Here is a 115343-nt window from a genome sequence, read left to right as displayed (position 1 = left end):
CGGTGCGGACATTACGGAATTTGGCAAACCGATGCAGGGGCCGAATCTGGGGGAGGCCATTGACCGGTTGGAAGCCAGCGACAAGCCGGTTGTCGCCGCGATCCACGGAACCGCATTGGGCGGAGGCTGTGAAGTTGCCTTGGCCTGTCATTACCGGGTCGCGGTGGCATCAGCAAAAATGGGCCTGCCCGAGGTGAAACTGGGCCTGATCCCCGGTGCCGCTGGAACGCAGCGCTTGCCGCGGGTGGTTGGCGCAGAGGAGGCTTTGCCAATGGTGGTCATCGGCAATCCGATTTCAGCGAAGAAGGCACACGCTATCGGACTGGTTGACCAGATTGTCGGCGAAGACAGTCTGGCCGAGGATGCGATCGCCTTTGCACGCGAACAGATTGGCAAGGCGCCGCCGCGTTCTTCGGAAGGTACGGCCAATGAAGACGGTATCAAGAACCCGGTGATATTCGATGAATTCCGTCAGAAAAATGGCCGCAAAATCCGCGGGTTCGATGCGCCGGAAGCAGGCATTCAGGCGGTAAAAGCCGCGGGCGAGCTGTCTTATGCCGATGGTGTCAAGAAAGAGGGCGAGCTGTTCATGAAACTGATGACTGGTACCCAGTCTGCGGCCATGCGCCACTATTTCTTCGCCGAACGTGCGGCCAACAAAATTGACGGCATTGATCCCAAAATCGATCTCATCCCAATCAAGAAAGTCGGCATTTTGGGCGCGGGAACCATGGGCGGGGGCATCGGCATGAACTTTCTGTCTGCCGGTATTCCCGTGACCATTGTCGAGCTGAAAGAGGAGGCGCTGGAACGCGGCGTTGGTGTGATCCGCAAAAATTATGAGAATACAGCGAAACGCGGACGGATGACCGAAGAACAGGTCGAGGGCGCCATGAGCATTTTGACGCCCAGTCTGTCCTATGACGATCTCGCCGATTGCGATCTGGTGATCGAAGCGGTGTTTGAAAATATGGACGTCAAAAAGGAAGTCTTTGCCAAGCTCGACGGCATCGTGAAACAGGGCGCCATCCTAGCCAGCAACACCAGCTATCTGAATATTGACGAGATCGCGGCGGTGACGAAGCGGCCTGAATATGTGCTGGGACTGCACTTTTTCTCGCCCGCCAATATCATGAAATTACTCGAAATCGTGCGCGGTGAAAAGACAGCGGATGACGTGCTGATGACGGCGATGAAGCTGTCGAAGAAGATTGGCAAGGTGGCGGCAGTCTCTGGCGTGTGCCCTGGCTTTATTGGCAACCGGATGCTCAGCCCGCGTCAGGAACAGGCGAATATCATGATCATGGAAGGCGCCAATTATTGGGACGTGGACGATGTGCTGCTGGACTTCGGTTTTCCGATGGGGCCGTTCCAGATGTCCGACCTCGCCGGGGTTGATATTGGCTGGCACCGCGACCCAGAGCGGATTGAAACATTACGGGATGCCTTATGTGCCGCCGGTCGCTGGGGACAGAAAGTCGGCAAAGGCTTTTATGACTATAATGAAGCGCGGCAACGCACCCCGGCCGATGAGGTCAAACAGATTATCACTGAATTTGCTGCCAAGGCGGGCAAAGAGCAACGTGAAATTTCAAAGGACGAAATACGCGAGCGCCTGCTATATCCGATGGTCAACGAGGGTGCGAAAATCCTAGAAGAGGGAATGGCCCAGCGGGCGAGTGATATCGATGTCGTCTGGATCAATGGCTATGGCTGGCCGCTTTATACCGGCGGCCCGATGTTCTGGGCCGACACGGTCGGGCTTGATAACGTGCTTGCGGGTCTGAAAAAACACAGCCTGCCAGTGGCCAAGCTGCTGGAAGAAAAAGCTGCTGCAGGCGGCAAGTTTAACGGATAAGGTCACGTCTATCGATTAGGAGAATATGTTTGTCAGCTGAAGCTATAGATCCACTGGAAAAGTGGACACCGCCCGCTGGATGGCCCGTACGATCACGCAAAGAGGTAGACGCCTTGCTATGCGCGCCGGGCCAGCCGTTTGAAATGGAGGTGGTCGATATTGATGGCGTGGAAACCCGCGTGTGGAAAAACGCGCATCCCACGCTCGCAGCGATGGCGGAACATGCGCGCGGCCATGGCGATAGCGAATTTCTGATATTTGAAGATGAGCGCGTGACTTATGCCGATTGGTATCGGGCCGTCGCGGCGCTGGCGGTAGAGCTTCAGAACATTGGTGTGTCAAAAGGTGACCGCGTTTCACTCGCCATGCGCAATTTGCCGGAATGGCCGGTGATCTTCTTCGCGGCTGCTTCTATCGGGGCTATTGTTGTACCGCTCAACGCCTGGTGGACGGATCAGGAACTGGTCTTTGGCCTCGCAAATTCGGAAACCAGCGTGTTGCTCTGCGATGCCGAGCGATGGGACCGGATATCTTCGCATCTGAGCGATCTCCCAGATCTGAAACATGTCATTGTGGCGCGGAACCAGAACGCATTGGCCAATCCCGCGCGGGCGCTGGAAGAGATTATCGGGCGGCCCAATGATTATGGCGACCTTCCGGATCAGGATCTGCCAGCCGTAGACATGGCCCCTGATGATCCAGCAACGATATTCTACACCAGCGGCACAACCGGCCAGCCCAAAGGCGCACTCGGCACACATCGCAACCTGACCACCAATGCGATTTCGGTGGGCTATTCCGGTGCCGCAGCGGCTTTACGGCGAGGCAATGAGCTGCCCGAGCCGACGGTTCGGGTCGGCCTGACAGTGGTGCCGATGTTCCATTGCACCGCCTGTTCCGCCATCATGATGCCAACCGTGCATGGCGGCCATAAGATGGTCTTCCTACACAAATGGGACACGGTGCGAGCGATGGAGATTATTGAACGGGAAAAGGTCAATGCCACCGGCGGCGTGCCATTTATCGCTTGGCAACTGATCGAGCATCCGGATCGCGACAAATATGATCTGAGTTCGATTGACGCGATCAGCTATGGCGGCGCGCCATCTGCCCCCGAGCTGGCGCGAAAAATCTACGAAGTTTTTGGCGCCCTGCCCGGCAATGGCTGGGGCATGACCGAGACGATGGCGACAGTGACATCGCATAGCGCCGAGGATTATCTCAATCGCCCGACCAGCTGCGGCCCTCCGGTTGCTGCAGCAGATTTGAGGGTCATGAGTGAAGATGGTGCCCACGAAATGCCGATTGGCGAAGTGGGTGAGCTTTGGGCGCGCGGGCCGATGGTGGTGAAAGCCTATTGGAACAGGCCGGACGCAACGGCCGAAACCTTCGTCGATGGCTGGGTTCGGACAGGCGATCTGGCTCGTCTAGACGATGAAGGCTTCTGCCATATTGTCGACCGCGCGAAAGACATGATCATCCGCGGCGGGGAGAATATCTATTCATCGGAGGTCGAGAATGTCCTTTATGATCATCCGGCGGTGATGGATGCGGCCTTGATTGGCATTGAGCACAAGACTCTGGGCGAAGAACCGGCGGCGGTCGTGAATCTGGTGCAGGGCCAAAGCACCACTGAAGCCGAATTGCAGGAATGGGTACGCGCCCGGCTCGCAAATTTCAAGGTGCCGGTAAAAGTCCTGTTCAGCGCCGAAAGCTTGCCGCGCAACGCCAATGGCAAAATACTAAAACGCGATCTGAAGTCGCTATTCTGACCTTCAGCCGCTTTTCGGCGTAACCCGGATAAGGCCTTCCTGCACGGCGGATGCAACCAGCTTGCCATCCTGCGTGTATAGCGAACCGCGATTGAGGCCGCGGGTGCCGCCGGTCCAGTCGCTGTCCATGACATAGCAAATCCACTGATCCATCCTGAAATCGTCATGGAACCACATCGCATGATCAAGGCTGGTCGAGAATAATCCGGGCGTGGTCCAATGCAATCCGTGCGGAATCATTGACGTAGAAAGCAATCCCATATCAGACGCGAAGGCCAGCGTGGCCCTGTGTGTAAGCGGATCATCGGGCAGCGGCGCAACCGTCTTGAACCATTGATATTGGCGCGCGGGTTGGCTTTTGCCTTCCGGACGAAAGCTTCGCACATCAAAAGGTCGCGGCATGCTCATCCGCTCAATATGCTTGTCCGACACCTGCGGGTTGCGGGCAATTTGTTCCATCATACTCATGCATTGGTCGGGCGGCAGAACATCGGGCATCGGGACCTGGTGATGGAGCCCGTCAGCCGGTTTTTGAAAAGAGGCCGTCAGGTTGAATATGACCTTGTCATCCTGACGCACAACAACTCTGCGGTTGGAAATGCTGCGTCCGTCAAAGTCGCGGTGCACCCGAAAATGCAGCGGCTTGGTCTCGTCTCCCGCGCGCAGAAAATAGGAATGCAGCGAATGAATGGTCTTCTCTTCATCAACGGTATGATCCGCCGTGACAATGGCCTGCGCAATCACTTGCCCGCCAAAAATACGCTCGCGTGCCGTCGACGATAGTGCAGGATAGAGAAACTCGTCATCAGCATCTGCTGTGAGTTTAAAGGTGCGGAGCAATCCGGCTATCAGCTTCTCCGCGGGCACGGAGGAGCGATTGGCCAAAGCTTCCGAAAGCCGGCGTTCGACTTGTTCGTCCGTTAGTTGATCCAAAACTGCTTCTATTCCTTAAAATGCTGGGAGGTGTTCGCTATCTTGAACGTTCAGGGGTAGATCTCAAACAGACCTGCTCCGCCCTGACCGCCACCAATACACATGGTCACAACTCCCCATTTTGCACCGCGACGGCGACCTTCCTGCAACAAATGACCGGCACAGCGCGCGCCGGTCATGCCAAACGGGTGGCCGATGGAAATGGAGCCGCCATTGACGTTATATTTTTCCGGATCAATGCCCAGACGATCGCGGCTGTAGAGACACTGGCTCGCAAAGGCTTCATTGAGTTCCCAGATATCGATATCATCGACCGTCAGGCCTTGCCGTTCGAGTAGTTTGGGAACGGCAAAAACCGGACCAATACCCATTTCATCCGGCTCACAACCGGCGACGGCCCAGGATACGAAACGGCCTAGAGGTTCGAGCCCCCGCCGTTCGGCTTCTTTGGCTTCCATCAACAATACCGCAGCGGCACCGTCGGATAATTGGCTGGCATTGCCGGCGGTTATATATTTGCCTTCACCCATGACCGGTTGCAATTTGGCGAGGCCTTCCAGGGTCGTGGTCGGACGATTGCACTCGTCTCGATCGACCGTGTAGTCGACAATACTTTCCTCCTTGGTTTCCTTGTCAACGACTTTCATCTTAGTCTGCATCGGCACGATTTCATCGGCAAAAAGTCCTGCTTCCTGCGCCTTGGCCATACGCTGCTGTGATTGCAGCGAATATTCGTCCTGATATTCGCGGCTGACATTGTAACGCTCTGCCACAATATCGGCGGTATCGATCATGGGCATGAAGATATCAGGTGCAATTTTCAGAATTGCGTTATCAATGCTGCCTTCCGGTGCACGCTGCCCTTGCATTGAAATACTCTCGACCCCGCCAGCGACGACACAATCCGCGCCATCGCCGCGAATATGGTTTGCCGCCATGGCGATGGCTTGCATGCCAGACGAACAGAAACGGTTGATCGTGGCACCCGCTGTGGTTTTGGGAAGCCCTGCAAGAAGCGCGGCATTGCGACCGATATTTGGCGCGGCATGGGCGACATTGCCCATCAGGCTGTCGTCGACAAAGTCACTCTCTACACCCGACTTGGCAACGGCATGTTTGATGGCGTGCGCCGCCATCGTCATTGGTGGCGTGATGTTAAACCCACCTCGTCCGGCTTTAGCAAGTCCGGTACGGGCATAGGATACGACGACAGCTTCACGCATGATAAATCTCCAGTTGTTGGTGACGACCTAAATCGATTTGGGGCCTTGTCAAGCCATGGTCAGGGAATATGGCAGAGCGGCATCGCGGCCACCACAGACCTGCTTAGCTGCTCTTGGGCGGCCTGGGGATCAGGACGGGAACCGATTTGCAATATTCAATATAATCCGGATCATCCCCCCACCTTTTCTGTCCCGCAGCCTCCAGTTTGGGCACACCGCTGACCCGCATCAGCAAGGTCGTGACAAAAATCGGAGAGATAATCGTTACCCATTGCCAACCGGACAGAAGCGGCAATGACATGACAGTTATGCCTGTCCAGAGCAGGATTTCCCCAAAATAATTGGGATGTCTCGACCATGCCCACAGGCCCGAAGAGATAAAGCGCCCCTTGTTTTTCGGGTTGTTACGAAACGTCCTTTTTTGCCGATCAGCGACCGCTTCGATCACGAAACCGGCAATCCACAAGCCGACGCCGATATAGGCAAAAATATCCAGTGGAAGCCGCGTTGCATTGGTAATGATGACCAAGGCACTGGCTGCCGTCAGCAGAACCCATAGCCCTTGCAAAGTCCAAGTCAGAAAGAAACGCGGTGGTGAAATCTTTATCTGGTCAAACCGCTGATCATGACCATCCGCCTTTATCCGCAAGAACAGAAACGATCCCAGTCGAAGCGCCCAGACCGCTACCATTGAGGCCACAATGACAGCACGAAGATCAACCGACGCAGACAACGCGCATGCGACGATCATTATTGTAAGATAGGTAATGGAGCCAGTCAGATCATAGAATTTTTCTGTCTGGGCCATGTTGGCAGGGATGAAAGCCAGCCAGTTGATGGCATAGGCCAGGATACCGCACAGCAAAAACACCGGCATAGCGCCAAATATCATTCCACCCTGACTACCCGCAAACGCAACAGCTACACCCAGCCCGACTGATATGATAAGACCGATCAGTATTTTTGAATTCACCGCTACCTCCCCCTTAAACTCCGACGACAAAAGAACAATTTGTCGTTCCTGACCCCCCGACATTAAACGTGCCGACGTTTTTTGCGCCTTCAACCTGATAGTCTCCGGCTTTCCCTGTTACCTGCTTTGCCGCATCAAGCATCATACGGACACCTGTTGCACCAACCGGATGTCCCATTCCGATCAGTCCGCCCGATGGATTGACTGGCAAGCTACCGTCGAAAGCAATCACACCCTCTTCAATCGCTTTCCAGGCTTCACCGGGTGCGGTGATCCCGAAATGTTCAATGGCCATATATTCGGTCACTGAAAAGCAGTCATGAGTTTCGATGGCATCCAGTTGTGCCGGCCCGGCAATACCTGCACGCCGATACGCGTCAGTGATGGCTTTGCGTGTCCACGGCAGAACATAGTCGTCATTCGCGCTATCCGCCAATTTGGTGCGCATCAACATCGGCGCGGTGCTATGGCCCCATCCTTTAATCTGCGGCAGGCTTTCAAACCCTATACCGCGCGCGTCTGCATATTGTTTTGCGCGCTCTTCGGAAGCCAGAATGACTACGGCAGCACCATCGGACACCTGCCCGCAATCCTGCCTACGCATCCAGCCTTCTATGACCGGATTATCCTCATCATCCTGCGTGAAACTTTTATCGCCAAACGTCCAGTCTCGGCTCTGCGCATTAGGGTTGCGCCGCGCATTATCGAAATTAGTCTTGGAAATTTCCATCAGATGTTCATGGCGCAGACCATATCTCTTGTCATATTCCTCGGCGAGATCGGAAAACATCGCAGGCCAGATATACTTGGCATCCTGCCCCTCTTCACCGACATAGATCGCCGCTCCCAGATTGTCCGCTGCCTGCGCACCTGACACGTTGCGCATCAGTTCCACGCCGGCCACACAGGCCAGGTCATAACGGCCGCTTTCGATATCGGTCATTGCGCCTAAAATCGCCAGCGATCCGGACGCACAGGCGCCTTCATGACGGGACGCTGGCATACCAGCAAAATCTCTATGCACATGGCCGAAAAAACCGCCCAACATACCCTGACCGGTGAACAATTCTGCTACGAAATTGCCGACATGGCCGACTTCTATATCTTTCGGTTCAAGTTTTGTTTTTTCCAATGCCTTAAGAACGGATGTCGAGAACAGATCGAACAGGGACATGTCTTCCCGCGTCCAGTTTTGGGCAAAATCGGTTTGATGACCGCCTAGAACATAGATTTTCCGAGACATAGTAAAACCCCTTAGCGCAGTTCATCCGCATTTGCCCATACGGCATGTGTGCCACTGCAGATCCTGTGCGGCAATATGATCTGACATATTGGTCCCGCTTCCAAATTTTTCGCGTCCATTATCACGCATTCCGAACGATCGAGATTCATGTCTGTAATAAAACTGATCAAATAGCCATCATCTTCCGATTTCCCATCTTTGCGCGCAATGAATGGGGCTTCGGAACCATAACGGCCTGGACCGAATTCATAATGTTGGGTTTCACCGGTTTCCAGATCATGTTTGATCATACCAGTGAACAGGAAATAGCCATCTTCACCAGTTACGCTGTAGACATAGCGATGCTTCTCGCCTGCAACAGCCGGGTTGATTGTACCAAATTCGACAATCTCGTCATCATACAAACGCTCCTCAGCCGTCTCACCAGTTTCCAGATTGAACCGCCAGCGATGCAGATGGGTTTTCAGGGAATGAAGATCGAGATTGGATCCCATGGCTTTATATTCGTCGGGCATGGATTGCAGCGGATCCGGCCGCGGATCTTCCTGAAAATAGCCATCCATGACCAGTTCATGCCCCTCCTCATAGGCATTCATGAAGTGCAGGACGTAGGTTGAATCCGCTTCAAACCATTTTATGTCTTCCGGGTTCCCATGGCGCGGAATCACAGCAAATCGTGACTTCATATTCTTGTCAAAGACAGGGATGTAGAAACCATTATCGATTGCAGCCTGCGGCCAGAACATCGGGAAGTCATTCAGGATGGAATAGTTTCTCGAAAAGCACATATCATGCGGCAAACGCGGCGCTGGCAACTCAACAGGAATATAATGCTTCAACTTATTGTCTGCTCCGACAACCCCGTAATGCATGTAAGGGGCATGGGTGGAATAGTTGAAAAACAGTAGCTCCCCGGTTTTGGGATCCAGTTTGGGATGGGCGGAGATACCATCAATCGGAGCCCAACCTTCGATACCCAGTGTTTCCAATGTCGCCGGGTCCAAACGATAGCCTTCTCCGCACTGCCAGAATGTTGATAGTATGCTGCCAGCATGCACAACCACATCGGTTGAAGAGCTGTCCTTGATATGCCCGTGCGCGCCCCAACCGGATCGTTCCGATTTTTTGGGGTTACCCATACAGCCAATCCACAAGGAGCGCCCGGCTTCCTGCTCCGCCTCGAAACCACGGGTGCGGATGAAACGGTTTTTATATTCCGCCTTTCCACCTGAAAGCTGCATCATGTGCAGCATCCCGTCACCGTCAAAGGGATGGTACCGGCCTATGGCATCATGCACCGGATTTTCCGTGTTGCGTACATATATACCGTCAATATCCGCTGGGATTTCACCAATAATTTCAAGATCATCACTGTCATGCTCTTCGAAATTGGGTGTCCATGCGCCGTTTAGATAGGGGTGATCGTTTGGCGACAATGTAGTTTTCACTGCGGTAGCTGACTGGGACAATAGAGGGGACTCCACATTTTGGTATGGTTATTAAAGTCACTGATCTAAAGAGCATCGCGCTGCGATCGTCAAGCAATATCCATTCGTTTTCAGAAGAGCGGTGTCAGTCGTTCAGGCCGACAATGGCGACATCTTGCGGCGCGACCGTCTTGTCACAACTGCCGCATGAAATTTCCGGAATCAAATGGGCCCCACAACTGGTGTGAGTCAGGATAGCCGGCGGTCCATCTGCGGCACCGTAATATTTGTCTCCCCACAGCATCAACATCATGATCACGGAATAATATTCCAACCCCTTGGTCGTCAGGAAATACTCATTCCTTAAAGGATGATGATTATAGGGCCTCGCTTTCAGGACATCGATTGCGACAAGGTTTTTCAGACGATCGGCAACAATGGCTGGCGAAGCACCGGTATCAGCTTCGATCTCGTCAAAACGCCGTAATGCGGTGAAGATTGCTCGCATGATCAGGGCAGACCAACGATCTCCCAAAATTTCCACCGAACCCCGCAACAAGGAAGGATGATCCGACTGAAAGGTCACCTGATTGCGCCTTCGGCTATAGGATGCGGGCATCAATCCGACGCCCGGGCCTTCCACGAAAGAAACCTCATGCAAACCGAAAGCTTTGCCGCACGACCTGCAAACCGGAACCGGGTTCAACCGCGATCCGCAGGCTTCATGCTGCAGCTCCAAATTACGCCGGCTATCAGCCGATCCCCATTTTCGTTCCCATACGTACAGCGTCAACACGGTCGGAAACAGGTCGACTCCTTTCTCGGTCAATCGATATTCCAGATGCCTGGAACCGCCGACGGCCTGTCCTTTACGGAGCAGGCCGTTTTTGATGAGTCGATGCAAACGATTTGAAAGCAGAGCTTTTTGCAAACCCGTGCGATCCTTAAGCTCCGTGAACCGGGTTGAACCCAACCACATTGATTCCAGAATGAGCAATATAGGCGTATCACCAAGAATTTCCAAAGACCGCCAGATGGAGCATGTCTTGATCATTGGAGATTCAATTTGCTTGACGGAGAGGTTCATGAGTCCGGGAATATAGGCACTGATTTTACTGAATAATAGGGCTGACATTAAATGACTTGGGGAACATAATAGTGAGATTTCGCAAATATCTGCTTTCCGGAACCAAAATCGCTGGGCGGTCGCAATGGTAGAGTATTAGCGCCGCTAGGGTATCACACAAGGGACGGTTTACGGTTTATGCAACGCTCGCCTCACTCCAAATCGACAGCACAATTTCACAAAGCTTGTGTTCAAAGCCCAAATTGCGATACCCCGGAAAATTGAAGGCAAAGCGATATTATCGAATCAGAATATCAGGCAAAAACCTTCACCATTTCTACATTCGAATGCACAGCCCCGAGAGTTCATCCATTAGTTTCCGAGGACACTGATAAACCATGAATATTCTGCTTGATCACCGTGAAAAAATTCGTGCCCATCATCGCGCTGACGAAGCGGAAATTCTGGAATATCTCACATCAACATTCGGTCCTGATGAAAACACGCGCATCCGAATTCGGGAACGGGCTATACAAGTCGTTCAGGAGGTCAGACGCGCATCAGGACCGACACTGACTGAGAGCTTTCTGGGCGAATATGGCCTTTCCTCAGATGAAGGTCTCGCGCTTATGACATTAGCGGAAGCCCTGTTGCGTGTTCCAGATAACGAGACGATTGATGACCTGATTGAGGACAAGATCGGTCCCTCCAACTGGCGAGACCATATCGGTCAGTCAGACAGCGCGCTGGTCAATGCATCAACTTACGCACTCACGATGACACGTAGTGTAATACAGGAACCGGAAAGCCGAGGACCGCTCGAGGCTCTAAGAGGCGCAATTAAGCGGTTGGGCGAGCCCGTGATCCGGGTTGCCGTCCGCCAGGCCATGAAAGAGCTCGGCAATCAATTTGTACTCGGCGAAGACATGACACTGGCATTGAAGCGGGCTGAAAAATGGAAGGCCAAGGGAGCAACCTATTCCTACGATATGCTCGGTGAGGCTGCGATCACACAAGATGATGCGGATCGTTATTTCAAGGCCTATTCTGACGCGATAGAAGAAATAGCTCGCGTCTCGCATTCCGACGATCTGCGTCAAAACCCCGGCCTTTCGATCAAGTTATCCGCCCTTTACCCTCGCTACGAGATGAGTCAGCAGGCAAAAGCAGTTCCCGCTCTTGCGGAGCGGGTAGGCGAGCTCGCGCGCACAGCACGCGACGCCAATGTTGGTTTAAATATTGATGCCGAAGAGGCTTACCGGCTTGGCCTGTCCATAGATATGATTGAAATGGTGCTAAGCGATCCACGTCTCGCCGGGTGGGATGGCTTTGGCGTTGTGGTGCAGGCGTTTGGCAAGCGGGCCAGCTTTGTCCTTGATTGGCTTTACACACTTGCGACGCAGCTCGACAGGAAGATCATGGTCCGGTTGGTTAAAGGCGCCTATTGGGACAGCGAGATTAAGCGCGCACAAATGGACGGCGTGCCCGATTTTCCTGTATTCACCACCAAGTCAGCAACGGATATCAGCTATATCTGCTGCGCGGCGCAGCTTTTAAAAATGACCGATCGTATTTACCCGCAGTTTGCCACGCATAACGCACACAGCGTCGCGGCCATTCTTGAGATGGCCGGCAATAGCAAAGACTACGAATTTCAAAGGCTGCATGGCATGGGTGAAACATTACATGCTGCATTGCTGCGTAACGAAAAGGTCCGGTCACGGATTTATGCTCCGGTAGGAAAGCACCGCGAATTGCTAGCTTATCTGGTTCGGCGCTTGCTGGAAAACGGTGCAAACTCGTCCTTTGTCAATCAACTGGCCAATCACGCCGTTCCCGCTGAAATGATTGCCACCGATCCTTTCGAGACTCTGGCAACTGATCAGCAACAAAATCTGTCAAAGATCGTCAAACCTTCGGACTTATATCAACCAGGTCGTGTCAATTCCCGCGGTTGGGATCTGGCCAATCGTATGGACATGAACGAATATGTGTCTGAGCGCGCTCCATTTGCCGAAAAACTCTGGCGAGCCGCGCCGATCACCGTCCGACCTGTCACCGGCGATACAACACGCAAGATATTCAATCCCGCCTTGCGCGAAAACGAGGTGGGAGAAGTAATTGAAGCGGATGTGTCGCAAGCCACCAACGCTATAGAAGATGCGCATATCTGGGATGCACCGGTCAGTGAACGCGCTGCCGTCTTGCGAAGGGCAGCTGATCTTTTTGAACAGCATCATGGAGAGATTTTCGCATTGCTGGCAAGAGAGGCTGGCAAAACCCAGTTTGATACGATTGCCGAGTTGCGCGAAGCGGTCGATTTTCTGCGCTACTATGCCAAGGAGGCCGAACAGGTGCCGGAAAAAGAACCGCGCGGAATTATCAGTTGCATTTCTCCCTGGAACTTCCCGCTGGCCATTTTCACGGGACAGATTGCTGCGGCGCTGGCGGCTGGCAACGCTGTACTAGCAAAACCGGCAGATCAAACGCCTTTGATTGCTGCTCTGGCTACCAATCTGCTGCACGAAGCAGGGGTGCCTCTTGCGTCCCTGCAATTGCTACCGGGTGCGGGGGCGACAGTGGGTGCGGCCATTAGCGGTGACAAACGCATTCAGGGCGTATGCTTTACCGGCTCAACCGCAACGGCGCAGACCATCAACCGGAATCTCTCTAAAAATGGGGAAGCTGATGCCCTTTTGATCGCAGAGACCGGCGGCCTCAATTGCATGATTGTGGATTCCACGGCGTTACCGGAACAATCGGTACGCGACATCATCACATCAGCATTTCAGTCAGCCGGGCAACGGTGCTCGGCCTTGCGGGTTTTATATCTGCACAAGGATATCGCCACGCCGTTTCTGAAAATGCTGAACGGTGCAATGGATGCACTGGAACTGGAAAATCCGTGGTGGCTGTCCACGGATATCGGGCCCGTAATTGACGAGGCGGCTCGCAAGAAAATCACAGCTCATGTAAAGCGCGCAAAAGAGGAAGGCAGACTGGTGAAGCAATTGGGCTGTCCTGAAGATGGCTATTTTGTGGGTCCGGCAGTGATCAGGATAAATGGCGTCGATGATCTTGACGAAGAGATATTTGGCCCGGTTTTGCATGTCGCGACATTTGAAAACGAGGACCTGGAAAACGTTGTCAGCGATATCAATAATCGCGGTTACGGATTGACCTTCGGCCTTCAGACCCGGATCGAACGGCGAATCGACAAACTGAGTTCAGCGATGAAAGTTGGCAATATCTATGTTAACCGCAATCAGGTGGGCGCTGTCGTCGGTTCCCAGCCATTTGGTGGAGAAGGCCTGTCAGGCACAGGGCCAAAGGCCGGAGGACCACATTATTTGCCGCGCTTTTTCAGAAGCAACAGCGCGAGAAACTCGATCGTTACAGGAAAAGCTCTGGCGCTGGAAACTGTTCAGGCGGCCATCAACAATCTGCCATCTGTCGATCCCCGACCGCGTGACCATGGAGTGATGCCCGGACCCACCGGGGAATCCAACGAATTGTTCACCTATGCCCGCGGAACGATATTGTGCATGGGTCCGTCATCAGCGGATGCGCAAGCGCAGGCAAAAACGGCGCGCGAACAAGGGTGTGAAGCGTTGATTGTTGCCCCCGAAGCGACAGGAGAAAATGCGCTGGACGGATTTTTGAGCCGCGAACATCTTACCCAGCTATCCGGAGTAGATGCAGTCGTATGCTGGAGTGAAGCAGAAGATATTCGGGATATCCGCAAGGCACTGGCCCATCGTGACGGTCCCTTGATTCCGCTCATCACCGAACAAGATTTTGCCAGTCGTTGTCTCGTTGAGCGGCACGTCTGTATTGATACAACGGCCGCAGGCGGGAATGTGTCGCTGCTTGCGTAGCCAGTCTTCTTCGATCGATAGTTATTGCGCTGGAACCCCTTCAGATATCTGGCAGATATTTCGTGCATAGAGACGGGCAAACGCGTAGTGGATTTCTGGGGTCACAGAACAGGCGGGGATGCAGATGAATTTCGGAGAGATGATTTCGCTCGCAGCCTATTTCGTCCTGATGATGGCTATCGGGCTTTATGCCTGGCGCAAGTCGACCAGCAACGTTTCTGAATATATGCTTGGAGGGCGCAATTTGCATCCAGCCGTCGGTGCACTTTCGGCGGGTGCATCGGATATGAGCGGCTGGATGTTGATGGGCCTGCCCGGGGCTATCTATCTGTCCGGGCTCAGTGCCGCATGGATCGCCGTCGGCCTGATCATCGGGGCATATCTAAACTACCTGCTGGTCGCACCACGGTTGCGGGTATTTACCGAAATGGCTGATGACGCGATCACCATACCGGACTATTTTGAGAAACGATTTCAGGACAAGTCCCGTGCGCTGCGTATCATTTCCTCCTTGGTCATAATCATATTTTTCACGCTCTATACATCGGCCGGGATTGTCGCTGGCGGCAAGCTGTTCGAGGCCTCATTTGAACTTGATTACGAGCTGGGGCTTTTCATTACCGCTGGCGTGGTCATCGCCTACACGCTTTTCGGCGGGTTTCTTGCCGTCAGCCTGACCGATTTTGTGCAAGGTTGCATCATGTTTTTGGCACTGGTCATAGTACCGGTTGTCACCCTGCAGGTATTGGGGGGCTGGGGTCCGACTGAGGTAGCGATAAATTCCGTCAACACAGACGCTTTGACCTGGTTCGAGGGTGCTACAATATTGGGTATCATATCAAGTCTGGCTTGGGGCTTAGGATATTTCGGGCAGCCTCACATCATTGTTCGCTTCATGGCGATCCGATCCCTCAAAGACATTGCCGTGGCCAGATGGATAGGCATGACCTGGATGGTTGTTACCGTCATCGGCGCGGTCCTTGTCGGCCTTTTCGGGTTGGCCTACGTCACGTCTGAAGGTCTGACTCTTGATGATCCGGAAACAATTTTCATTCTGCTCTCCCAGGTTCTTTTCCACCCGCTTATCTCCGGCTTTCTTTTGGCTGCTATCCTGGCGGCAATCATGAGCACCATCTCTTCACAATTGCTGGTCTCCTCCAGCTCGTTGACCGAGGATTTCTACAAGATATTCATCCGTAAGTCCGCATCCCAAAAAGAATTGGTACTTATCGGTCGGCTTTCGGTTCTGGCTGTTTCTCTTGTGGCGATCGGGTTGGCCTTTGACCGTGACAGCAACGTGCTTTCTCTGGTCAGTAATGCCTGGGCCGGATTTGGAGCAGCGTTTGGCCCGATCATATTATTGAGTTTATACTGGATTGGGCTAACGCGCGATGGCGCACTTGCCGGAATGGTGATCGGCGCGGGCACCGTATTGTTCTGGCTATACGCGCCTTTGACCATTGCTGGTGGCTCCCTGTCCGACTGGATTTACGAAATTGTCCCCGGGTTCATTCTGGGAATGCTTGCCTCGGTGATTGTCAGTCTGATGGGACGGAAACAAAATCCGGCAGTCGGCGATCTGTTTCTTGAGATGACCGGCGCAATGAAATCACAGAAGTGACCATTTGCCGCTGATATCAGTTCCACACCATCGTCATGGCACTATGCTGGTAAGAGATGGATCCAATTCGATACTTACCATATCTCCCGCCTTTATTCCTGATGCAGTGGGCACTCTTGCCTGCCAGGTCTCTCCAGAAGGGGCCTGAACCCCAATGGCAGTCGTTGCGCCGAGGGAATGGGTTTCCGTCACGGCAAATCGGCCGTCAGGAACCTTGCTATCCAGGATCACACCCTCTGGCCGCACCAACAAAGTCGCTTCAGGAGCATTGCCGAAGTGATCGGCGTTCACCGTCCCAAAAGGACTGTGCAAAACGCCATCGGACACAGGGCCAGTCCAGATATTCACATCTCCGAGCAAACGAGCCGCAGATAATGACACAGGCCGCAGATATACTTCCGAAGGTGCCCCGGACTGAACAATCACACCGTCAACCATCAGAACCAGTTCATCGGCCATGAAGAGCGCTTCTTCCGCATCATGCGTCACGACAAGGACAGCGGCGCCGGATTTCTTCAGTTCGTGCACCGCCATATCCCGCAGTTCCGACCGCAAACGCGCATCAAGCCCGGAAAAGGCTTCATCCAGCAGGACAATTTCCGGCTCCGGTGCCAAAGCGCGGGCAAGAGCAACACGTTGTTGTTCTCCGCCAGACAACGTGTGCGGATAGGCCCCTGCCTTGTCATCCATTTGCACCGCCGCAAGCTGGGCCATAGCAGTTCCCCGGCGCAAAGAAGCGGAGCCCGACCGCAAACCGAACATGACGTTATCCAGGGCCGTAAGATGTGGAAAAAGCGAAAAGTCCTGGAATACTAGGCCAACGCTGCGTTTTTCCGGCGGAACAATCACGTGGCCGTCAGTCAGACGTCTTCCCGATCCTGCAACTTGTCCTGAATCAACATCCTCAAGACCCGCCATCACTCGCAGCAAAGTCGATTTCCCGGCTCCTGACGGGCCAAGAATTGCGGTAATACATCCCTGCTTCAATTCTATATCGACTTTGTCGAGTACGCGTCGTCCTCTATGGGATTTCACCAGTCCCTGACCGGCCATCACAATATCCGTCATGTCCCGGCACTTTCGGTTTGGCGGCGCGATACCAGCCAGCTGACGGTCATCATGATCGGCAGACCGATAGCAACAAGCATCAGCGATGGCAGAGCCGCCTGGGACAATCGCTCGTCCGAAGCATAGTGATGTGCGCTGACAGCCAGCGTTTCAAAATCCAGCGGACGCAAAATCATTGTGGCAGGAAGCTCTTTCATTACTTCCACAAACACCAACAAAGCCGCTGTGGCAATACCGCTGAAGGCCAGCGGAAAATGAATGCGGCCGATCACCGTCCATGGGCTCGCTCCCAGTGACCGGGCCGCTTGATCCATTGACGGTGTGATACGAACCAATGCGCTTTCGCACGGACCGATAGCGGCCGCTGCAAACCGTGCCTGATAAGCGAACAGCAAGGCAACCAACCCTCCGCCCGCGATCATCGGTGCCGCCGAGCCCGAAACCGTATCGAGCAAATTCTGTGACGCAGCGAGCAGTGCGATGACACCAAGCGCTGCAACCGCGCCAGGAACAGCATAGCCCGTGTGGGCCGCGCGAACCGAAGCATTTGCAAACCAACCGCCTGTACGCGCCGCGTAGGCCGCTCCTAGACCAAGAATAGCAGCAATGCCTGCGGATAGAGACGCCACCATTATAGTGCCCCAAAAGGCATCAGCAGGAGAACGGACGGGTTGAGTCTCCAGCGCTAGCGACAAGAGATGCAGGCCGGGCGCTATCAGGCCAAAAAATACCGGCACTGCACAAGACAAGACTGCAATCACCGCAGCGCGTGGCGACAGTTGGACGCGGTGCTGAGGTTTGTTGCGGCCGCCAGCCTCCGCCACACGGGTACCGCGCCGGGCCAATCGTTCACCGCCGAAAATCACTAGTGTCACCAGCAACAAGATCAGAGCCAGACGGGCCGCAGCCTGTGGATCGCCAAAAGAAATCCACGAGCGCAAAATACCGACGGTAAAGGTTGGAGTACCCAGGAAATCGACCGTGCCATAATCAGCAAGGGTTTCCATCGCGACCAATGCGGTTCCAGCCATGATCGCGGGGCGGGCGAGAGGCAGGGAGACCTTGAAAAAGGCTTTCAACGGGCTCGACCCCAATGTCCGCGCAGCCTCAAAACTGCTGGTACCACTATTCTCAAAAGCCTGCCGTGCGAGCAGATAAACATAGGGATAGAAAGATATTGAGAACACAAAACCGGCCCCGAAAACCCCGCTGATAGTGGGTATAAAGCCAGCCGTCACACCATGAACCGGCCCACCAACAGCGGTCATCGACATCCAGGCATAGCCGGAAACATAACTTGGCATTGCCAATGAAAGGGGCAACGCAACGACAAATAATCGCCTGCCCGGGAAATTGTACCGCGACGTCAGCCAGGCTGTCGGCACTCCCAACAGCAGGGTGCCTGAAACAGTAATGACGAGAAGAGCGGCCGAGTGGCGGACATATGTAGAAAGCTGTGTATCAAACAGATGTGCCATATGCGTGCCACCGCCGGACAAACCCAAAGGGATAAGGGCGATGACGGGAAGCGTACATATCAGGGCAGCGAGTACCCCTATTGGCGCAGGACTGATCCCACGCCAAATTCTGTCTATATATTGCCCCATATCATCCGTGAGCTAAGATCAAGGCCAGCCAGCCCGATCGAAGAGCTTTTGAGCCTCGGCCTGATTTTCACCCAGTTTGGATAATGCTATCGGATCCTCTTTAAAGTCACCGAGCTTTTCCAGCGCAGCATTCTTATATTCAACAGATGGAACCACCGGATATTCGTTGGTCAATTCTGCGAAAAAACGTTGTGGCTGTTCGGTCATCGCAAATTCGATGAACTGACGGGCCAGCTCTGGATTGGGCGCATTTTTTGCAACACCCGCACCAGACAGGTTGACGTGAACACCTGCGTCAGCATTCGGCCAGTAAACCGCCAAATCTTCAACAATATTCTTATCTTTTTCGTCGTTCATCAGCCGGGCAAAATAATAGTGATTGACCAATGCAATATCGCATTCGCCTGCCGCGACAGCCTTGATCTGATCGGTATCGCCGCCCAGAGGATCGCGCGCAAAGTTACCAGCCACGTTGCTCGCCCAATCCTGCGCTTTTTCTTCACCCCAGCGGTCAATTAGCGCCGCCAGCAGCGAGATATTGTAGATATTGCCCGACGAACGCGCACAAACTTTACCTTTGAAAGCAGGGTCCGCGAGCGATTCATAACCGGTCAGTTTTGTTTCATCGACCCGGTCCGGAGCATAGACCAGCACGCGTGCGCGTTTTGCCAGACCATACCAAAGTCCATCAGGATGTCGCATCCCAGCTGGCACGGCAGCGTCCAGCTTTTCAGACGAAAGCGGAGCAAATAGCTGCTCCTGTTCCGCCCGCCAGAGCCTGCCCGCATCAACAGTTACAATGACATCGGCCGGGCTGCGCTCACCATCGGCTTTCAAGCGTTCCACGAGCAAGTCGCCATCTGCCTCAATCGTGCGCACTTCCACACCGGTTGCCTCTTCAAAGGCATCATACAACGCATAATCCGAATCATAGTGGCGGGAGGAAAAGACCACCAGCATCTTTCCGTCAGAAGCGCCAGCACCGCCGGGCGTGCCGTCGCTACATGCCGACAATCCCAGAATTGCTAAGACGAGGCCGAAGATACCAAAACGCATGAGTTGTTCCTTGTAAGATAAGATTTGAAACCAAGTTTGGTCCAGTAGTGGACTAAGCTCAGTCGCCATCCGAGATGTCATTAACAGAGTATAAGCCAGTTACTACGCAAAAAAATTGTAAGACTGCATATTATTATCTTTCTCACCCAAGGTCGGCAGTTCCAACAATTGGTAATCGGATCCTTCTACTTCTGTGCAGTTTGGACGGCGCCCGGCTTTGTTGCATCGGCAATCAGGGTACGGGCTTTCAGCGTAGCCGCTTTCGCATCCATTTCGCCATCAGCGATTTTCGTTCCCATAGACAGCAATTCACCGCTGATCACTGTACCGGTCTGCGCTTCTTCTTCCACTGTTACACCACGATGAGAGGCAAAGGCCTTGTCCCATGAGGCACGAACCTCAGCCCAATAGTCCTTGGTCTTTGACCAATAGTCATCTGCTGCCTTGACATTATAGTCGTCAAACTTGGTGTACGTATTCAGTACATATTCCTGCACGATCGGCGCGAGCTTGCCTTCAACCATGCCCATTTTGGTATTGTCCTGAAAATGGATCCAGCCACCGGGCATCGGAGAATGTCGGTTGATGGCATAATAACGGTCGTAAACGGGGTCGCGGACCGCATCACGACGCGCCAGCGGACGCCAGGTCCAGTTGGAACTCCAGCGCCGCACGCCTGCCTCGGTTTCCCACGTTCCGATCCCGGCATAGCGCGGACTATCATCAACCTGATAGACGGTTTGCGACCATTGTCCCTTGCGTTGTTCTACAGGAACAGGCCGTAGTGACCAGCTATGGCGATCAGAATATACAAGAATATCCTCTGGCTCATATTCCCAGTCCTGACGCCAATGCTTCACGATGAAATCCTTGCCATCACCCATATCGACAACCAAAAGATGCTGCAGAATGATTTTGGTACCGGTATCTTCTATCACCCGCACTACCTCATTGCCGCCGGAAATTTTGCGTTCCCGAGGTTCATAGTCCGCCCGCCAAGCAGTTGATTCCTGCATATCAAAACGCACTTTGTAGTTTCCGGCCATGGCCAGGATATCGGCACGATCTTGCTCGAATGCTGCCTTCTGTATCTCTCCAATTTGCTTGGTTGCCGGCTGGCTGGCCCATGCTTGAGATGGAGCAAGCGCTAGAGCAAATAAGCCTGCATAATATCTAATTTTCATGATTGTTCTCCTCGTCTTAAACGCCTCAAAAATTGGCACTAATCGAAATGCTTGCGTTCCGCCCAGGCTGAGTGAACGCGTCGGTAATATTCGATGACGCGTTCAGTCCGCGGACATCGCTCCACAGGGCATATTTTTTGTCTGTAATGTTGAATATACCAGCCCGGATCGTAAAGTTTTCGGTGATCCGATAAAAAGCGGTCGCGTCAACAACCGCAGATTCTCTTGGCCGGAAACAGGACTCGCTGCACACCCCAACGGTTTCGACGGCTTCCTTGCGCGCATTGTATGATATAATCATCTCGCCGCCAAAACGGTTACCTGGATCACGATATCCAACGCCGAGTATCGCGTTAAGCGGGTCTATCGTTGACAAAGATATGTCGGCTGCATCAGGCGCTTCTACGGTGCCATCTGCAAAAGCAATGGCAAATCGAGCACGAAAACCGTTATCTGCTTCATAAGAAGCACGGGCTTCAATGCCATAAACATCGACGCTGTTCAGGTTCACAAATTGAAATACTGCTGGATCGGTGGGCCTGAACGAACCCGACACCACCTCTTGACTGATAAAGTCATCGTAATTTGCAGAAAAGGCCGTCAGCCCGAGGTTAATGCCATCTGCATTGTAGCGAACCCCAGCTTCAAAACTCTCGCTCGTTTCTGGATCAAGGTCAGGATTGGGTAGCGATGTGTAACCAAAGGCCAGATTTTCAAAGAAATTATTGACCTGGCTGGGGGTAGGTGCGCGAAAACCGCGAGTATAGTTGCCGAACAGACGTACGTCATTACCCAATTTCCAGACAGCGCCAATTTTCGGCGAAACTTTCGACCCGTCTTGTCCAGTCGGTACAAAACCGGCCAATAGAGGGTCATCTTTGGGATCGAGGTCGTAGAAATCAAACCGCAGAGCGGGATAGAGCGTGAAAGCACCATCGCCAAATTCCATAGCGTTACCGAGAAAAAAACCGCCCAATGAAAAGTCAGTTACAGGAAATGCGCGCGATGGAAAAACTTCACCGAAAGGCGGAACAACGCCATTGCGCAAACCATCTTGACGGGTAATGCTGTAATCACCGCCGTAGGTAAGCGTGTGCTTTATGGGACCAGTCGTAAAGGTGGATCGGAAGTCTGCAGCGACCCCATAAACGCGATTGTTGAACGTATTCAATCGTTCCCGATCCGGGCGCGGCGTTGCCCCGGTCGCTGTCCGGTCTTCGTCGGCAAACTGTTCGTCCTCACCGTCCTGCCAATAAGCCGCAACATGGGCATAGTCGATAAATCCGGCGCCTTCATCCTCGGCATTATAGGTCCAGTCGAGCGATGCACGCACTCGCTCAGTACTATCTTCAGCAGTCAGGCTATCCACAATCCAGCTCGGCGGTCCGGGAAACAGGAAAACTGGCCCCAAGCCGGAGAGGACATTGGATGAAATCTCCCGCTCCAGATACTCACCGGTCAATCGGACACGATGGTTGCCGTCATTCCATACAAGCTTGCCCAGAAACGCGTTGGATTCACCGTCTTGTGGATTTGGCGTTGTCCTCGCAGAGCCCTCGACACCATTCGTACCCTGATTATCAAGCTCCTTAAAATCACGGCGCGAATAGGCCAGCATCGCAGAAAAATCTCCCGTCTGTCCGGCAATAGCGACTGTTTCGGAAAACTCTTCGTCCGCCGAACTATATTGCGCGCGTGCGAAGCCCCCGATGGTCCTGCCATCAGCAATAAAGTCAATCGGGTCAGATGTTGTGAAGCTCACAACACCGGACAATCCATCGCTGCCATAGAGCGCTGAGGCCGGACCGCGCAGAATTTCCACTGACTTGATAAGGCCGACATCCGTCGCATTGCCGCGACCGACGCTTTGTGCGCCGAAGCTGAAACCCTGAGGCGAACGGATACCATCCACTTGAATAAGTACCCGGTTACCGCCAATGCCGCGAATGTTGAAATCCTCATTCCCCGCTCGGCCGGTTGAACCCAGGGCCGCCCCAAAACGAGCAGGAGCACGGCGCACCGAAATGCCGGGCTCAAAACGGACGATATCGCGGACATCGGTTGCCAGTTCATCGGCGAGGCGCTCTGCATCAATAACCGTTACCGTGGCTGGTGCATCCACCACGGCAACAGGCGCACGGGTTGCTGTAACCGTGATACCCTTTTCATCATCGAACGCATCTCCGGCATCCTCTGCGGCGTGAGCAGCATGTGAAAAGCATAGCGCAAGCATGCTGCATGTCAGGCCTGGCCGATGCCAGTGCGAACGTATTTTCATAGAGAGCTCCCTCGACTCTTATTGCTAATGCAAATGATTCTCATTCGTCTTTAAGGCCCGTCTTTGAAAACTGTCAAACTAAAAATGATGGAGGTGCGGCGACACCAGGGAATCATTCGTGCGATCCGAAAACCTGGTAGCTATGCAGGCTTGGAATCCATTCATCCGTCAGCAGTAGAAGCCGATTCCAAAAGGGTAGTTACAAAGATTTCCGGAATTGCAGGCGTTCAAGAGTAAGCGAAGCCGTCGCGGCATGATGACAGCCGGAGAGTTGAGATTGGTTCAGATATGAATCATAGCCATCTCACCGGTTTATAGCTGGTGAATTGGAAAGAGTTTTTGGGCCCCGAAGCCAAAACAATCGCGGTGTCAGTTACCTGATCGGATGAGATAATCGAACGCCGACAATCCTGCTTTGGACCCCTCACCCATCGCGACAACGATCTGCTTATAGGGCGCGATGGTTGCATCACCCGCTGCAAAAACACCGGGTAGATTCGTCGCACCGTTTTCATTCACATCAATCTCGCCGTGCTGCGTTAGCGCAAGCGTATCAGTCAGCCATTCGCTATTGGGAACCAGTCCAACCTGCACGAAGATGCCATTCAGATTAATGTCATGGCTCTTTCCGGTGTCACGATCAGTATAACGCAGACCAGTTACTTTATCGCCATCTCCCAGAACCTCAGTTGTCTGGGCAGATTTCAAAACATCAACATTCGGCAGACCGGTAAGCTTTGATTGCAACACGGCATCAGCACGCAGGTCGCTATCAAACTCGATCAGCGTCACATGTCTGACTATCCCCGCCAAATCAATTGCCGCCTCAACACCGCTATTGCCGCCGCCGATAACCGCGACGTCTTTGCCCTTGTACAACGGGCCGTCACAATGCGGGCAGTAGGCGACACCGCGATTGCGATATTCGTCTTCGCCAGGCAGGCCAATCTGGCGCCAGCGCGCGCCAGTCGACAGGATGATGGTCTTTGCCTTGAGCTCAGCACCACTCTCCAGATGCAGTTTATGTAACCCGTCGCCATTCGGCGCCGCTAGCTTTACCGCCCTTTGGGTATCCATAATATCAACGTCATATCCCCGTACATGCTGTTCCAGTTCCGCTGCAAGTTTTGGACCTTCCGTACGTTGCACTGAAATGAAATTTTCAATGCCAAGCGTATCGAGAAGCTGGCCACCAAATCGCTCGGACACGATACCGGTGCGAATGCCCTTACGTGCGGTATAAATTGCCGCGGCAGAGCCAGCAGGACCGCCACCGACGACAAGAACATCAAACGGATCTTTGCCCGAGAGCTTTTCTGCGGCCTTGGCCGACACATCGCTGTCGAGCTTTGCGACGATTTGCGCCAGATCCATACGCCCAGCCCCAAATGGCTGTCCGTTCAACAAAGTGGTTGGAACCGCCATAACCTTACGATTTTCGACTTCATCCTGAAAAAGCGCGCCGTCAATCGCAGTATGGCTGATATTCGGGTTAAGCGCCGCCATGATGTTAAGCGCCTGAACCACATCGGGGCAATTCTGGCAGGATAGCGAGAAGAAAGTCTCGAAGTGGAAACTGCCCTCCAAATCACGGACGCTGTCCAACAGTTCCGCGTCTTCCTTTGGCGGGTGACCGCCAACATGTAACAACGCCAATATCAGTGAGGAGAATTCGTGACCAACTGGCAGTCCGGCAAACTCGACCTCTGATTTACCGTCATCGGTAGTTATCATGAACGAAAGACACCTGCTGCTTGTACCATCAAATCCGGCTTCAACTTTGTCGGACAGCGAAGCGATGGTTTCCAGCAATTCGCGCATTTCAGATGATTTTTCGCTCTCATCTAGCGTTGCAACAAGGCTGATCGGGCGCCGCAAGTTCGTCAGATAGGATTTCAATTGCTCGGTGGTGGATTGATCAAGGACGGCCATGGGTTACTCTTGTACTCGAGGGAAAGGGCTTGCCGACGATCTATATAATCGCTGGATAATTGAGGCGGCCAGCGTTCAGCAGGCCGCCACTCTATAGTCATGTTATCTAAGGTCTTTAGATTTTGCCGACGAGTTCGATAGAAGGCGCGAGAGTATTTTCGCCTTCTTCCCACTTGGCTGGGCATACCTCACCGGGATTGGCACGAACATATTGTGCAGCTTTGATCTTGCGTACCAGCTCTGACGCATTTCGACCAACACCTTCACAGGTGATTTCCATTACCTGGACGATACCGTCAGGATCCACAACAAAGGTCGCACGATCGGACAGCCCCTGGCCTTCACGAAGGACACCGAAATTGTTGCTGATCTCGTGGTTCTGATCACCGAGCATATAGAAATTGATCTTGCCAATAGCATCGGAACTGGCATGCCATGCCTTGTGGCTGAAATGAGTATCGGTTGAAACCGCATAGACTTCCACACCCATGCGCTGCAGCTCTTCATATTGGTCTGCAAGGTCTTCAAGCTCGGTCGGGCACACGAACGTGAAGTCGGCAGGGTAAAAGAAAAATACAGCCCATTTCCCTTGAGCATGTTCTTCCGTAACGTTGACGAATTCACCGCGGAAAAATGCTTCGGTGGAGAATGGCAGAATCTTCTTGTTGATAGTTGTCATTTATTTACCTTTTACGCTAAAAAGCTGTCGATATTTCTTGCATTCCAGACTCGGAATTCAATTGATTAAGATTTTTAATCGCAGCGCAGATATGTTGCTGGGCCAGATGTTTCAACAGCATAAATTGGTCAGCCCCGATGATTATGATGATCACTGTAATTGGGGCACTCGATTATTCTCATAATCGGCCACATATCAGCGATTTTGCTTGTTCCCAGCATCAAGGTCTACCGTAAGCAGACGGGCATTTTGGCTTTGGTTGGCCAAACGATGACATCAATCAACACCAATGCTGTTAATCGAAATCAAGATAATCTTCGTCGAAATCACCTGAGTAAGTTTCGTTTGTTACGATAATCCGTCTCTCCAAGTTATCTGAAGCATATTGGAGGCGGGAGGGAGTCTGCATGCGGAAGTCAGAAAGTAAATCAGGTGTTTCACAAGGTGATCGGCAATGAGCCTCACCAACATCGCCCTGAGATATCCAGCAGCCATAGCCGCGGCATTGGCTTTGATAGCGTTGATCGGAATTGTATCGGCCTTCAGCACGCCGATACAGCTCTTCCCTAATATTGAACGCCCTACCCTGACTGTACAGGCAGGTTGGCGCGCGGCCAGTCCGAAGGAAATAGAGTCTGAAATTACCATTCCAATTGAGGATGAACTGAGGGGCCTTCCTGGCCTGACCAGCGTGCAGTCCTGGTCCAACAATGGCAATGTATGGCTCAATCTTGAATTTGCGCTCGGTACTAATATGGATAAGGCATTTGCCCAGGTTTCAAGCCGCGTCCAACGTGTTCGTAACTGGCCACTCGATGCCGATCGCCCCTCGGTAGGCGGCGCCAATGGAGATCAGGGTGAGTCGCTCATATATCTGTTTCTTCAAGCCTTACCGGACAGCAATCTGGATTCCGAAGCGCTTGCGACATTTGCCCGCGATACGATCACCCCCGAACTTGAATCCGTTGAGGGGGTTCAAGGTGTCTCAGTGGAAGCGCCAACCGGTGAAAGAATATTGCGCATCCGCTTCGATCCGTGGCGCCTTGCCCAGCTCAATCTGACGATAGAACAGCTTTCCAGCGCCGTTGGAAGGTTTCAGGATGTTGGCGGCGGCACTGTCGACGTGGGTCGGCGGGGCTACGCTTTGCGCTTTGAAGGTAATTTTTCAGCCGAGCAAATTGGCGATCTAACCGTGGCACAGCGCGGATCCACTGTGATACGCATGCGTGACGTGGCGGATATCAATGTCGGTCCTGACAAGGCTTTCGGCGTGACCTATCAAAATGGTAACCCGGCCATCGGGATGCGGGTCGTTCGGCAGCCCGGCAGCAATACGCTCGATGCCATCAACGGTGTTCTGTCCACGGTAGAAACTTTCAACGAAAATGAACTGGCGAGCATGGGCGCGAGGATCGAGAAAAGTTTTGATCCATCGGTCTTCATAAAACGCGCGCTGTCCTTTCTCAGCGGGAATTTGCTGCTTGGCACTTTCCTCGCCATCGGGCTCCTCTGGCTCTTCGTTCGTCGCTGGCGCGCTACCCTTATCATCGCCGCAACTGTACCGGTCTGTCTCTTAGCGACGCTCGCCGTCATTGGAATGACTGGACGCACAATCAATGTGATCTCGCTCGCCGGCTTGGCTTTTGCAACCGGTATGGTGCTTGATGCCGCCATCGTCGTGATGGAAAATTTCGTCCGCTTGCGCAATCACGGTCGGTCTCCCGGGCAGGCAGCTTTGGAAGCGGTATCACAAGTCTGGCCGGCTCTATTTGCATCGACCGCAACCACTGTTGCAATCTTCATTCCGATCATGTTTATCGAAGATGTCGAAGGCCAACTATTTGCAGACCTCGCGCTTACCATAGCCATTTCCGTTGTAGCCAGCTTGATCGTTGCCGTCACATTGTTACCTGCCGCAGCCCGCCATTACGGGCAGGTCGATATGGAGGATAATGAACGCCGCTGGGACGGATATGCCGACCGCATATTTGCTTTGATCGATAGCAACAGGAAACGGAAAATCTGGATTCCTTCGCTGATTATTGCGCCGTTGGTCATCTCTTACTTCCTATGGCCGCAGACGGATTACCTGCCCGACGTGAAACGTGATGCAGTCGATGCCTGGGTTGGTTTACCCTCGGGCGCTACGCTCGAGTCAGCACGAACCGAAATTGCTGAAGAAGTTGTCGAGCGTCTTGATCCCTATTTGAAAGGCGAGAAGCAGCCTGAACTGCTCAACTACTATCTTTTCGTCAATCCCTGGGGTCTCAATACAGGCATCCGGATTAAGGACCAATCCCGCATTGATGAAATGACCGGCATTGTAAACGGTGAGATATTGGCAGGCTTTCCGGACGTTCAGGCCTTTGCCCAACAAGGCAGCTTGTTCGGCAATTTCGGCGGCAATGGCTCCATTGAACTCTATCTGCAGTCCGAAAATGATGAAAATTTGCGGGAAGCCGCCTTGGTGGCGACAGATTCTATTCAGGCAGCCATGCCCGGCGGCATGGTCAGGCCTAATCCAGATCCAAATGTGGTTGTGCCGGAACTCCGCCTCACGCCCAATGATCGCCGCATCGCGGAACTCGGTATGACCCGTGATCAGGTCGGCCGCGCCGTCCGGGCTTTGGGCGACGGTCTTTATTTGGGCGAATATGTCTCGGATGGAGAACGGATGCGGGTGATCATGCGCGGGTCGGCAGCTTCCGACCCTGAGGCGATTGAAAGCGCCCCGTTGGTAACGCCAAATGCCGGTACAGTGCCGATGGGCGAAGTGGCAACGCTACTCCGCGGGGTTGGACCGACACAGATCAGCCATGTGGACGGACGGAAGACAATAACGCTCAACATCAGTCCACCCCCGGGTATGGCGCTTGGCGAAGCTCTGGAAACCATTCAGACAAATGCCGAGCCCGCCATCCGCGATGCGCTACAAAATGATGGTACATTGCGTTACGGCGGCGATGCCGATGCTCTGATTAAAGCCGTAAAATCACTCAGTACCAACTTCATTTTGGCTGCAGCGCTATTGTTTGTCATCATGGCTTCAGTATTCCGATCTGCGCGCGACGCGGCATTGGTTATTATCGCTTTGCCCCTGGCTACGGTTGGCGGGGTGATCGCGATCCAGATACTCAATCTGTTCAAACCAACGCCGCTCGATCTTCTCGGTATGATCGGATTCGTAATATTGCTGGGTATCGTGGTGAACAACGCGATCCTGCTTATGGCACAAGCGCGCGAAAGCGAAGCCGAAGGTATGGACCGATCACAAGCTGCCCGAGCAGCACTTCGCCTGCGGCTAAGGCCAATCTTGATGACCACAGGCACATCCGTCATGGGCATGCTGCCACTGGCCTTGGTGCCCGGACCAGGCAGCGCGATTTATCGCGGCCTGGCGGTTATCATCGTCGGCGGTGTACTGGTCTCAACCATATTTACGCTCGTGTTGCTTCCTGCGCTTATCCAGTTGGGATCGGCGAAGAAAGATACGCCAAGTAAACCGGATACCCCCGACAAACCCATAAAAACCACTGAGCCAAAGCCAGACTTCGGCGGTGGACTAATGCCGGAGCCTGCTGAATGAGTTTTGCATTACCTGATATGATCCGTGACAATCTTCGCTGGATATCGATTGGTGGTGCGTTGTTGCTGACCACACTCATCTATTTCCTGTTTTTTGCGTCCAATGCCGCCGAAGGACAAGGTGGTCCCGGTCAAGGCGGGCCGCCGCCCGCTATTGTAACGCTCGCAAAAATCGAAAAACTGGCGCTTACTCCCAATTTTACGGCTCCCGGTGATATCGTTGCCAACCGCGATTCTGTTGTTGCTGCAGAAGTAGCCGGGCGCATACAGACCACACTTAACATCGGTGCGCGGGTCAGTCGCGGTACAGTAATTGCCGTGATTGATGACCGCTCGGCTCGACTAGCCAGAGATCAGGCTCGTGCAGAGGTTGCTCGTTTGCAATCAGACTTGACCTATCAAGACCGGTTAGTCGGAAGGTTGCAGCAACTGCTGAAAGAAGAAGCAGAGTCGGAGGCGTCTTTGGATGAAGCCATTTCCGCGCGCGATCAGACCCGCGCCCGTCTCGCTGCGGCAAAGGTTGCTTTGGAAACGGCGCAGGTCGACCTGGCCCGCACCCGTATCCGCGCGCCCTTTGCCGGTCAGATGGTGGAGCGCCGCATTGAGGTGGGGGAATATGCAACGCCTGGCCGGGAAATTGGTCGAATTGTTGGTAGGGAGGGTTCAGAAGCTCGCGTCCGCGTCCCAATTGCGGTCGCAGGATCGCTATCGCCCGGACAAGAGGTTACGATCCTTGCAGATGGTGAACAACGCGCCTCTCGCGTCCGGACCGTTATCGAGACGGGTGACGAAGTTAGTCGGACCCTCGAAGTCCGCGCACCGATGGGAAGCCACAATCTGAAAATGGGTAGTGCCATTTCGATCACCGTGCCAACTGGCGTTGAGCGCGATGTCTTGACTGCACCGCGTGACGCGCTGGTCCTGCGCGACAGTGGTATTTTCGTCTATGTGGTGAACCCCAAAGACAAAACCGCCAAGCGTGTCGACATTCAAGTAGGTGAACCAGCGGGTGACCGGGTCGCGATTTCAGGACAAATTACTGTCGGCGACATGATCGTGGTCCGCGGCGGAGAAAGGCTGCGCGATGGTCAGACCGTGACTTGGGATGATGGCAAGAAATCTGATGCCGAACCAAAGCAGTCCGCAGGATGACCAGCATGACCACGCGCCTATTGCCGATTGCTTTGCTGATAGCATTGTCAGCTTGCTCCATTCGCGGTGGACCAGCTCTTGACCTTGATGCTGTGCCGGCTGCGCCTGATGGTTGGGCGTCGCGCCCTGAACTGCCGCTGACGGATATCAATAACCCACAACCCGCAGACTCAGGCAATGGATGGGTAAAACGATTTGGTGACGAGGATCTGGAAAATGCCATCCAGGAGGCATTTGCCAATAACCGTAATTTGCAGTCGGTGTTGGCCCAACTTCGTGCTTCCCGAGCCGCCATGCGAGTGGCCCGTGCGGATCTTTTCCCGAGGATAGATTTATCGGGCACTGCTACTGATGCGGAAAATTCCGCCACTGTCTACGATGGTGCCTTAGAGGCAAGCTGGGAAGCCGATATCTGGGGCCGCAACCTGTCTCTCGCCCGCGCTGGCAATGCCGAAGCCAGAGCCGCTGCAGCCGATTTTGCTGCCGCCCGTCAGGCGCTCGCCGCCGCCGTTGCCCAAAGCTGGTATGATCGCAGCGCAGCCCGTATTTCTTTGGATCTCGCAACAAGCGATCTCGAACGCCGTAAGGACACATTGCGAATTACTGATGCCCGCTTTCGCGCCGGCCTGGCCTCGCGTCTTGATTTGCGATTGGCACAGGTCTCAGTTTCGAACAGTGAGGACCGTTTGGAAACCGCTTTGCGCACAGCCAGAAATGCGGCCCGTGCGCTGGAAGTATTGATTGGGCGCTATCCATCTGGTGATGCCACCGGCGCTGCCAGTCTCGTGATGCCTCAACCGCTACCAGATGTCACCGCACCAGTAGCGGTCCTGGCCGGTCGCCCAGATTTGATTGCTGCCGAAGCCCGGGTCGACGCAGCAGGCCTTCGCGCAACAGATGCGAGACATGCGATGTTCCCGCAATTGACGCTTCGTTTTGATTCCACCACCCGCAGCGGCAATTTTGGCGACCTGTTTGATCCGGGCACCTATATTAACGCCATTTCTGCGGGCTTGTTGCAACCACTGTTCAGAGGTGGCGCTTTGCTGGCCGAGGCAGACCGCCAGGGTGAACTCGCAAAATCCGCATTGTTTGAATATGCGCAGTCAACCTTGACGGCGTTTCAAGAAGTGGAGGACAGGCTGGATGCCGAAGCAACTCTTGAGCGGCAAGTCGCCTCGACTGCCAAAGCAGCTGAGGAAGCTCGCGCTGCGGTCGGATTGACCCGCAGTCGCTATATTAATGGTCGGTCCACGATATTCGAACTGATCGATGCTCAGACAACTGCCATTGCGTCGGAAACACGGGCAATCGAAACACGCCGTGCCCAAATTGAAAACCGCATCAACCTGCACCTCGCGCTAGGGGACGAGCCGCTGCCGATCGGCAGTTAAATCTAGCACCATACTATGTCTGATGTCATACATGACTGTGCAGGATTTGCTTTCCATCGAAAGTGTGGAATAATAGAACTCTACAATCCATTAATCGCGAAAATCTTCACAGCGCTGTTCCTGTCTCCCCGCCTTTGAGCCATATTGGCAGTCCAGCGGTGATAAATGCGACTTCCGCTGCGCTTGCAGCGATGCGCTGATTCATCCAACCGGCCTCATCGCGAAATTGCCTTCCCAACGGGCTTTGGGGAACCACACCCGATCCAACTTCATTGGACACGAAAATGACCGGTCCCTGAATATCTTTCAATATGCCCATCAATTTATTCAATTCGCTCTCAATATCGACCTCGGCCAGCATCAGGTTACTTAGCCATATTGTCAGGCAATCGACCAAGATGGTTGTTCCCGGTGATGATTTTTCGAGGATGACATTGGTGATGTCGATATTTTCCTCAACCGTTTGCCAATTGGAGCCGCGATCCTCTCGATGACGGTTTATGCGATCTGCCATTTCAGCGTCAAACGCCTCCGCGGTTGCGAGATAGATCAGATCCCCCGCATTTTTCTCTGCTAACCGCTGCGCAAAACTGCTTTTTCCGGAGCGAGTTCCACCCAATATCAGGGTGCACTTGTGGCTCCCGTTGGTGTCAGAAGACATTTTTTCTTGCTCCGTAAATTGAGGATGACTAGAGCGTTCCTGCTACAGGTTCCCGGAGACGGGATCAAAAGGGAATTCGGAAAGGATAGATATCCCCATCCGAAGCTGCCCCCGCAACTGTGATTGGTGAGCGGGCCTGTCAAATCCCACTGGACTTTGTCTGGGAAGGGGACAGGCCAAGCAATGACCCGAGAGCCAGGAGACCTGCCCGTAGCTGTCGTTCTATCATGCGGACGGGGTGTGCCATATGATCGAGGATTTCCTCGCGTAGCGACGATTACCATCGGGCTGCGCATGTGGGAACTCCATAGGCGTCAAATATGCGTGGCCTTTTTGAATGATTGTCAAAAAGGAATATTCATGCGTTTTCATAGTTTTATATTATCAACCACTGCATTGGCGGTGTCTTGGCCGGTACTCGCCGAGACGGCAGTAATTACCGAAGATGGTGAGGATATCATCGTCGTAACAGCCTCTCGATCCGAGCAACCTTTGTCCCAAACCGGCCAGTCCATCTCCGTGATTGACCAAGAGCAGATAGAACGGCTCCAAAGCGTGACGGTAGCAGATATTCTCCGCACTGTGCCGGGCGTTACTTTCAACCGCAATGGAGGCGTCGGTACATCGACGTCGGTCAATATTCGCGGCGCGGATTCCAGCCAGACGGTTGCCTTGATTGATGGGGTCAAATTGAACGATCCGTCATCCCCGGGCAGCGGCTTTAACTTTGGCAATTTACTAACTGGCAATATTGCCCGCATCGAAGTCCTGCGCGGATCACAATCAGTTATCTGGGGCAGCCAAGCAATTGGCGGGGTGATTAACACCATTACGCGCGCGCCGACCGATGACATTCGTATCAATGCCCGCGCAGAATATGGCTACCGCGATACCGGCCAAGCTGTGGGGAATATTTCCGGGCGCTTTGGTCCCGTGGCAGCGAGCATCGGTGCCGGCTATTTTCGAACCGATGGCTTTTCAACCTTTAACGAAGATCGCGGCGGGATCGAGCGCGATGGCTATCGCAACTTCGGTGCAAATGGCAAATTTGAAATCACGCTAAGCGATACCATATCCATTGATCTGCGCGGCTATTATTCAGATGGCCGGACGGATATTGACGGCTTTGCATCGCCGACATTTACCTTTGGCGACACGCCGGAAACATCAGAAACCGAAGAATTTGTGGGCTACGCCGGGCTGAACATCGCTTTGCTGGACGGCCGCTTTCGCAATCGTTTTGCTTTTGCTTACACCAACACAAAGCGCGACAATTTCAATCTCGCCGTCCAGACATTTGATGCACTGGGCCGGAATGAACGCTTTGAATATCAAGGCGTGTTCGACATATCCGACATGTTTCAAGCCACGATCGGAGCGGAAAGGGAAGACTCACGCTTTCGCAGTTCCAGCTTTGGAGCCCCGTTCAGCCGCGCCAATGCAAGCATTGACAGTTTTTACGGCCAGTTGCGGATAATGCCTCTGGACGGGCTAACCGCGACGGCGGGCGTTCGCCATGATGATCATAGCAGCTTTGGCGGTGAAACAACTTTTGCAGGAGATATTGTGTATAGCCCCAACGAAGGTTTGACGACTTTCAGAGCCAGCTATGGTGAGGGCTTCAAAGTACCATCACTGTTTCAACTATTCAGTGATTTTGGCAATGACACGCTGCGTCCCGAACGAGCAATAAGCTGGGATGCAGGTATCACGCAGCAACTAATTGACAGCAGGTTAGAGCTTCGGGCCACTTTGTTTCGGCGCAACAGCAAAGACCTGATCAATTTCATCGGCTGTCCGGTGCAGACGGGTATTTGCACGAACCGGCCTTCTGGCACGTATGACAATGTAGGACGAGCCCGGGCACAAGGTGTTGAACTGGGTATTACCATGCGTCCGGCCGATAGTCTGACATTTGCCGCGAACTATACACTGGTCGATGCGAAAAACCGGGACAATGATCTGGTATTGGCGCGGCGCCCAAGAAATAGCGTCAACGCCTCGATCGACTATGACTGGGCTTTTGGCCTCAAAACCGGTGCGACGATCAGTCATGTCGGTGCAAGTTTTGATAACACATCCAATAGCCGGGAGTTAGCGGGCTATGTGCTTGTCGATCTACGAGCCGCTACGCCGATAACCGATAATATCGAATTTTACGGCCGGATCGAAAATCTGTTTGATGAAGAATATGAAACGATTTTCCGGTTTGGCACACCGGGCCGGTCTGCCTTTGCCGGTGTCAGGTTGAGCTACTGATATGAATGCCCGCTCAGCCGCCGATCCGTTCCGCTTTCATGGCGGACGGTTGGCGGCTGCGGCTGCGCATTTTGATCGCGCACGCCAGCCTTGGGTCGACTTGTCGACCGGGATTTGTCCGTGGGCATATCCGGTTCCTGATAATGATCCGGCAATCTGGCACCGCCTGCCGGAGCCGGAAGAACTGGAGCAACTGGAGGCAGCGGCGGCGGAGAGTTTCGGCGTGCCTGATCCGGATGAGGTTGTAGCGGTTCCAGGGAGTGATATCGCGATCCGGCTGCTGGGAACGATTTTTTCGGACCGAGCTGCAGCGATGCTAACTCCCATTTACTCAGGACACCGAGCCACGTGGCCGGATGCTGCGGAAGTAACGATGGACGACGCGGCGCACCATGATTTACTCATTCTCGCCAATCCCAATAATCCTGATGGCCGGAAAATTGCACCGCAGCGGCTCAGGGAGCTGCCGGGGCAGTTGATTGTTGATGAGGCCTTTGCCGATACCGATCCAGAAATCAGCCTATTGCAGGATCGCGCTGGTGCGATTGTCTTGCGATCCTTCGGTAAGTTTTTTGGGCTACCGGGAATAAGGTTGGGCTTTGTCATTGCCGACCTGCCGGTGGCACATCAACTGAGGCGATTGCTTGGTGACTGGCCGGTTTCCGGTTCGGCGATTGCCATTGGCACCAGTGCTTACCGAGATCAGACATGGCAACATCATCACCGCCAACGAATAAGTCGTGCGGCCAATGCGCTGGACCATATGCTGGAGCAGGCTGGACTGGAGATCGCAGGAGGCACGTCTTTGTTTCGGCTGGCAACACATGACCAAGCATCGGAAATATTTGAACATTTGGGACAGTCGGGCATATTGGTACGACCGTTCGCAACAGATGAGCGGCAATTGCGTTTTGGATTGCCCGCTAGTGACGCTGACCGGGACCGGCTGACAAAGGCCTTGCAGGATTGGAGGCAGAAATAATGACGGAATCAGAAGACAAGTTTGCGAAACATAACGCGCGGATGAAGCGGGTGCAGGCGGCGCGCGAAAAAATGCAGGCCCGCCGGACGATCGAACGCGGTTTGCTTATCATTCACACTGGCAACGGCAAGGGCAAATCCTCATCCGCTTTCGGCATGGCGATCCGCTCGCTCGGTTGGGGCATGAAGGTGGGGATCGTGCAATATGTGAAGGGAAGCTGGGAAACGGGGGAAAAAAACTTCTTTCAGGCCAATCCTGATCTGCTGACCTTTGAAGTCATGGGAGACGGTTTTACCTGGGATACGCAGGACCGGGAACAGGATATCGCCGCAGCCAAAGCAGCCTGGGAGCGGTCAAAGGAACTGATCACGGATCCCGAATATGATTTTGTCATTCTCGACGAGCTCAATATTGTGCTGCGCGATGACACGCTCGACATCAAGGAAATCACCGAGTTTCTGAAGCAACGCCCGTTGGAGAAACATATTTGCATAACCGGCCGGAATGCGAAACCCGAGCTCGTCGAAATGGCAGATTTGGTCACCGAATTCGAAGAGGCGAAGCATCCCTTCAAAGCCGGTTTCAAAGCTCAAAAGGGCGTTGAATATTGAGATATGCAGCAGCCTTGATAGCTGCGATTGCGGCTCTGCTTTGGCCGACAGCTCAGGTCGAAGCCGAAGTTGTCATGCGCAGCGCGAAAAACAAGATTCCTGCCCACCCGAAACGCATTGTGTCGATTAATCCCTGCGCTGATGCGCTGTTGCTGCAGCTTGCCGAAAAGGGGCAGATCGCCTCTGTCAGTCACTATTCGCACGACCCCCAGGCGACATCGGCACCCTTGCGTCAGACCTTGCGATATCCTGCCACATCAGGGACGGCCGAAGAAATACTGGCAATGCGGCCAGATCTGGTTGTTGCCGGGTCCCATGTCGCCATCCCCACAGCTATGGCACTGGAACGGTTGAATATTCCCCTCGTCAAATTAGCGATCCCGCAGAGCGTCGCGGAAAGCCGGCAGCAGATTTCCCAACTTTCTGAAATAGTGGGCGCACCGGACAGGGGCAGGCATTTAAACAAAGCCATCTCCGCGGCCTTTGCGAAGGCGAAACCCGCGGATGACAAACTGGTACCCGCATTAATCTGGCGCAGCGGCGGCCTCGTACCCGGCGATGGCACGCTGCCGGACGAATTGCTGCGTCACACCGGATTTGAGAATGTCAGTAAGAGCTACGGATTGAAGCAATGGGACATTCTGCCACTGGAACATCTGGTTGCGCGACCACCGCAGCTGCTATTCTCCAATGGCGGACAGATGGAGAGCAGCGGGCACCGCGACCGCATGCTTTCCCATCCGGTTTTCAAACGTCTCTCCAACCGGATCACTATTGCGGATTATCCTGCCCGGTTGCTGCACTGCGCAGGCCCGACATTGATTGAAGCGGTGACAACGCTGTCCGAAGCGCGCCGAAAATTGAGGAAGCCTTCATGAGCTGGCTTGATCGCAAAACCTTGTGGCTCAACGGCCTGCTGCTGATTGGGCTTATCGTCATGATGCTGTTGTCGCTTGCCGTAGGCAAGGTCTGGGTCGCGCCATCGGCATGGCTGGGCGATGATCTCAGCGCGTTGATCATTATGGAATTGCGTGTGCCGCGAACAATATTGGGCGCGGCCATCGGCGCGGCACTGGGCATGGCAGGCGCCACGATGCAGGGCTATCTGCGCAATCCCCTGGCGGATCCGGGCGTTTTTGGCGTGTCCGCGAGCTCCGCCCTGGGCGCTGTGACCTCACTCTATTTTGGTTTTGCCATGACGGCCTGGCTGCTTCCTGTTTTTGCCCTGATTGGCGCTGGCATCGGCATGGCTTTGCTGACCCTGCTTGCAGGAAGATCAGGCAGCTTGATCCTGTTCACACTTGCCGGTGTTATTCTGTCCAGCCTTGCAGGCTCTTTGACATCGTTGATGATCAGCCTGGCACCCACACCCTTTGCAACGACGGAAATTGTCACCTGGCTCATGGGGGCGTTAACCGATCGCAGCTGGGATGATGTGAAACTCGCGGTTCCGATCATCGCAATCGGCATGCTGTTTCTGATCGCGACCGGGCGCTCACTGGATGCCCTCACTCTGGGCGAAGATGCCGCCCGGTCAATGGGCGTCAACATATTGCATTTACAGTGGTTTGCCGTGATTGGCGTAGGCCTGACCGTCGGCGCATCCGTCGCCGCCGCCGGGATTATCGGGTTTGTCGGCCTCATTGTACCGCATCTTGTAAGGCCTTTTGCCGGGCATCGGCCATCAGCCGTGTTGCTCCCCTCTGCCCTTGCCGGTGCACTTCTGCTCGTCGGTGCGGACAGTGCGGTCCGGATCCTGCCCAGCGTAAGCGAATTGCGCCTTGGCATCGCAATGTCTCTGCTCGGCGCACCGTTCTTCATGGCGTTGCTGTTCAAAATGCGCAGGGAACTGAACTGATGTCGCTGGCTTTCGAAAACATCTCTCTAACATTGCGTAATCGCAAGATACTGGATGACGTCAATGGTCTGTTCAAGCTTGGACGCGTTACCGTCATACTGGGAGCCAATGGCGCTGGCAAAAGCAGCCTATTGTCCTGTCTGGCGGGTCTCCGGCAACCGCAAACGGGCCGCATAACAGTGGATGATCGATCGATTCACGAGATGGAAGGTAAAGAGCGTGGACGCTTGATCGGCCTTTTGCCGCAGCGTCCCGATATCCACTGGAATATTGATGTCAAAACGGTTGTCGGGCTTGGTCGACTGCCGCATTCCGGACGCTGGGGCATGAACGCGGCCGATCATGAGGCAGTTGCAAGGGCCATGGAAGCAACAGATTGTACCGGACTGGCAGAGCGCAGGGTGCTGCGTCTGTCTGGCGGCGAGCTGGGCCGAGTGTTGTTGGGCCGGGTTCTCGCCGGGGAACCACAATGGTTGCTGGCCGACGAACCGCTGGCGAGCCTTGATCCCGCGCACCAGTTCGATGTTCTGGATAAACTGAAAAATTATGCAGAAGCGGGAAATGGTGTCGTGATTGTTCTACACGACCTGACTCAGGCGGCCCGCTGTGCTGACGATATCATGATCATGAAAGACGGTGCAATATTGGCGGCAGGTTCCCGTAATGACGTGATTGTTCCTGATATCATGGCTCAGGCCTACGGTGTCGAAGTCCAGATCAGCACCAGCGACAACGGCGAGCCCCTGGTCGTTCCTGTACGGCGTTTGAGATGACGGCGGCGGGGATAGCGGATCGGCCGGAACTTTTACTCGTCGTCCTCGTGACGGAGGCTCTGCTCGGTTATCCGGATGCGCTCCACCGCCGCATCCCCCACCCTGTGGCGTGGGCCGGAAGTTTGATCTCCCGTCTAGAGCATATATGGAACACAGGTAGCGCACCCAAAAGACGTCTGGCCGGAATCTGCACGTTGCTGGTCGTGACAGGATCAGCCGCGGGGCTTGGGATCATGCTGGAAACGATGCTGACCGGCTGGTTCGGATGGATTCTGCTTATACTTATCGCCACCACTGGTCTGGCGCAGCGCAGTCTTTATTTTCATGTACGAAATGTTTTGATGCCACTCGAACAGGGCGAGATAGCGCCCGCGCGGCAAGCACTATCGATGATTGTTGGCCGTGACACCGAAAATCTGGGCGAGCGTTGCGTCGCATCGGCGGCTACAGAAAGTCTGGCCGAGAGTTTCTGCGATGGCATTGTGGCCCCGGCATTCTGGTTTCTGGTCGCCGGTCTACCCGGCTTGTTCGTGTTTAAGACCGTAAGCACGGCGGACAGTCAAATTGGTCATCTGGACGAGCGTTATCGGTATTTTGGCTGGGCAGCGGCGCGCTGCGACGATGTGATGAATTTCGTTCCCGCGCGGATCGCGGGCCTGTTGATCTGTATCGCCGGCATGGGCGGATGGCGGATCATGGTTCGCGATGCGGCCAGGCACTTGTCTCCCAATGCGGGCTGGTCGGAGGCGGCAATGGCTGGCGCCCTGAACGTGCAAATGGGCGGCGGTGCTACCTATGATGGGGAATGGATAGCCCGGGAGACATTGGGTGATGGTGAGCGACCCGGGCCGGGTGATCTGAAGGCCGCTCTGGCCATCTATGTGCGCGCTTGTCTTGCTTTGTGGTTGCTCGTCGGGGGGCTCATATGGGCGCCGTAATGCTGCAGGGAACCGGCAGTGACGTTGGCAAGTCAGTGCTAGTTGCCGGGCTTTGCCGCTTATTGACGAACAAAGGAATGACGGTCCGGCCGTTCAAAGCGCAGAACATGTCGAACAATGCCGCCGTAACGCCCGAAGGCGGCGAAATCGGAAGGGCTCAGGCGCTGCAGGCCATCGCCTGCCGGGTGTCATCGCATGTCGACATGAATCCGGTACTGCTCAAACCGCAATCCGATAAAACGGCGCAGGTGGTTGTCCATGGCAAGGTTCATGATACCGGGGATGCCGGTTATTTCCGGGATCAGAAACAGGAATTGCTGGATGCCGTTCTGGCCTCTTATCAGCGATTGTCATCAAAGGCCGATATCGTATTGGTTGAAGGTGCAGGTAGTCCGGCGGAGATCAACCTGCGTAAGGGTGACATCGCCAACATGGGCTTCGCCCGGGCGGCGGGTGTTCCGGTCGTTCTGATCGGAGACATTGATCGCGGCGGCGTGATTGCTGCGTTGGTCGGCACCAAGGCCGTAATTGATCCCGCAGATGCCGACATGATCCACGGGTTTCTGATCAACAAGTTCCGCGGTGACGTAAAGCTGTTTGATGATGGCTATACGGCCATAGCGGAGCGCACTGGCTGGACCGGGCTGGGCGTAATTCCGTGGCTGCCTATGATCCACAAACTGCCGGCGGAAGACGCCGTGGTGTTGCAACAACCGGAACCCGCAGCAGATGGTGTTATAGAGATTGCGGTCCCAATGCTTTCACGCATTGCCAATTTTGACGATTTCGACCCGCTGCGCCTTGAGCCGCAGGTTCGTCTGCGCATGATACCGCCCGGCGAACCGATCCCTGCCAGCGCATCGTTGATTATTATCCCGGGCACAAAGGCAACTATCGCTGATCTGAAATTTCTTCGTGCGCAAGGATGGGATATCGATATTGCCGCCCATGTTCGGCGCGGCGGCTCCGTACTGGGTATTTGCGGCGGATATCAAATCCTGGGCGAAAGCATTTTTGATCCGGAGGGAATTGAGGGGACGGCTGAAACCGTTGCAGGCCTCGGATTACTTGCCGTTCAAACCACATTAACCGCAGCCAAAACGCTGGGTCGCGTTACCGGCAAGTCGCTCGTCGATGATCAGGATTTCACCGGCTATGAGATTCACGTGGGGGAAACCCGAACCGGTGGCATGGACAGGATGTTACGGTTGGCTGACGGACGGCAGGACGGCGCAGTGAGCAAAGACGGCCGCATATCGGGCTGTTATGTCCATGGGTTGTTTGACACGGCGGCCCAGCGACAGGCATGGCTGGCCCGGCTGGGAGCCATTTCCAATGGTCTGGATCAAACAAATATTGTTGATCAGGCGCTGGATGAACTTTCAGAAGCGTTGGAAAAACATGTCAACATTGACGAGTTGCTCGTCATTGCGGAACGTGCCGCATGACCAATTCCCAACATCCGGTGTTTGACAAACAGTTTCGTGCACAATTCGACAAGCTGCTGGCTTGGCGCCGCGACGTACGCCGGTTCGATGATCGCCCTATAGATTCGGGTATTGTGGACGACTTGCTGGACCGGGCCTGTCTTGCCCCTTCCGTCGGCAATGCTCAGCCCTGGCGGTTTGTATCTGTGCGGACAGCCGCCATTCGATCATCTGTTGCCGATCATGTTGATGTCGAGAACCGCAAAGCAAAGGATGGATATGACGACGATGAAATACAATCGGAATATCAAAGACTGAAGCTGCACGGATTGCGTGAAGCCCCTGTGCATCTAGCTATCTTTTGCGACGAAGGGACAAACGACGGCCGCGGTCTTGGGCGTCAGACCATGTCCGAAACTTTGACTTGGTCGGTTGTCATGGCAATCCATAATTTGTGGCTGTCTGCCCGCACGCAGAATATTGGATTGGGCTGGGTTTCGATTCTGCAACCCGAAAAAATCCACCGCATTCTTGATGTACCGGATGATTGGCGGCTGATTGCCTATCTGTGTTTGGGCTATCCGCAGCGGGAAAGCGACGAGCCGGAGCTGTCTACATTAGGCTGGCAGGACAGAATTGATCGGTCGAAAACGAGATTTGCACGATGACTATAACGGCAAAACAGGTGACCGATCATCTTGATGCACTGGCCAAACCGCAAGGTAGTATGGGGCGACTGGAGGAATTGGCAGTCGCACTGGCGGTCGCGCAACAAAACCTCCGACCGCAAACAAAACCCCGTCGCCTCGTCCTGTTTGCCGGCGATCACGGAGTGGTCGAAAGCGGGGTATCAGCATGGCCTTCGGTGGTCACGACCGCGATGATTGAAACCATTCTGGCGAAAAAGGCAACCAGCAGTGCGCTGGCGACCACACAATCGGTGGACTTGCGATTGGTTGATACGGGCAGCATAAACCCAGCGACCAATGGCAAAGAGTCACCAACGTTTAGCGATGCACGTATCGCTGCCGGAACAGCTGATCTATCAAAGGGTCCGGCAATGACGAAGGATCAATTTCACGCAGCTTGGGATATCGGAAAAGTAGAAGCGCGGCGTGCATTGGACGAAGGTTCTGTTCTGCTGATGGCTGGCGAAATGGGCATTGGAAACACGACGCCGGCTGCCTGCCTGACCATGTTGCTGGCGAGCGCTGATGCCGGTAACGCTGTGGGGCGCGGTGCCGGTGCAGGTGACGCAGTGTTGGCAAAAAAGCGGGATATTGTCGCGGGTGCCACGGAAAGATCGGTTGGGTTGCTGGCCGTTGATCCGGTAGCCGCGATAGCCGGTATTGCCGGCTTCGAGATAGCCGCAATCGCGGGATATTATGCACAAGCAGCTGATCAAGGTTCAACAATATTGCTCGACGGTTATGTCACTACTGCAGCGGCCCTCATCGCCGAACGTCTCCAACCGGGGACTTCCAGGCGTATGATCGCGGCGCATCTTTCAGCAGAACCGGGGCATAGAGTGGCTCTTGATCATCTTGATCTGCAGCCTTTGCTCGAATGGGATATGCGTCTTGGCGAAGGGACAGGGGCGCTGACTGCCCTGCCCTTGCTCGACAGTGCTGCGGCCTTGTTAAATGACGTCGCTAAGCTTTCGGATATCATGCCATGACTGACAAACCGTCCATCAGCTGGTGGATGCCGCCAATGCTGGCCGTGCAGTTTCTGACGCGGATTCCCGTACCGGGATTGAACCGGCTGACTGCGGAACAGGCACGATACGGCCTGACCCGGTCGGTGGTCTGGTTTCCACTGGTGGGCGCTCTGGTCGGTGCACTGACTGCCGCCGTGCTGGTGGGCACTGCTCATATCTGGCCGCGCGCGATTGCTGTGATCGTCGCGCTGCTGTTTGAAGCACGCTTGACAGGTGCTTTTCACGAAGATGCCGTGGCGGATTTCTGCGACGCTTTCGGTGGCGGTCATGATCGGGAATCAACACTGCGGATCATGAAAGACAGCCGCATTGGTAGCTATGGCGCTCTTGGGCTTCTGCTTGCGGTTGGCCTACGTGCTGCGCTTTTGATTGCACTGCCGCAGAACATGGTCATTGTTGCACTCATAGCCTCCGCCTGCTTTGGCCGGTTGCTCGCGGTTATGGTCATGGCGCTTGTTGCTCCGGCTAATACCGCCAGCGAAGAAGGACTGGCCAAGGATGTCGGTGCACGCACCGGAATACGCGACCTGTTTCTGGCTATCATCGTGGCATCGCCTTTCATCGGTTTTTTTGCCTGGTTCCATGTTTTCGCAGCCATGTTGACCACATTGGGATCAGCCCTGTTCCTGATTTGGTTTCGCGCTCTGTTACTGCGACGACTAGAGGGAACTACGGGAGACTGTCTTGGTTTTGCGGCCTATGCCGGACAATTGATCTTGCTACTCGCCGTACTGGGGTTTGCTGATCTGTGATCTGGCTGGTTCGGCATCCGCAGGTGGCCCTGCACTGGCAGAACCGTTGCTACGGCGTCAGCGACATGGGTTTGAGCCGCGAAGGCGCTCGCCTCGCCAAGCAGCTTGTTTCCGATCTGGTTGGATTGTCACCGGACGTTATCGTGCATTCCGACATGCGCCGGACCCGATATATTGCAGAACAAGTGGCGAGCAGCCTGTCGATCAAGGCGAGTGCCGACAGCCGTTGGCGGGAACGGGATTTTGGTAGCTGGGAAGGCCGCAGCTGGGATGCCATCTATCGCGAAACCGGCAATGCGATGGACGGGATGTTGGACAACCCGGACGGATTTCGACCAGGTGGTGGAGAAACGACGACGGAGCTGGTGGCGCGGGTGCTCTTCGCATGGCGAGACTTGCCGACGGAAAAGACTGTCGCCGTTATCACTCATGGTGGCCCGATTGCAGCCATATTGGCAAACCAGAACAATGCCCCATTGCGATCTTTGCCTGACTATATCCCTGCACTGAATTCAGTCAGCAGGCTTTAGGAACCGGGGACAGGTTGGCAATTTCGAGTATCTGTTTCGAGACCCGCTTCAGACACGTGCTGGGAAATCGGTACAAAATATCAGATTTCAAGAAACGCGGTAAACGTAATGCAATAGTTGTAACCATCGATGACCTGGCGATGACACTGAAAGTTGGGCATTTAAAATTGATCTCACCCCGATTTGTGAGTGTCAGCTCTATCCCGAAAGCGGATAATTCAGTAAATCTAAACGTGGATAGAAGAAACCTGTTGTCGAGAGCTTTCGAGCGCACTAGCATCTGCCTTCCCCGCCTCGTCTGCAACATCGAGATTTTGGAAGGAGTTCTCGTGTGAAACGATTCTCGTGGCCCGCCGGGTTTGTTCTCGGCTTCACCTTTTTGCTGCAAGCTTGTGATGTACCGGCACAAACAGACACGGTTGCTGAACCGCGCCCCGCCAAACTGCTGAAGTTGAATGAAGAGTCAAAGCAGGCCAGCAACAGCTTCCCGGCAGTGATCCGGTCAGTGCGATCCACAGATCTGGCATTTCAGGTTGGTGGTGAGATTACCACCTGGAAGGCATTGGGGGGGGAATTCTATCGAAAAGGCTCCGTCATCGCCGGACTCGACCCCCGCAGTTTTCGTAATGCCGTCACACAGGCTGAGGCTCAGTACCGCAACGCAGACAGTGAATATCAGCGCGCACTGCGACTGATCAAGGAAGACGCCATATCGCAAAGTGTGGTCGAAAGCAGACTGGCGCAGCGACAGGTGGCACAGGCGACGCTGGATGATGCACGGAAAAGTCTGGCCGATACCGTTCTGCGGGCACCATTTTCCGGATTTATTGGCAAAACCTATGTCGAACAGTTCCAGAACGTTCAGCCACAGGCTCCGGTGGTAACGATGCAGAGCAGTGCGGTGGAAGCGATCGTGAACGTTCCCGGCAGTTTCGTGCTCAATTCCAACAAGATCAACTATTACAATACCTTCGTTGAGCTGGACGCTGCACCTGGACGTCGCTTCCCGGCCGTTTTCAGAGAGGCGACCGGCCAGGCGGATCAATCCACACAGACTTTTGAAGGGCGCTTTTCTTTTCAGCCGCCTGCGGATCTGGTTGTGCTGACCGGCATGACTGCCACATTATCTTTCGATTATGATCTAGATGGACGAGGCGCCGATGGCATTGCGGGGATATCCATTCCGCTGGCGTCTGTTGTGACCGAAGGCAGCAAAAAATATGTCTGGGTGGTGAAGCCGGTGGAACGATCAGTCGCACGGCGAGAAGTTCAGCTTGCTGATCAGGTTGGGCAGAATGTCATTGCAACCAAGGGATTGAAGGTTGGGGAAACGATTGTCGCATCGGGCGGCGCTTATCTGCGAAAGGGTGACCGTGTTCGCCCCTGGAAGCGATAGGCCCACGGAATATGCAGATCGCCGAATATAGCATCAGGAACCGGTTGATGATGGGAATCGTAATCCTGTTGTCACTATTTACCGGATGGTACGCCTATCAGAACATGCCGCGCTTCGAAGACCCGGAGTTCACGATCCGCACGGCGCAGGTTTTGACACCTTATCCCGGCGGCAGCCCCGAGGAAGTGGCGAGAGAGGTAACCGCGCCGCTGGAAACGGCGCTGCAGGACATGGCGGAAGTCAAAGAGATTAATTCGGTGTCTTCGGACGGCTTTTCCGAAATCTCGGTCGAAATGAAATTTGAGGCTTCGCCCACAAAGGGTGATTTGCAGATCATCTGGACAAAGCTCCGTAACAAGGTGGCGGATGCGGCCGGTGATTTGCCGCCCGGCGCAGGACCATCGACCGTTTTTGATGAATTTGGTGATGTATTCGGGATCTACTATATTCTGACCGGTGACGGCTTCGAAATGGCCGAACTGCGCGAATATGCGAAAGTACTGCAACAGGACCTGCTTTCTGTAAAAGGTGTCGGCAAGGTCAATATAAGCGGGGAACAAGAGGAAGTTATCTATGTCGAGATAGCACGGCAAAATGCCGCGGCCCTGGGTGCCACGGTCAATACGATCTTTGATCAGCTCTCGACACAGAATGCCGTTGTTTCCGGTGGGTCGGTGAAAATAGATGACCAACGCCTGATCATCACGCCAACAGGTGATATTGACTCGGTGGATGCAATCAAGAACCTACTGGTGTCGTCGTCAGAGGGCCGGATCACACAATTGGGAGATATTGCCCGGGTAACCCGCGGCTATAAGGATCCCGCATCGTTTCAGATGTATTATAATGGCAAGCCTGCACTCGCACTTGGCGTGGCTGCGGTGTCAGGTTCCAATGTGGTCGCCATTGGCGAAGATATATCGGCCAAATTGACAGAAGTAGAAGGCCAGCGTCCGCTAGGCATGGAACTACACAAATTTTATCATCAGGGCGAAGTGGTCGAAAGATCCGTCGTGGACTTTGTGATCAATGTGATCATTGCCCTGGTGATCGTGATCGGTACCCTGTTCATCTTCATGGGGCCGCGTTCAGGTCTTGTCATTGGCTTGGGGCTTTTGCTCACCATCGCGGCGACGCTGGGTACCATGTACATGATCAACGTCCCCATGCACCGCATTTCCCTGGGCGCCCTGATCATAGCGCTGGGTATGTTGGTGGACAATGCCATTGTGGTTACTGACGGCATATTGGTTGGCACACAGAAAGGCCGCAAGATTATTGAAATTGCGGGTGAGACGGTACGCAAGTCGATATGGCCCTTATTAGGCGGAACCCTTGTCGGCATCCTTGCTTTTGCGCCAATTGGTCTGGCTCCCGGGGATACGGCCGAGTTCACCGGCGACTTGTTCTGGGTTATCCTGATATCCCTGCTTTACAGCTGGGTCTTTGCGATCACGCTGACGCCATTTTTCTGCAGCTTGCTGTTCACGGAAGCAGGCACTACCGAAGACCCGCCCGAAGAGCAGACAGATAGCCGATACATGCAGATGTTCAAGGAACTGATCGCCCGACTGATCAGGTTCAGGGCACTAACGATCGCGGGAGCCGTGGGACTGTTTCTGATTTCCGTCGTCGGGTTCAATTTTGTTACGCCCGGATTCTTTCCGGCATCGACCACACCCCAAATGGTTGTCGATTACTGGCTGCCGGAAGGCACTGATATATCAAAGACCGATGCTGACATGCGCGAGCTAGAGAAGTTTATCGCGAAGCAGGAAGGTGTCGAAGATGTACATACACTGGTAGGGGGCGGAACGCTGCGATACATGTTGGTTTACCAGTTTGAATCGCAGAACAGTGCTTATGGCCAGATACTGGTGAAACTGGACGACTATGAGCGGCTCGACCAACTGATCCCCAAGGTTCAGAACCATATCGATGCAAACTTCACGCAGGCGCAAGGCAAGGTATGGCGCTTTGTTCTTGGTCCCGGAGGCGGTTCAAAAATCGAGGCAACCTTCTCGGGTCCCGAACCCGAAAGGTTGCGGGAACTTGCCGAGGAAGCCAAAACGATTTTTGCAGAAGATGGCGGAGCCCTGTCGATCAAGGATAACTGGCGGCAACAGGTCGCGGCGGTGGATGCCGTCTACTCCGAAGTGAAGGGGCGCCGGGCCGGCGTCAGCAGGACCGATCTTGGCAATGCACTGGCCCGAAACTATTCTGGGCAGCGGGTCGGCGTGTACCGGGAAAATGATGACCTGATTCCGATATTGTCGCGAGCCCCTGAAAACGAGCGGGCTGACGTTTCGGGTATCGGAGGGATTCAACTCGTAGGAGCGTCGGGTCGTTCCGTGCCTCTCGAACAGGTGACAGACGGGGTCCGCACCGTATGGCGGGATGGCCGCCTGCGCCGGACGGACAAGGTCTGGAGTATCAAGGCACAGGCCGACCCCGTCCCAGGACTTCTGGCCGGTGAACTCCAGGCACGCGTGCAGCCGCAAGTGGAGGATATCGAATTGCCGCCCGGCTATACACTGAAATGGGATGGGGAATCGGGGAATAGCGCGGAAGCCAACAGTCAGTTGATGGGGGCCATACCGTTCGGCTTTGGCGCAATGATATTGGTCGTCATTATCCTGTTCAATGCTTTGCGCCAGCCGCTGGTGATATGGTCGGTGGTACCGCTGGCGCTAGTAGGAGTAGTGTTCGGACTGATCGTCATGGGCGTTCCCTTTGAGTTTATGGCAATACTGGGCGTCCTTTCGCTCGCTGGTCTGCTCATCAAGAACGCAATCGTCCTTGTGGACCAGATCGATCTGGAGATAGCTGAAAACAAACCGCGCTTTGATGCGATTATCGACAGCGCGGCCAGCCGCGTCCGGCCAGTCCTCTTGGGATCGGGAACCACCGTGCTGGGCGTAATCCCGCTGTTTTTTGATGCGTTTTTCCAGTCGATGGCGGTGGTGCTTGTTTTCGGCCTGAGTTTTGCGACTGTGCTGACCCTGATCTTGGTACCCGTTATATATGCAACCTTGTTCAAGGTTACCGAGGATGAATCGGCTGGGTTCGTGAAGTCTGAAAATCCGGATCCCTCGTCAGAAGGAGTCACGGCATGAACTGGCATCTGGTCATTCCGCTATCGCTTGTTCCGTTGCTCGCAGCCTGTGTGTCGCTGAGCACGGATACGGATGTGCGCCAAGCAACGGAGCAAAGCCTTCCCGAGCTTCCGGATCAGTGGCAGGTTGACGGCGCGGAACCGGGAGAGGTTCAGATCGGCTGGATTGACCGGATTGGTGATCCGGTGCTTTCCGATCTGGTTCGGGAGGCGCAACTCAACAACCGCAATATTCAGGCAGCGGCGGCCAATGTTGAATCATCCTGGGCATTGGTCAGGCAAGCGCGCGCGGCTTTGTTTCCAGCCATAAACGGGAATTTCAATGCAACCCGAACCGGACGGTTTGAAGGTCCCGTTCCCGATGTCAGCCAGTTTGATCTGAATGCACAGGCGCAATGGGAAGTTGATATTTGGGGGCGTGTGAGAGCGGGGCGGAATGCAGCTTATGCAAGTGCGCAGGCCGTGGAAGCGGATTTTCGCTTCGCTCAATATTCCTTGGCCAGCGCAGTTGCCAGCGCCTATTTCACCGCCATTGAAGCACAATTGCAGATAGGTGTTGCAGAACGGACGGTAACCGCGCTGGCGGAAATAGATCGTATCGTTCAGGTCCGCTATCGCGAGGGATTTGCGTCCGCACAGGACACGGCGATCACGGCATCGGATCTCGCGACCGCGATTGACAGTCTGGAAAATGCCCGCGGCGCGGCACGGAGTACCAATCGGGCGCTGGAACTGCTTCTGGGCCGCTATCCGGCGGATCAGCTCACACATGCCAACGACTTGCCAGTGACGCCTGCGAGCCCTCCGGCAGGAATTCCGTCCGGACTGCTTGAGCGCCGTCCGGATGTTGTCGCAGCGGAACGGCGGGTAGCAGCAGCTTTTGCAAATCTTGATCAGGCAAAGGCAGCGCGACTGCCGCTGGTTTCACTGACGGGCAGTATTGGCGGCTCTTCCTCTGACCTTGGAGATATTCTCGACGGCCCCAATCTCATCTGGTCGATCATCGGAGGAGTCCTGCAACCCATTTTCGATGGCGGTTTGCGGGGAGCTCAGGTTGATCAGGCCGATGCGGATCAGCGCGCTGCTATAGCGGCCTATGCGGATACTGCGCTCAGCGCACTCAACGAAGCGGAAACGAATCTCGATCAGGCAATTGTTCTGAAAAGGCGCGAAAAAGCGCTGGACAATGCGGCCAGGGCCTCGGCACGAGCCTATCGGTTGTCTCAGTTGCAGTATAAGGAAGGCGAAACAGACCTGATCGATGTACTGAATATCCAGCAACGTCTGTTCAACGCCGAACGCGGCCTGGTCACCATCAGACGCGCGCGTGTTGAACAATGGGTCGCTCTCAATCTCGCCTTGGGCGGGGGCTGGAAAATTGCAGATACTGACGTGCAGGAATCAGAATGAGAAGCGACCCAGCACGATCATGCAGCGCAAGACAGCGCGGCCCGTTCAATTCGTTGCATCGGCTGCACGTAGTAGCCTGTTCGCTTGGTTGGAACGCGAAGGCAGGTCATTAGAAGACTATGTTTTTCCAAGCCGTGCCCATCACTCATGACATTTAAGCACACGCCAATATGCGAGGCTCGTTGATCAGTGGGTTGAGGAATACGGGGCGCATTCGCTTTGTCAGACGAAAGCCTTGATCATCTACGAGGCTACAGGAAACCTTGGAGCGATTCGGGCCCTGCTTTGCCACTCCAAACTAGAGAATGCTGTTCGCTACCTGGGCCTCGATATGGAGGACGCGCTTACCCTAGCTGAGAAGACCGAGATTTGACCGATGCTGGATGCCGGCCCGTTTTCGGCTGGCATCCGCTATTGGGATGGGAAACAGACCTCTTACCCAAGCTTACAATTTTCGATCGCAAACCGTCTCACATCTCGTTGAAAGCAATTTTCATGTTTGGGTGTATGCTGTTTTTACGGTCGTGTAGAAATCGCGTGCGTAACCGCCTTGCTCGCGCGGCCCGAAGCTGGACCCTTTTGTTCCGCCGAACGGTACGTGGTAATCAACACCGGCCGTCGGCGCATTGACCATGACCATGCCCGCCTGGCTTTCTTGTTTGAAACGCGCGGCCGAGCGCAATGACGATGTGCAAATGCCGGCCGACAGTCCGAACTGGGTATCATTAGCGTTATGCATCGCCTCATCAAGGTCCGAGACCTTGATCACCGAGGCGACCGGCCCAAAAATCTCTTCCTTATTGATACGCATGGAATTGTCTGTATCGATGAACAGCGCAGGCTTCTGATAGAAACCAGGCTTCTCCCGCTCTACCACTTCGCCGCCGGTCAGTAGCTCTGCGCCTTCTTCCTTGCCAATCTGTACATACTTGAGATTCTTGTTCAACTGAGTTTGATCCGCGACCGGGCCGATATCTGTCCCTTCAGCCAAAGCGTCGCCAATCACCAAGCCTTCCATTTTCTGGACGAGCGCCGCAACGAATGCGTCATGGATCGATTCCTCAACAATCAGCCTTGAAGACGCGGTGCAGCGCTGACCGGTTGAAAAGAAGGCCCCGTTCACCGCGCAATTGACCGCATTGTCGAGACCGCAGTCGTTTAGAACAACGAGAGGGTTCTTACCGCCCATCTCAAGCTGATAGCGCGCATTGCGTGCGCTACAGGCTCCGGCCACAATACGTCCAGTCCTGGTCGATCCGGTGAAGCTGACGGCGCGGATGCGGCGGTCGTTGAGCATTGGCGCGCCGATTTCGGCACCGGGGCCCATCACCAAATTGAATACGCCTTCTGGTATACCGGAACGGGCAATTATGTCGGTCAAGGCCCACGCGCTACCTGGGGTGAGTTCTGCAGGTTTGAAAACCACTGTGTTACCAAAAGCCAGTGCTGGCGCGATTTTCCATGCGGGAATGGCAATCGGAAAATTCCACGGCGTGATGATCGCTATCGGGCCAACAGCCTCGCGGGAGATTTCCACACCCAGACCCGGCCGCACCGATGGGAGCAGTTCACCTACATTCCTTAGCGCTTCACCGGCGAAAAATTTGAATATCTGTCCTGCACGCGTGGCCTCTCCTATCCCCTCAACCAATGTCTTGCCTTCTTCACGCGACAGCAAGGTACCCAATTCCTGCTTGCGGGCGAGGATCTCGGTGCCAATAGCGTCGAGACACTCGCAGCGCTGCTGGATTCCGCTCCGCGCCCAACCGGCGGAAGCGGTATAGGCAGCGTCGACAGCTTGATTTACCTGACCGCGGCTTGCCTGGGCATATTCTCCGACAATGTCGTTCGTATCTGATGGATTAATATTGGCAACTTGGTAGCTGGAACCGATCCACTCACCGGCAATGAAATTCTTGTGAACTGACATGTGAACTCTCTTCTCTTGATTGACTTTAGTTGATCGCTTCAACCGAAACGTGCGGCGGAATATGGACTGGGGTCGATATGTGGCGTTTGGCCTTGGATACACTCAGCGACCAGCTTCCCCGTCGCTGGGGCAAGCGTCAGACCCAGCATGTTGTGCCCAGTGGCGAGGCAGACATTGTCCGTACCCGGCATTGCGCCGATAATGGGCAAGCTGTCCCATGTCATCGGACGCCAGCCGTACCATTGCTCTACGTTGGATTTGGGTAGATCATCAGCTAGATAATGTGATGCCGAAGCGCGCAGCTGATCTAGGCGGCGGCGTGAAATCGACCTATCAAAGCCAGTGAACTCCATCATCGACCCAATGCGGAAACCGCTGTCGAATGGCGTGATACCCACATGATGTTCAGGAAACAGCATGGGAACACGCGGCGACTGTGCTGGCCGATCCAAAGTAATCGAATAACCCTTGCCCGGTTCGACGGGTAAAGCCGCGCCAAAGTGGCTGGCCATGCGTCCACTGATAGCGCCCGCAGCCAAGACAAAGTGATCGGCCTCCATCAGACCTTCAGAGGTTTCAATCGCGGTAATCAGCCGCCCTGATCGTTTCGCACCCAAGAAGCGTACGCCTTCACGAAATGCCACAGCCCTGCCTTTAAGCATAGAGACCCATTGCTCGGTCAGCCGGTCAGGACGCAAGCTGGCATCGTCAGGGAATAGCACCCCTCCGGCCATGCCGGGTTTGAGTGTGCTATCGAAGTCCCCGAGGTCAGAACCATCAATCCAACTCGATTGAACGCCGAGCTGAGCCGCCGCCGTCCGCGCGGTCGCAGAGAACGCCTCAGCAGCTTTGGTTGTTTGGAAGACATAGAAAAGACCGGACTGACGGTATTCAGTTCCGATGATCTCATTTGCCAACAGGCGGCGATACTCCGCCGCCGAAGACTCCGAAATGGCATTCAGGTGCTCGGCGGTTTCCAACATCTGGCGCTTCGTGCAGCGCTTTGCGAATTGCCAGAGCCAATGAATGAAGGACGCCTCAAGGCGCGGCTTAATCCGGAATGCCGCGGACGGATCGAACAGCGACATCAGGCCCTCGCGAAGCGCATCCGGCGTTGCGAGCGGCAGAACATGGCTGGGGCAGATATAGCCGCAATTACCATAGGAACAAGCCGCCGCGAGGCTACCGCTTTCCAGAACGGTGACGGAATAACCCGCTTGGTTGAGATAATGCGCACAAGCAATCCCAATCACGCCGCCGCCGATGATAACAACCGATTCTGAATTGCGATCCATCTTCAGCCAAAACCTCTCGCGAAGGGATCGTCAGACTGATGGACCAGCTTGGCATCTGCGAACACATAGGACGTTCCAGCAATCGACGGAATCACACGCCCTTCCTCATCGGGCCGATAGGAGCCACGAAAACGGCTTCCCATGATGCTTTCTTGGATCCAATCCTCACCGGGCGCGAGTTGGCCGTTCTCGGCAAGGCAAGCAATTTTTGCGCTGGTACCGGTGCCGCAAGGCGAACGGTCATAGGCAAGGCCCGGGCACAAAACGAAATTCCGACTGTTGACGTCCGAACTTTGTCCCGGACCGAAAAACTCAACGTGATCGATCTCTCCGCCGTCCGCGCCAAAGATAGACTGCTCGACAAGCGCGCGTTTAATCTTGCTCGCTGCATCGGTGAGCTGCGGGATGTTTTCACGCGACAGAATGCAAGGTGTGCTATCGGCCAGAAAGAACCAGTTCCCGCCCCAGGCAATTGAACCGCTGACCTTGCCAAGCCCGTCAACCGTCAGTTCCACGCTTTTGCGAAAACAGTAACTTGGGACGTTTTCGACCGTTGCATCGTTCGGCCCGTTCAAATCCACCCGAACTACTCCGCTTGGCGTATCAATCAGGTGCGATCCTAGGCTCAGCTTCCCCAAATAAGCTAACGTGACCGCCAACCCGATTGTACCATGACCGCACATTCCCAAATATCCGGTATTGTTGAAGAAGATCACTCCAGCAGCACAATACGGATTGGGAGATTGGCATAAAAGAGCGCCAACCATAGCGTTCGAACATTTGGGTTCAAGGATAGTCTTTTGACGCAGATCATCATGGTCTCGCGCAAGCAATTCGCGGCGCTCTGCCAAAGAGCCAGACCCCAGATCAGGTCCGCCATCTACGATGACTCGGGTCGGCTGCCCCTCAGTATGTGAATCGATAACACGCATCCACGCAACCTCCGGCTAAACAGCGCCGGGCCAGTTATCCCACCATGTACGAAACAGTTTCCACTGCGCTTCCAGATAGGCCAGCTGCGCCGGACTCAATCGGTCCGACGAGTGAATATGATGCGCATATTCGGGAGACCCCTCCAACACCATCAAATGCTTGTAATAGAGAACGAGGTCGGGGCTTTCATCAAAAGTCGCGAGGACATGCATGGCCTTGTCCAATTCCCACGCCAGTACACGGGCTTCGGCGTCACCGGCTGCGGCCTGCTCGCACAGTTCTATCAGGCGCAGCACCTCACGTGGCAAAGCATTACCGATTCCGGTAATTGCGCCATCCGCCCCACAATTTACAAAGCCATGAAAAGCCTGCGTATCGACGCCAACCATCAGCGCAACGCCGGGATCTGCCGAAGTAATATTCTCGGCGGCGTAACGCATCGATTCTGCGCCACCGAATTCCTTGAAACCAACGAGATTCTTGTACTCGCTACGCAGAGAAAAGAACAAGTCTGCCTTGGTCTCAAAACCATAATAGGGGCTGTTATAGATCACTGCGGGAAGATCGGGTGCTGCGTTCAGAATATCGGCAAAATGCGTCCGCTGCGCGGCGGGTGATATTCCGCGGGAAAGCACCCGAGGTATAACCATCAATCCAGCCGCGCCGACCTCTTGTGCGTGGCGCGCCAGAGCAACCGCACGGGAAGAATTTTGTGCGCCGGTTCCGACAATCACCGGGACGCCAGCCGAGCATAGGCGTGCAACGCCTTCCATGCGCTGTTCGTCACTTAGTAGCGGCCAATCGCCCATTGAACCGCAATAGATGACGGCATCCATACTTGCTTCGATGAGCTCAGTGCCTTTGCGCACCAGTGCGTCAAAATCGATCGTTCCGTTAGCGTCGCAGGGTGTCATCAGGGCTGGCATACAGCCGGAAAAAATGGTGTCTGTTTGCATCATGCTCTCTCTGAACTTGCAAAATCATGCGCCAAAACTGACAAGCGATGGCACGGGGTGATGGAACTTCTCTAAGCGCATCGGTTGCAGGGGTCTTGTCATTTGATCGATTGCAAACTTGAATTTTGGTATATTTTGATATAGAATATCTCATGCGAGAAACGCTCCCTCTAACTATGGTTGCTAACCTGTTCGACCATTTGCCCGACGTCGTTTTCTTCAAGAAGGATATCGAAGGTCGGTATAAAGCTGTGAACACAACGCTTGTCGGACGGTCCGGTTGCACGGACAAAGCGCAGCTGATCGGCCGCCTCCCGTCTGAAATACTCGGAAAGCAGTTGGGCAGCAGCTACGAGAAGCAGGACCGATCGGTTGTGCGAACAGGCCAACCCATCGAGCAACGGCTGGAAATGCACGTCTATCCGAACCGGATGGTTGGCTGGTGCTTGACCACAAAGCAACCGACTTTCGACGATCAACGCAACATCATCGGCGTCGTCGGTATTTCGAAAGATCTACAATCTCCCAATGTATCGCGCAGTGAATATGACGATGTGGCAGGTGTAATTGACTGGGTGCTGACCAACTTTCCCACCCCCCCTTCGGTCATACAGATGGTAGAGAGAACCGGCATGTCGCAGTTCAAATTGAACCGGCGTTTTCAGCAAATCTACGGACTGAATGTGGGACAATGGATCATCAAGCAGCGCGTAGATCGAGCGCAAAGGCTGCTCCGTGAAACTGACCTTCCAATCGCCGAAATTGCCCTCGAAGCTGGATATAGCGATCAAAGCTCTTTCACGCGCCAGTTCAGACAGGCGACAAATCTAACGCCTAAGAAGTTTCGAAAGGCCGTCTGGAAGGGTAATCGCACCCAAGTTCCTGGCCTTGTTAAATTCACCCATACGCGCCAGCACATCGACGCCGATCTGTGAATAGAGGTCGAGTAGATCGACCAGCACCCAATTCTCGCGGATAAGGCCGTCCTCCATTCTCCAGAAATCGAGACTGCGTAGAAGAACCTCCTTGCCAGCTGGAGCGATTCCCATCCAGCCGTCATCGGACAAAGTCAGGCGCATATTGGGCCAGCCGGTTTCGCAGACATAATTTCCCTCGGCTACCCAGTGCGACAATAAATCGCCCATGGCGTCGAGCTTTCGGTCAGGCATGGCGCGTAAAAAAGGTATCTGGTGCCAATTGCGAAATCCGGAAATACCGCGCGCAGTCCCGGTACCGGCGGGGCCGTACCAATTAAATCGTGGATGCCAGTATTTTTCCAAGTTCATGACCTTGGGATCCGGATCTGCTGGATAGCGGCACAAATCCTCGAGCATCGCGATGACATGATCCATCGTCGCTTGCCCATCGCCTGATAGATGAAGGCCATCTCCACTCATTGGGGCGGGGGTGCACAAATATGCACCAAGTTGCGGAGCCATTGGCCAGGCACCTGCCTGCATCATCAATTCTGGAATGTCCCAGATAGCTTGCATCTCGACGATCTCACCGTCTTCGATGCGGAAAAATTCGTGGTAGCGCATATGGGCAAGGCCGCCAGTGGGCGGAATGTCGAGGAAGGGAGCCAGAAAAGTCCCCATATATTGCCCCATGGCACCTACCCACTCTTGCCCCTCCGGTGTCGTTCCAGCCAGCAGGATCATATCGCGTCGTTCGAGATCGGGCATCGCCTGATGCAGCGGAATCAGGCAGTCATCAAGCAACGCGTCAGCTCCCCGAACTGTACCAAACGGATGGCATAAATGCAGGGTCGCATCGCTTGCGAACAGATTGTTCATGATCGGGCGCATCACCGTAGGATCAAAATTCTCGGCGGCTTTGCGAAAATTTTCCAGAAACGATTTCAGATCTTTTGGTGTCATGATGATGGATTCCCGGTGATTTTGAATGTCGACATGCTTCCAGACCCAATTGCCATGAGATGCCAATACCCTGATATTGGTTTGTCGTCATTCCTTGCTCAAAAAGCGCCAATAACTCAAATTGACTTCGAATGCAAAAAACTTCACAAGGGGAAAAGAAAAAGTCATTTTGGGAACAAATCATGTCAAAAATGGACATCGCCACTAAGTTTTTTCATGCATGCGAAGGATTGGAAGGCCGATCCGGTTGCCAGGAATATGTGGCCGATGGCGCGCGTTTCGAAGCACAAAGCGAACCGATTGCTGATATAGTGACGGTGCTCGACTATTGCGACTGGATGCAGGGCCTCGGTCAAGGTCCGCTAAAAGGATGCAATTATAGAATTGTAACCAGCAGTTTTGACGAGGATAGCAGCACGGCTCTGTTCTTCGGTATTTTTACCGGCAAGCATGTTGGCGAAGGTGGGCCGATTGATGCAACGGGCAAAGAGACATCATCTCATTATGTCTATGCGATCACCATCAATGATGAAAACAAGGTCAGCGGCACGGTAAAAATCTGGAATGCACCTTGGGCACTCACGGAACTGGGCTGGATGTAGACCAAAACCGGCTGGAGAGGATGAGGATATGATTTACGCGAAACCCGGAAGTGAAAACGCGATTTTCACATTCAAGAATCGGTACGAGAATTTCATTGGTGGGGATTGGGTCGCACCCGCCAATGGAACCTATTTCGAAAATAAATCACCGGTGGACGGCAACGTCTATTGCGAGGTGGCCCGATCTTCCGAAGCCGATCTTACAAAGGCACTTGATGTAGCGCATGCAGCAGCGCCAGAATGGGGCAAGACCTCAGTTGCAGAGCGCTCCAATATGCTGCTCAGGATCGCGCAAAGGATGGAAGATAATCTTGAGCAGCTCGCCTATGTCGACAGCTGGGACAATGGCAAAGCCATCCGCGAAACGCTGAATGCAGATATACCCTTGGCGATTGATCATTTTCGCTATTTTGCCGGTTGCATTCGAGCACAAGAGGGTTCGGCGGCGGATATTGATGCCGAAACGGTCGCCTATCACTATCATGAACCGCTTGGTGTCGTGGGTCAGATTATTCCCTGGAATTTCCCGCTGCTGATGGCTGCCTGGAAATTGGGGCCAGCATTGGCAGCGGGCAATTGCGTTATCCTGAAACCCGCCGAACAGACTCCGATCTCTATCCTTGTCCTGATGGAAATGATTGCGGATATCCTGCCTTCTGGCGTAGTGAACATATTAAACGGCTTTGGCGCAGAGATCGGCGCAGCGCTGGCTTCTAGTGACCGGATTGCAAAAATTGCCTTCACCGGATCAACCGCTGTCGGTCAAAAGATTCTGGAAAATGCCGCAAAGTCACTCATCCCTTCGACGGTCGAACTCGGTGGCAAATCCCCCAATGTCTATTTTGAGGACATTATGGGCCACGAGGCAGATTACATCGACAAATGTGCTGAAGGCTTGTTGCTAGGCTTCTTCAACCAAGGTGAGGTTTGCACCTGCCCCTCCCGCGCGCTGGTGCAGGAGAGCATTTACGAGCCCTTCATGGAAAAAGTGATGGAACGTGCCAGAAATATCAAGCAGGGCAATCCGCTCGATACCGATACCATGGTCGGTGCGCAGGCGTCTCAAGAGCAGTTTGAAAAGATCATGAACTATATGACTATAGCGGCTCAGGACGGCGCGGAGGTTTTGATGGGCGGGGAAAAAGCCGATGTCGGCGGCGATCTGGCGGGCGGCTATTATGTTCAGCCGACGCTTCTGAAAGGGCGCAATGACATGCGTGTTTTTCAGGAGGAGATTTTCGGACCAACACTGGCGATCACGACCTTCAAGGACGAAGAGGAAGCTATTGGTATTGCCAATCATACGATCTACGGACTTGGTGCCGGCGTCTGGACGCGGGATAGCAACCGTGCCTTTCGAATGTCGCGTGCGATTCAGGCCGGGCGCGTCTGGGTCAATTGCTATCACGCCTATCCGGCTCATGCAGCCTTTGGCGGATATAAAAAATCGGGGATCGGTCGTGAAACCCACAAAATGGCACTGAACCATTATCAGCAGACCAAGAACGTGCTGGTAAGCCACGGCATCGATCCGCTCGGCTTCTTTTAGGTGCCAGCCAACGTGCCGCAACATCCGATAGTCTTTCTGCCTGGTTTCATGTGCGATGGACGCCTGTTTCAGGCACAAAAAGCAAGCTTGTCCCGCAACGGCTATCTTTGCCTTGATGGCGATATCACCCGCTCGGCAAGTATTGAGAGCATTGCCCATGATGTAATCATGGATGCACCAGAAAAATTTGCATTAGTGGGACTCTCAATGGGCGGGATTGTTGCATTGGAAATTGTTAGACAGGCTCCAGATCGCGTCACGCACCTTGCCCTGCTCAACACCACCGCCTATGCAGACAAGGTTCAGGAGCAACGGAAATCACAGATATGCAAGGTCGCAGAAGGCAAGCTTAGCCTGGTCATGCAAGAAGAGCTCAAGCCAAATTATTTGGCGAAATGCAACCGGACGTCAGAACGACTGAATCTATTGGCAGACATGGGTTTGAAGCTTGGCGAAAAAGTTTTCGCACAGCAGTCCATAGCGCTTATGAACCGTTGCTCGGCACATGACATATTGGCTAATATTTCTTGTCCGACGATCGTTATGACCGGGCGCGATGATATAGTCTGCACACCGGAGATTCATGTCGAGCTCGCGAATGCCATTCCTGATGCGGCCCTGTCGATCATTGCAAATTGCGGCCATCTTTCGACGATGGAACAGCCACAAATCGTAACAAATGCTCTGTTAGCTCTGTTGAAACAGATTGCTCCAACGGCGCAATCGACAAGCACTGGACCGACCAGATTGCGCTTGGTTAAAGGCTAATAGAGGGGGCATTATGCAGGGATTTGGATTGCTGAACTGGGGCATAGTAGGGGTCTATCTGATCGCTAACCTGCTACTCGGCTGGTATATGAGCCGGCGGGTAAAAACCGCACAGGACTATAATTTTGGCGACCGCTCTGCGCCATGGTGGGCGATCGGTATCTCGGTCATCGCCACCTATGTCAGCGCGCTCTCTTTCCTTGGCGGTCCGGCATGGGCTTATGGCGATGGCATGGCTGCGCTTGCAATCCATGTGAATTATCCGCTGGTCATCTTTGCCGTGATCGTCCTGTTCTTGCCCTTTTTCTTCAACAGCGGCGTCACTTCAATCTATGAATATCTTGAGAAGCGGTTTGGCCCGGCCTCTCGTACGGTTATGAGCATCATCTTCCTGATGACCCAGAGCATCACCACGGCTTCGATACTAACCGCAACCGCGGTTGTGGTCACTTTCATCACCGGCATTGATCCCAAAATATCGATCATCATCATGACGGCGATTGTGCTGGTTTATACCTTGCTTGGCGGGATGAATGCAGTGATCTGGACCGATGTATTGCAAGGCGCGATCCTGTTTCTCGGTGCCGGTATCATTCTCTACTGTCTCCTCGGTACAGTTTCTCCCCTATCCGACGCGACTGCGTTTCTGGCAGAGAATGGCAAACTCGATCCGCTCAATACCGATCTTGATTTCACCGTCGCGCCGACGGTCTGGGCGGGTGTGTTTGCGATGACTTTGTTCCATATCACCGTCTACGGCGCGAACCAGATGATGGTGCAGAGGGCACTAGCGGCGAAGAATATTGGGGACGCGAAAAAATCCTATCTGTTGATGGGCTATGTTGCCTTCATTCTCTACTTCGTCTTTTTCTTCGTCGGTGCGTTGCTCTTCGTACATTTCAAAGGGGAGCCATTTGAACAACCCAATGAGATCATCCTCACCTTCGCCAATACATTGGCCATTCCCGGGCTGATGGGGATATTGGCAGCGGCCATCCTGTCCGCTTCCATGTCCAGCCTATCTTCGGCTTTCAATTCGCTATCCACGGTGAGCGTTGCTGATATCTACAAGCCGTTTATCAAAGGGGATGGCAGCGAGGCGCATTATCTTCTCATGTCGCGGATATTCACTTTGATCTGGGCGCTGATGGTCATCCCGATGGCTTATGCTTTCATCTCCAGCGGCGGGTCGATTTTGGAAACATTGTCGAAAGTCGGTTCCTATTTTGTCGGCGCCAAGCTCGCCATGTTCGGCATGGGCTTCTTCTCCAAACATACGACCGAACGCGGTTTGCTGGTTGGCGTTGCGGCAGGAGCCATTGGACTGATCGTAATTGTCGGTCTGGGCGGATTAATGGGCATTAACGGTCTTTATCCCGAAATCGCTTGGCCCTGGTATGTAGTTATCGGTGGTGGGATCAATATCATCGTATCGTGGATCGCGAGTGTGCTTCTCGACGGTTTTCAGAAAGACTGGCATGAACAAACAGTGCCGGGACAGATCCGCCATTTCCGCGAAAGTGGCAAAGCCGAAAAGCAGGATGGATGGTATCTTGTGCCGGGACGGATTGACCGTCCGTTATGGGGACTTCTTGTCGTTTTTGTCGCGATCATGCTGTTCCTCTACCTATTCGGAAAGCTCGCTTAAGACATAAATTAGCACCTGGTGGACGGCAATTATTGCATTCGAATGCAAAACCGATTATGTGCGCTCAAAATCGACAAGGAGAATGTTATGTCCCGCTGGCTCAAAGAAGGCATTGATGCCGATACCAAGATGCAAACCGATGCCAAAGTCCGTGAAATTGTCGAAGGCATTATTGCCGATATGGAAGAACGCGGCGATGCTGCTGTCCGCGAATATTCAGATAAATTCGACAGCTGGACACCCGATTCCTATCGGCTGAGCCGTGAGGAAATTGACGCCTGTTATGAACAGGTACCGCAATCGGCACAGGATGATATCCGCTTTGCGCAGGAACAGGTTCGTAATTTCGCACAGATTCAACGGGACTCAATGAAAGATGTTGAGGTTGAGACGCTTCCCGGCGTGACATTAGGGCACACGCATATTCCGGTGAATGCGGTGGGTTGCTATGTCCCGGGCGGGAAATATCCTTTGATCGCTTCAGCCCATATGAGCGTCGTCACCGCAAAAGTGGCTGGCGTCCCGCGTGTTATCGCCACCGCACCACCATTTGAAGGCAAACCGCATCCATCAATTGTTGTTGCCATGGATATGGGCGGTGCTGACGAAATCTATACCGTTGGCGGTGTTCAGGCCGTGGCCATGATGGCGGTAGGGACAGAGACAGTCGATCCGGTCGATATCCTTGTCGGCCCCGGAAATGCGTTTGTTGCAGAGGCCAAGCGCCAGCTTTTCGGGCGCGTTGGCATTGATCTGTTCGCCGGTCCAACCGAGACGCTGGTCATCGCGGATGACAGTGTCGATGGTGAACTTTGTGCAGCGGACTTGCTGGGTCAGGCGGAACATGGCCCGAACAGCCCGGCTGTGCTGCTGACCAATTCCGAACAACTGGCCAAGGACACCATGGCAGAAGTGGAAAGGCAGTTGACGATCTTGCCGACTGCGGAAATCGCAGGAAAAGCATGGGAAGAATATGGGCAGGTAATTGTCTGTGACAGCTATGATGAAATGGTTGCGGTTGCCGACGACATCGCCTCGGAACATGTGCAGGTGATGACAAAGAATCCAGATTATTTCCTCAACAATATGACCAATTACGGTGCACTGTTCCTCGGCAAGGAAACGAATGTTTCCTACGGTGACAAGGTGATCGGGACCAATCACACGCTGCCGACCAATAAGGCGGCGCGCTACACGGGCGGGCTGTGGGTCGGAAAATATCTCAAGACGTGTACGTTCCAGCGAGTCACGGAAGAAGCCTCGGTTCTTGTCGGAGAATATTGTTCGCGTCTCTGCGCGCTGGAAGGATTTGCAGGGCATAAAGAGCAGGCTGATATCCGTCTGCGTCGCTATGGCGGAACGCCGGGATAGCTGTTTTTGACGCAATTATTTGCATTCGCAGTCATAGCACTTTAGGCCGTTCCCAAAAGCCAACGAGGAGCAGGCATGAAAATCAGTACCGATCGCATTTTGACAACCCATGTCGGCAGCTTGCCGCGCTCCAAACCGGTGACCGATTGTGTCTTCGCCCACGAACATGGCGAAGAACAGGATCAGGCAGTTTTTGCCAAAACGATCCGTAATGCCGTCGCTGATGTTGTGAAGAAACAGGACGAAGCTAGGGTCGATATCGTCAGCGATGGCGAGATGAGCAAAATCTCCTATGCAACCTACATAAAGGACCGAATTACCGGTTTTGAAGGCGACAGCCCGCGTACCCCGCCTTCAGACCTGGAAGAATTTCCCGGATTTCTGGAGCGACAGGCATCAAGCGGTGGCACACCAACCTATACCCGCCCATGTTGTGTCGGACCTGTGGCAGTCAAATCCATGCAACCGCTGCAGGATGACCTTGATAATTTCAGCGCCGCTCTGGAGAATGCAGATGTTGCTGAGGGTTTTATGAACGCGGCATCACCGGGCGTGATCGCTCTGTTCCAGCCCAACAGCCACTATGCCACGCAGGAGGAGTATCTTGAGGCTCTCGCCGAAGCTATGCGGCCAGAATATGAGGCCATCGTGGAAGCCGGATATATCCTGCAACTCGACACGCCCGATCTCGGTCTCGGCAAGCATATGATGTTCAAGGATCAGCCAGAAGAAGACTATGAACGCCTAGCCATGCGCCATGTCGAGGCACTAAACCATGCGTTGCGCAACGTCCCTGCCGACCGGGTGCGGATGCATATCTGTTGGGGTAATTATGAAGGGCCGCATCATCACGATGCGCCGATGAGCATGGTCATGCCGGTTGCGCTGAAGGCCAAACCGCAAGGGTTGTTGTTTGAAAATTCCAATCCGCGTCACGGGCATGAATGGGCCGAGATTGCCGAAATGGATATCCCGGATGACAAGATCCTGATCCCCGGCGTGATCGATAGCACCACCAACTTTATCGAGCATCCCGAATTGGTTGCGCAAAGGATTGAACGGTTCGCCAATATCGTGGGCCGGGAACGTGTAATCGCTGGCACCGACTGTGGTTTTTCAACCTTCGCCGGATTTGGTGCGGTGGATGAGGATATAGTTTATGCGAAGCTAGCAAGCATGGCGGATGGCGCGGAGATCGCTACCGGGCGGCTTTGGAACTAGGTTCGGGATTGCTCAAATTCGTGCCAGGCCGTTTCCAGCGTTTCGATATCAAACCCGTCCTGTTTTGCCGGCGCAATGATGATCTGTTCCGTCGCTAGCAGCTTGTCGATAGCGGCCTGCAATTCCGGCATAATTTCTGGCGGGATGACAAGCGCGCCATGCTGATCGGCATGAACCAAGTCGCCCGGCCTAACTTTCATTCCGAAAATCTCCACAGGACATTCCAATTCCTCAACGCGGACAAAGGCATGACTGGGGCCGACAGAACCAGCGATAACAGGAAAACCCTCCTGATGATCGTCGAGATCACGCATCACACCGTTAGTAACGGCACCCGACAATTTGAGACCCTTGTGCACGACCGTATGAACCTCTCCCCACCAGGCTGACACGCAATTGGGGCCATCAACATCTTCTATAACGCAGAGAGCGGGCCTGGGACCGTCCGCCATGTATCGGAAATAATCCAGTCGGCGTGCCTTGATAATTTCCGGCGATTCTGTTGGTGGATTTTTCCCGGCAATCTTCGCCGTTCTTGCATAGCCAACCATCGCCTTCGCGCCGTTCATCGCTGCCTGAAAAGTTCCCCGCGTATAGTCGTCAAAACCGCGTTTGCCCTGCGCTACTTCAATCGAATTGCAAATCGTTGGCGTATCATAACGGGCGAGTGATTGGATAAAATTTTCATCTGGCGTCATCATCATATCCTATAAAAATGTGCAGCGTTATCATGGAACATGGCCTGACGTTCGTCATCTGAAAAACCTTCGGTAATCTTCAAATAAGCACCCATGACATCGCCATAGCTCGCATATAATTTGTCGACCGGAAAATTGCTGCCAAAGGCGACGCGGTTCGGCCCGAAAATATCGATAACACGCAGCACATGTTCCCGGATCGTGTCGACAGTCCAACCATGGTCGAACATGCCAAATCCGGATATTTTGCAGATCATATTCTCGTGACCGGCAAAGGCTTCAAGACCGTTTTGCCATTGCTCGATACCGTCCATCGAAAAATCGCTTGGGCTGCCGCAGTGACAAAGAGCCAGCGGTGTTTCGGGGATCGAACAAAATAGTTTAGCGGCCACATCCATAAGCGGCGGAGTAAGCTGTAGATCAAAAGACAATTTGCGTTTGGCCAGCAACCTTAAGCCGGCGGCAAAGGCCGGATCCGATAGCAAAGCCGAAGTGCCGGTCTTAGCGTCTTCTTCAGCACTGCGCCCGACAATCTGGCGAACACCGCGCAGGTTTGCGGCCCTGGTATGGGCATCCAGTTGTGCCTCAAGATCACGGCCAGTCAAATCGGCAAATGCGACAATTGCGTGCGGGAAGCCACCTTCATCTGCGACGCTTTGTAGCCAGAGCGTTTCGTTGATCGCGTCTTTTTCTTGCACACCAACCTGGATATGCACCGATTTTACTATGGGCAAATCGCCCTGATCAGCGGTGAAATCAGAGGTCAGATAATTTTTCTGAATCGGCTCAGGATCACCAAAAAAGCGCCTCACACCGCGTTCCATCAACCAGGGATAATGGCAATGGGAAAGGTCCCAGAGATGGTGGTGCGCATCAATGATCCGCGCCGGTGCCGTCATACGGACAACCGGGCGGTCTCGATTTGCCGGTGGACCGCAACGTCATCCCAGATGGTGGTTTCTTCTCGGACACGGCCATTTATCACGCGAAAATGACTGACTGCCAAGATCAGGACGGGGGCAGTGGTTGGCGCTCCATAAATCCCGTCGCCACTATGCGTTCCGGCCAATGTCCAGCGTACTGCTATATCGCGCGCCTCTCCCAGATAGGGAATGTCTGCAATATGGTCGACGCGGATTTTGGCATCAGGAAAGGCATCCAGAATTTTCTGATGATAGGGCGAAACTTCATCCGGGCCGTAAAAGTCCCTTAGTCCCGGATATCGCGCACCAACACGATAATCATAATGTTCCGGATAGGCTTCTTGATTGCGACTATTCCAAATATCTCTGATATATCGCGCTACAAATTCTTGCGCTTCCTGCGAAGCTGAATTGTCCGGCAATTGATCGGTATCGGCGCCCTGAACAGCTTCATGCTCAGCCGTGTGAAAGTCGATCAGCGAGTTGTTGGCGGCGATGTCTTGCTGCGCCAATTTACGTGCAGTCTCACCAACATCAAACCCCAGTTGCATGACCGCTGCCGAATAATCGCGCACCAGCCATTCTTCATAAATCTGATTGTCGCGGCAGGCACAGTCGGCAATAGTCATCACACGAACCTTTTTACCAGTCGCGGGGCCAAATTCAGAAGGCCCCAAGTTAGTCATCTTGCTGGTAATGAGATGCGAGGAATAAAGCCCTGCTTCTCCGTCTTCCGACCAGATCACATTGTCTGCATCCAGCCTCCGGTCCGGAAATGCCTCCAGTGTTGCATGGGTATTATCGACCACAGTTTGTGCGCCCACAATATCCCCCGACAATGTATGGATCAGACAGTTTTCAGTATAATATTTCAGGCACAAATCAACCTTGCGTTCATGCCATATCCGTTCGGTTATGCGGATAATATAATCGGGAAAGTCGACAAATTCGTCATCAAAACCGGGAAGATCCATTCGCCGCCCGGGAACGGGGTCAAGCATCTCGGAAATGTCCGTAGTGGCGACATGGGTGATTGGAAATTTGCTCATTGTGCGGTCCATCCTCCGTCGACGAGCAAGCTATGCCCGGTCACCATCGAAGCACCATCGCTGCAAAGATAAAGCACGGCTGCAGCAACATCTTCCGGTTGACCAATTTTCCCAAGCGGGATCATGCTTTTAACGAAATCTGCAAATTTTGGATCGTCGAGCATTGGCTTAGTCATTGGCGTTTCGATGAATGTTGGTGCAACGGAATTCACGCGAATACCCTTTGGTGCCAGTTCAACCGCCATTGCCTTGGTTAACCCCTCTATCGCATGTTTGGTCATGCAATAGACTGTCCGGCCCGGTGATCCGACATGCCCCATTTGCGATGTCATATTCACGATAGAGCCACCCTGCCCCATTTTCTTTGCCGCCTCCCTTGCAATCCGGAAGGTTGCGCGAACATTCATATCAAGCATTACATCCAGATTTTCATCGCTTACCTCAACAAAAGGCTGCGGCCGGTTGGTGCCAATGTTATTGATCAGGATATCGAGCGATTGTAGCGCAGCAATTTTCTCGAGAAATGCATCGCTGGTTGCATCTTCCGCCCAAATCGTCCCTTTGTCTCCTAGTTGCGTACCAAGACTGTCCAGATTTTCAGATGAACGAGCCACCGCAATCACATGGGTACCGGCCTCGCAAAGTGACAAAGCGATAGCTCGACCGATTCCTTTGCTTGCACCAGTGACGAGTGCGGTTTTCCCTTCCAGAGCAGTCATAGCTTTCTTTCAGCTTATAATTTGCCGCGAACAACCAAAAAAACGACGTCGCCTGATGATTTATTGGCGAAAGACCGTGTCGATCCCGGTGTGATTGTGGCAGTGTCGCCCGCGCGAACAATTGTCTCCTCACCAGCTGTCTCTATTGTCAGTTCGCCGTCATGAACAAACAGCACCTCGGAGCCCTCAAACGCATAGGAATCAATTGATTCCTGTTCACCAAGGCGGGTTTGAATGACCTCAAACCCGTGCGGCCAATTCAATTCACCGTCTTCGGCAATTAACTTGCGATTTCGGCTGACTGATTGTTCTGAGAAAGTACAACAGGCCCGCAATTGCGCTTCGTCGAATGTTTTCAGCTCAGCAACTTGCTCACCAGTGGTAACCGGCATCGGCTTCTTGTTGGCGGGAACGACATCACCTTCATTGGTATCAATCAGGCTGCCATCTTCGAGAAGAACAAGCCCATATTTTTCGGCCATCTTGAAAACTTCTGGAGCCCAGAGCACATGACCAGGATCATCTCTACCAAGCACGGCCCACAGAAACCCCATGTCATCGCCGATGTTTTCGAAGCCTCGAAAGACGTGGGTCGGAATGGATATCAGATCACCAGGCTTCAAAGTGATCCGGGCATCGTCACCATGCTCCCCAAGGTCGAAGGACCAGGTCCCCTTGTGCACGAAAAACACTTCCTCGGTTTCATGGCTATGCTGTGAGTTGACGCAGCCAGGCGGTTGACGCGCTGCGCCAATGTTAAAGCCATGCGGTTCGGCGATATGGACATGCTGGTCCGGGTTCTCCGAGACGCCGGGGCCAATTATGGTGAAATTCTCTTTCTGATCCGATCCAGGTGTGCGGGTGTCAATGAAGGCATTGTAACACGGAATCAGCTCTTCATATCGAACCAGTTGAACCGGTGAGCGCTTCTCTGAGCCTGATTCATTTTGAGAACGGACTGTCATGCTTTACCCTCGTTGAGACTGCGATTTATTGGCTTTTTTGCATCCGAAGTCAAATTAAATTGAAAAGATTTTTGTAAAGAAATAGGCTGGTTGTGATAGTCAGAAATCGGTCTTAGGCTAAAAGTCGAAAAATGATTGCATTCGAAGTCATTATTCGATGAGATAAGCTGTATCGTTGCTAATGGGAGAATGCGTTGAGCATGGAATTACAAAAGGCAAAGCAGATTGTAAGAGAATATCAGGACGCATTTGACCGGGCAGGATCGGCCGGCCTCTACGATGTTTTGTCTGACCATGCCGTGCCAGAATATCAGTGGCGCGGAATGCATCCATTTTCCGACAAAGATGATGCGAAACATGCGGTAGATGCGTTCTGGACCCCGCTGCACAGCGCTTTTCATTCCTTGCAACGCCGGGAGACTATATTTTTTGCCGGACAGAATGACGTTGACGACGGCAGCTCCACCTGGGTTTGCAGTAGCGGACATTTCATGGGACTATTCGATGAACCATGGCTAGGCATTCGGCCGAACCACAAACTGACCATGCTGCCATATGCCGAATTTCACTGCGTAGTGGATGGCAAGATCAAAGAGACAGCATTTTTCTGCGATATATTGAGCGTTATGCAGCAGGCGGATCAATATCCGTTGCCGCCGCAAATGGGTTCAGACATTATCAAGCCTGGTCCAAAAACAAATGACGGCGTCCAGAATGAACCGGTGCCCCCTGCAGAGGCCAGTCGCACCATGCAGATCCTCAACCAGATGATTGAGGACCTTGATCGGCTCAACAAGTCAGGTGAGGATAGATGCCCGCCGGAATATCTAGCGCGAAGCTGGCATGAAGATATGGCATGGTACGGACCAACCGGTATTGGCTCAACCTACACGATTGAGCGATATCAGCAGCAGCATCAATATCCTTTTCGGGAAGGCCTGACTGACAAGGTCTATAACGGCCATGTGGCAAGATTTGCCGAAGGGAATTATGCTGGATTCTTCGGCTGGCCCAATCTGAACAACCGCCTGTCAGGCAGCTTTCTCGGCATGCCGGCCGGTCTTGGCCGAAGCGAAATGCGCGTCGTTGATGTCTATCGCCGCGAAGGCGACAGACTCTCCGAGAACTGGGTATATATTGATCTGTTACATTATTTCTTCGTGCAAGGTCTCGACCTGTTGGAGCGCAATCGTCAGATGCAAGGGCTTTAAATCCGATAGTTGGTGCACGGAGTTATACCGGGCCAAACCCCAGAGTGTATTCAATTGGCAAAAAAAGGGAGAGGTGAAACACCTCTCCCAAATTGGAAGGATCGCTTGCCTTTGATCCTTCCACCCCCTGTTTAACTCAGTCCCCCGGTCGAGGACCGGAGTGCGATTATCAGAACCGCGCTTTCAGACGCAGTCCATAATTTTGCGGATAGAGGTAGGAAGACTGCAGCAAGTCGTCCCCGCCATTATTGTTACTCCGCGACAGAACTGCTTCATCTTCAATATTCTCGATAAAGGCTTCGATAGAATAGTTCCGATCAGGCGAGTCCCAAACCAAACGTATGTCGGTTTTCGTATAACTGCTCTGGAACGCGGCTGGATCAATGGCGAACAAATTCGATGTTCCAAATCCATCACTATAATAGAACTGGACATAGGGTGTAAGGAAACCAAAATCTTCACCCAGATCAAATTCATAAGAGCCGGTCAGGGACACTGTCAGATCGGGTGAGAATGTTGGTGTTTCTCCTGACAGATCGACAAAGGTAGTCGTGGTGCCATTGTTCAATTGATAAGGACTTGTTTGACCAAATGTTCCAAACTGCACATCCTGCCAAGCGGCGTTCATCGCCAAGGTCAACTCTTGCGTTGGTCGATAAACCGCTTCCAATTCCACACCATAGGCTTCGATCGAACCGCCGTTTTCACTAAACGTAACACCGATTCCGGTATTGGGATCAATGACCTGGAACTGCGACAGAAGATTGGAATATTCCGTATAATGTCCCGCGAGGTTGAAGGTCAGATCGCCATCAAACAAAATGCTCTTCAGGCCGATTTCATATACTTGCGAATCTTGCTGATCAGTCGTTGAACCATTGTTGTTTACAACACCAGACAGAAAACCTGTTGCCGTGTTGGCATATAGCAGCACGTCATCAGCGACATCAAATTCAATGCCGACTTTATAATCGACATTGTTAAAGGTCCGGCTGGCCGTATTGGCACCAGCCGCATTCTCATTGATGAGGAACACATCGCGGCTATCAGGAAGAATTACGGGAGACGAACCAGCCGCCCCTGGAACGACTGTCACAGGGCCGTTGGTGGTAAAATTGCTACCGCCGCCGGTCAGTTCCTTCTTCTCTGAACTGTACCGAATACCACCGATGATACGCAACTGATCGGTGAGTTCAAACTCTGCTTGTCCATAGATACCGAATGTTTCGATATCCAAAAACGCGCTATCTGCAAAAAAGCCATTGAGACTGCGGTTCAAGCCAACAGTTGGCGTTGCCGTCAAAACAGGCAATGACAAAGGATTGCCCATTCCATCCAGAACCGGATTGCCCGCATTATCCAAAACCGGAGCTACTACACGCGGGAAAGCGGGGTCGCGAACCGTCTGGTTGTAGATCGAGAAGCTATAAAAAGTGTCTTCTTTGGAATAATAAGCGCCTGCCGTAAGGTTAAACGGCCCATCAAAATTGGTGTTGAACTGCAATTCTTGGCTATAGGATTCCAGTGTTTCATCAAAGCCGCCAATGGCATGTGGGTTCGGCCCGAAATCAAAATCAAACCCAAACAGGTTCTGGAAATCCGTGTAGGAGCTGATCGACTTGATCGAGACAGCACCGAGGTCAAGATTGGCTTCTAGCGACACAACCGTCTCTTCCAAATTCACATCAGGCACATAGTCCTGCGCGATGGTGTGCGGGCCAGAGCCAGGAGCACCACTATTTGCTGCTGGCCCCAGGCCTGCAGAACCGCGGTTGGGATTGGCACAATCGCGCTCTGATCCAAAGGCATCAGTGTGACCCGATGGAGTTACATTCCGGCAAAGGAAGGTGTAACCAAATAATCCTGCTTCGCGCCCATCTTCAGCCGTATGTTGCAGCCTGGCGATCAGATTGAAATTGTCGGTGGGCTCCCAAAGCGCGCTAATCCGGAAACCTTTATCATCCTGCTGACCAATATCTGGGCCGGCAAGATTGTTAATGAAGCCATCGCTTTTCTGGATATAGCCGGCATAACGCACAGCAAATGTATCGCCTAGCGGAACATTGATGAATCCCTCGGCTTTGACGCTATCGAACCGCTCGTAGCCAACCTCTATCCCTGCTGAGAAGTCTGTGAGGTCCGGCTTTGTGGTGTGAAGGTTCAGCGCACCGGCAAATGTATTACGGCCATATAAAGTTCCTTGCGGACCTTTCAGGAATTCAACCCGTTCTACGTCAAAAAATGCCCGTGTTTGCTGCGATGCCCGTGCTTTGTAAACGCCGTCTACATACGCGCCGACGATTGAGCCGTTATCTGCGAAAGTGTTGTTCGAGTTCGCGCCGCGAACATTGAATTTCGCATCGTTGCCCGAAAACGCGTAGTTAACACCCGAGACCAAAAGCTCCAGCCGGGACGCATCGGTAATGCCGGCCTTGTCGAGTGCTTCTGCATCAAAAGCCTGAATAGAAAGACTGACATCCTGGATGCTCTCTTCTTTCTTGTTCGCCGTAACAATGATTACATTGCTGTCTTCGGCGCCTGCCTCATCTTGTGCATATGCCGGAGCAAAGCCTCCGATGGCCAACGCACTACCTGACGCACCCAGCATTAATTTCTTTGTAATTGATATAGCCATACGACTCCCTCCCTAAATTTATGCAAACGCTGTTTGAAATTTTGATATCCACAACCGTGCAATATGGCAATAAAATAATGACTTCGAATGCAAAATGCTGAGATACTGTTGCTGATTTGCCAGATTTGAAATATTATTGTTAATTATCAATAATATAAATTAGGCAGAAATTTCTGTCTATCTGATACACTGGAAGCGTTCCGATTGGATATTGAATGTAATGGTGCATGCGCATGCAATTTTTTTGAACCACTTGATCAGTATATCACTGGTGCCTTGCAATCGGCAGTAGCTTTGTTGATAGAAAGGCTGTCACAGCTACGATATGCCGGTACAGCGGCGAGGGGTAACCAAAGACATGGCGGATATTGAGAAACGTAGAGGCAAGCCCGTCACATCCTATGATGTTGCAAAAAAGGCTGGAGTGTCTCAATCTGCTGTCTCTCGCTGCTACAAGGCCGGAGCGTCAGTTTCTGCAAAAACGAGAGAAAAGGTCAGGATAGCCGCAGAGGAGTTGGGATACGAACCCAACGCGATTGCAAGAAGTCTGATCACCAAACGTTCAAATTCTGTCGCCGTGATTATTCCCAATCTGACCAATCTATATTATCCTGAAGTCCTTGCCCAACTTGGTCAGCGGTTTTCAAAACGCGGTATTCGCGTATTGTTGTTCGCGCTGGAAGCAGAGAGCGATGCAGAAGATGCGCTGCAACAAATCTGGCAATATCAAGTCGACGGGGTGATAGCCGCCGCCAAACTTTCCGAAAAGCAAATCGCCGAATTTTCGCGTCGGAAAAAGCCTCTGGTTTTCTACAACCGGCATTCCAACGATCATAGTGCAAGCGCAGTATGCTGCGATCAAGCAGAGGGTGCTGAAACGCTTGCAACTGGTCTGGTTGAATCCGGGCATAACAGCGCAGCTATTATTTGCGGTCCGCCAGATTCTGTCGTCGGACAAGAGCGAGAGCAAGCAAGTGAAGCACGCCTTAGAGAGCTGGGAATTACCGATATCGTCAAAATCGATGGCGATTTTTCTTATGAATGCGGGGCTGCCGCAATTGACAAAATACTGGAAAAACATGGAAATATTCCCGATGCCATCATGTGCGTGAATGATATGAGTGCGATTGGCGTGATTGATTCCCTGCGTTTCGAGCATGACCTGAAAGTGCCGGATGATGTTTCTGTCGTTGGATTTGACGGTGTTGGCCCTGCAAATTGGCTAAGTTTTGACCTCAGCACCGTGCGCCAACCAGTTGGGCGCATGACTGAAGCCGCTGTAAACATGCTGATAGAACGTATTGAAAACCCGGAAATCGCAAATGAGAAAAGAGTGTTTTCTGGTATTTTGATGGAAGGGACTTCCGCTCGCCTTTCTTGATGTTGCTTCTAGGAATTCTGACCATATCGCAACTGCCCGCTTTCGGGACAAAGCGGACGTCGGCCGTCTACCCTTTCACATAAGGAAAATTATCGACCGTTCTCTTAAGTCTGATAAGCGCCCCAAAATCCGACGTCCGATGGATTCCGCTTTATCCCGAAAGCGGACAATAGCTTCGGCGTTCACTTGTCAGTCAAATTGCTACCTGATAATGAGCAATCTGACAGTATGCGGACGCCGCCCGGGGTAAATTGCAGTTCGTGCTTAGGGTGTAGAAATCTATGCTTGGAAAACACCCAAGAGATTTTCTAGAATAGCAACTATTTCATTGCGTTTGTCCTCATCTAACGCGTCAGGATGCGGTGCAGTGAATATGCCTCTGTCGTTATCGAAATATTTGCCGTTTGCATCTGCAAATTCATCCGTCATGGCAGCGCGCGTTAGAATATCGGCGCCAATACGGAGATCACCTCCGTTCACTCCATAAGCATCTTTCACCATTTTGCTGCCCAGCATAGAAGCAGGGTTTACGGATATAATTATCGGACCACTATCTCCAATCTGTTGCGTCAGAGCAAACGACCACATTGTAAGAGCAAGCTTGCTCTGCGCATATGCTTCCCCATCCGAAAGCTGACGCTTTCCCCGAAGTGCGTCCAGATCGACAGCAGCTTGGGCTGCAGAAGACAGATTGACGACGCGAGATTCGACTCCAAGTAGCGGCATAAATTTTTTCGTCAGTAGATAGGGTGCGAGAGTGTTCACTACAAAACGGACGTCCTGTCCGTTATCCAAGATAGGGTCAGCAATATGAAAAACCCCTGCATTATTGATCAATACGTCAAGTTTCTTTTGTTTGACAATTACTGCTTCAGCCAAAGCAGCTACATCGGATAGGTTTGATAGATCGGCTACATGGGTCTCGACAGTGCCGTGGCCGCTCAAAGCCGAGACAGCATCTGCAACTTTCTCTAACTTTGCTGGATTGCGGCCATGGAGGAGCAGATCGGCTCCTTCAGTCCAAAGCCTTTTTGCCGTTTCCAGCCCTATGCCATCCGTGGCTCCGGTTATCAGAATGGTTTTTTTCATAACGACTAGTTTTCCTAACTAATAACGCACCAAGGTGCGGCTTTCGATGCTCATTCGTGGCCTCGTATCATGCTTTCCATCCACTACGTCCAAAGCGCTATGGGCGATGGAGGGCTGACCCATATTGTCATAGATATTGAAATAGGCGACTTCATCTGGCGTCATATGGGAGTTGTATACCCATAGATGCGCCGAATTGGCGACGAGACCCATTATTTGCCCTATACGGTCGGGATAGATCAGGTCAATCAACCGCCAATCCTTGGTTGCGACAGATTTCGGCAAGACAAAGCCGAGCGGTGCACTGGTTATCGGATGTTTCACCGGGCGCCAGAGGTTGATGAATGCAAAATGTCCAGCTTTCCAATTCTCTGCCTGATGCTCACCGACAATGTCACGGAGCCGTTGATGAGCCCCTTCAGGACTGTAGTCGCTGTGCACATTGCGCGCGGGTTGGCGGCCGCTATCCGGATCATCAACCCGCACAGTATGGTCGAATATCAGCACTTCTTTAGCGTCGATTTGTTCTTTCAAGAATTGAGTGAGTTCAGCGTCGTAGATTCCTCGCCAACTCTCATCTTCATCAAACTCGACAATCTGCGATGGGTTCCGAACGAAAGCTATGCTGTCGGACGCGAAACGGACATCCGCTTCGCCGGTACGCACGTCGCGGACATGAACCTGGGCCACTTCATGCTCGGGAGCAATTATCTTGCCCGTCACGCCGTCGGCATCAATATAATAAGCAGGGCGCTCATCGTTCACGCGATGATAATTAACTCGAGCTTGCATAAGCATGGATGATCCTCAGGGCTAACGACGACGAAAAACGCAAAGTTCTTCGCCGCCTTCGCAATCAATTGACGTCCTGAACGCCTACAACTACGTCTTCCCAGCTACGCTGGTTATCCATATCGAATTGGGCAGCATTTTCATCGGCCCATGCAAAACGTTTGATCGCCGGCGTCTGGCTAGTGGCTTGGTAAAGCCAATAGGCTTCAGCCTTCAGCGCCTCGTCAATCGGTTTGTCGATGGATTCATAGACAGTCTGTTTGCAGGCGTTGATGGATTCCGCAGGCCATAGCGCAATGCGTTTCGCCAAAGCTTCAACATAAGGACCGATCTCATCGGGATCGAGGGCCTTGTTGATTGTGCCATAGGCTTCGGCCTGATCGGCATCAAAATCCTTTGCGCCCAAAATAATCTCCAGTGCCCGGCCGAGTCCGGTCTGGCGGGCCATGCGGGAAGACCCTCCGCCGCACGGCAATATGCCCATGCCCACTTCCATCTGCATGAACTTGGCTTTGCCGCGGGCTGCAAAACGCATGTCACAGGCCAGTGCAAATTCATGGCCGCCGCCGCGGGCAAAACCCTCGACCTTGGCAATGGTCGCCTGTGGCAGATTGCTGATGCGTTCCAGCACCCGCTGCAGATCGAGTAGCTCTACTTCATTGCGGGGAACTGCGGTTGTCGATATGTCTTTCAGGAAATTGGTATCGGCATGAGCGACGAAAATCTCTGGATTGGCGGACTGAAATACGACCACTTTAATCGTCCGATGCGCTTCCAATTGTTCGGCCAGCTGATCAAGATCGGCAATCATCGGCAACCCCTGGATATTGACGGGCGGGTAATCAAACGTGACCCAGGCGATGCCATCTTCAGCCTTGATATTGAATGTGGTGTATTTCTCGTTGTTCATTGCATTTCTCCATTCGCGGTGATTGCAGTGAAGATATCATTGCCAAATTCGATATAAATAGCGCATATTAGAATTTACTATTCGCTTTTTGGATATAATGAATGGATACCGACGCAGTCCGCCTGTTCGTTTTGGCAGCGGAAAAACGGAACATCAGCGCGGCCGGGCGGGCATTGGGTCTGGCTCCAGCGGTTGCCAGTTCAAGGCTCGCCAAATTGGAACGGACTTTTGGCGCCGATCTTTTGCATCGTTCAACCCGCAAAGTGTCTCTATCTGCTGAGGGTGCAGACTTCTTGCCTTACGCTCGGGAAATATTGGCACAGGAAGATGCGGCGCTTGCTGCGATGGGGCTGACCAAGGCGGAGCCTTCAGGGCTGTTACGCTTTGCCGCCTCGAGCACCTTTGCGCAGCTTTATATCATGCCGATCCTTCCTGAATTCCATCGGCAATATCCCGAAATCACCCTGGATATGCGGCTGTCTGACACGCGCTTTGATCTTATCGAAGGTAGTTTTGATCTGGCTCTACGCAATCAAGCACTAGATGACAGCAGCTTCAAGGCCCGCAAACTATGTGATGATACGCGGATATTATGCGCCTCTCCGGATTATCTCGCACGGCACGGCAGGCCTTTAAAAGCCGCTGATCTGACCACCCATAATCTCATCGCTTTTCAGAAACAGACCGCCCGGAAACTCGTGGCACAAAATGGTGACAGTCATGTCTTTGATCCAGGCGCATCTGATTGTCGTCTGATCGTGGATGATGGTCTTAGCCAGAAATTGGTTACGCTTGCAGGAGCGGGAATTTCGATGAATGCCGCGTGGCTGGTTCATCGAGAAATTGCCGAGGGATCGCTGATACGGGTGCTCCCGGATTATCGGATTGATGATAAGGCAGCCCTGTGGCTCGTTTATCCAAAGTCCAATGTGTTGACGGCCAAAGTACGCGTGTTCATTGACTTTTTGGTTGATCGAATTGGCGGGATGACATGGCCGGCTGGCTAGAAGCAGTTTTTACAGCTGGAGGACACCGGTCATATCTCTACATTTCAATCTCAAGAGCGATCATCACAATACTGCCCTCCACGCGAAGCTTGACTCATATGATACAAATATCATATAAAAATATGTGATTAGTATCATATGGGAGAGGTTTCATGTCATTACGATATGCAATATTAGTTGCCCTCACTGACGGACCTAAAACCGGCTATGACGTGGCCAAACAGTTCGACAAGTCGACAGGTCTGTTTTGGCGTGCCCAGCATTCCCAAATCTATCGTGAGCTGCGAAAGCTGAAAGAGAAAGGCTTCGTCAAATCGGAAGAGGTCGAACAAACCGGCAAGCCCAATCGCATTGTCTTTGAGATTACCGAACCGGGACGTTCGGATCTTTTCGACTGGTCTCAATCTCCTTCGGAGCCGCAGCCGATGAAAGATGATTTTCTGGTGCAACTTTATGGAATCGAGTCGGTTAACCTAAAGGCACTGCGGGAGAATCTGTTTCTGCGACTGGATCGGCATAAAGATCGCCAGATGCAATATGAAGCGATTCACAACAAAATTGGCAAAGCCCAGTCACTGGCGGATTTGGGGAGGAAACTGGCCCTGGAAGTTGGCGTAAGAAATGAACGGGAATGGGCCAGTTGGTGCGCCCATGCTTTGGAAGAATTGAGCGAACAGCGCGTCCAAGAACTAAGTTCAGTGATCCCCATCAAACGAGCTGAGTCGTGACTGGCGCAAACTGCGTTACAAAACGGATCGCGAAATATGGAGGAACCAAATGAATAAGCTAATTTTATGGTCTGTCGGTCTCGCTTACATCATCAACGGACTGGTGATGTGGTTCGCCCCGCAATGGTGGTATGACACCGTACCTGGCATCGCCCAGATGGGTTTGTATCATAAGCATTTCGTTCGCGATATCGGTATCGCCTATGGGGTGATGGGTGGCGGCATATTATGGGCATTCCGTGATGCTTCGGTCGGGATGTTCGCCTGTATCTGGCCTGCTCTCCATGCAATCTATCATATCGCCATTTTCTTCCACCGAGGTATGTTGCTTGACGATGTATCAGCGACCAATTTTCTGCTGATCCAGATTCCCGCATGGGCCAGCCTGTGGGTCATCTGGAATTTACAGAAATCCAAACAAAAAACCACTGTAGCGCTCTAAAAACAAATTAGCTCTCTGGAGTTCTATCTTGCCACAACATTTGGAATAGCCAGTTTTGCGTAGATCGTCGTAAACAAAAAAGGCGGCCGGTTCCCCAACCGACCGCCTCGTTTGATCCAACGGGAGAGAAGGATCAAAACTTGCCGCGAAGCGTCAAGCCAAACATGCGCGGTTCTTGAACAAATGCTGACCGCGAACCGGAGCGCAGCACCGTGTTGAACGTAACACCGCGCGTCACTTCATTGGTCAGGTTGGTCACCCAGGCCTCAATACCCCAAGCGTCGTCAATGTCACCGATACCGGCACGCATGTTGATCTTGATATTGCTGTCTTGAATATCAAACGGGTTCAAAGCTGTCGCTGCTGCGGCGGCCTGAACGCTTCCGGCTGCCGTAATTTGCGCAGCATTTGGAACCAAGCTGGCCTGCGTTGACGTCCGGCGATCACTTTCCATACGGATTTGGCCGTTCACGAAGAACTTCAGGCTACTGCCCAAATCACGATCATAGGTCGCCCCCATGATACCCACCCATTTCGGAGCATTGGTCAACGAGTTGCCGCATAGATTGACAACATTCGGAGACGTTAGCGTACCCGCACAATTGCCCGGATATCTTGCATCCGTGTAGGTCAATCCACCATTGATTGTAAAATTGTCATCCGGACGGATAACCGTTTCAAGTTCAACACCCGTCGATTTTGCAACCGGCACGTTAAACGTTCTGAACTGCGCTCCGGTAAATTCCAGAACCTGAAAGTTGGTAAACTCCTCATGAAATCCAGCAACGTTTAAAGTTACAGCATTATCAAGGAATTTGGCTTTCAGGCCAACTTCATAGGCATCAACTTCTTCCGAAGCAAAGCGCGGATCAGCGCCACCAGCTGCAGCCGTGGAGTCGAGGTTGAAGCCCCCTGATTTATAGCCATGCGTGAAGCTGGCATATATTGTGACCGGTGAAGCAAATTCGTAGCTTACCTTACCAGTATAGATCAGCTCTTCATCGCTAAACGTTGTATCGAACGGACGCGGCAGCGGGAATGCAATCGCATCATTGCCGATAGCCGGTGCGGTAAAGGCAAAACAACCTAATCCCAAAATGCTACCAATCAGATCGGGTACAGCGTTACCCGCGGCAACTTGACCCAATGTAGCTGGGCACAGATTGTTGTTGATGCCAGGTTGGCTGAACGAACCATCCTTGCTCTCGTCAGAATAGCGCAAACCAACAGTCAGTTTCAGACCATCGGCTACTTCCAACGTGTTGTGTGTAAAGATCGACCAGCTTTTGCTGTTTTGGGTATAAGCATTGGCGGTCTGCACAGTTGACGGATCGACGCCGGTCAAATTCTGCAACGGTGTCGCGCCAAGGAAGGTGGCACCGCCTGCGTATAGTGGGCTCGCCGGGTTCAGCGTGGCGCCGCCGGTGCCAGCGGCCAACAGGGCACCAACTAGACGATCATAGTCTGCACCCAAACCGAAGTTAGCGGTCTGGCTGATGTCTTCGTCCGAGTAATAGGCACCGACAAGCCAGTCGAGGGCACCGTCAAAAGCTTCGCCTTGAACACGCAATTCGTGGGTCATGGTGTTGATTTCTGTTCCACCACCAAAGCCGAAGTCGGGGATGACGTTGAATACATCTATGCCAGAGAAATCGGAGTCATAAGCATTCCGTGCTTCAAATTCCCGATAGGAGCCAATGTAGATGAGATCGGCATTGTCTCCCAATGGGAATTCCAGCTCACCTGTTATGCCCCATTGGCTTATCTTGCTGTCGGATGGGAAGCTTTCTGTTGATAGTCTGTCATCCACTGCAAGTTGGGCATTTCCGGTATCAAATGGACTTGTCGCTGCGTTAACGCCAGCTTGCCCGCCGCGCAGACCAAGTCCTACAGCGGCAAACAGGCCTGAGGTTTCAACGCCGGAACGCAGAAGCTCAACGGCGCTGCAACAACTTGCCGTGCTCTGTGAATAGTCAGCAATCAAGCGCGCCTGAATGCCGCTATCACTTTCGAAGCCAAGTTGCCCGCGAACAAGATACTGATCTGTTTCATTGGATTCGGCGATCTGGTTGCCCGTGCTGTCAACGACATCCACAAATCCATCGCGCTGCCGATAAGCGCCGGTCAGACGAAATGCGAGCGTATCCTCGATAATCGGCGCATTGATGGCACCCTGCACGCTGATATGATCAAAATTGCCATAGGTCGCGTTTACGAAGCCGCCAAATTCATCCAGGTCTGGACGCTTGTTGGTGATATTCAAAGCACCGGCCGAAGTGTTGCGTCCGAACAGGGTGCCTTGTGGGCCACGAAGGACTTCGACACGTTCGACGTCAACAAACTCACCAAGCGCGACGCCTGGGCGGGACTGATATGCGCCGTCGACAAAGATGCCGACCGCGGATTCAAAGCCGATATTGTTTGATGTGGTACCGACACCTCTTATGCGCAGCACAACCGTACCCGATGCGGTTTGCGCATTGGAGGTTGAGAAGCTTGGGGAAACGCTGCCGATATTCTGAACGTTGACAACGCCTTGTTGCTCCAACTGAACCGGGCTAACCGCCGTCACAGCAATCGGAATATCTTGCACGTCTTCGGCGCGGCGCGTCGCGGTCACGATGATGACATTATCATCAACTGTTTCTTCAGCACCTTGATCTTGCGCGTATGCTGGCACTGTCATGGCACTCGTACACAGTGCTGCCATAAGGACGCGATTCAAACTCTTCATAATCATTCTCTCCCGTTGAACTCTCCGGCGCCTGTCATTTATCCCTATAAAATGGGGAGGGGATGCTGAACTTATTGCGTCGGTCGCAGGACACAGGTCGTTTAATTAGACCGCTAAATCAAGCTGATATCGGCGGATCGACACAGAAAAAGCCGCGCAGTGGCAAAAATGATACAATGTAAAATGACAGATTTCAGTCAAAATCAACGCTCAAAACACTATCTGTGGTATATTTGATGCGTCCTGCATACCATCAGGCGGAGTCTGTGAATCCGGCGCACAAACAGGTAGCTGAAACAGGCTTCATCGCAAGACTGGAATATCGCGTAACAATTTCTAAGCATTGAGCTTTTCTGGGAACTTGTGGTCAACTCGCAAACATTGCAGCGACGCGGCACGGTGCCCCAAAACCAATCAGGAAGAGGGGATTTCCAGCGCGCCTTGACGATCAGAAATTTGGTCCACTGCGGTTATACTTGCATAAGTGTTTTAACTGGGCCATTAAATCCCGACGGGGAGGGAGATGGAGATGATACGCAATTTTTTGACGCTAACGGCAATGGGTGCGCTGATGGCCGGTTGTTCCGGTGACACCGATACGCAGGAGAAAACTGGCATCGCGCTCGCCCCGGGCGAGACGCTTGAGCAACCCAATCCTGACCGCAATGTCTATTTTGGCGACCTCCACATTCATACCCGCAACAGCTTTGACGCCTATATTTTCAATGTCCGCACAACACCGGAAGATGCATATAAATTCGGCATAGGCGAGGGTATCACCCATCCGTCCGGCTATGATCTGAAACTCGAAGGTCCGGCGCTGGATTTCATGGCGGTCACCGATCATGCAGCTTATCTGGGCCACTTACCGGCAATGGACACCGAAGGCACGGAAATTTCAAAGCTTGAGATGGCAAAGGATATGTTCAGCACGGATCCTGATAAAATTATTGCCGCCTTCCAGCTGATTGGTGGATCGGTTCGCGACGGCCGAAAAATGGATGGTGTTTACGATGCCAAAATCATCGGAGACGTGTGGAAAGCCACTGTCGATGCGGCAGACAAATATTATAAGCCGGGTAAATTCACGACGTTCGCCGCCTATGAATATACCGCCACGCGGGTGACGCAAGGCGAAGGCGGTGGTTTTGCCGGCGGAAATCTGCACCGCAATGTCGTATTCCGCGATTCCGCCCCCGACATGCCCTTTGGCACGCTGGAATCGAGCAACCCAGAAGATTTATGGTCATGGATGGACGAACAACGCGCAGCCGGGATTGACGGACTTTCGATTCCGCATAACAGCAATGTGTCGGACGGCGAAATGTTCAAGCTGGAAACCTATAATGGCCAGCCGCTGACCAAAGCCTATGCCGATCAACGCATGCGCAATGAGCCAATTGTCGAGATCACACAGGTCAAGGGCACATCAGAAACCCATCCGTCCCTCTCACCAAATGATGAGTGGGCGGATTTCGGCATTTACGAATATCTGCTGTCTTCACAGATCAAGTCCAAGACAAGCAGCGGCGACTATGTCAGGCAGGCTTACGCCAATGGCTTGATGCTGGGAGACAAAATCGGCAGCAACCCGTTTCAATTCGGCTTGATTGGATCTACCGACACTCATGTCGCCGGCGGATCATTTGACGAAAAGAATTTCTGGTCCAAAATCGGCGTCGTTGATGGCACGCCGGAATCACGAGGCTCCGTCCCGCCGGGCGGCAAGAAAAGCTGGGAAGGCGTAACGGTCGATCCGCGCGCGGCGAGCTGGTTCTCACGCTGGGGCGCATCCGGCTATGCGGCAGTCTGGGCCGAAGAAAATACCCGCGAGGCGATATTTGACGCGATGCGGCGCAAGGAAACTTATGCAACCACCGGCACCCGGATAAAATTGCGCTTCTTTGGCGGTTTTGATTTTGATGCCGCCATGCTGGATGATCCGGAAATGGTATCCAAAGCCTATAAGGATGGCGTTGCCATGGGCGGCGACCTGGTTGGTGAGGACAAGGCTCCCGGGTTTATCGTTTGGGCTATGCGCGACGCGATGAGCGCACCCTTGCAGCGGGTACAGATCGTCAAAGTCTGGACTGATGGCGGCAAGACCAATGAAAAGGTTTTTGATGTTGCCTGTTCCGATGGCGGATCAGTCGATCCGGCCACTGCGCGCTGTCCTGACAATGGCGCGACAGTCAATCTGTCTGATTGCTCCATCTCGACCAACAAAGGGGCGCCGGAACTCAAGACATTCTGGCGCGATCTTGAGCATAAGGCGGGACAACGCGCATCCTATTATGTCCGGGTGCTGGAGAATCCCGTTTGCCGCTGGTCAACATGGGACGCGATACGCGCAGGCGTACCGCCTAACCCGGCCTTGCAAAAAACCATTCAGGAACGCGCCTGGTCTTCACCCATCTGGTATGTGCCGACCAAGGCCTGATTGACGGGATAATCTGTGAAAATATTTCGAGATCCGATCACGCATTTCGTTCTGATCGGGCTGGCATTGGTTGCCATCAATCATCTCTGGAACGGCTATCAAGGGGAGCAAGGCCGGACGATCACTGTCAGCGCCGCCGAGATAGACCGGTTGAGCGCGCTATGGGCCAACACCGCCGGTCGCTTTCCCACTGGTGAGGATAAACAGCAGATTATCGACCAATATGTGCAACAGGAGGTATTGGTGCGCGAGGCCCGGCGGCTTGGCCTTGGCGATGATGACACGATCATCAAGCGCCGCCTGGCACAGAAAATGGATTTTCTGGTTAGTGGCGAAAGCACGGCGGACAATCCTTCTGATGCCGAGTTAGAGTCATGGTTTGACGCAAACCGCGACAAGTTTGCCGCGCCAGAACGTCGGAGTTTTATCCATATCTATCTCAGTCCGGAGAAACATGGTGGTGCGATTGAAAGGGTAGCGGCCGACACTTTGCAGAACCTGCAACCAGGAACAGATTGGAAAGGCCTGGGCGATCCCTTCATCCAGAAGCGCAGCTATGCCGCGATACCGGAAAGTGAAGTGACCCGTCTGTTCGGACCGGATTTTGCCAGCGCGATCTTCAAACTGTCGCCTGGACAATGGAGCCCACCCATCGGGTCTGCATTCGGACTGCATCTGGTTCGCATCGAAGCGATTGACGATGCAGCGGAGGCGAATTTCGAACCGATCAGGGCCGAGGTCGCCGCGGCATGGAAAGAAGACCAGAGCACCAAGGCCAAGCAAGCGGCACTGCAAGAGCTGGTGCGCGGTTATGATGTGGTGATTGAGGGCGCAGACGAGTGACAATCATACGGCTCAGTTTTCTTTGGGCTCTCTTCATCTGGCTCTGCGGCATATCAGCCAATGCCCATGAAATCCGGCCAGCCGCTCTCGAACTGACCGAGCAATCCGGCGGCACTGTTGCGGTCGTCTGGAAACAGCCAATCCTGTCCGGCCGCAAGCTCAAAATGCGTCCTGTACTGCCGGACCAGTGCCCGGCGACGGAGACGACACGTCAAGTCATTTCCGGTGACGCAATTGTCGAAAGCTGGCAGGTTTCATGTCAGCTCGACAAAGGCCGTGTCATGATCGAAGGCCTCGATCGGACGCTCACCGACGTCTTTGTCCGCCTGAGCACGGCGGATGGCGAAGAGACTACGCATATTCTGCGCCCGGCCAGTGCGTCTTTTGCCTTGGGCGATCCCGGTGGATCCCCTGCTCGCGCTTATCTGCAAATCGGTGCAGAGCATATGCTGTTCGGCTGGGATCACTTGTTGTTCGTCCTTGGCCTGTTGCTGCTCACCCCGGTGCGCAAACTGCTTTGGGTGATCACCGCCTTCACGCTGGGCCACAGCATAACCTTGGCGATTACCGCGCTCGGTCTGTTCAGCTTACCGAGCAAGCCGGTGGAGTTACTGATCGCGCTGTCTATATTCTTCCTCGCCGTCGAAGTGGTCCGCAAATGGGCCGGAAAAACAAGCCTGACCATCCGCCGACCATGGTTGATCGCGCTGGGCTTTGGTTTGCTCCACGGCCTGGGTTTCGCGGGGGCGCTGGCCGATATCGGCCTACCCAGAGGTCAAGAAATCTGGGCATTGTTGCTGTTCAATCTGGGCGTGGAGATCGGACAGATCCTGTTCGTGGGTGCCATATTGGCGGCGTTATGGCTGATCGGCCGGTCACCTGTTGATCGGCGGAAATGGGTGGAGATACCAGCCGTCTATCTGGTGGGCGGGCTCGGGGCCTTTTACACGCTTAGCCGGATCCTGTAATCGACCGACAGCAGCAGTAGTGAAATCGCTTTCCCGCAGGACGAATTTTCATATATTTCGCGGTCTATAACTATACCCCGTCATCATTATCTGGCTTGGCGGACCCCGCCTTCACCGCTACAGGTTTCTCAACAGCAAATTTAAGGACATCCTATGCCTCAGCTCATCCTTCTTCGTCATGGCCAGTCACAATGGAATCTGGAGAATCGATTCACCGGCTGGTGGGATGTTGATGTCACCGAAAAGGGAATTGAAGAAGCCAGAGCGGCGGGCCGCCTGATGAAAGAAAAGGGCATTGAATCGGATTTGTGTTTTACCAGCTTGCAAAGCCGTGCGATCAAGACGCTGAACCTGGCGCTGGAAGAAATGGACCGTCTATGGCTACCAGTGGAGAAAAACTACCGGCTGAACGAGAGGCATTATGGCGGGTTGACCGGTCTCAACAAACAGGAAACCCGAGACAAACATGGTGATGAGCAGGTGCATATCTGGCGCCGCAGCTTTGATACGCCGCCGCCGCCAATGGCCGCCGACAGCGAATACCAAATGTCCTCCGACCCGCGCTATGCCGGGATTGAAGTGCCTGCGACCGAGAGTCTGAAAGATACAATTGCCCGCGTACTGCCCTATTGGAAAACACGGATTGCACCGGAACTCCAGTCAGGCAAGCGCATCCTGATCTCTGCGCATGGCAATAGCCTGCGTGCGCTGGTCAAACATCTGTCGGGCATTTCGGATGATGAAATTACCGGTCTGGAAATTCCGACCGGGCAGCCGATTATCTATGATCTGGACGATGATCTGAATGAAAAAGAACGTTATTACCTGTCGGAAAGATAAATGCGGTGGGCACTGGCGGCCCTTTTTAACCGTCATCCCTTTTTGACCGATACATGGCTTCATCGGCGCGAGACATCAGGGCAGCCACCGTATCTGCAGGTCCGACAAAGCTGTAGCCGATGGCAGCGCCAAGTTTTAAAACCTGGCCATCATATTTCAGGTCAGCCGATTGGATAAGGTCGATCAGGGAGAGAATCTTTTTCTCCACCCGGTCGGCGTCAAGATTGTCGAGGAGCAGCGCGAATTCATCTCCGCCGATCCGCGCGACCATATCGCAAACTCGGATATTGCCTTTCAATATTTTGGCCAGACAGACCAACAATGCGTCGCCTGCCCCATGTCCATGGGCATCATTGACTGCCTTTAAATCATCGACATCAAGAAAGAGCAGAGCCGTATTATCTCCATAGCGTTGACACCGCATGATACGTTTTTCCAGACTCTCAATGAAAAAACGGCGATTCGGCAATCCCGTCAGAGCATCATGATTTGCGCGCATTTCCATTTTAACAAGCTCTTCTCTCAATCGCATATTTTCTGATTGAAGAGCAGTACAATGGGTGCATTTTTGTTCACCTTGATTGCTATTAGTTGCTTCACCTATCAATCTTCCACCCCCTGTAGCGATATTCTTTTAACGAATATTTGTGCTTTCTTGGCCTTTAGTTTGTTAGATATTGGATAGTCAACAAAATTGATAGTCGACAGCCGTCAGAGTCCTGTTTTGTAAAACTACAGGCTGAAATAGTCTTGCATAATAACCTGGATACTCATTGCTGCATTGCGCGCGGTGAATTTCATGGCTAAACGATTTTGCTTCCGCGACACTATTCAGGTGCAAGCATGACCGAAGCCACGCCGAAAACCGGCCACCAGACCACGCCGCAAATTGGCATCATCATGGGCAGCCAGTCTGACTGGGTGACCATGCGCCTTGCAGCCGAGATACTGGAACAGCTGGATGTCGCGTATGAAGTCAGGATTATTTCGGCACACCGGACGCCGGATCGGCTCTACGACTATGCCAAAGCGGCGGCCTCGCGGAAGTTAAAAGTGATTATCGCCGGCGCTGGCGGCGCTGCGCATCTGCCGGGCATGGCGGCAGCAATAACACGGGTGCCTGTACTTGGCGTGCCTATACAATCACGCACCTTAAATGGCGTCGACAGCCTGCTTTCCATTGCGCAGATGCCGGCGGGTATTCCGGTCGGTACTTTGGCCATTGGCGATGCAGGTGCAAAAAATGCCGCCTTGCTGGCCGCTGCGATTCTGGCAAATGACGACGAAGCTCTGGGTCTCCGTCTGGATAAATGGCGCGCCGAGCAAAGCGCTGCCGTGGCCGATCAGCCAGAATAGTAAGCTGCGATGAATCCACTCCCTCCCGGCTCGGTCATTGGCATATTGGGCGGCGGTCAATTGGGCCGTATGCTGGCGGTCGCCGCGGCACAACTTGGCTATCGCTGCCATATCTACGCACCCGACAAAGCCAGCGTTGCCGCAGATGTTGCTGCAAGATTCACCTGTGCACAGGATGATGATATCGAGGCATTGGGCAAGTTCGCCGATGGCTGCGACGTGATCACTTTCGAATTTGAAAATGTTCCCGTCGCATCACTCAATGCCACCGCCGGCCGCACCTCGCTTCACCCGCCGGTTGGGGCGCTGGACATTGCACAAAACCGGATTGCGGAGAAAAATTTCGCGCGCACTCACGGCGGCACAACAGCCCCTTTTGCCGAAGTCACGGATTCGGCATCACTGGACAAGGCGATCGATGACATCGGCGCGCCGGCCATTTTGAAAACCATCCGCATGGGCTATGACGGCAAGGGGCAAAGCAGAATTAAGCCGGGAGACGATTTGGCCGTTCATTGGGATGCTGTCGGTCATCAACCTTGCGTGGCTGAAGGCTTTGTAGAGTTCATACACGAGTTTTCGGTCATATTGGTGCGCGGACAGGATGGCGCCGTCCGCTACTGGGATACGCCGCATAATGTCCATGAAGACGGTATATTGGCAAAATCCCTGCTGCCCGCACCCGGTCAGATAATCGAGCAAGAGAAAGCTGCCCGCGCGCTGGCAGCAAAAATGGCAGAAGCGATGGACTATGTCGGCGTACTGACATGCGAGTTTTTTGCCACCGCCGATGGGCCGGTGTTCAACGAAATGGCGCCGCGTGTCCATAATAGCGGCCACTGGACAATAGAGGGCGCGATCACCAGCCAGTTTGAAAATCATATCCGGGCGATCTGCGGATTACCGCTGGGTGATACCGGATTGGCTGCTGATAAAGTGGAAATGACCAATCTGATTGGCGGCAATACCGACGAGTGGCAGGCGCTGCTGACAGACCCGGCCAACCATCTCCATCTCTATGGCAAAACCGAAAGCCGCCCCGGTCGGAAAATGGGTCACGTCACGAAATTGTTTTTCTGATTTGCACAGGATTTAAACTGGGGTAGGCGCATTTCATGAATCACCCGGAAATCATCATGATCCTGGCTCGCGCTGACAATGGCGTGATTGGCAAAGACGGTACGATGCCCTGGCACTTGCCAGCAGACTTGCGGCATTTCAAATCGCTGACCCAAGGCAAGCCAATGATCATGGGGCGCAAGACTTTTGACAGCCTCCCCGGCCTGCTGCCGGGACGCCGTCATATCGTGCTGACCCGTGATACGGAGTGGGAAGCGGAGGGCGCGGAAGTGGTCTATGATGTTGAGGCCGCTCTGAAAACTGCCAACGCTCCGCACATAGCGATTATCGGCGGTGCTGAAATTTATCGGCTCTTTCTGCCCAAAGCCGACCGAATTGCGCTTACTGAAGTGCATATCGACGCCAAGGGCGACACGATGATGGAGCCTTTTGATTCCGACATCTGGCAAGAAAGCGAACGAGAAACGCATGATGCGGAAAATGGCAGGCCGGGCTTTTCCTTCGTCACGCTGAAACGGAAAAATATATGAAGAAGTTTTTCATCGGACTATTGGTCGTTCTCATTGTCGGCGTCACCGCTTTTTTCATCTTCGCGCCCAGCATATTTGAAAAACAGACCAATATGGTCGACGGCAAACCGTTACCCGAAATTACGACAGAGGCCCAAAAGCTGCATGACAGACTGATGATTGTCGATCTGCATAGTGATACATTGTTGTGGAAGCGCAAAATCAATGATGCGGTTGATTATGGCCATGTCGACTTGAAACGCATGCAAGATGGCAATGTCGGTCTGCAAATATTTTCCAGCGTTACCAAGACGCCGAAAAACCAGAATTATGACAGCAATAGCGCCGACAGCGACAATATCACTATGCTCACTGTTGCTCAGCTTCAACCCATCCGCACCTGGTCTTCCCTGCTGGAACGCCAGTTGTGGCACGCCACAAAGTTGGATCGGGCCGTCTCCGCTTCCGATGGAGCGATGGTTGCAATAAGCGAACCCGGCCATGTGCAAGGGTTGGGCGCAGCGCGCGGCGGTGACGACAAACCGATTGGCGTCATGTTCTCAGCCGAAGGGCTGCAAACGCTTGAAGGGAAGCGAGAAAATCTCGACAAGCTTTACGACGCCGGCATGCGCATGGCTGGACTCGTCCATTTTTTCGACAATAAGCTCGCCGGATCCATGCATGGCGAAGAGAAAGGCGGGCTTACTGAATTTGGCCGCCAGATTGTCCGGGATATGGAAGACAAGGGTATGATAGTCGATATTGCCCATTCAAGCCATGAAGCGGTAGCCGACATCCTGAAAATGGCGCGGCGTCCGGTTGTCTCAAGCCACGGCGGTGTACAGGCGGTCTGCGGAGTTAACCGCAATCTGACCGATGGGGAGATCAAGGGCGTGGCAGCTAGAGGCGGTGTTATCGGGCTGGGCTATTGGGACGGAGCGATGTGTGACACGGACCCCAAAAGCGTTGCCAGAGCGGTCAAGCATGTCCGTGATCTAGTGGGTATTGAACATGCCGCCCTGGGTAGCGATTTTGACGGCGCGGTAACGACCCGTTTCGACACCAGCGGGATTGTCCATATCACTCAGGCCCTGATGCAGGCGGGCTTCACTGAGGACGAAATTCGCGCGGTGATGGGGGGCAATGCCATGCGGGTGCTGCAGCAGGGTCTAATCCCTTTAAAAGATTTACCCAAACAAGCGGTTGAACAAACCGACGAAACTGGCCAATAGCGCAAATCATGCGGCTAAGTGGGCAAAACAGGATAGCGGAAAATATGCGCGGCGCGATCATCGCGCTGGGTAACTTTGATGGTTTTCACAAAGGTCATCAGACTGTTGCGCAAACAGCCATAGACTGGGCCAAAGAAGAAGGTCGGCAGGCGATTATCGCAACTTTTGATCCGCATCCCGTTCGCCATTTCCAGCCTGATGCTCCGCCCTTTCGCCTGACGACATTGAATCAGCGGGAGCGGCTGTTCACCGCGGCCGGCGCCGATGCAATGCTGGTCTTTGAATTTGGCGCAGAGCTTGCGGGCACCACGGCTGAGGATTTTGTCGAAAAATTGATGGTCGAACGGTTTGGTGCAGCAGGCATTGTCACCGGCGAGGACTTCACCTTTGGCAAGGGCCGCGCTGGCAATATCGAGGTGATGAAGCAACTCGGCGAGCCTTTGGGCCTTGCCACCAAATCCGTCGGACCGGTAAGCGCCAACGATGAGGTCATCTCTTCCAGCCGTATTCGCGATGCGTTGAAAGCCGGTGACTGTGAAACCGCAACGAAGCTGCTGACCCGGCCCTTTGCGATAGAGGGCACGGTCATTCACGGCGACAAAAATGGCCGCAAGCTGGGATATCCCACCGCGAATATCGACATCGATCACTATTTGCGCCCCAAATATGGCATTTACGCCGTGAAAGGCCGCTTGCCGGATGGCCGTGTCGTCAACGGGGCCGCCAACCTTGGCATACGCCCCACTTTCGATCCGCCGAAAGAGTTGCTTGAACCCTATTTCTTTGACTTTTCCGAAGATTTATATGGGCAGGTGATTGAAGTCGAGCTTCATCATTTCCTTCGTGGGGAAAAGAAATTTGATGAGCTCGATGACCTGATGGCGCAGATGGAAAAGGACTGCGCCAAGGCCCGGGACATGCTTGGATGATGAGCAAGCTGCTATGGGGGCTTGGCGGCCTCTGGATGCTGTTCCTCATTATCTTTTTGCTTAACAGTTCCATATGGGCGCCTGATCCCGAAGGGCGATTGAAGATGATCGCTCATCGCGGCGTCCATCATCTCTATGATCCGGCGGGTGTGGGCCGGGATGATTGCACGGCGATCCGCATGCTCCCGGGACAGGAAGACCTGGAGATTTTCGAGAATAGCATTCGCTCGATCACCGCGGCCATTGGCATGGAAGCAGACATGATCGAGGTGGATGTCGCACCAACCAGAGATGGGAAGATGGTGCTGTTCCACGACTGGACCGTCGATTGCCGCACGGACGGCAAAGGCAATGTAAGAGACCTGACGCTGGCGGAACTACAATCACTGGACGTCGGTTATGGCTATTCTTCCGATAGCGGCCAGACATTCCCGTTGCGCGGAAAAGGGGTCGGCGAAATCCCGACTGTAGAAGAGGCTCTGGCATCCGGGGGATTCAAACCCTTTCTGTTTAATTTCAAAAGCAATGATCCCGATGAAGCGGACCAGCTGCATGCCATCCTGAAAAGCGCAGGCCGGAACGCCCTGAAAGAAGGGGATGGTTTTTACGGAGCCGAAGCTCCGGTGAAACGCATGAAAGAGCTGATCCCCGGGACATGGGCCTGGTCCAATGCCGGCGCCAAAACCTGCACCACGGACTATGCCTGGATGGGCTGGCTTGGCATCATGCCGGACAGCTGCAAGGACGGGACGCTCGTCGTACCGCTCAACTATCAATGGGCCTTTGCCGGATGGCCGAACCGTACCATTGCCCGGATGGAAGCAGTCGGTGCGCGCATCCTGATTATAGGCCCGATGACGGGCGGCGAAGCAAGCCGCGGCCTTACCCATGGAGATCAGCTGAGAGACATTCCGGCGAACTTCAACGGCTATGTGATGGTCGAGGATATCAGGAAGGTCGGACCGGCTCTTGTTCGGTAGCGGATCGTGGTGATTCACTGACCGTGAAATCCCGCTTGCGCCCGCGCGCTGCCTCGCCTAATCCCCGCCAATCATGACCGAGAATACACCCGCCAAAGAGCGCGATTATAAAGACACGGTTTTCCTGCCGAAAACCGATTTCCCGATGAAAGCCGGCCTTGCGAACAAGGAACCGGCGATTCTGGAGCGCTGGCAGACTATCGGGCTGTATGAAAAGCTGCGCGAGGCCCGTGCAGGACGGGAAAAGTTCATTTTTCATGACGGCCCGCCTTATGCCAATGGCAACATCCATATCGGCCACAGCCTCAACAAGACACTGAAGGATCTGGTGGTGCGCAGCCAGAATCTGCTCGGCAAGGACGCACCCTTCGTACCCGGCTGGGATTGTCATGGCCTGCCGATCGAATGGAAAATCGAGGAGCAATATCGCAAGAAAAAGCGCAACAAGGACGAAGTGCCAGCAAGCGAATTTCGCGCCGAATGCCGCGAATATGCCGGCAAATGGGTCGGCGTGCAGCGCGAGGAATTCAAGCGGCTGGGCGTATTGGCGCAGTGGGACAAACCCTATCTCACCATGGATTATGACGCCGAAGCGGCGATTGTCACCGAGCTGTTGAAGTTCGCGGAAGCGGGACAGCTCTATCGCGGCGCGAAGCCGGTGATGTGGTCGCCGGTCGAGAAAACCGCTCTGGCCGAGGCCGAGGTTGAATATGAAGATATCACGTCGACGCAGATTGATGTGGCGTTCGAGATTGTCGAGGCACCCAATGCGCCAGAACTGGTTGGCGCCCATGCGGTGATCTGGACGACGACGCCGTGGACGATTCCGGTCAATCAGGCGCTCGCTTATGGGGCGGATGTTGAATATCGTTTGATTGAACTCGAGTCTGGTGAACTTGCAGGATTAAAGCTGCTCGTCGCGAAAGACTTGATGTTCAACACAGTTGACCGACTTGATGCCATCCTTTCAAAGGATGATGAAGATACTGAGTGGGGCGTCCTGAAGACCTTGAAAGGCTCCCAACTCGCCGGCGCTATCGCCAAACACCCGATGGCTGACAAGTTTCCGGACGGCGATTTCTATACCAAGCCGCGCCCGTTTCTCGACGGTTCGCACTTCGTCACCACTGAGGCTGGTACCGGCCTTGTTCATATGTCTCCCGATCATGGCGAGGATGATTTCGAACTCTGTAAGCAAAACGGCATCAACCCGGTATTCGCGGTCGATGCAGATGGTGTGTATCGCGAGGATTGGGACTGGCTGCCGCGCGGGGACGAGCGTGCAGGCGGGGTGATCAACAAGAAATTTGTCAGCAGCACCGGTCCGATTTGCGAAGATCTGCGCGCCGCCGGTGCACTGCTCTCGGCCAGTGATGATTTCCAGCATAGCTATCCGCATAGCTGGCGGTCGAAGGCGAAGATCATCTATCGCTGCACCCCGCAATGGTTTGTTCCGATGGATGAACCGCTTACTGCGCCCAGCCAGATCGAACCGGTTGAGGATGAGGAAGACAAGACCGTAGTCGGCCATGCCGAAGGCGTTGCCGGAACGCTGCGTGAAGTGGCGCTTGCAGAAATCGACAAAACCCGTTTCGTCCCGGCCCGTGGCCATCGCCGCCTGCAGTCCATGCTGGAAGGCCGCCCCGACTGGGTGCTCAGCCGCCAGCGTGCCTGGGGTGTGCCAATCGCGCTTTATGTCGATCGAAAGACCGGTGACTATCTCAACGATCCCGCTGTAAACGAACGCATCATCGAGGCGTTCAAGAAAGGCGGTGCCGATGCCTGGTTCAACGCCGATCATCAGGAATTTCTGGGCAACAAATATAGCCTCGGCGATTATGAGGTGATCACCGACATTCTCGACGTCTGGTTTGACAGCGGTTGCACCCATGCCTTTGTACTGGAAAGCGGCAAATGGCCGGATCATCAGACGCCTGCCGATCTCTATCTGGAAGGCAGCGACCAGCATCGCGGCTGGTTCCAGTCGAGCTTGCTAGAGTCATGCGGCACGCGCGGTCGTGCGCCTTACAAGGCTGTACTGACCCACGGCATGACGCTCGACAAGAACGGCAAGAAAATGTCGAAATCGCTCGGCAACACGCTCGATCCGCAGAAGATCATCAACGTCAATGGCGCCGATATCCTGCGCCTCTGGGCGGCCAGCGTCGATTTCACCGAAGATCACCGGATCGGTGATGAAATCCTGAAAGGCGTCACCGACAGCTATCGCAAGCTACGCAATACCTTCCGCTATATGCTCGGCGGTCTCAGCGATTTTGCGGAGAGCGAACGGATCGCTGTCGCCGATATGCCGGAGCTTGAGCGTTATATTCTTCACCGGCTGGCCGAGGTCGATGCGAAGCTGAAGCAGCATGTGAATGATTTCGCATTCGGCCCCTATATGCGTGAGCTGACCGCCTTTGCGCAGGATGACCTCAGCGCCTTTTTCTTCGATATCCGCAAGGATTGCCTCTATTGCGATGCGCCGGATGATCCCAAACGCATGGCATATCGGACGGTCATGGACATATTGTTCCACGCCCTCACCCGCTATATCGCGCCGGTACTGGTCTTTACCGCAGAAGAGATTTGGCAAAGCCGTTTCCCGGATGAGAATGATTCAATCCACCTGAAAGAGTGGCCGGAAGTAGATGGTGGCTGGGCCGATGATGCGCTGGCTGAAAAATGGAGCAATATCCGCACAGCTCGGATTGCCGTGACGGAAGCGATTGAACCGCTGCGCCGCGAGAAGACCATCCGGTCCAGTCTCGAAGCAGAGATTACCTATCCAATGGCAGACCTGCCGATCGATGCGACCGAGTTTGCTGAACTGTGCATTGTTGCCGATGTGAAGGATGGCGCAGATATCTCCGTTACCAAAACCGGTCATCATAAATGCGGGCGCTGTTGGCGCTTGTTGCCGGACGTGGAAGAAGATGGCGCGCTCTGTGGCCGCTGTGACGGGGTTCTTAACGCATGACCGAAGCCGTATCGAAATACCGGGTCACCGGCCTTATTGTCGCGTTCCTGATCTTCATTATCGACCAGTTCACCAAATATATGGTGATGCATCCGCTCGATCTGAAGGCCAAGGGCCAGATTGAACTGCTACCCTTTTTCAATCTGACTTGGGCGGAAAATTACGGCGTATCCATGGGGTTCCTGACCGCATCGACCGATTTTCAGCGCTGGGCGCTGGTCGCCCTGACCGGTGCGATTGGCGTCGCGGTTCTGATCTGGATGTGGCGGGAAAAGGCGAAATGGGATATTATTGCCCTGTCCTTCGTCCTCGGCGGGGCGATGGGCAATATATTGGACCGGGCGCGGCTCGGCTATGTTGCTGATTTTGCAGACTTACATATTGGTGACTTCCGCCCGTTCCTGATTTTCAATGTTGCGGATGCGTGCATTTCCATCGGTGTTGTAATCTTGCTTGCACGCGCGCTGTTAATACGCGAAAAGCCGGATGAAGATTAATATTCAGCTTGGTGACAGTTGACCCATGGCAAAGAGCCCGCCAAAGGCTCTAGGTAGAGATTTAAGGCCACAAGGAAAACTCGGCCAAAGAAGGATTGAGGTAAGTGAATATGCGTAAATCAGTAATTGGTATCAGTCTCGTTTCACTGGTTGGGCTGTCTGCTTGCGGTTCCAGCGGCCTGTTTGACCGTGACCGTCCCGATGAATTCGCTGTGTCGCGCCAGGCACCGCTGGTGATTCCACCCGATTTCGCTCTGACCCCGCCACAACCCGGCCAGCCGCGCCCGCAAACCGGTGGTGTGCAGCAACAGACGCTGGAAGCCATGTTTGGCGGCGCGCAGGCACGCAGTGTCACCGAATCCGCGATTGTCGGTCAGGCTGGTGACGCCGATGCCGGTATCCGCTCTTCTGTGGGTGATGCCGGAACGTTCACTGTCGACAAGGGCAGCGTAACCCGCGACATTATCGCCGCACCGGAAGGCGATGGTCAAACAGCGCAGGCCGCTACACCCGAATAGTTTCTATAAATATTCGGCAATTATTGTCTGGCTTTTCAGAAACCCTGTACCGATCCGCCGTCCACCTGGATGGCTGTGCCCGTAATGTAGCTCGCCGCCTCTGATCCCAGGAAAATTGCCAGATTGGCGACTTCTTCCGGTTCACCAATTCGCTGCATGGGAATCTGGGCAGCTATGCCGGCAGCGATTTCTTCGGTGCTCTTACCCGATGCCCTGGACTGATTCTCCAATATCTGCGTGACCCGGTCGGTATTGGTAAAGCCGGGGCAGACCGTGTTCACCAATATGTTATCGCCCGCCACCTGATTGGCGAGCGTCTTGGCCCAGCCGAGTACCGCCATCCTGATACTGTTCGACAGGGTAAGACCTGGCACCGGCTGTTTCACGCCCGAGGATGAAATATTGATAATCCGCCCCCATTTCTGCGCCCGCATATGAGGCAGAACCAGCCGCGTCGCGCGGATGACCGACATCAGGGTCAATTGCACGGCATTGTCCCAGTCGCCATCGGACAGGTCTTCAAAAAGACCAGGCGGGGGACCGCCGGCATTGTTCACCAATATATCGATACCGCCAAATTTATCCGCCACCGCACCGATGACGCGGTCAATATCTTCCCCCTGCGAGACATCGCCCGTCAACGCCAGACAACCGGGCATCTGCGCTGCAGCAGCATCCAGATTGTCCTGCGACCGCCCGCAAATCGCGACATTGGCGCCGGATTCATGAAATCCCAAAGCGGTGGCCAGTCCAATGCCCTTGCTGCCAGCGGTGACAAGGACGGCTTTGTTTTCCAGTTTCAGTTTCATGCAAACAGGTTTGGCGGAATGAAGCACGAATGTATAGGGGGAGCCCGCTCTTATGTGCGCAATATCTCTTTGGGTATTTCAAGCTGGCCTGCCCGGCTATTGTGTTGTTTACAAAACCAATTCATACTTGAAATGAAATATTACCCGCAGGCCCGGTATGTGCCTGAAAGAAAGTGAAGAGGTTCCTGTCATGCACATCAAACGCGCCCTGTCTTTTGCCCTATCAATTGCATTCATCTCCGGAACGGCCACGGCACAGGAAACGCCCGAAAGATCTCAAATTACAATGGGCAATGGCACCGCCAACGCGATTCAGGTTGAAGGCTTGACCCGTCAGAATGGAAAGTCCATCGCCTCCGAAGTTCGCGTCGATGGAACGGATGTGTCGACCTTGCGCGCGAATACAACCGCGGTGACCTTTCCCGCCGTAACGATTGAAAAGGCGGGCTGGATTGTCCTTCACCCGGTCATTGATGGCCGCCCGGATGGTGATATCGTTTCCGGTTTCACTTACCTCAACCCGGGTCAAAGCGAGAATGTGACTATCCGAATTCAGCATCCTGCCGATGCCGGTGACAGGTTTTTGGCCATGCTGCACAGCGATGTTGATCAAGACCGCGTATTTGATTTCGTCTTCGTTGAAGATGGAATTAATGTTGAAGATACTGCCGTTTTTGAAGGCACTCGCATGATCGCCCATTTGATCGCTCTGCCCGAATAGGCAGGCGACAGCCGTCTGCCCACGCCAACAACGGCTTCATCCCGATAGCGGACGTCACCAAAAAGCCGTTTTCATCAATGACGGAAATGCCGCATCCCGGTAAACAGCATCGCCAAGCCCGCCTCGTCTGCCGCTGCAATTACCTCGTCATCGCGGATCGAGCCGCCGGGTTGAATCACCGCCGTTGCGCCCGCTTCGACCGCCGCCATCAGGCCATCGGCAAAGGGGAAGAAGGCGTCGGAGGCCACAGCTGATCCAATCGTCCGTGTTTCACTCCAACCGGCTTTTTCAGCTGCGTCCTTGGCTTTCCATGCGGCAATCCGCGCGGACTCCAGCCGGTTCATCTGCCCCGCGCCAACGCCTGCGGTCGAGCCGTCCTTGGCATAGACAATCGCGTTGGATTTCACATGCTTGGCGACAGTCCAGGCAAACAGGCAGTCCGCTTTTTCCCGAGCGCTCGGCTGGCGCTTGGTGACGCATTTCAGGTCTTCTTCGGCAATCTGTCCATTGTCGCGCGATTGCAGCAGATAGCCGCCCGCTATCGACTTCAACCCCATGCCGCCACGCGCAGGATCCGGCAGCTCACCCGTCAGCAAGAGCCGCAGGTTCTTCTTCTTCGCAAAAATCGCGCGGGCATCGGCATCTGCATCGGGCGCGCAGACGACTTCGGTGAAAATGCCGGTCATCGCTTCGGCCGCCGCGCCGTCCAGCGGCCGGTTGACCGCGATAATCCCGCCAAAGGCCGAAACACTGTCACAGGCGAGCGCGGCCTTATAGGCTTCCAATATGCTGTCGCCGCTTGCCACACCGCAGGGATTGGCATGTTTGACAATCACTACGGTTGGCGGCCCGTCACGAAACTCGCTGACCAGTTCCAGCGCGGCATCAGCGTCATTATAATTATTATAGCTCAGTGCCTTGCCCTGCAATTGTTCTGCCTGGGCAATGCCCTTGGCGGATGGTCCATCCGGCAGATAAAGCGCAGCCATCTGGTGCGGGTTTTCGCCATAGCGCAGTTCCGTCGGCTGGCTCATGGTGAGTGGCAGGGTCGGCGGGAACATCTGCTGTTGGTCGGCAAAGCCGAACCATTGTGCAATCATGCCGTCATAGCTCGCCGTTGCGGCAAAGGCCTTGGCCGCCATTTTCTTGCGGAAATCGAGGCTTGTCGCACCGCCGCTTTCTTTCAGTTCCGCAAGCAATATGTCGTAATCCGACGGGTCGGTAACGATGGTCACGAAATCATGGTTTTTCGCCGCGCTGCGCACCATGCTGGGGCCACCAATGTCGATATTCTCAATAATTTCGTCACGAGCCGCGCCTTTGACCACAGTCTGGGCAAAGGGATAGAGGTTGACGATTACCAGATCGATCCCGGCAATGTCATGCTCCTCCATCGACGCGACATGGCCCGCATTATCACGACGGGCGAGCAAGCCGCCATGGACCTTGGGATGCAGGGTTTTCACGCGGCCGTCCATCATCTCCGGGAAATGGGTAACATCAGAAATGTCAGCAACATCAAGCCCGGCATCGCGCAGGGCCTTTGCCGTACCGCCTGTGGAGATCAACGCCACGCCCATGGCGGCCAGTTCCTTGCCCAGATCCTCCAAACCGCTTTTGTCGGACACCGAAAGCAGAGCCCGTTTGATCGTAATATTCTCTGTCATGATCGTCTTTATCCCATATGTTTGAGCAGCCAGCCAGTCGCGCCGCCGCCGCTGCCCACCGTGTCTGTTATCACCATCTGCATGACGCCATGAGGGATACCCATGCCATCGACCCAGACGCTGTCTTCAAGAATGATTGTCCCGCTTGTAGCGCGAAATTGCCATAGATTTCCGTCTTTCAGACGCAATAGCACGCCCTTGCCTTCGGATATCAGGTCACTTTCAATATCAGGACCAAGGTGGAAACGCAGCGCATATTCCACGTCCTTTTTCTTGCGCCGGCGTTTGCGGCCATCGGGGATCAGCATATCCTCACCGCGCAGTTCTAGCCCATCAGAGCGCATCAGTAACAAGCGTTTGTGGAGCAGCCCGAAACGCCGTGCATAACCATCATGGCTCGCCTCCAGCCGGGTCGCATTTTCAACATCACGGCGGAACAGTTCCACCTCGTTCACCCCGCGGCCCAATTTGCCGTCAGGCAGGATCGAGGTGCTGTTGCTGTTGTCGATACACAGGGTGCTGTGTGCCGCCGTTGTCCGCAGTCCGCGTGCCAGTGCCGCCGGAATGGTCGCGCCGACCAGCCCCGCGCCACCGCAATTGCCGATAATCCGGTTGTCGCCGTTGGAAAATTCAAATGCCAGTGTCGACGCACAGCCCGCGACCGCCATCCTTGCGATCGGCGGCGGCGCTGCATCCATTATCAACACGGAACGTCCTGACGACACGCGTTGATAACCCCAATCGCGCGCCTGCCGCAGGGGCCTTGCGCGAATACCACTGGCTTCAATGGCTTGATCGACCTGCTCCGTCGACGTCGCGCCGCCACCCTGCCAATTGCCCATACTGCCATCGAAATGGGTGAGGCCGGTCAACGGTGGCACAGCCAGTGCCAGCGCATTTTCGAGGAATTCGGGCGCATCTTCTTCACGGGCTAGATAGACTTGCTTCAGCATTGAAAGCAGGATCACCGCGTCCATCTGATTAAGCGGAGAGCGTGAAACAGATCCGCCGTCGGGATAGAAAAATTCACCCATCGCCTTTTCCAGACCCGCTTCCCCGACAATACGGCGCACCCGTCCTTCGGGAATCAGCAGCGACGCGGCGACCACCCCGCTCCACGCAACGAGACGGCCGAGGCTGGAAGTCGCCTTGTCAGCCGTCCGGTCGAGGTGCCGGGCAGTACGAGCAATGTTGTTGAGGACTTTGGAGCGATAAATCAGGTCGTTCGACGAGAGGATCAGCGGTGCATGACTGGCCCAGATGAGCAGGCGCCAGCCGCAATTGTCGGGGCGCCAGGCTGGTTGCCGGATTTTCTTGCCGTTGGCATCGAGCCATTGTTCGACCAGCTTTTCAGCAACCGGCAAGGCTTGGTCGCGGGATGCGGCAGTATCAAGATCACGCAGCCAGACAAAACGATGGACATAGTCTTCAAAAGCAGGCGGCAATTTCAGGTCAGCAAAATCAATGCCGTCGAGTTTTTTCTGGAGACCGCGAAAAAGGAAATGGCCTGCACGGACTGCCATGCCCTGCACCCGGTCACCATCGACCGGGTCAACCGGTACAGCGAGCAAGCGCAGCGGTAGTTTTCCCGACAGCCGCAACCGATGCAGCGGCATTCGCCAAGTCATACGATAATAGAGCAGCGCGGTTTGCTCCGCCAGCGATTGCCCGCGATCACCCCCCGCACGAAGGGTCAGACTACGTCCTTCCGGCGCCTCGCTTTCTTCGCCGCTATAGCGCTCTAGTCCGCCGCCTGGATCACTAGCGGGATCATCGGCGGGACTTTCATTTTCGGGACGGTCTGCGCTCATTCACCCCTCAGACCGCTTATGTTGGCGGCATATTGGTCAGGGCCACCGCGAAAGGTCGCTGTGCCCGCTACCAACGTGTCGGCACCCGCTGCAATCGCCTTGGGCGCTGTATTCAAATCAATACCGCCATCCACTTCCAGCCGGATATCCTTGCCAGTTGCGTCAATGCGCTGACGGATCGCTTCAATCTTTCGCAGCTGTGTATCGATAAAGCTCTGTCCGCCGAAACCGGGATTGACGCTCATGACCAAAATAAGATCAAGATCGTCGATCAGATAATCGAGCACATCCAGCGACGTAGCAGGATTGAGGACCAGTCCGGCCTGCTTGCCCAGCGTGTGGATTGTTTGCACGGTGCGATGCGGGTGGGCTCCGGCCTCGGGATGGAAAGAAATGATATCTGCACCGGCGTCGGCAAAAGCCTCAAGATACTGATCCACCGGCGAAATCATCAAATGTACGTCAAACGGCTTCTCGCTATGCGGACGCAGCGCTTTGACGACAGCCGGGCCGATGGTAATATTCGGAACAAAATGACCGTCCATGACGTCAACATGCACCCAGTCACAACCCGCTTCGTCAATCGCTCGGACCTCTTCACCCAGCCGCGCGAAATCTGCAGAAAGAATGGAGGGGGCGATACGGACAGGGCTGGTCATGACGGTTCCTTTACCATCTTGCGTCTAGGATTTTTGCATTGGACCCGCAAGGCGCGATTCAGCGGTAATCTTAAAGGTCTGTGGACAATTTGGGGACAGGCTGAATTTCATCGTCCGATCAACCTTTTCGCTGCAACCGCGCGATGAAAAAGCCGTCGAGACACCCTTTTTCTGAGAGCATATTGGGCAGCGTCCGCACGCATCCCTTATCATCGGGTTCGATGCCATTGGGAAGTTCATCACTCCGGGCTGCGACCAGCTCATAATCCGCATGGTTTTCCAAAAATTGCTCTATCTGTTCCTCGCCCTCTTCCGGCTCCAGCGAACAGACGGCATAGACCAGCATCCCGCCCGGTTTGACCCATGTTGCAATCCGGTCGAGCAGTGTTTTTTGTACGTCTGCGCGCTCGGCAACCTGGCGCGATCCGATGCAATGCAGCACATCAGGATGGCGGCGAAAAATACCCGTCGCGCTGCATGGCGCGTCCAGCAGGATCGCGTCAGCGAGCTGTGATGGCTCCCAGTTCATCAGATCCGCGATCACAATTTCCGCGTCCAGTTTGGTGCGAGCGAGATTATCCTTGAACCGCTCCATCCGTTTTGCGCTATTGTCAACAGATATGGTTTTCCAGCCCGCAGACGCGAGCTGCATGGTTTTGCCACCCGGCGCAGCACAAAGATCGAGCACGGTTTTGCCGCCACCTTCGCCGAGCAATCGGGCTGGCAAGGACGCTGCCAGATCCTGTACCCAAAAGGCACCATCGTCAAAGCCCGCCAGATCGGTGACGGACGACCCCGATGGCATACGCAGATGTTTGGGGGAGAGCCTCTCACCCTCCAACGCGCCGATATCATCATCCTTGAAACTGAGATCGAGCGGCGGCGCACTGGCCCAGGCACGACCTGCACTGCTGGCCACATCTTCTCCCCAATGATGGGTCCAGCGATCGAGCGTTTCGCCAGGTATCTCGGGAGCCTCGGGCAAGGTCAGCTTACCAGATTCCAGTCCGCGCATCACGGTGGAGAAAACGCCATGCACAAGTCGTCGCGGCCCACCATGGACGAGTGGCAAAGCTGTAGCAATCGCAGCATGTTGCGGTGTTTCCAGTACCAGAACCTGCACCAAGGCAATGCGCAGCGCCATTCGCGCCTTGGCATCATCGGGCAAGCGTTTCCTGGTCGCACTGTCGATCATTGCATCGAGCGCGGTCATCCAACGCAGGGCGTTAGCTGCGATATTATGCGCCAGCGACCGGTCAGACGGATTGGAAAGTTTCGAGGTCGCCGCTGCCATGGCTTGATCCAACGTTTCTCCGCGCCTGCAGACGGCATCCAGCAGCCGCAGCGCCGCCGTGCGGGCCGGGAGACCGGGAATTCTGGAAGAGCCTGGGTTGTTCATATATTTTGCATTCCGCACTTACTGCGGAATCCAGAGCGGATCACGCTGATCTCCCCATAAACACACTTCACTTTGGATCAAGTGCGGCGCGCTTGGCGCTTTGCATCACCGTGTTGGATCGAGCGCGCTACGCTTGGTTCTGAGTCTGCCCATATCACCAATTTCATCGGCATTGCTTGACCAGCCGTCCGATCCGCCGCCACTGGCCATATCCTGCAACGCGGCGATGCGGTCTTCGGTTGCGGGGTGGGTCGAGAACATCTGCTTCACACCGGATGGCACAATATAGAGTTGCGCTGCGGCAGGATTGCGCTGGGCCACCGGGTTGGCAATACGCTGTGCCTGTCCAGAAATCTTGTGCAAAGCGGACGCAAGCGCTAGCGGCTTGCCGCTAATCTCGGCTGCTGACCGATCCGCGCCATATTCGCGGGTCCGGCTGATCGCCATTTGCACGATCATCGCCGCAAAGGGCGCGATGAACACCGCCAACAACCCGGCAATGCCGCGATTGTCGCGGAAGAACAGGCCGAAATTGGCGAGCATCGAAACAGCACCGGCGATCGTAGCAACCATTGTCATGATCAGCGTATCGCGGTTTTTCACATGGCCGAGCTCATGCGCCATCACGCCTTCAATCTCGTCATAGCTCAGCATGTTGAGCAGACCGGTTGTTGCCGCCACCGCCGAATGTTCCGGATCGCGGCCGGTAGCAAAGGCATTGGGCTGCGCCTGATCAACAATATAGACTTTCGGCATCGGCAGCTGCGCACGCTGCGCCAGTCGCTGCACCATCGTATAAAATTCCGGATGGCTGCTGGCATCGACCTCGACCGCCTTGTGCATTTTCAGCACAATTTTATCGGCGTTCCAGTAAGTGAAGAGGTTCATTCCAGCCGCCACCAGAAGCGCCAATATCGCGCCGCGCGGACCGCCAAGTGAGAATCCCATAACCATGAACAAGGCTGTCAGTGCCGCCAGCAACATGGTTGTCTTTAGAAAATTCATAGGTCAACTCGCTTGATTATAGTGCTTTCCCCTTCAATATAGGGGCTGAGGCGGGGTTTTTCAAACATATGGAAAATAGAAAATATGGCCAAAAATGATAGAAAATCTGATACTCGCCAGCCGGGAGAACGTCCCGACAATGTCAAACCACCTGCCCATCTGTCCAAAAATCCTCCGGTTCCGGAACCCGATCCGCTTGAGAAAGCCGACGAAATTTTAGAAAAGAACAGCCCTACTCGTTATGGAGATTGGGAACATAAGGGACTGGCGATAGACTTCTAGCGCACACCATTACCAGCAAGATCGCCGAAACGATTATCGCATTTTTGAAGGAACAAGAGTGACACGCTTTGCCGATCATTTCGATTTGAAGATACCGCTGGCACTTGCGCCAATGGCGCTGGCCTCTGGCGGCGCGCTGGCATCGGCTTGTGCACGGGCCGGAACATTGGGGCTGGTTGGCGGCGGCTATGGTGATCTTGAATGGACCAGCCGGGAATATGACATCGCGGCGGATGCGCTCAAAGACGATCCTGCGGCCATGAAACGCCTTGGCTGCGGATTCATCAGTTGGAAGCTTGCGGAAAATTCCGACGCGCTAAACTGGCTGATGGACAATCATCGTCCCGCTGCGATCATGCTATCCTTTGGCGATCCCCGCCCATTTTCTGAACGGATTCTGCGATCAGGAGCGACGCTGATATGCCAGATCCATTCGCTGAAAGATTTGCCGGTGGCGATTGAGGCCGGCGCGAAAATAATTGTTGCGCAGGGTACCGAAGCCGGTGGACATGGCGCGACCCAAGATCGCGGCAGAGGGACATTCTCTTTTATCTCAGAAACGGCAGACTGGCTTGCCGCCCATGCACCCGAAACCCATTTGCTGGGTGCTGGAGGCATTGCCGATGGTCGCGGCCTTGCTGCGGCTATGGTGCTGGGCGCAGATGGCGCCATGATGGGATCCCGGTATTGGGCCACCAGCGAATGTCTAGCCAACCCGAAAGCCAAGAAAGTTGCGACCCAGACCGATGGTGATAATACAGCGCGCAGCTCGGTCTTTGATATATTACGGCGGAAAAACTGGCCCGAGTCTTTTGACTTTCGGGCCATCCGGAATGACCTGTACCGGCAATGGGAAGATCGCATAGATGTGTTGAGAAATGATCCGGAGGAAGGCCGGGCCGCCTATGATGACGGCGTGCGTCAGGCAGATTTTGACAGAGCACATATCGGTATCGGCGAGTCTGCTGGCATGATATCCAGCGTGCCAGATGCGGCAACGTTGATTGCTGACATTGAATCGGAAATGAAAAGCGCCCTGATGTGGCCTAATCCCTGATCGAAACTTGGAGGAACCGGAATGACCGTTAGTGCAGAAATTGCCGTCCTTATCGGCGCCGTGGTCGGCGCGGTTGCTTCGCTTGCGACGGTGTTTCTCACCCATTGGCTGGCCAAGCGCCGCGAATATCGGCTGGATGACAAGCGCAAAGAGCGGCTGATCCTTTTGCTGCGCGGCGAAAAATATAAGTGGCGCAGTATCGAGACATTATCGTCCGCTGTCGGTGCGGATATCATCAAGACCAAAGAGTTGCTGATCGAGATTGATGCGCGCCAAAGCCTGTCAAACAACAGTTCATGGGGCCTGATATCGCGCAATCCCTATCCGGAAGATATTCAACCGAAGGATTAAAAGTGCTATCCTTTGGGCACCGCATAAAAGTCGCGATAGGATATCAGCTGGCCATCCGCGACCTTGTATAGTCCAACCCCTTCAATATCGCCTTCAGGTCTTTTCCAGAGCCAGCGCGACCAGGCGACATGGTCATCGCCAGCAATTTCGAGAACTTCGAAATGCATTTTCTTGTCCGCCAGTTCCTTGGTCAATCCGGCGAGAAGTTTTTCGATAGCTGGCTTGCCCTCAACCCGCCCGATGGCTGGATCTTCGAACACCGCATTGTCGGCAAAAAGAGGATTGAGCTTTGTATAATCATGCTCGTTCTGGATCTTCCAGAATTTCTCGATAACCTGTTTTGCTGTCGCCATATTCCATTCCTCTATTGCCGTCACGGTAAAATTAGGGGCGGGGCCGGTGTTTGGGCAAGCCCCCTTTTGACTAGCCTAGGGCGTTGTCGCTGCCGACTGTTTTTGCAGCGCATCTATGAACCAGCCTTCTACCCGGGTAATGAACTTTCCAAAGGCCTGATCATCGACAAAGGCTAGCGGATCGCCAGCTCGTTGCCGTTCGCGCTTCTTCATCAATCCAAAAAAACCGGGATGGTTGGCAAGAAAGACATCCGGCATCCAATCACGTGTCTTGTCAAACGTGCTGCGATAATCCTCAACAATGCCTTCATATTGCGGCGGATTAACAAGTCGGTTGGCAGCCACCGTGGCGGAGCAAAATACCAGTACATCGTATGATTTGCCGCTCTGCTCGACATCCATGGTCCAGGATGTACAACCACGCGAATGGCCCGGCGTGGCATGGGCGGTTAGTATCACGCCGCCATGCTTTACCTTCTCTCCGTCGGCGATGATGCGATCGACCTTCACCGGCGGCGCGAACAGAAAGTCCTGATCTTCAGACCCAAGATAGAAACCACCTTCCAGCGCGGAGCGATCACCTTCGCTAGCAATCATCTCGGCACCGCTCATTGCTTTCAGGTCGGCCAGCCCGCCAGAATGGTCGAGATGTGCATGGCTGTTGAGGAGGATTTTTATGTCCTTGGGATCATAGCCGAGCTGGGTGATGGCCTCTGCAACCATCGGTCCCTGATCAGGCATGCCGCCATCAATAACGATATGGCCGTCTTGGGTCGGGATGAAAAACATACCCAACCCCTCAGTTCCGACATAATAGATGCCTGCACCATCCTCGCCAATCACCTGAAAAGGCTCTACAGCAGCATACCAGCTCGGGTTATCCTTGCGCCACTTGGCAAGATTTTCGGCCGAGACCCTATTTTCCGGCAAAGATTCTGTTTTGGTTATGCCGGCATTTTTCGGGCTTTCAGTGAGATCGGGCCCGGGCGTGCAAGCCGCCAGAGACAGCAGCGGCAAGGCTAAGAAACGCATCTTCAGCATGTTAAAAACTCCACTCCCTGACAACCCTCTGCTGCCAGATGCCCGTCGCTACCTTTCGAAAAACTGAATGGTTTCATCGTCCATTGGGAACATCAGTTCAATACGCGTTTCGCCCGCCTGTGTGTCCTGCACGGAGCCAAATTGCGAGATAGTCGAAAAGAGCGACAAGCGATTTTCACCAACCCGCAAGATGGTGGGAATGACCGCCTGGTTGAGATTGATCGAAGCAAGATCGGCATTTTTAACCCGGTCCAGATCAGACACACGCTGCATCAAGGCAGATAATTTCTCATCGCCGCCAAGCTCCAATATTTCAGTGCGTAAGCGGGTCAGCGATAGCATCGCTACTTCGTCCCAATTTTCAATGAGGTCCATCTCGGCACTTTTGATCAAAACCTCCATCAGATTCACCGTCTGGCCCGGGCCAGCCAGCGCCAACAGCATTTGCGAGCCCTTGTTGGACCGTACGACATTCCAGTGCCGGTCCACCGCAATGCCAGGATAGGGGTCATGATGGTCGAGCATGGTCGCAATGGCCTGATGAACAGGCGCGAGTTCCGGTGCATCATCTGGTAAACTGGGATAAATGGCCGCAAAACCGGCTGCATTTAAAGCCTGATTGGCAGTGCCGCGCGGGAGTTTCAGGGCCTCCGACAGCCGCAATACCATAGCCCGGCTGGGATTGGAGCGGCCCGATTCGAGAAAGCTGAGATGGCGCGCCGACATGTCGGCCTCCAGCGACAGATCAAGCTGACTGAACCGGCGTAACTTGCGCCATTCCTTCAATATACTGCCAAATTCTGTCTGCATCTCCATCTCCTCCAATCAATATTATTGCACCATGCCAGCGCAGCACAAGGGGCGCACTTACCTGTCAGGTAATTGTTTTCACTATCCGCATCGGGTTTCATTACCGGGAATCAAAAAGGAGATAGATCATGTCACCCACAACTGCAGCGCGCGCCATGCGTATCATCGGCGCCTTTTCGATCATCACCGCCGTCCTGTTTGCTCTGGCCGGTGTTACCGATTTCACCGGCATGAATGACATGTTTTTCAATCTGGCCTCCTCCGGAAGCCAAGGCGTGGCCGGCCTGACGACGCCAGAAGCGAAACTTGCCATGGCGATAGCCGGCGGCGTGTTCGGCGGACTGGGTGCGATGTATCTGTTCATCTCTGCGCCCGGTGTGGAACAGGGCAATGAGCTGATCCGGCGCGGGTCCATCTACGTGTTTCTCACCTGGTTTGTGATCGATAGTAGCGCTTCGGTCGCGTCGGGCAACGCGGCGAATGTGATCCCCAACCTGGTCTTCCTGGCTTTTTACATGGCGCCGCTTTTACTGGCCAAACAGACCGGTGCGGCGGTTAACGCCTGATCAACCTCGCTCGTGCACATCCTTGATCCAGGGGCCAAAGGGCGAATTGCCCAGCATCGCCACCTGGGTCTTGGCACTGACATCATTAATAGCCAATGATGGCTTGCTGCCGGGATGAACGGGGACACGCAGCGGCCGTTTACCGGGTGCCATAGCTATCAGGCCAGCTATGGCGCGCGGTATATCCATCGGATCGGTAGAGCCGCCACCATCACGCAGCGCTCCTGCGACCAGCTCGGGATAGGCGGCTTTGCTCTCTTCGGTCGCCCGCTCCAGCATCGGTGCGGTCAGCTTGTTGCCATTTTCCCAGATCTTGGTCGGATAGCCGCCCGGCTGCACCACCGTAACATCAACGCCGTTCGGGACTAATTCATAAGCCATTTGCTCGCTCATCGATTCCAGTGCGAACTTGGTCGAGGAATAGAGCCCCATGCCCGGTATCATGACCCGGCCCAGCTGCGATGACACATTGATGATCAGTCCGGCTTTTTTGGCCCGCATCGCTGGCAAAGCTGCACGCGCCACCCGGTGCGGCCCGACGGTATTGGTTTCGAACAACAGCTGAGTCGCCTCGATATCCTGCAGCTCAACCGACGCGCCCGTGCCGATACCAGCATTGTTGACGATGACATCCAGAGCGCCGCCGTTAAGCCGTTCTGCTTCCGCCACCGCTTTGGCAACCGATTCATCCGACAGCACATCGAGTTCCAATAATGTCAGGTCAGAGCCATCCTTTGCCGCGGCTTCCAGTTTTCCTGCTTCTTCACGTGGCATGTTTCGCATGGTGGCAAAGACTTTCGCACCCCGTTCAGCGTAATGCAGTGCACCGAGATAGCCAAAGCCGGAAGAACAGCCAGTGATCAGCACAGATTTACCGGTCAGGTTGGTGTCTCCCTGTGCAGCGACCGACTGACAGGCGGTCAGGGCGATACCCGTTGCCGCGCCCGCGGCGAGCATCTGGCGGCGATTCAATTTGGTGTCGGTCATAGGCTGTGCTCCTTATCGCAATTGTCCGTCCCAATATCACAGAAATAGGCTATATATCTATCCGATAATAAGATTCGGGAGAGAATAGGTGCAGATAACCAAAGCGAGCGAAGCTGTGGGCGCAATTGTCGAAGGTGTCGATCTAACGTCTTTAACCGATGACGAGTTCGCGGAAATCAGGGAAGCTTTTTTTGATTCCGGTGCATTGTTTTTCCGAAACCAGCAGCTGACACCAGAAGACCATATCGCCTTTGCAGAGCGTTGGAACGATATCGACATCAACCGCTTTTTCACGCCCGTCGAGGGCTACCCCCAAATTGCCAAAGTCTTGAAAGAACCGGATCAGGAAGTGAATATTGGCGGCGGCTGGCACACCGATCACAGTTATGACGAGATCCCCGCTATGGGTTCTATCCTCTACGCACTGGAAATCCCGCCGAGCGGCGGCGACACATTGTTTGCCGGAATGCACGCTGCGTATGAAGCGCTGGATGACGAGATGAAAGTGCGTCTGGATGGCCTGAGGGCCCGGCACGGTAACGCCCATATTTTCGGTAAAGACAGTGACTATCAAAAGAAATTTGGCGGCCGCTTTGGCAATACGGAATCTGCGGTGCAAGAAGCAATCCATCCCGTGGTACTCAGCCACCCCGAAACCGGAGCAAAGGGTCTCTATGTCAATCCGGGTTTCACATTGGAGATTGTCGATATGGACCCGGCGGAAAGCACGGCATTGCTGGATGAGCTTTATACCCATATCCGGCAGCCGCAATTTCACTTCCGCCTGCAATGGCAAGAAGGCATGCTGGCCATGTGGGACAATCGTTCCACCTGGCATTATGCACTGAATGATTATCAGGGACATCGCCGCTATCTTAACCGTATCACGGTGGCCGGCGTGCCGCTGACCGGGGCAGCGTCTTAAGCCGGGACAGTGGTCACAGCATTGGTAAGTTTTTGTCACCTGCGCTTTTATTCAACCGCCGTTTAGGTTAGCACTGGCTTCAAGGCACCCGGTTTTGCGATTCATTCTGGTTTCGAATCCGGTTGTCAAAACGGGGGTGCAACAAAGCAGATGGTCGACAGCAAAGCGCATCATATAGTCTTTGCCAATGAAAAGGGCGGGACCGGCAAGTCCACCACCGCCGTTCATGTTGCTGTCGCACTCGCCTATCAGGGACATAAGGTCGCAGTCATTGATCTCGATCCGCGCCAGCGTACGCTTTATCGTTATCTGGAAAATCGCAGGGCCACGATGGACCGGCTGAACATCGATATTCCACAACCTTATTTCGAGGTGTTCGAACAAGATAACCTTGCCCGACTGGAACAACTGGTTGAACGGATGGGCCACGGTGTCGATTATCTGTTGTTCGATACGCCGGGTCGTGATGACAAATTTGCTCGTTTTGTCGCCACCCGCGCCAATACGCTGGTGACGCCGATCAACGACAGTTTTGTTGACTTTGACTTGATAGGTCAAGTCGATCCGGAAACTTTCAAGGTTCGCAAGCTTAGCTTTTATGCCGAATTGATCTGGGAAGCCCGCAAGGCACGCGCCAAAGCGGATGGCACGACCATCGACTGGGTGGTGCTGCGCAATCGTACACAACATGTCGAGGCGCACAATATGCAGCGGGTCATCTCTGCCCTGACAGAATTATCACAACGGGTCGGCTTTCGGGTCATACCTGGCCTGAGTGAACGTGTGATCTACCGTGAACTTTTCCCCGCCGGCTTGACGATGCTCGACAAAGAACATCTCGGCCGCCTCGCGACCAGCCACATTGCGGCCCGGCAGGAATTGCGCGAACTGATCAAGCATCTTGCCTTGCCGCAACCAGAAGGCGAGCGGCCGGTTTTTGGCAAACCCCAACTTGTTGCCTAAGCCATGACGTTCATGCTCATATTGAGCGGGTCCGTCATCGCCGCGCTCATATTGTCGGGCCGGGCCAAGACCATGGGGCCGAATGACTGGTTAGCGGTTGCTGTAGCGTTGGTTGGCGTTAATTTATGCCGCGGCGGTAACTGGATATTTGGTGGTGGATTGATAGTGGCGGCGTTGGCGTGGAGCGGCTCCAAGATTTTCGGTGCACGCAAAGTCGAGACGGAAGAAAATCGCAAGCCGCGTAATTTTGAACTGGACCGGGCGCGATCCTTATTAGGCATTGCCGAAGGGGCAGACCAAGCCACGATCAATGCAGCATGGCGATCACGCCTGACCGAGCATCATCCTGACCGCGGCGGAGATGAAGAGCTGGCTCGTCAGATAAACCGGGCCCGAGACATTCTGCTGAAGGAATTGGAAGCGGCCAATCACCGGTAAGCTGCCGGTCTGGTGCGATATGACGGCGATCCGGGGACTAGCTTTTGGACCACAGGCTTTCTATTACATCGCTACAAATACACCACGCGCCATGTTCGGCTCCCCCAAAGGAAAATAATCGATGACCGCACGTACATCCCATGACTTTCATCCAACCAGCCTGCGCGAATATGACATTCGCGGGATCATCGGCGAAACGCTGGATGAAGATGATGCCTATGCCATTGGTCGGGGCTTCGGTACGCTGATCGCACGGGCGGGGGGAACTGCGGTTGCGACCGGCTATGATGGGCGGACCAGTTCCCCGATGCTGGAAGATGCGCTGATCAAAGGTCTGAACGATGCTGGTGTGGACGCCGTTTCCATCGGCATGGGACCAACCCCGATGCTCTATTATGCCGAATGTGTCCTAGAACAGGTGCAGGGCGGCATCGAGATAACCGGCAGCCATAATCCCGCCAATTATAATGGCTTCAAAATGGTATTTCAGGGACGACCTTTTTTCGGAGCGGACATCCAGAAGCTCGGCACGATGGCGGCAAGCGGTGACTGGGAGGTGGCAGTCGATGACGCGGTTGGTAGCATCGAACGCTTTGATATCATGGATGAATATGTTGCCCGATTGACCAAGAATTTTACTGGTGACGCCTTGAAAATCGGCTGGGACGCGGGCAATGGCGCGGCCGGCCCGGTCATCGAAAAACTCACTGCCAACCTGCCCGGTGAGCATCATCTCCTTTTTACCGATGTCGATGGCAATTTTCCCAATCATCATCCCGATCCCACAGAAGAAAAGAATCTCGCCGATCTGAAGGCGCTTGTCGCCGACAAGAAGCTCGATTTCGGAGTAGCTTTTGACGGTGATGGCGACCGGATAGGTGCAATTGATGGAGAAGGGCGGGTGATCTGGGGTGATCAGCTGCTGCAAATCTATGCAGAGGATGTCCTGAAATCCGAGCCTGGAGCGACGATTATCGCAGACGTAAAGGCATCACAGGCGCTCTATGACCGGATCGCGGCACTCGGCGGCAAACCGCTGATGTGGAAAACCGGGCACAGCCTGATCAAGTCCAAAATGAAGGAAGTTTCTTCGCCGCTTGCCGGTGAAATGAGCGGCCATGTGTTCTTCAAGCATGATTATTACGGCTTTGACGATGCGCCTTATGCCGCCGTGCGCCTGATTCAGGCCGCAACCAATATCGGCAAAAGCGTGACCCAGCTGCGCAGCGATATGGTTGAGATGATCAACACGCCGGAAATGCGGTTTCAGGTCGATGAAAGCCGCAAATTCCCTGTGATCGAGGAGATACTTGAACGCCTTTCAGCAAGCAGTGCGGACGTCAACAATACTGATGGCGCACGGGTAAATACGGAAGACGGCTGGTGGCTGCTGCGGGCATCAAATACGCAGGATGTTTTGGTAGCCCGTGCCGAGGCCAAATCCAAGGAAGGACTGGAGCGGCTAATGGCGCAAATCGACGAGCAGCTGGCTTTGTCCGGTCTGGAGCGCGGGAAAACGGTGGAGCACTAGCCGCTTGGCAGCTGCCTGAATCACAAAGCGGACATTTCTTGATTGGATAGCGCAATGCCAATAGCAATATCAGGAGTTTCTGCTTCCCCAGACCAGTAACCGCACCAGCCAATAGCAGCAGCTGGATATGTCAGATCCACGACGCTCCAGGGAGGATTTTTTCTGAGGCTTATCAGCTGTACGGGGCTGCTTTCCTTGTGATGCTGTCATTTTCATTTTATCGTCGGCGTCCTTGTTCAGGAAGGAAGATAAGGTGAGGCCGGACGAGCAATCAGGGGATAATTGCCGTCGCCCGGCCTCCGGCGGAGCGCTTCTTGGGAGGGATCAGAAGCGCAGGGTCAAACCACCAAGAACCTGATTGGAGCCGAGGGAGGCTTCATTGTCATTGCGGCGATATTCGACACGGAATGATGCGTTTCTGTTTATCGCATATTCAAGGCCGCCACCGTAAATCAGGCCATCACCCGTTACCTTGTCCGTCGCAACTGCAGTGTCGTTTCCTGCCGCAAATCCGCGAACGGTATAGCGGTTAAGGCCGTAACCCACCCGGCCATAGGCCAGAAGATTGGGGGTGAGTGCGACACCGGCTCTGGCCGACGCGCTGGCATTCCATTTGGAATCCAGCTCAATCGAACCACCTCCGGGCAGGGTAGAACGCAATGTTTTGCTATTCGGGCTGAAATCGGCTTCGACGCCCAGAACAAAACTGCCAAACTGCGCATCATATCCTGCAAAACCGCCGTAGGAGATTCCGCTGGCTTTGTCGTTTAATCGCGCACTATTGGGCGCAGGTAGCAAGGTTTCATCTATCTTGCGGCGCTCCCATCCAGCTTGCACGCCAACTTTTACGCCTTCAAAATTTTCATCGTCGTTCTGCGCATGAGCAGCCGAGGCTCCGGTCAGAACGCCGAAAGCAGCGATGGTGGAAATCATTAGGGTCTTCTTCATATTATGTCCTTTCTCGACATTTTTGGGGAAAATTTGGGCGCAAGAATCCTT

Annotated in this window: 97 protein-coding genes, 1 pseudogene and 1 riboswitch (1 of these 99 cut by a window edge); of the genes and pseudogenes, 57 read left to right on the top strand and 41 right to left on the bottom strand. The window is 53.9% G+C overall.

Annotated elements, in window-relative coordinates; translation table 11 throughout:
- On the top strand, nt 1-1858 hold the 3' portion of the coding sequence (locus tag DK507_RS09690) for a 3-hydroxyacyl-CoA dehydrogenase NAD-binding domain-containing protein (protein WP_109356145.1). It extends 179 nt beyond the left edge of the window; 1858 of the gene's 2037 nt are visible here — the last part of the coding sequence; its start codon lies off the left edge, out of view; its stop codon occupies nt 1856-1858.
- Nucleotides 1859-1911: 53 nt separating this feature from the next.
- Nucleotides 1912-3630: a class I adenylate-forming enzyme family protein gene (locus tag DK507_RS09685; RefSeq protein ID WP_254054332.1), complete on the top strand. Its 1719-nt coding sequence runs from the start codon at nt 1912-1914 to the stop codon at nt 3628-3630.
- Nucleotides 3631-3633: 3 nt separating this feature from the next.
- Here DK507_RS09685 and DK507_RS09680 read toward each other — a convergent pair whose 3' ends face one another.
- The 6 genes from DK507_RS09680 to DK507_RS09655 form a co-directional block, all read right to left on the bottom strand.
- Nucleotides 3634-4563 carry an acyl-CoA thioesterase II gene (locus DK507_RS09680; protein WP_109356144.1) on the bottom strand — a complete coding sequence of 310 codons (930 nt, stop codon included), beginning with the start codon at nt 4561-4563 and terminating at the stop codon, nt 3634-3636.
- A 50-nt stretch (nt 4564-4613) separates the two neighbouring features.
- Nucleotides 4614-5786, bottom strand: coding sequence for an acetyl-CoA C-acyltransferase (locus DK507_RS09675; RefSeq protein WP_109356143.1), 1173 nt, complete (start codon nt 5784-5786; stop codon nt 4614-4616).
- Nucleotides 5787-5889: 103 nt separating this feature from the next.
- Entirely contained in the window at nt 5890-6759 is an 870-nt protein-coding gene (locus DK507_RS09670) for a DUF1295 domain-containing protein (protein WP_254054322.1), read from the bottom strand.
- A 13-nt stretch (nt 6760-6772) separates the two neighbouring features.
- Nucleotides 6773-8002: an acetyl-CoA acetyltransferase gene (locus DK507_RS09665; RefSeq protein WP_109356141.1), complete on the bottom strand. Its 1230-nt coding sequence runs from the start codon at nt 8000-8002 to the stop codon at nt 6773-6775.
- Nucleotides 8003-8013: 11 nt separating this feature from the next.
- Nucleotides 8014-9471 carry a carotenoid oxygenase family protein gene (locus tag DK507_RS09660; protein WP_109356140.1) on the bottom strand — a complete coding sequence of 486 codons (1458 nt, stop codon included), beginning with the start codon at nt 9469-9471 and terminating at the stop codon, nt 8014-8016.
- Nucleotides 9472-9574: 103 nt separating this feature from the next.
- Nucleotides 9575-10483 carry a helix-turn-helix domain-containing protein gene (locus DK507_RS09655; protein WP_162558990.1) on the bottom strand — a complete coding sequence of 303 codons (909 nt, stop codon included), beginning with the start codon at nt 10481-10483 and terminating at the stop codon, nt 9575-9577.
- Between the two features lie 410 nt (nt 10484-10893).
- Here DK507_RS09655 and putA point away from each other — a divergent pair, with 410 nt between their 5' ends.
- Together putA and putP are read left to right on the top strand one after the other, a co-directional pair.
- Nucleotides 10894-14373, top strand: a complete 3480-nt coding sequence (putA, locus tag DK507_RS09650; RefSeq protein WP_109356138.1) for a bifunctional proline dehydrogenase/L-glutamate gamma-semialdehyde dehydrogenase PutA — start codon at nt 10894-10896, stop codon at nt 14371-14373.
- A gap of 124 nt (nt 14374-14497) precedes the next feature.
- Nucleotides 14498-15994: a sodium/proline symporter PutP gene (putP, locus tag DK507_RS09645; protein WP_109356137.1), complete on the top strand. Its 1497-nt coding sequence runs from the start codon at nt 14498-14500 to the stop codon at nt 15992-15994.
- A gap of 33 nt (nt 15995-16027) precedes the next feature.
- On the opposite strand, the gene DK507_RS09640 is transcribed toward putP, so the two are convergent.
- From DK507_RS09640 to ahpC, 7 genes are all read right to left on the bottom strand, one after another.
- Nucleotides 16028-17062, bottom strand: coding sequence for an ABC transporter ATP-binding protein (locus tag DK507_RS09640; protein WP_109356136.1), 1035 nt, complete (start codon nt 17060-17062; stop codon nt 16028-16030).
- On the bottom strand, nt 17059-18540 hold the full coding sequence (locus DK507_RS09635) for an iron ABC transporter permease (RefSeq protein WP_162558989.1): 1482 nt from the start codon (nt 18538-18540) through the stop codon (nt 17059-17061). The genes DK507_RS09640 and DK507_RS09635 overlap by 4 nt, the downstream gene beginning before the upstream one ends.
- Nucleotides 18541-18687: 147 nt before the next feature.
- Nucleotides 18688-19725, bottom strand: coding sequence for an extracellular solute-binding protein (locus DK507_RS09630; protein WP_109356134.1), 1038 nt, complete (start codon nt 19723-19725; stop codon nt 18688-18690).
- Nucleotides 19726-19910: 185 nt separating this feature from the next.
- A complete protein-coding gene (locus DK507_RS09625; protein ID WP_109356133.1) occupies nt 19911-20909 on the bottom strand; it encodes a DUF6607 family protein in 999 nt (332 codons plus the stop codon).
- Between the two features lie 25 nt (nt 20910-20934).
- Nucleotides 20935-23187, bottom strand: coding sequence for a TonB-dependent hemoglobin/transferrin/lactoferrin family receptor (locus DK507_RS09620; RefSeq protein ID WP_109356132.1), 2253 nt, complete (start codon nt 23185-23187; stop codon nt 20935-20937).
- A gap of 369 nt (nt 23188-23556) precedes the next feature.
- The gene (gene ahpF / locus DK507_RS09615; RefSeq protein WP_109356131.1) at nt 23557-25119 is read right to left on the bottom strand and encodes an alkyl hydroperoxide reductase subunit F; all 1563 of its coding nucleotides are present in this window, start codon (nt 25117-25119) and stop codon (nt 23557-23559) included.
- Nucleotides 25120-25234: 115 nt separating this feature from the next.
- Complete coding sequence (gene ahpC, locus DK507_RS09610) at nt 25235-25798, bottom strand: alkyl hydroperoxide reductase subunit C (protein ID WP_109356130.1); 564 nt, start codon at nt 25796-25798, stop codon at nt 25235-25237.
- A 454-nt stretch (nt 25799-26252) separates the two neighbouring features.
- Here ahpC and DK507_RS09605 point away from each other — a divergent pair, with 454 nt between their 5' ends.
- Genes DK507_RS09605 through DK507_RS09595 form a run of 3 tightly spaced genes read left to right on the top strand, consistent with a single transcriptional unit; the run spans nt 26253 to nt 31929 of the window.
- A complete protein-coding gene (locus tag DK507_RS09605) occupies nt 26253-29384 on the top strand; it encodes an efflux RND transporter permease subunit (protein ID WP_109356129.1) in 3132 nt (1043 codons plus the stop codon).
- Nucleotides 29381-30535, top strand: a complete 1155-nt coding sequence (locus tag DK507_RS09600) for an efflux RND transporter periplasmic adaptor subunit (protein ID WP_109356128.1) — start codon at nt 29381-29383, stop codon at nt 30533-30535. Before DK507_RS09605 ends, DK507_RS09600 begins: the two co-directional genes overlap by 4 nt.
- 5 nt (nt 30536-30540) lie before the next feature.
- A complete protein-coding gene (locus DK507_RS09595) occupies nt 30541-31929 on the top strand; it encodes an efflux transporter outer membrane subunit (RefSeq protein WP_162558988.1) in 1389 nt (462 codons plus the stop codon).
- Between the two features lie 106 nt (nt 31930-32035).
- On the opposite strand, the gene cobU is transcribed toward DK507_RS09595, so the two are convergent.
- Entirely contained in the window at nt 32036-32590 is a 555-nt protein-coding gene (gene cobU / locus DK507_RS09590; RefSeq protein ID WP_109356126.1) for a bifunctional adenosylcobinamide kinase/adenosylcobinamide-phosphate guanylyltransferase, read from the bottom strand.
- A 29-nt stretch (nt 32591-32619) separates the two neighbouring features.
- Nucleotides 32620-32817, top strand: a riboswitch (cobalamin riboswitch).
- Nucleotides 32818-32950: 133 nt separating this feature from the next.
- Here cobU and DK507_RS09585 point away from each other — a divergent pair.
- The 16 genes and pseudogenes from DK507_RS09585 to DK507_RS18085 all read left to right on the top strand — a co-directional run.
- Nucleotides 32951-34849, top strand: coding sequence for a TonB-dependent siderophore receptor (locus DK507_RS09585; protein ID WP_109356125.1), 1899 nt, complete (start codon nt 32951-32953; stop codon nt 34847-34849).
- Nucleotide 34850: 1 nt separating this feature from the next.
- Entirely contained in the window at nt 34851-35831 is a 981-nt protein-coding gene (locus DK507_RS09580; protein WP_109356124.1) for an aminotransferase class I/II-fold pyridoxal phosphate-dependent enzyme, read from the top strand.
- Complete coding sequence (cobO, locus tag DK507_RS09575) at nt 35831-36442, top strand: cob(I)yrinic acid a,c-diamide adenosyltransferase (RefSeq protein ID WP_109356123.1); 612 nt, start codon at nt 35831-35833, stop codon at nt 36440-36442. Before DK507_RS09580 ends, cobO begins: the two co-directional genes overlap by 1 nt.
- Nucleotides 36439-37320 (top strand): ABC transporter substrate-binding protein, encoded by an 882-nt coding sequence (locus DK507_RS09570; protein ID WP_254054321.1) that lies wholly within the window; start codon nt 36439-36441, stop codon nt 37318-37320. The genes cobO and DK507_RS09570 overlap by 4 nt, the downstream gene beginning before the upstream one ends.
- Entirely contained in the window at nt 37317-38300 is a 984-nt protein-coding gene (locus DK507_RS09565) for an iron ABC transporter permease (protein WP_109356122.1), read from the top strand. Before DK507_RS09570 ends, DK507_RS09565 begins: the two co-directional genes overlap by 4 nt.
- A complete protein-coding gene (locus tag DK507_RS09560; RefSeq protein WP_254054320.1) occupies nt 38300-39073 on the top strand; it encodes an ABC transporter ATP-binding protein in 774 nt (257 codons plus the stop codon). The genes DK507_RS09565 and DK507_RS09560 overlap by 1 nt, the downstream gene beginning before the upstream one ends.
- Complete coding sequence (gene cbiB, locus DK507_RS09555; protein WP_109356121.1) at nt 39070-40011, top strand: adenosylcobinamide-phosphate synthase CbiB; 942 nt, start codon at nt 39070-39072, stop codon at nt 40009-40011. Before DK507_RS09560 ends, cbiB begins: the two co-directional genes overlap by 4 nt.
- On the top strand, nt 39999-41459 hold the full coding sequence (locus DK507_RS09550; RefSeq protein ID WP_109356120.1) for a cobyric acid synthase: 1461 nt from the start codon (nt 39999-40001) through the stop codon (nt 41457-41459). The genes cbiB and DK507_RS09550 overlap by 13 nt, the downstream gene beginning before the upstream one ends.
- On the top strand, nt 41456-42106 hold the full coding sequence (bluB, locus tag DK507_RS09545) for a 5,6-dimethylbenzimidazole synthase (RefSeq protein ID WP_109356119.1): 651 nt from the start codon (nt 41456-41458) through the stop codon (nt 42104-42106). The genes DK507_RS09550 and bluB overlap by 4 nt, the downstream gene beginning before the upstream one ends.
- Complete coding sequence (gene cobT / locus DK507_RS09540) at nt 42103-43116, top strand: nicotinate-nucleotide--dimethylbenzimidazole phosphoribosyltransferase (protein WP_109356118.1); 1014 nt, start codon at nt 42103-42105, stop codon at nt 43114-43116. Before bluB ends, cobT begins: the two co-directional genes overlap by 4 nt.
- A complete protein-coding gene (locus DK507_RS09535; RefSeq protein ID WP_109356117.1) occupies nt 43113-43910 on the top strand; it encodes an adenosylcobinamide-GDP ribazoletransferase in 798 nt (265 codons plus the stop codon). The genes cobT and DK507_RS09535 overlap by 4 nt, the downstream gene beginning before the upstream one ends.
- Nucleotides 43907-44440, top strand: coding sequence for a histidine phosphatase family protein (locus DK507_RS09530; RefSeq protein WP_109356116.1), 534 nt, complete (start codon nt 43907-43909; stop codon nt 44438-44440). Before DK507_RS09535 ends, DK507_RS09530 begins: the two co-directional genes overlap by 4 nt.
- A 331-nt stretch (nt 44441-44771) precedes the next feature.
- Nucleotides 44772-45836, top strand: coding sequence for an efflux RND transporter periplasmic adaptor subunit (locus DK507_RS09520; protein ID WP_162558987.1), 1065 nt, complete (start codon nt 44772-44774; stop codon nt 45834-45836).
- Nucleotides 45837-45847: 11 nt separating this feature from the next.
- A complete protein-coding gene (locus DK507_RS09515) occupies nt 45848-48952 on the top strand; it encodes an efflux RND transporter permease subunit (protein WP_109356113.1) in 3105 nt (1034 codons plus the stop codon).
- A complete protein-coding gene (locus DK507_RS09510) occupies nt 48949-50361 on the top strand; it encodes an efflux transporter outer membrane subunit (protein ID WP_109356112.1) in 1413 nt (470 codons plus the stop codon). The genes DK507_RS09515 and DK507_RS09510 overlap by 4 nt, the downstream gene beginning before the upstream one ends.
- 10 nt (nt 50362-50371) lie before the next feature.
- A pseudogene (locus DK507_RS18085) lies at nt 50372-50734 on the top strand (integrase); the annotation flags it as partial.
- A gap of 120 nt (nt 50735-50854) precedes the next feature.
- Here the strand turns inward: DK507_RS18085 and DK507_RS09500 are convergent.
- From DK507_RS09500 to DK507_RS09485, 4 genes are read right to left on the bottom strand one after another with little or no spacing between them, the layout of a single operon-like run.
- On the bottom strand, nt 50855-52291 hold the full coding sequence (locus DK507_RS09500) for an aldehyde dehydrogenase family protein (protein ID WP_109356111.1): 1437 nt from the start codon (nt 52289-52291) through the stop codon (nt 50855-50857).
- 38 nt (nt 52292-52329) lie between these two features.
- On the bottom strand, nt 52330-53586 hold the full coding sequence (locus DK507_RS09495) for an FAD-binding oxidoreductase (protein ID WP_216822373.1): 1257 nt from the start codon (nt 53584-53586) through the stop codon (nt 52330-52332).
- A 2-nt stretch (nt 53587-53588) separates the two neighbouring features.
- On the bottom strand, nt 53589-54518 hold the full coding sequence (locus tag DK507_RS09490; protein ID WP_109356109.1) for a proline racemase family protein: 930 nt from the start codon (nt 54516-54518) through the stop codon (nt 53589-53591).
- Between the two features lie 15 nt (nt 54519-54533).
- Nucleotides 54534-55478, bottom strand: coding sequence for a dihydrodipicolinate synthase family protein (locus DK507_RS09485; protein WP_216822372.1), 945 nt, complete (start codon nt 55476-55478; stop codon nt 54534-54536).
- Nucleotides 55479-55627: 149 nt separating this feature from the next.
- Between DK507_RS09485 and DK507_RS09480 the strand changes: the two genes are divergently transcribed.
- Entirely contained in the window at nt 55628-56410 is a 783-nt protein-coding gene (locus DK507_RS09480) for an AraC family transcriptional regulator (RefSeq protein WP_109356255.1), read from the top strand.
- On the opposite strand, the gene DK507_RS09475 is transcribed toward DK507_RS09480, so the two are convergent.
- Nucleotides 56303-57355, bottom strand: a complete 1053-nt coding sequence (locus DK507_RS09475) for an ester cyclase (protein WP_216822371.1) — start codon at nt 57353-57355, stop codon at nt 56303-56305. The two genes, DK507_RS09480 and DK507_RS09475, sit on opposite strands and share 108 nt — an antisense overlap.
- Before the next feature lie 182 nt (nt 57356-57537).
- Between DK507_RS09475 and DK507_RS09470 the strand changes: the two genes are divergently transcribed.
- The 6 genes from DK507_RS09470 (at nt 57538) to DK507_RS09445 (ending at nt 64514) form a co-directional block, all read left to right on the top strand.
- Nucleotides 57538-57957 carry a hypothetical protein gene (locus DK507_RS09470; protein WP_109356108.1) on the top strand — a complete coding sequence of 140 codons (420 nt, stop codon included), beginning with the start codon at nt 57538-57540 and terminating at the stop codon, nt 57955-57957.
- A 28-nt stretch (nt 57958-57985) separates the two neighbouring features.
- Nucleotides 57986-59506, top strand: coding sequence for an aldehyde dehydrogenase family protein (locus DK507_RS09465; RefSeq protein ID WP_109356107.1), 1521 nt, complete (start codon nt 57986-57988; stop codon nt 59504-59506).
- A gap of 12 nt (nt 59507-59518) precedes the next feature.
- Nucleotides 59519-60274, top strand: coding sequence for an alpha/beta fold hydrolase (locus DK507_RS09460; protein WP_162558986.1), 756 nt, complete (start codon nt 59519-59521; stop codon nt 60272-60274).
- Nucleotides 60275-60287: 13 nt separating this feature from the next.
- Nucleotides 60288-61922 carry a sodium/solute symporter gene (locus DK507_RS09455; RefSeq protein WP_109356105.1) on the top strand — a complete coding sequence of 545 codons (1635 nt, stop codon included), beginning with the start codon at nt 60288-60290 and terminating at the stop codon, nt 61920-61922.
- A gap of 87 nt (nt 61923-62009) precedes the next feature.
- Nucleotides 62010-63293 carry a histidinol dehydrogenase gene (hisD, locus tag DK507_RS09450; protein ID WP_109356104.1) on the top strand — a complete coding sequence of 428 codons (1284 nt, stop codon included), beginning with the start codon at nt 62010-62012 and terminating at the stop codon, nt 63291-63293.
- Between the two features lie 75 nt (nt 63294-63368).
- Complete coding sequence (locus tag DK507_RS09445) at nt 63369-64514, top strand: cobalamin-independent methionine synthase II family protein (RefSeq protein WP_109356103.1); 1146 nt, start codon at nt 63369-63371, stop codon at nt 64512-64514.
- On the opposite strand, the gene DK507_RS09440 is transcribed toward DK507_RS09445, so the two are convergent.
- Genes DK507_RS09440 through DK507_RS09420 form a run of 5 tightly spaced genes read right to left on the bottom strand, consistent with a single transcriptional unit; the run spans nt 64511 to nt 68868 of the window.
- Nucleotides 64511-65212, bottom strand: coding sequence for an RraA family protein (locus DK507_RS09440; protein ID WP_109356102.1), 702 nt, complete (start codon nt 65210-65212; stop codon nt 64511-64513). The two genes, DK507_RS09445 and DK507_RS09440, sit on opposite strands and share 4 nt — an antisense overlap.
- A 2-nt stretch (nt 65213-65214) precedes the next feature.
- Complete coding sequence (locus tag DK507_RS09435) at nt 65215-66111, bottom strand: amidohydrolase (RefSeq protein ID WP_216822370.1); 897 nt, start codon at nt 66109-66111, stop codon at nt 65215-65217.
- Nucleotides 66108-67184, bottom strand: coding sequence for an ester cyclase (locus tag DK507_RS09430; protein ID WP_162558985.1), 1077 nt, complete (start codon nt 67182-67184; stop codon nt 66108-66110). The genes DK507_RS09435 and DK507_RS09430 overlap by 4 nt, the downstream gene beginning before the upstream one ends.
- Entirely contained in the window at nt 67181-67903 is a 723-nt protein-coding gene (locus DK507_RS09425) for an SDR family NAD(P)-dependent oxidoreductase (protein ID WP_109356100.1), read from the bottom strand. The genes DK507_RS09430 and DK507_RS09425 overlap by 4 nt, the downstream gene beginning before the upstream one ends.
- 14 nt (nt 67904-67917) lie before the next feature.
- A complete protein-coding gene (locus DK507_RS09420; protein WP_109356099.1) occupies nt 67918-68868 on the bottom strand; it encodes a cupin domain-containing protein in 951 nt (316 codons plus the stop codon).
- A gap of 200 nt (nt 68869-69068) precedes the next feature.
- On the opposite strand from DK507_RS09420, the gene DK507_RS09415 reads away from it, so the two are divergent.
- On the top strand, nt 69069-70079 hold the full coding sequence (locus DK507_RS09415; RefSeq protein WP_109356098.1) for a polyketide cyclase: 1011 nt from the start codon (nt 69069-69071) through the stop codon (nt 70077-70079).
- Between the two features lie 169 nt (nt 70080-70248).
- On the opposite strand, the gene DK507_RS09410 is transcribed toward DK507_RS09415, so the two are convergent.
- A complete protein-coding gene (locus DK507_RS09410; protein ID WP_109356097.1) occupies nt 70249-72714 on the bottom strand; it encodes a TonB-dependent receptor in 2466 nt (821 codons plus the stop codon).
- 358 nt (nt 72715-73072) lie between these two features.
- On the opposite strand from DK507_RS09410, the gene DK507_RS09405 reads away from it, so the two are divergent.
- Nucleotides 73073-74095, top strand: coding sequence for a LacI family DNA-binding transcriptional regulator (locus tag DK507_RS09405; RefSeq protein WP_109356096.1), 1023 nt, complete (start codon nt 73073-73075; stop codon nt 74093-74095).
- Nucleotides 74096-74374: 279 nt separating this feature from the next.
- Here the strand turns inward: DK507_RS09405 and DK507_RS09400 are convergent, their stop codons facing one another.
- From DK507_RS09400 to DK507_RS09390, 3 genes are read right to left on the bottom strand one after another with little or no spacing between them, the layout of a single operon-like run.
- A complete protein-coding gene (locus DK507_RS09400) occupies nt 74375-75184 on the bottom strand; it encodes an SDR family NAD(P)-dependent oxidoreductase (RefSeq protein WP_109356095.1) in 810 nt (269 codons plus the stop codon).
- A gap of 18 nt (nt 75185-75202) precedes the next feature.
- Nucleotides 75203-75982, bottom strand: coding sequence for a CmcJ/NvfI family oxidoreductase (locus DK507_RS09395; protein ID WP_216822369.1), 780 nt, complete (start codon nt 75980-75982; stop codon nt 75203-75205).
- A gap of 58 nt (nt 75983-76040) precedes the next feature.
- Entirely contained in the window at nt 76041-76886 is an 846-nt protein-coding gene (locus DK507_RS09390; RefSeq protein ID WP_109356094.1) for an enoyl-CoA hydratase/isomerase family protein, read from the bottom strand.
- Between the two features lie 101 nt (nt 76887-76987).
- On the opposite strand from DK507_RS09390, the gene DK507_RS09385 reads away from it, so the two are divergent.
- The 3 genes from DK507_RS09385 to DK507_RS09375 all read left to right on the top strand — a co-directional run bounded on the left by DK507_RS09385 (nt 76988) and on the right by DK507_RS09375 (nt 79063).
- Nucleotides 76988-77893, top strand: coding sequence for a LysR family transcriptional regulator (locus DK507_RS09385; RefSeq protein WP_109356093.1), 906 nt, complete (start codon nt 76988-76990; stop codon nt 77891-77893).
- A 152-nt stretch (nt 77894-78045) separates the two neighbouring features.
- Entirely contained in the window at nt 78046-78621 is a 576-nt protein-coding gene (locus DK507_RS09380) for a PadR family transcriptional regulator (RefSeq protein WP_109356092.1), read from the top strand.
- A gap of 49 nt (nt 78622-78670) precedes the next feature.
- The gene (locus DK507_RS09375) at nt 78671-79063 is read left to right on the top strand and encodes a hypothetical protein (protein ID WP_109356091.1); all 393 of its coding nucleotides are present in this window, start codon (nt 78671-78673) and stop codon (nt 79061-79063) included.
- Nucleotides 79064-79196: 133 nt separating this feature from the next.
- On the opposite strand, the gene DK507_RS09370 is transcribed toward DK507_RS09375, so the two are convergent.
- Nucleotides 79197-81797: a TonB-dependent receptor gene (locus tag DK507_RS09370; protein WP_254054318.1), complete on the bottom strand. Its 2601-nt coding sequence runs from the start codon at nt 81795-81797 to the stop codon at nt 79197-79199.
- A gap of 529 nt (nt 81798-82326) precedes the next feature.
- Here DK507_RS09370 and DK507_RS09365 point away from each other — a divergent pair.
- The 4 genes from DK507_RS09365 to gpmA all read left to right on the top strand — a co-directional run bounded on the left by DK507_RS09365 (nt 82327) and on the right by gpmA (nt 86888).
- Complete coding sequence (locus DK507_RS09365; RefSeq protein ID WP_109356250.1) at nt 82327-84237, top strand: DUF3604 domain-containing protein; 1911 nt, start codon at nt 82327-82329, stop codon at nt 84235-84237.
- A 15-nt stretch (nt 84238-84252) separates the two neighbouring features.
- Complete coding sequence (locus DK507_RS09360) at nt 84253-85080, top strand: peptidylprolyl isomerase (RefSeq protein WP_109356090.1); 828 nt, start codon at nt 84253-84255, stop codon at nt 85078-85080.
- Nucleotides 85077-86048 carry a HupE/UreJ family protein gene (locus DK507_RS09355; protein ID WP_109356089.1) on the top strand — a complete coding sequence of 324 codons (972 nt, stop codon included), beginning with the start codon at nt 85077-85079 and terminating at the stop codon, nt 86046-86048. The genes DK507_RS09360 and DK507_RS09355 overlap by 4 nt, the downstream gene beginning before the upstream one ends.
- Before the next feature lie 153 nt (nt 86049-86201).
- On the top strand, nt 86202-86888 hold the full coding sequence (gpmA, locus tag DK507_RS09350) for a 2,3-diphosphoglycerate-dependent phosphoglycerate mutase (protein ID WP_109356088.1): 687 nt from the start codon (nt 86202-86204) through the stop codon (nt 86886-86888).
- 25 nt (nt 86889-86913) lie between these two features.
- Here gpmA and DK507_RS09345 read toward each other — a convergent pair whose 3' ends face one another.
- Nucleotides 86914-87393 carry a GGDEF domain-containing protein gene (locus DK507_RS09345; protein ID WP_162558984.1) on the bottom strand — a complete coding sequence of 160 codons (480 nt, stop codon included), beginning with the start codon at nt 87391-87393 and terminating at the stop codon, nt 86914-86916.
- A 338-nt stretch (nt 87394-87731) separates the two neighbouring features.
- Here DK507_RS09345 and purE point away from each other — a divergent pair, with 338 nt between their 5' ends.
- The 9 genes from purE to DK507_RS09300 all read left to right on the top strand — a co-directional run bounded on the left by purE (nt 87732) and on the right by DK507_RS09300 (nt 96969).
- Complete coding sequence (gene purE / locus DK507_RS09340; protein ID WP_109356086.1) at nt 87732-88244, top strand: 5-(carboxyamino)imidazole ribonucleotide mutase; 513 nt, start codon at nt 87732-87734, stop codon at nt 88242-88244.
- Nucleotides 88245-88253: 9 nt separating this feature from the next.
- The gene (locus DK507_RS09335) at nt 88254-89324 is read left to right on the top strand and encodes a 5-(carboxyamino)imidazole ribonucleotide synthase (RefSeq protein WP_109356085.1); all 1071 of its coding nucleotides are present in this window, start codon (nt 88254-88256) and stop codon (nt 89322-89324) included.
- Between the two features lie 35 nt (nt 89325-89359).
- A complete protein-coding gene (locus DK507_RS09330) occupies nt 89360-89854 on the top strand; it encodes a dihydrofolate reductase (RefSeq protein ID WP_109356084.1) in 495 nt (164 codons plus the stop codon).
- Nucleotides 89851-91065 carry a dipeptidase gene (locus DK507_RS09325; RefSeq protein WP_109356083.1) on the top strand — a complete coding sequence of 405 codons (1215 nt, stop codon included), beginning with the start codon at nt 89851-89853 and terminating at the stop codon, nt 91063-91065. The genes DK507_RS09330 and DK507_RS09325 overlap by 4 nt, the downstream gene beginning before the upstream one ends.
- An 8-nt stretch (nt 91066-91073) precedes the next feature.
- Nucleotides 91074-91994 (top strand): bifunctional riboflavin kinase/FAD synthetase, encoded by a 921-nt coding sequence (locus DK507_RS09320; RefSeq protein ID WP_109356082.1) that lies wholly within the window; start codon nt 91074-91076, stop codon nt 91992-91994.
- Nucleotides 91991-92974 carry a glycerophosphodiester phosphodiesterase family protein gene (locus DK507_RS09315; RefSeq protein ID WP_109356081.1) on the top strand — a complete coding sequence of 328 codons (984 nt, stop codon included), beginning with the start codon at nt 91991-91993 and terminating at the stop codon, nt 92972-92974. The genes DK507_RS09320 and DK507_RS09315 overlap by 4 nt, the downstream gene beginning before the upstream one ends.
- A 73-nt stretch (nt 92975-93047) precedes the next feature.
- Nucleotides 93048-95954, top strand: a complete 2907-nt coding sequence (gene ileS / locus DK507_RS09310) for an isoleucine--tRNA ligase (protein ID WP_109356080.1) — start codon at nt 93048-93050, stop codon at nt 95952-95954.
- Nucleotides 95951-96451 (top strand): signal peptidase II, encoded by a 501-nt coding sequence (gene lspA, locus DK507_RS09305; RefSeq protein WP_109356079.1) that lies wholly within the window; start codon nt 95951-95953, stop codon nt 96449-96451. Before ileS ends, lspA begins: the two co-directional genes overlap by 4 nt.
- 110 nt (nt 96452-96561) lie before the next feature.
- The gene (locus DK507_RS09300; protein ID WP_109356078.1) at nt 96562-96969 is read left to right on the top strand and encodes a DUF3035 domain-containing protein; all 408 of its coding nucleotides are present in this window, start codon (nt 96562-96564) and stop codon (nt 96967-96969) included.
- A gap of 35 nt (nt 96970-97004) precedes the next feature.
- Here the strand turns inward: DK507_RS09300 and DK507_RS09295 are convergent, their stop codons facing one another.
- Complete coding sequence (locus tag DK507_RS09295) at nt 97005-97778, bottom strand: SDR family oxidoreductase (RefSeq protein WP_109356077.1); 774 nt, start codon at nt 97776-97778, stop codon at nt 97005-97007.
- Between the two features lie 190 nt (nt 97779-97968).
- Here DK507_RS09295 and DK507_RS09290 point away from each other — a divergent pair, with 190 nt between their 5' ends.
- On the top strand, nt 97969-98499 hold the full coding sequence (locus tag DK507_RS09290; RefSeq protein WP_162558983.1) for a hypothetical protein: 531 nt from the start codon (nt 97969-97971) through the stop codon (nt 98497-98499).
- Nucleotides 98500-98573: 74 nt separating this feature from the next.
- Here DK507_RS09290 and purH read toward each other — a convergent pair whose 3' ends face one another.
- The 5 genes from purH to DK507_RS09265 form a co-directional block, all read right to left on the bottom strand.
- Nucleotides 98574-100166, bottom strand: a complete 1593-nt coding sequence (gene purH, locus DK507_RS09285; RefSeq protein ID WP_109356075.1) for a bifunctional phosphoribosylaminoimidazolecarboxamide formyltransferase/IMP cyclohydrolase — start codon at nt 100164-100166, stop codon at nt 98574-98576.
- Nucleotides 100167-100174: 8 nt separating this feature from the next.
- Nucleotides 100175-101977, bottom strand: a complete 1803-nt coding sequence (locus DK507_RS09280; RefSeq protein ID WP_109356074.1) for a heparinase II/III family protein — start codon at nt 101975-101977, stop codon at nt 100175-100177.
- Entirely contained in the window at nt 101974-102636 is a 663-nt protein-coding gene (rpe, locus tag DK507_RS09275) for a ribulose-phosphate 3-epimerase (RefSeq protein ID WP_109356073.1), read from the bottom strand. Before rpe ends, DK507_RS09280 begins: the two co-directional genes overlap by 4 nt.
- Nucleotides 102637-102754: 118 nt before the next feature.
- Nucleotides 102755-104035: an RsmB/NOP family class I SAM-dependent RNA methyltransferase gene (locus tag DK507_RS09270; RefSeq protein WP_109356072.1), complete on the bottom strand. Its 1281-nt coding sequence runs from the start codon at nt 104033-104035 to the stop codon at nt 102755-102757.
- 105 nt (nt 104036-104140) lie between these two features.
- A complete protein-coding gene (locus DK507_RS09265) occupies nt 104141-105040 on the bottom strand; it encodes a M48 family metalloprotease (RefSeq protein ID WP_109356071.1) in 900 nt (299 codons plus the stop codon).
- Between the two features lie 84 nt (nt 105041-105124).
- Here DK507_RS09265 and DK507_RS09260 point away from each other — a divergent pair, with 84 nt between their 5' ends.
- From DK507_RS09260 to DK507_RS09250, 3 genes are read left to right on the top strand one after another with little or no spacing between them, the layout of a single operon-like run.
- Nucleotides 105125-105322, top strand: coding sequence for a DUF1674 domain-containing protein (locus DK507_RS09260; RefSeq protein ID WP_109356070.1), 198 nt, complete (start codon nt 105125-105127; stop codon nt 105320-105322).
- A gap of 58 nt (nt 105323-105380) precedes the next feature.
- Nucleotides 105381-106379 (top strand): nitronate monooxygenase family protein, encoded by a 999-nt coding sequence (locus tag DK507_RS09255; protein ID WP_254054316.1) that lies wholly within the window; start codon nt 105381-105383, stop codon nt 106377-106379.
- 21 nt (nt 106380-106400) lie between these two features.
- Nucleotides 106401-106730, top strand: coding sequence for a hypothetical protein (locus DK507_RS09250; RefSeq protein WP_109356069.1), 330 nt, complete (start codon nt 106401-106403; stop codon nt 106728-106730).
- Nucleotides 106731-106735: 5 nt separating this feature from the next.
- On the opposite strand, the gene DK507_RS09245 is transcribed toward DK507_RS09250, so the two are convergent.
- The 3 genes from DK507_RS09245 to DK507_RS09235 form a co-directional block, all read right to left on the bottom strand.
- Nucleotides 106736-107083: a nuclear transport factor 2 family protein gene (locus DK507_RS09245; RefSeq protein ID WP_109356068.1), complete on the bottom strand. Its 348-nt coding sequence runs from the start codon at nt 107081-107083 to the stop codon at nt 106736-106738.
- A gap of 75 nt (nt 107084-107158) precedes the next feature.
- On the bottom strand, nt 107159-108124 hold the full coding sequence (gene bla, locus DK507_RS09240; protein ID WP_109356067.1) for a subclass B3 metallo-beta-lactamase: 966 nt from the start codon (nt 108122-108124) through the stop codon (nt 107159-107161).
- 48 nt (nt 108125-108172) lie between these two features.
- Nucleotides 108173-108934, bottom strand: coding sequence for a helix-turn-helix domain-containing protein (locus DK507_RS09235; RefSeq protein WP_162558982.1), 762 nt, complete (start codon nt 108932-108934; stop codon nt 108173-108175).
- Between the two features lie 128 nt (nt 108935-109062).
- On the opposite strand from DK507_RS09235, the gene DK507_RS09230 reads away from it, so the two are divergent.
- A complete protein-coding gene (locus DK507_RS09230) occupies nt 109063-109500 on the top strand; it encodes a hypothetical protein (protein ID WP_109356065.1) in 438 nt (145 codons plus the stop codon).
- On the opposite strand, the gene DK507_RS09225 is transcribed toward DK507_RS09230, so the two are convergent.
- On the bottom strand, nt 109501-110487 hold the full coding sequence (locus DK507_RS09225; RefSeq protein ID WP_109356064.1) for an SDR family oxidoreductase: 987 nt from the start codon (nt 110485-110487) through the stop codon (nt 109501-109503).
- Between the two features lie 88 nt (nt 110488-110575).
- On the opposite strand from DK507_RS09225, the gene DK507_RS09220 reads away from it, so the two are divergent.
- The 4 genes from DK507_RS09220 (at nt 110576) to pgmG (ending at nt 114344) form a co-directional block, all read left to right on the top strand.
- Nucleotides 110576-111412, top strand: coding sequence for a TauD/TfdA family dioxygenase (locus tag DK507_RS09220; RefSeq protein WP_109356063.1), 837 nt, complete (start codon nt 110576-110578; stop codon nt 111410-111412).
- Between the two features lie 150 nt (nt 111413-111562).
- Nucleotides 111563-112375 carry a division plane positioning ATPase MipZ gene (locus DK507_RS09215; protein WP_109356062.1) on the top strand — a complete coding sequence of 271 codons (813 nt, stop codon included), beginning with the start codon at nt 111563-111565 and terminating at the stop codon, nt 112373-112375.
- Between the two features lie 3 nt (nt 112376-112378).
- Nucleotides 112379-112813, top strand: coding sequence for a J domain-containing protein (locus tag DK507_RS09210; RefSeq protein ID WP_109356061.1), 435 nt, complete (start codon nt 112379-112381; stop codon nt 112811-112813).
- Nucleotides 112814-112934: 121 nt separating this feature from the next.
- Nucleotides 112935-114344, top strand: a complete 1410-nt coding sequence (pgmG, locus tag DK507_RS09205; RefSeq protein WP_109356060.1) for a phosphoglucomutase/phosphomannomutase PgmG — start codon at nt 112935-112937, stop codon at nt 114342-114344.
- 324 nt (nt 114345-114668) lie between these two features.
- On the opposite strand, the gene DK507_RS09200 is transcribed toward pgmG, so the two are convergent.
- Nucleotides 114669-115292, bottom strand: coding sequence for an outer membrane protein (locus tag DK507_RS09200; RefSeq protein ID WP_109356059.1), 624 nt, complete (start codon nt 115290-115292; stop codon nt 114669-114671).
- Nucleotides 115293-115343: the final 51 nt, after the last annotated feature.

This window comes from Sphingorhabdus sp. EL138, from assembly GCF_900258045.1.
Taxonomy (GTDB): domain Bacteria; phylum Pseudomonadota; class Alphaproteobacteria; order Sphingomonadales; family Sphingomonadaceae; genus Parasphingorhabdus.
Note: the sequence above shows the minus strand (reverse complement) of the source record. Positions and strands in the feature narration are given on the sequence as shown.

Coding starts and splice junctions, on each gene's coding strand:
- DK507_RS09390 (WP_109356094.1), bottom strand. CDS start 76,886: ATGAACAACGAGAAATACACCACATTCAATATCAAGGCTGAAGATGGC.
- DK507_RS09320 (WP_109356082.1), top strand. CDS start 91,074: ATGCGGCTAAGTGGGCAAAACAGGATAGCGGAAAATATGCGCGGCGCG.
- DK507_RS09265 (WP_109356071.1), bottom strand. CDS start 105,040: ATGAATTTTCTAAAGACAACCATGTTGCTGGCGGCACTGACAGCCTTG.
- DK507_RS09370 (WP_254054318.1), bottom strand. CDS start 81,797: ATGAAGAGTTTGAATCGCGTCCTTATGGCAGCACTGTGTACGAGTGCC.
- bluB (WP_109356119.1), top strand. CDS start 41,456: ATGACCAATTCCCAACATCCGGTGTTTGACAAACAGTTTCGTGCACAA.
- DK507_RS09395 (WP_216822369.1), bottom strand. CDS start 75,982: ATGCTTATGCAAGCTCGAGTTAATTATCATCGCGTGAACGATGAGCGC.
- DK507_RS09565 (WP_109356122.1), top strand. CDS start 37,317: ATGAGCTGGCTTGATCGCAAAACCTTGTGGCTCAACGGCCTGCTGCTG.
- DK507_RS09330 (WP_109356084.1), top strand. CDS start 89,360: ATGAATCACCCGGAAATCATCATGATCCTGGCTCGCGCTGACAATGGC.
- DK507_RS09365 (WP_109356250.1), top strand. CDS start 82,327: ATGATACGCAATTTTTTGACGCTAACGGCAATGGGTGCGCTGATGGCC.
- DK507_RS09480 (WP_109356255.1), top strand. CDS start 55,628: ATGCGAGAAACGCTCCCTCTAACTATGGTTGCTAACCTGTTCGACCAT.
- DK507_RS09335 (WP_109356085.1), top strand. CDS start 88,254: ATGAATCCACTCCCTCCCGGCTCGGTCATTGGCATATTGGGCGGCGGT.
- DK507_RS09380 (WP_109356092.1), top strand. CDS start 78,046: ATGTCATTACGATATGCAATATTAGTTGCCCTCACTGACGGACCTAAA.
- DK507_RS09345 (WP_162558984.1), bottom strand. CDS start 87,393: ATGGAAATGCGCGCAAATCATGATGCTCTGACGGGATTGCCGAATCGC.
- DK507_RS09445 (WP_109356103.1), top strand. CDS start 63,369: ATGAAAATCAGTACCGATCGCATTTTGACAACCCATGTCGGCAGCTTG.
- DK507_RS09400 (WP_109356095.1), bottom strand. CDS start 75,184: ATGAAAAAAACCATTCTGATAACCGGAGCCACGGATGGCATAGGGCTG.
- DK507_RS09300 (WP_109356078.1), top strand. CDS start 96,562: ATGCGTAAATCAGTAATTGGTATCAGTCTCGTTTCACTGGTTGGGCTG.
- DK507_RS09210 (WP_109356061.1), top strand. CDS start 112,379: ATGACGTTCATGCTCATATTGAGCGGGTCCGTCATCGCCGCGCTCATA.
- DK507_RS09625 (WP_109356133.1), bottom strand. CDS start 20,909: ATGAAAATTAGATATTATGCAGGCTTATTTGCTCTAGCGCTTGCTCCA.
- DK507_RS09270 (WP_109356072.1), bottom strand. CDS start 104,035: ATGAACAACCCAGGCTCTTCCAGAATTCCCGGTCTCCCGGCCCGCACG.
- DK507_RS09250 (WP_109356069.1), top strand. CDS start 106,401: ATGACCGTTAGTGCAGAAATTGCCGTCCTTATCGGCGCCGTGGTCGGC.
- DK507_RS09215 (WP_109356062.1), top strand. CDS start 111,563: ATGGTCGACAGCAAAGCGCATCATATAGTCTTTGCCAATGAAAAGGGC.
- DK507_RS09675 (WP_109356143.1), bottom strand. CDS start 5,786: ATGCGTGAAGCTGTCGTCGTATCCTATGCCCGTACCGGACTTGCTAAA.
- DK507_RS09515 (WP_109356113.1), top strand. CDS start 45,848: ATGCAGATCGCCGAATATAGCATCAGGAACCGGTTGATGATGGGAATC.
- DK507_RS09385 (WP_109356093.1), top strand. CDS start 76,988: ATGGATACCGACGCAGTCCGCCTGTTCGTTTTGGCAGCGGAAAAACGG.
- DK507_RS09440 (WP_109356102.1), bottom strand. CDS start 65,212: ATGACGCCAGATGAAAATTTTATCCAATCACTCGCCCGTTATGATACG.
- putP (WP_109356137.1), top strand. CDS start 14,498: ATGAATTTCGGAGAGATGATTTCGCTCGCAGCCTATTTCGTCCTGATG.
- hisD (WP_109356104.1), top strand. CDS start 62,010: ATGTCCCGCTGGCTCAAAGAAGGCATTGATGCCGATACCAAGATGCAA.
- DK507_RS09435 (WP_216822370.1), bottom strand. CDS start 66,111: ATGACGGCACCGGCGCGGATCATTGATGCGCACCACCATCTCTGGGAC.
- DK507_RS09410 (WP_109356097.1), bottom strand. CDS start 72,714: ATGGCTATATCAATTACAAAGAAATTAATGCTGGGTGCGTCAGGTAGT.
- DK507_RS09280 (WP_109356074.1), bottom strand. CDS start 101,977: ATGAGCGCAGACCGTCCCGAAAATGAAAGTCCCGCCGATGATCCCGCT.
- DK507_RS09495 (WP_216822373.1), bottom strand. CDS start 53,586: ATGGATCGCAATTCAGAATCGGTTGTTATCATCGGCGGCGGCGTGATT.
- DK507_RS09485 (WP_216822372.1), bottom strand. CDS start 55,478: ATGATGCAAACAGACACCATTTTTTCCGGCTGTATGCCAGCCCTGATG.
- DK507_RS09585 (WP_109356125.1), top strand. CDS start 32,951: ATGCGTTTTCATAGTTTTATATTATCAACCACTGCATTGGCGGTGTCT.
- DK507_RS09500 (WP_109356111.1), bottom strand. CDS start 52,291: ATGTCAGTTCACAAGAATTTCATTGCCGGTGAGTGGATCGGTTCCAGC.
- ahpC (WP_109356130.1), bottom strand. CDS start 25,798: ATGACAACTATCAACAAGAAGATTCTGCCATTCTCCACCGAAGCATTT.
- DK507_RS09510 (WP_109356112.1), top strand. CDS start 48,949: ATGAACTGGCATCTGGTCATTCCGCTATCGCTTGTTCCGTTGCTCGCA.
- DK507_RS09605 (WP_109356129.1), top strand. CDS start 26,253: ATGAGCCTCACCAACATCGCCCTGAGATATCCAGCAGCCATAGCCGCG.
- cobO (WP_109356123.1), top strand. CDS start 35,831: ATGACGGAATCAGAAGACAAGTTTGCGAAACATAACGCGCGGATGAAG.
- putA (WP_109356138.1), top strand. CDS start 10,894: ATGAATATTCTGCTTGATCACCGTGAAAAAATTCGTGCCCATCATCGC.
- cbiB (WP_109356121.1), top strand. CDS start 39,070: ATGACGGCGGCGGGGATAGCGGATCGGCCGGAACTTTTACTCGTCGTC.
- DK507_RS09620 (WP_109356132.1), bottom strand. CDS start 23,187: ATGAAAATACGTTCGCACTGGCATCGGCCAGGCCTGACATGCAGCATG.
- pgmG (WP_109356060.1), top strand. CDS start 112,935: ATGACCGCACGTACATCCCATGACTTTCATCCAACCAGCCTGCGCGAA.
- purE (WP_109356086.1), top strand. CDS start 87,732: ATGACCGAAGCCACGCCGAAAACCGGCCACCAGACCACGCCGCAAATT.
- DK507_RS09640 (WP_109356136.1), bottom strand. CDS start 17,062: ATGACGGATATTGTGATGGCCGGTCAGGGACTGGTGAAATCCCATAGA.
- bla (WP_109356067.1), bottom strand. CDS start 108,124: ATGCTGAAGATGCGTTTCTTAGCCTTGCCGCTGCTGTCTCTGGCGGCT.
- DK507_RS09225 (WP_109356064.1), bottom strand. CDS start 110,487: ATGACCGACACCAAATTGAATCGCCGCCAGATGCTCGCCGCGGGCGCG.
- DK507_RS09415 (WP_109356098.1), top strand. CDS start 69,069: ATGGAATTACAAAAGGCAAAGCAGATTGTAAGAGAATATCAGGACGCA.
- ileS (WP_109356080.1), top strand. CDS start 93,048: ATGACCGAGAATACACCCGCCAAAGAGCGCGATTATAAAGACACGGTT.
- ahpF (WP_109356131.1), bottom strand. CDS start 25,119: ATGGCCGTCCTTGATCAATCCACCACCGAGCAATTGAAATCCTATCTG.
- DK507_RS09535 (WP_109356117.1), top strand. CDS start 43,113: ATGACTGACAAACCGTCCATCAGCTGGTGGATGCCGCCAATGCTGGCC.
- DK507_RS09295 (WP_109356077.1), bottom strand. CDS start 97,778: ATGAAACTGAAACTGGAAAACAAAGCCGTCCTTGTCACCGCTGGCAGC.
- DK507_RS09430 (WP_162558985.1), bottom strand. CDS start 67,184: ATGAGCAAATTTCCAATCACCCATGTCGCCACTACGGACATTTCCGAG.
- DK507_RS09245 (WP_109356068.1), bottom strand. CDS start 107,083: ATGGCGACAGCAAAACAGGTTATCGAGAAATTCTGGAAGATCCAGAAC.
- DK507_RS09425 (WP_109356100.1), bottom strand. CDS start 67,903: ATGACTGCTCTGGAAGGGAAAACCGCACTCGTCACTGGTGCAAGCAAA.
- DK507_RS09200 (WP_109356059.1), bottom strand. CDS start 115,292: ATGAAGAAGACCCTAATGATTTCCACCATCGCTGCTTTCGGCGTTCTG.
- DK507_RS09665 (WP_109356141.1), bottom strand. CDS start 8,002: ATGTCTCGGAAAATCTATGTTCTAGGCGGTCATCAAACCGATTTTGCC.
- DK507_RS09465 (WP_109356107.1), top strand. CDS start 57,986: ATGATTTACGCGAAACCCGGAAGTGAAAACGCGATTTTCACATTCAAG.
- rpe (WP_109356073.1), bottom strand. CDS start 102,636: ATGACCAGCCCTGTCCGTATCGCCCCCTCCATTCTTTCTGCAGATTTC.
- gpmA (WP_109356088.1), top strand. CDS start 86,202: ATGCCTCAGCTCATCCTTCTTCGTCATGGCCAGTCACAATGGAATCTG.
- DK507_RS09475 (WP_216822371.1), bottom strand. CDS start 57,355: ATGACACCAAAAGATCTGAAATCGTTTCTGGAAAATTTTCGCAAAGCC.
- DK507_RS09455 (WP_109356105.1), top strand. CDS start 60,288: ATGCAGGGATTTGGATTGCTGAACTGGGGCATAGTAGGGGTCTATCTG.
- DK507_RS09470 (WP_109356108.1), top strand. CDS start 57,538: ATGTCAAAAATGGACATCGCCACTAAGTTTTTTCATGCATGCGAAGGA.
- DK507_RS09655 (WP_162558990.1), bottom strand. CDS start 10,483: ATGATCAAGACATGCTCCATCTGGCGGTCTTTGGAAATTCTTGGTGAT.
- DK507_RS09550 (WP_109356120.1), top strand. CDS start 39,999: ATGGGCGCCGTAATGCTGCAGGGAACCGGCAGTGACGTTGGCAAGTCA.
- DK507_RS09315 (WP_109356081.1), top strand. CDS start 91,991: ATGATGAGCAAGCTGCTATGGGGGCTTGGCGGCCTCTGGATGCTGTTC.
- DK507_RS09580 (WP_109356124.1), top strand. CDS start 34,851: ATGAATGCCCGCTCAGCCGCCGATCCGTTCCGCTTTCATGGCGGACGG.
- DK507_RS09375 (WP_109356091.1), top strand. CDS start 78,671: ATGAATAAGCTAATTTTATGGTCTGTCGGTCTCGCTTACATCATCAAC.
- DK507_RS09230 (WP_109356065.1), top strand. CDS start 109,063: ATGTCACCCACAACTGCAGCGCGCGCCATGCGTATCATCGGCGCCTTT.
- DK507_RS09420 (WP_109356099.1), bottom strand. CDS start 68,868: ATGACAGTCCGTTCTCAAAATGAATCAGGCTCAGAGAAGCGCTCACCG.
- DK507_RS09595 (WP_162558988.1), top strand. CDS start 30,541: ATGACCACGCGCCTATTGCCGATTGCTTTGCTGATAGCATTGTCAGCT.
- DK507_RS09260 (WP_109356070.1), top strand. CDS start 105,125: ATGGCCAAAAATGATAGAAAATCTGATACTCGCCAGCCGGGAGAACGT.
- DK507_RS09490 (WP_109356109.1), bottom strand. CDS start 54,518: ATGCGTGTTATCGATTCACATACTGAGGGGCAGCCGACCCGAGTCATC.
- DK507_RS09560 (WP_254054320.1), top strand. CDS start 38,300: ATGTCGCTGGCTTTCGAAAACATCTCTCTAACATTGCGTAATCGCAAG.
- cobU (WP_109356126.1), bottom strand. CDS start 32,590: ATGTCTTCTGACACCAACGGGAGCCACAAGTGCACCCTGATATTGGGT.
- DK507_RS09635 (WP_162558989.1), bottom strand. CDS start 18,540: ATGGCACATCTGTTTGATACACAGCTTTCTACATATGTCCGCCACTCG.
- purH (WP_109356075.1), bottom strand. CDS start 100,166: ATGACAGAGAATATTACGATCAAACGGGCTCTGCTTTCGGTGTCCGAC.
- DK507_RS09235 (WP_162558982.1), bottom strand. CDS start 108,934: ATGCAGACAGAATTTGGCAGTATATTGAAGGAATGGCGCAAGTTACGC.
- lspA (WP_109356079.1), top strand. CDS start 95,951: ATGACCGAAGCCGTATCGAAATACCGGGTCACCGGCCTTATTGTCGCG.
- cobT (WP_109356118.1), top strand. CDS start 42,103: ATGACTATAACGGCAAAACAGGTGACCGATCATCTTGATGCACTGGCC.
- DK507_RS09405 (WP_109356096.1), top strand. CDS start 73,073: ATGGCGGATATTGAGAAACGTAGAGGCAAGCCCGTCACATCCTATGAT.
- DK507_RS09325 (WP_109356083.1), top strand. CDS start 89,851: ATGAAGAAGTTTTTCATCGGACTATTGGTCGTTCTCATTGTCGGCGTC.
- DK507_RS09630 (WP_109356134.1), bottom strand. CDS start 19,725: ATGCGTTTTGGTATCTTCGGCCTCGTCTTAGCAATTCTGGGATTGTCG.
- DK507_RS09290 (WP_162558983.1), top strand. CDS start 97,969: ATGCACATCAAACGCGCCCTGTCTTTTGCCCTATCAATTGCATTCATC.
- DK507_RS09600 (WP_109356128.1), top strand. CDS start 29,381: ATGAGTTTTGCATTACCTGATATGATCCGTGACAATCTTCGCTGGATA.